This window comes from Promicromonospora sukumoe, assembly GCF_014137995.1.
GTDB lineage: Bacteria > Actinomycetota > Actinomycetes > Actinomycetales > Cellulomonadaceae > Promicromonospora > Promicromonospora sukumoe.
This window is the reverse complement of record NZ_JACGWV010000001.1, coordinates 3,600,500-3,715,842: the sequence shown is the minus strand read 5'-3', so window position 1 is coordinate 3,715,842 and position 115,343 is coordinate 3,600,500. Positions and strand designations below refer to the sequence as shown.

The 115,343-nt window shown below is 70.2% G+C and carries 100 protein-coding genes, 5 tRNA genes and 6 pseudogenes (2 of these 111 running past the window's edge); 68 read left to right on the top strand and 43 right to left on the bottom strand.

What is annotated here, in order from left to right; genetic code table 11:
• The 4 genes and pseudogenes from FHX71_RS16460 to FHX71_RS16440 form a co-directional block, all read left to right on the top strand.
• Window positions 1-346, top strand: a pseudogene (locus tag FHX71_RS16460) (FecCD family ABC transporter permease); it begins 676 nt to the left of the window's first position.
• Window positions 343-1,388: pseudogene (locus tag FHX71_RS16455) on the top strand (FecCD family ABC transporter permease). Before FHX71_RS16460 ends, FHX71_RS16455 begins: the two co-directional pseudogenes overlap by 4 nt.
• Window positions 1,385-2,205: pseudogene (locus tag FHX71_RS16450) on the top strand (ABC transporter ATP-binding protein). The pseudogenes FHX71_RS16455 and FHX71_RS16450 overlap by 4 nt, the downstream one beginning before the upstream one ends.
• A 500-nt stretch (window positions 2,206-2,705) precedes the next feature.
• On the top strand, window positions 2,706-3,416 hold the full coding sequence (locus FHX71_RS16440) for a M15 family metallopeptidase (RefSeq protein WP_182618138.1): 711 nt from the start codon (window positions 2,706-2,708) through the stop codon (window positions 3,414-3,416).
• Here the strand turns inward: FHX71_RS16440 and FHX71_RS30315 are convergent.
• From FHX71_RS30315 to FHX71_RS16415, 6 genes and pseudogenes are all read right to left on the bottom strand, one after another.
• Window positions 3,322-3,534 (bottom strand): M15 family metallopeptidase, encoded by a 213-nt coding sequence (locus FHX71_RS30315; RefSeq protein WP_182618764.1) that lies wholly within the window; start codon window positions 3,532-3,534, stop codon window positions 3,322-3,324. The genes FHX71_RS16440 and FHX71_RS30315 overlap by 95 nt on opposite strands.
• A 271-nt stretch (window positions 3,535-3,805) precedes the next feature.
• The gene (locus tag FHX71_RS16430; protein WP_182618136.1) at window positions 3,806-4,216 is read right to left on the bottom strand and encodes a hypothetical protein; all 411 of its coding nucleotides are present in this window, start codon (window positions 4,214-4,216) and stop codon (window positions 3,806-3,808) included.
• A gap of 321 nt (window positions 4,217-4,537) precedes the next feature.
• Window positions 4,538-5,333 (bottom strand): annotated as a pseudogene (locus FHX71_RS16425) (ABC transporter ATP-binding protein).
• Between the two features lie 23 nt (window positions 5,334-5,356).
• A complete protein-coding gene (locus FHX71_RS30100) occupies window positions 5,357-5,662 on the bottom strand; it encodes an iron chelate uptake ABC transporter family permease subunit (RefSeq protein ID WP_312877067.1) in 306 nt (101 codons plus the stop codon).
• A 65-nt stretch (window positions 5,663-5,727) separates the two neighbouring features.
• A pseudogene (locus FHX71_RS30095) lies at window positions 5,728-6,261 on the bottom strand (FecCD family ABC transporter permease); the annotation flags it as partial.
• A 134-nt stretch (window positions 6,262-6,395) separates the two neighbouring features.
• The gene (locus tag FHX71_RS16415) at window positions 6,396-7,418 is read right to left on the bottom strand and encodes a FecCD family ABC transporter permease (RefSeq protein ID WP_182618109.1); all 1,023 of its coding nucleotides are present in this window, start codon (window positions 7,416-7,418) and stop codon (window positions 6,396-6,398) included.
• Window positions 7,419-7,508: 90 nt separating this feature from the next.
• On the opposite strand from FHX71_RS16415, the gene FHX71_RS16410 reads away from it, so the two are divergent.
• From FHX71_RS16410 to FHX71_RS16400, 3 genes are all read left to right on the top strand, one after another.
• A complete protein-coding gene (locus FHX71_RS16410; RefSeq protein ID WP_182618111.1) occupies window positions 7,509-8,489 on the top strand; it encodes an iron-siderophore ABC transporter substrate-binding protein in 981 nt (326 codons plus the stop codon).
• Window positions 8,489-9,310, top strand: coding sequence for a siderophore-interacting protein (locus FHX71_RS16405; RefSeq protein WP_182618113.1), 822 nt, complete (start codon window positions 8,489-8,491; stop codon window positions 9,308-9,310). The genes FHX71_RS16410 and FHX71_RS16405 overlap by 1 nt, the downstream gene beginning before the upstream one ends.
• 504 nt (window positions 9,311-9,814) lie before the next feature.
• Window positions 9,815-10,015: a hypothetical protein gene (locus tag FHX71_RS16400; RefSeq protein ID WP_182618134.1), complete on the top strand. Its 201-nt coding sequence runs from the start codon at window positions 9,815-9,817 to the stop codon at window positions 10,013-10,015.
• 20 nt (window positions 10,016-10,035) lie between these two features.
• Here FHX71_RS16400 and FHX71_RS30310 read toward each other — a convergent pair whose 3' ends face one another.
• The gene (locus FHX71_RS30310; protein ID WP_376770139.1) at window positions 10,036-10,146 is read right to left on the bottom strand and encodes a hypothetical protein; all 111 of its coding nucleotides are present in this window, start codon (window positions 10,144-10,146) and stop codon (window positions 10,036-10,038) included.
• Between the two features lie 453 nt (window positions 10,147-10,599).
• On the opposite strand from FHX71_RS30310, the gene FHX71_RS16390 reads away from it, so the two are divergent.
• On the top strand, window positions 10,600-11,586 hold the full coding sequence (locus FHX71_RS16390) for an aldo/keto reductase (protein WP_182618119.1): 987 nt from the start codon (window positions 10,600-10,602) through the stop codon (window positions 11,584-11,586).
• A gap of 206 nt (window positions 11,587-11,792) precedes the next feature.
• Window positions 11,793-11,868 (top strand) — tRNA-Asn (locus FHX71_RS16385).
• 58 nt (window positions 11,869-11,926) lie between these two features.
• Here the strand turns inward: FHX71_RS16385 and FHX71_RS16380 are convergent.
• On the bottom strand, window positions 11,927-12,613 hold the full coding sequence (locus FHX71_RS16380; RefSeq protein ID WP_182618121.1) for a response regulator: 687 nt from the start codon (window positions 12,611-12,613) through the stop codon (window positions 11,927-11,929).
• Window positions 12,610-13,749 carry a sensor histidine kinase gene (locus FHX71_RS16375; protein WP_182618124.1) on the bottom strand — a complete coding sequence of 380 codons (1,140 nt, stop codon included), beginning with the start codon at window positions 13,747-13,749 and terminating at the stop codon, window positions 12,610-12,612. Before FHX71_RS16375 ends, FHX71_RS16380 begins: the two co-directional genes overlap by 4 nt.
• 162 nt (window positions 13,750-13,911) lie before the next feature.
• On the opposite strand from FHX71_RS16375, the gene FHX71_RS16370 reads away from it, so the two are divergent.
• Window positions 13,912-14,400 carry a DUF6326 family protein gene (locus tag FHX71_RS16370; protein ID WP_182618126.1) on the top strand — a complete coding sequence of 163 codons (489 nt, stop codon included), beginning with the start codon at window positions 13,912-13,914 and terminating at the stop codon, window positions 14,398-14,400.
• A gap of 626 nt (window positions 14,401-15,026) precedes the next feature.
• Window positions 15,027-15,638 (top strand): hypothetical protein, encoded by a 612-nt coding sequence (locus FHX71_RS16365; RefSeq protein WP_182618132.1) that lies wholly within the window; start codon window positions 15,027-15,029, stop codon window positions 15,636-15,638.
• Here the strand turns inward: FHX71_RS16365 and FHX71_RS16360 are convergent.
• On the bottom strand, window positions 15,628-16,050 hold the full coding sequence (locus FHX71_RS16360; protein WP_182618128.1) for a GNAT family N-acetyltransferase: 423 nt from the start codon (window positions 16,048-16,050) through the stop codon (window positions 15,628-15,630). The two genes, FHX71_RS16365 and FHX71_RS16360, sit on opposite strands and share 11 nt — an antisense overlap.
• Before the next feature lie 47 nt (window positions 16,051-16,097).
• Entirely contained in the window at window positions 16,098-17,168 is a 1,071-nt protein-coding gene (locus FHX71_RS16355) for a leucine-rich repeat domain-containing protein (protein ID WP_220489705.1), read from the bottom strand.
• Window positions 17,169-17,796: 628 nt separating this feature from the next.
• On the opposite strand from FHX71_RS16355, the gene FHX71_RS16350 reads away from it, so the two are divergent.
• Window positions 17,797-18,249 carry a leucine-rich repeat domain-containing protein gene (locus FHX71_RS16350; protein ID WP_182618130.1) on the top strand — a complete coding sequence of 151 codons (453 nt, stop codon included), beginning with the start codon at window positions 17,797-17,799 and terminating at the stop codon, window positions 18,247-18,249.
• Between the two features lie 47 nt (window positions 18,250-18,296).
• Window positions 18,297-18,719, top strand: coding sequence for a GNAT family N-acetyltransferase (locus tag FHX71_RS16345; RefSeq protein WP_182618128.1), 423 nt, complete (start codon window positions 18,297-18,299; stop codon window positions 18,717-18,719).
• Between the two features lie 1,226 nt (window positions 18,720-19,945).
• Here the strand turns inward: FHX71_RS16345 and FHX71_RS16340 are convergent.
• A complete protein-coding gene (locus FHX71_RS16340) occupies window positions 19,946-20,434 on the bottom strand; it encodes a DUF6326 family protein (RefSeq protein WP_182618126.1) in 489 nt (162 codons plus the stop codon).
• Between the two features lie 162 nt (window positions 20,435-20,596).
• Between FHX71_RS16340 and FHX71_RS16335 the strand changes: the two genes are divergently transcribed.
• Window positions 20,597-21,736, top strand: a complete 1,140-nt coding sequence (locus tag FHX71_RS16335; RefSeq protein WP_182618124.1) for a sensor histidine kinase — start codon at window positions 20,597-20,599, stop codon at window positions 21,734-21,736.
• Window positions 21,733-22,419 (top strand): response regulator, encoded by a 687-nt coding sequence (locus tag FHX71_RS16330; RefSeq protein WP_182618121.1) that lies wholly within the window; start codon window positions 21,733-21,735, stop codon window positions 22,417-22,419. The genes FHX71_RS16335 and FHX71_RS16330 overlap by 4 nt, the downstream gene beginning before the upstream one ends.
• Window positions 22,420-22,477: 58 nt before the next feature.
• Here FHX71_RS16330 and FHX71_RS16325 read toward each other — a convergent pair.
• Together FHX71_RS16325 and FHX71_RS16320 are read right to left on the bottom strand one after the other, a co-directional pair.
• Window positions 22,478-22,553, bottom strand: a tRNA-Asn gene (locus FHX71_RS16325).
• A gap of 206 nt (window positions 22,554-22,759) precedes the next feature.
• Window positions 22,760-23,746, bottom strand: coding sequence for an aldo/keto reductase (locus FHX71_RS16320; protein ID WP_182618119.1), 987 nt, complete (start codon window positions 23,744-23,746; stop codon window positions 22,760-22,762).
• A 187-nt stretch (window positions 23,747-23,933) separates the two neighbouring features.
• Between FHX71_RS16320 and FHX71_RS16315 the strand changes: the two genes are divergently transcribed.
• Window positions 23,934-24,308, top strand: a complete 375-nt coding sequence (locus FHX71_RS16315) for a DUF2255 family protein (RefSeq protein ID WP_182618118.1) — start codon at window positions 23,934-23,936, stop codon at window positions 24,306-24,308.
• A gap of 20 nt (window positions 24,309-24,328) precedes the next feature.
• Here the strand turns inward: FHX71_RS16315 and FHX71_RS16310 are convergent, their stop codons facing one another.
• The 3 genes from FHX71_RS16310 to FHX71_RS16300 form a co-directional block, all read right to left on the bottom strand.
• Entirely contained in the window at window positions 24,329-24,898 is a 570-nt protein-coding gene (locus tag FHX71_RS16310) for a hypothetical protein (RefSeq protein ID WP_182618115.1), read from the bottom strand.
• A 133-nt stretch (window positions 24,899-25,031) separates the two neighbouring features.
• A complete protein-coding gene (locus FHX71_RS16305) occupies window positions 25,032-25,853 on the bottom strand; it encodes a siderophore-interacting protein (RefSeq protein WP_182618113.1) in 822 nt (273 codons plus the stop codon).
• Window positions 25,853-26,833: an iron-siderophore ABC transporter substrate-binding protein gene (locus FHX71_RS16300; protein ID WP_182618111.1), complete on the bottom strand. Its 981-nt coding sequence runs from the start codon at window positions 26,831-26,833 to the stop codon at window positions 25,853-25,855. Before FHX71_RS16300 ends, FHX71_RS16305 begins: the two co-directional genes overlap by 1 nt.
• A gap of 90 nt (window positions 26,834-26,923) precedes the next feature.
• Between FHX71_RS16300 and FHX71_RS16295 the strand changes: the two genes are divergently transcribed.
• From FHX71_RS16295 to FHX71_RS16275, 5 genes are all read left to right on the top strand, one after another.
• Window positions 26,924-27,946, top strand: a complete 1,023-nt coding sequence (locus FHX71_RS16295; protein WP_182618109.1) for a FecCD family ABC transporter permease — start codon at window positions 26,924-26,926, stop codon at window positions 27,944-27,946.
• Entirely contained in the window at window positions 27,943-28,986 is a 1,044-nt protein-coding gene (locus tag FHX71_RS16290) for a FecCD family ABC transporter permease (RefSeq protein ID WP_312877066.1), read from the top strand. Before FHX71_RS16295 ends, FHX71_RS16290 begins: the two co-directional genes overlap by 4 nt.
• Window positions 28,987-29,009: 23 nt before the next feature.
• Entirely contained in the window at window positions 29,010-29,804 is a 795-nt protein-coding gene (locus FHX71_RS16285) for an ABC transporter ATP-binding protein (protein ID WP_182618107.1), read from the top strand.
• 103 nt (window positions 29,805-29,907) lie between these two features.
• Window positions 29,908-31,032, top strand: coding sequence for a M15 family metallopeptidase (locus tag FHX71_RS16280; RefSeq protein WP_182618105.1), 1,125 nt, complete (start codon window positions 29,908-29,910; stop codon window positions 31,030-31,032).
• A gap of 173 nt (window positions 31,033-31,205) precedes the next feature.
• Entirely contained in the window at window positions 31,206-31,355 is a 150-nt protein-coding gene (locus FHX71_RS16275; protein WP_020014105.1) for a hypothetical protein, read from the top strand.
• 88 nt (window positions 31,356-31,443) lie between these two features.
• Here the strand turns inward: FHX71_RS16275 and FHX71_RS16270 are convergent, their stop codons facing one another.
• The 3 genes from FHX71_RS16270 to FHX71_RS16260 are packed head-to-tail and all read right to left on the bottom strand — an operon-like array spanning window position 31,444 to window position 33,775.
• A complete protein-coding gene (locus tag FHX71_RS16270; protein ID WP_182618103.1) occupies window positions 31,444-32,148 on the bottom strand; it encodes a CE1759 family FMN reductase in 705 nt (234 codons plus the stop codon).
• Window positions 32,145-32,585, bottom strand: a complete 441-nt coding sequence (locus FHX71_RS16265; RefSeq protein WP_182618101.1) for a MarR family winged helix-turn-helix transcriptional regulator — start codon at window positions 32,583-32,585, stop codon at window positions 32,145-32,147. The genes FHX71_RS16270 and FHX71_RS16265 overlap by 4 nt, the downstream gene beginning before the upstream one ends.
• A 2-nt stretch (window positions 32,586-32,587) precedes the next feature.
• Complete coding sequence (locus FHX71_RS16260; protein WP_182618099.1) at window positions 32,588-33,775, bottom strand: CE1758 family FMN-dependent luciferase-like monooxygenase; 1,188 nt, start codon at window positions 33,773-33,775, stop codon at window positions 32,588-32,590.
• 216 nt (window positions 33,776-33,991) lie between these two features.
• Between FHX71_RS16260 and FHX71_RS16255 the strand changes: the two genes are divergently transcribed.
• Window positions 33,992-36,697 carry a pectate lyase family protein gene (locus FHX71_RS16255; RefSeq protein WP_182618096.1) on the top strand — a complete coding sequence of 902 codons (2,706 nt, stop codon included), beginning with the start codon at window positions 33,992-33,994 and terminating at the stop codon, window positions 36,695-36,697.
• 80 nt (window positions 36,698-36,777) lie between these two features.
• On the opposite strand, the gene FHX71_RS16250 is transcribed toward FHX71_RS16255, so the two are convergent.
• The 3 genes from FHX71_RS16250 to FHX71_RS16240 all read right to left on the bottom strand — a co-directional run bounded on the left by FHX71_RS16250 (window position 36,778) and on the right by FHX71_RS16240 (window position 40,297).
• Entirely contained in the window at window positions 36,778-37,569 is a 792-nt protein-coding gene (locus FHX71_RS16250; protein WP_246402601.1) for an HAD family hydrolase, read from the bottom strand.
• A 738-nt stretch (window positions 37,570-38,307) separates the two neighbouring features.
• Window positions 38,308-38,625 carry a hypothetical protein gene (locus FHX71_RS16245; protein ID WP_182618093.1) on the bottom strand — a complete coding sequence of 106 codons (318 nt, stop codon included), beginning with the start codon at window positions 38,623-38,625 and terminating at the stop codon, window positions 38,308-38,310.
• An 823-nt stretch (window positions 38,626-39,448) separates the two neighbouring features.
• Window positions 39,449-40,297 (bottom strand): GntR family transcriptional regulator, encoded by an 849-nt coding sequence (locus FHX71_RS16240; protein WP_220489704.1) that lies wholly within the window; start codon window positions 40,295-40,297, stop codon window positions 39,449-39,451.
• A 196-nt stretch (window positions 40,298-40,493) separates the two neighbouring features.
• Here FHX71_RS16240 and FHX71_RS16235 point away from each other — a divergent pair, with 196 nt between their 5' ends.
• The 15 genes from FHX71_RS16235 to FHX71_RS16165 all read left to right on the top strand — a co-directional run bounded on the left by FHX71_RS16235 (window position 40,494) and on the right by FHX71_RS16165 (window position 51,356).
• Window positions 40,494-40,751 (top strand): hypothetical protein, encoded by a 258-nt coding sequence (locus tag FHX71_RS16235; RefSeq protein ID WP_182618091.1) that lies wholly within the window; start codon window positions 40,494-40,496, stop codon window positions 40,749-40,751.
• Window positions 40,748-41,050: a DUF6284 family protein gene (locus FHX71_RS16230; RefSeq protein ID WP_182618089.1), complete on the top strand. Its 303-nt coding sequence runs from the start codon at window positions 40,748-40,750 to the stop codon at window positions 41,048-41,050. Before FHX71_RS16235 ends, FHX71_RS16230 begins: the two co-directional genes overlap by 4 nt.
• Before the next feature lie 12 nt (window positions 41,051-41,062).
• Window positions 41,063-41,257, top strand: coding sequence for a hypothetical protein (locus FHX71_RS16225; protein ID WP_182618087.1), 195 nt, complete (start codon window positions 41,063-41,065; stop codon window positions 41,255-41,257).
• Window positions 41,254-43,497, top strand: a complete 2,244-nt coding sequence (locus tag FHX71_RS16220) for a cell division protein FtsK (protein WP_182618085.1) — start codon at window positions 41,254-41,256, stop codon at window positions 43,495-43,497. The genes FHX71_RS16225 and FHX71_RS16220 overlap by 4 nt, the downstream gene beginning before the upstream one ends.
• A 3-nt stretch (window positions 43,498-43,500) precedes the next feature.
• Window positions 43,501-43,692, top strand: a complete 192-nt coding sequence (locus tag FHX71_RS16215; protein ID WP_182618083.1) for a hypothetical protein — start codon at window positions 43,501-43,503, stop codon at window positions 43,690-43,692.
• 35 nt (window positions 43,693-43,727) lie between these two features.
• A complete protein-coding gene (locus FHX71_RS16210; protein WP_182618080.1) occupies window positions 43,728-44,828 on the top strand; it encodes a hypothetical protein in 1,101 nt (366 codons plus the stop codon).
• Window position 44,829: 1 nt separating this feature from the next.
• Window positions 44,830-45,153, top strand: a complete 324-nt coding sequence (locus tag FHX71_RS16205; protein ID WP_182618078.1) for a hypothetical protein — start codon at window positions 44,830-44,832, stop codon at window positions 45,151-45,153.
• A gap of 179 nt (window positions 45,154-45,332) precedes the next feature.
• On the top strand, window positions 45,333-45,701 hold the full coding sequence (locus FHX71_RS16200; RefSeq protein WP_182618076.1) for a hypothetical protein: 369 nt from the start codon (window positions 45,333-45,335) through the stop codon (window positions 45,699-45,701).
• A gap of 143 nt (window positions 45,702-45,844) precedes the next feature.
• Window positions 45,845-46,465, top strand: a complete 621-nt coding sequence (locus FHX71_RS16195; RefSeq protein WP_182618075.1) for an NUDIX domain-containing protein — start codon at window positions 45,845-45,847, stop codon at window positions 46,463-46,465.
• A gap of 110 nt (window positions 46,466-46,575) precedes the next feature.
• Window positions 46,576-46,761, top strand: coding sequence for a hypothetical protein (locus FHX71_RS16190; protein ID WP_182618073.1), 186 nt, complete (start codon window positions 46,576-46,578; stop codon window positions 46,759-46,761).
• Window positions 46,762-46,841: 80 nt separating this feature from the next.
• Window positions 46,842-47,036: a hypothetical protein gene (locus tag FHX71_RS16185; protein WP_182618071.1), complete on the top strand. Its 195-nt coding sequence runs from the start codon at window positions 46,842-46,844 to the stop codon at window positions 47,034-47,036.
• A 77-nt stretch (window positions 47,037-47,113) separates the two neighbouring features.
• The gene (locus FHX71_RS16180) at window positions 47,114-48,100 is read left to right on the top strand and encodes a bifunctional DNA primase/polymerase (protein WP_182618069.1); all 987 of its coding nucleotides are present in this window, start codon (window positions 47,114-47,116) and stop codon (window positions 48,098-48,100) included.
• 34 nt (window positions 48,101-48,134) lie between these two features.
• On the top strand, window positions 48,135-48,356 hold the full coding sequence (locus FHX71_RS16175; protein ID WP_182618067.1) for a helix-turn-helix domain-containing protein: 222 nt from the start codon (window positions 48,135-48,137) through the stop codon (window positions 48,354-48,356).
• 110 nt (window positions 48,357-48,466) lie between these two features.
• Entirely contained in the window at window positions 48,467-50,158 is a 1,692-nt protein-coding gene (locus tag FHX71_RS16170; protein ID WP_182618065.1) for an AICE element replication initiation protein, read from the top strand.
• A gap of 4 nt (window positions 50,159-50,162) precedes the next feature.
• The gene (locus tag FHX71_RS16165) at window positions 50,163-51,356 is read left to right on the top strand and encodes a tyrosine-type recombinase/integrase (protein ID WP_182618063.1); all 1,194 of its coding nucleotides are present in this window, start codon (window positions 50,163-50,165) and stop codon (window positions 51,354-51,356) included.
• A gap of 79 nt (window positions 51,357-51,435) precedes the next feature.
• Here the strand turns inward: FHX71_RS16165 and FHX71_RS16160 are convergent.
• Window positions 51,436-51,509: transfer RNA gene (locus tag FHX71_RS16160), tRNA-Ile, on the bottom strand.
• A 158-nt stretch (window positions 51,510-51,667) separates the two neighbouring features.
• Here FHX71_RS16160 and FHX71_RS16155 point away from each other — a divergent pair.
• The 5 genes from FHX71_RS16155 to FHX71_RS16135 all read left to right on the top strand — a co-directional run bounded on the left by FHX71_RS16155 (window position 51,668) and on the right by FHX71_RS16135 (window position 57,222).
• Window positions 51,668-53,269, top strand: a complete 1,602-nt coding sequence (locus FHX71_RS16155; RefSeq protein ID WP_246402599.1) for an MFS transporter — start codon at window positions 51,668-51,670, stop codon at window positions 53,267-53,269.
• Window positions 53,270-53,353: 84 nt separating this feature from the next.
• Entirely contained in the window at window positions 53,354-54,592 is a 1,239-nt protein-coding gene (locus FHX71_RS16150; RefSeq protein WP_182618061.1) for an RtcB family protein, read from the top strand.
• A gap of 135 nt (window positions 54,593-54,727) precedes the next feature.
• Window positions 54,728-55,306, top strand: coding sequence for a potassium channel family protein (locus FHX71_RS16145; protein WP_312877065.1), 579 nt, complete (start codon window positions 54,728-54,730; stop codon window positions 55,304-55,306).
• A gap of 51 nt (window positions 55,307-55,357) precedes the next feature.
• Window positions 55,358-56,287 (top strand): DUF5819 family protein, encoded by a 930-nt coding sequence (locus FHX71_RS16140; protein WP_182618059.1) that lies wholly within the window; start codon window positions 55,358-55,360, stop codon window positions 56,285-56,287.
• A complete protein-coding gene (locus FHX71_RS16135) occupies window positions 56,284-57,222 on the top strand; it encodes an HTTM domain-containing protein (RefSeq protein WP_182618056.1) in 939 nt (312 codons plus the stop codon). Before FHX71_RS16140 ends, FHX71_RS16135 begins: the two co-directional genes overlap by 4 nt.
• Before the next feature lie 65 nt (window positions 57,223-57,287).
• Here FHX71_RS16135 and FHX71_RS16130 read toward each other — a convergent pair whose 3' ends face one another.
• From FHX71_RS16130 to FHX71_RS16100, 7 genes are all read right to left on the bottom strand, one after another.
• Window positions 57,288-57,785, bottom strand: coding sequence for a DUF3145 domain-containing protein (locus FHX71_RS16130; RefSeq protein ID WP_182618054.1), 498 nt, complete (start codon window positions 57,783-57,785; stop codon window positions 57,288-57,290).
• A gap of 276 nt (window positions 57,786-58,061) precedes the next feature.
• A complete protein-coding gene (gene def / locus FHX71_RS16125; RefSeq protein WP_182618052.1) occupies window positions 58,062-58,547 on the bottom strand; it encodes a peptide deformylase in 486 nt (161 codons plus the stop codon).
• 110 nt (window positions 58,548-58,657) lie between these two features.
• Window positions 58,658-59,902 (bottom strand): beta-ketoacyl-ACP synthase II, encoded by a 1,245-nt coding sequence (gene fabF, locus FHX71_RS16120; RefSeq protein WP_182618050.1) that lies wholly within the window; start codon window positions 59,900-59,902, stop codon window positions 58,658-58,660.
• Window positions 59,903-60,034: 132 nt separating this feature from the next.
• The gene (locus tag FHX71_RS16115) at window positions 60,035-60,283 is read right to left on the bottom strand and encodes an acyl carrier protein (protein ID WP_020014121.1); all 249 of its coding nucleotides are present in this window, start codon (window positions 60,281-60,283) and stop codon (window positions 60,035-60,037) included.
• 125 nt (window positions 60,284-60,408) lie between these two features.
• Window positions 60,409-61,410 (bottom strand): beta-ketoacyl-ACP synthase III, encoded by a 1,002-nt coding sequence (locus tag FHX71_RS16110; RefSeq protein WP_182618048.1) that lies wholly within the window; start codon window positions 61,408-61,410, stop codon window positions 60,409-60,411.
• Window positions 61,407-62,396: an ACP S-malonyltransferase gene (locus tag FHX71_RS16105; RefSeq protein ID WP_182618046.1), complete on the bottom strand. Its 990-nt coding sequence runs from the start codon at window positions 62,394-62,396 to the stop codon at window positions 61,407-61,409. Before FHX71_RS16105 ends, FHX71_RS16110 begins: the two co-directional genes overlap by 4 nt.
• 129 nt (window positions 62,397-62,525) lie before the next feature.
• Entirely contained in the window at window positions 62,526-63,794 is a 1,269-nt protein-coding gene (locus tag FHX71_RS16100) for a PucR family transcriptional regulator (RefSeq protein WP_376770134.1), read from the bottom strand.
• Between the two features lie 100 nt (window positions 63,795-63,894).
• Here FHX71_RS16100 and FHX71_RS16095 point away from each other — a divergent pair, with 100 nt between their 5' ends.
• Window positions 63,895-64,584, top strand: a complete 690-nt coding sequence (locus FHX71_RS16095) for a hypothetical protein (RefSeq protein ID WP_182618044.1) — start codon at window positions 63,895-63,897, stop codon at window positions 64,582-64,584.
• A gap of 74 nt (window positions 64,585-64,658) precedes the next feature.
• On the opposite strand, the gene aceE is transcribed toward FHX71_RS16095, so the two are convergent.
• Window positions 64,659-67,424 carry a pyruvate dehydrogenase (acetyl-transferring), homodimeric type gene (gene aceE / locus FHX71_RS16090; RefSeq protein WP_182618042.1) on the bottom strand — a complete coding sequence of 922 codons (2,766 nt, stop codon included), beginning with the start codon at window positions 67,422-67,424 and terminating at the stop codon, window positions 64,659-64,661.
• A 444-nt stretch (window positions 67,425-67,868) separates the two neighbouring features.
• Between aceE and FHX71_RS16085 the strand changes: the two genes are divergently transcribed.
• From FHX71_RS16085 to FHX71_RS16060, 6 genes are all read left to right on the top strand, one after another.
• Window positions 67,869-68,276, top strand: a complete 408-nt coding sequence (locus FHX71_RS16085) for a DUF3052 domain-containing protein (protein ID WP_182618040.1) — start codon at window positions 67,869-67,871, stop codon at window positions 68,274-68,276.
• 6 nt (window positions 68,277-68,282) lie between these two features.
• Complete coding sequence (locus FHX71_RS16080; RefSeq protein ID WP_182618038.1) at window positions 68,283-68,771, top strand: peroxiredoxin; 489 nt, start codon at window positions 68,283-68,285, stop codon at window positions 68,769-68,771.
• Window positions 68,772-68,874: 103 nt separating this feature from the next.
• A tRNA-Val gene (locus FHX71_RS16075) sits at window positions 68,875-68,948 on the top strand.
• A 157-nt stretch (window positions 68,949-69,105) separates the two neighbouring features.
• Window positions 69,106-70,389: a tyrosine-type recombinase/integrase gene (locus FHX71_RS16070; RefSeq protein WP_182618036.1), complete on the top strand. Its 1,284-nt coding sequence runs from the start codon at window positions 69,106-69,108 to the stop codon at window positions 70,387-70,389.
• A 33-nt stretch (window positions 70,390-70,422) separates the two neighbouring features.
• Window positions 70,423-70,665, top strand: coding sequence for an excisionase family DNA-binding protein (locus tag FHX71_RS16065; RefSeq protein ID WP_182618033.1), 243 nt, complete (start codon window positions 70,423-70,425; stop codon window positions 70,663-70,665).
• Window positions 70,666-70,714: 49 nt separating this feature from the next.
• Window positions 70,715-71,575, top strand: a complete 861-nt coding sequence (locus FHX71_RS16060; protein ID WP_182618031.1) for a hypothetical protein — start codon at window positions 70,715-70,717, stop codon at window positions 71,573-71,575.
• 287 nt (window positions 71,576-71,862) lie between these two features.
• On the opposite strand, the gene FHX71_RS16055 is transcribed toward FHX71_RS16060, so the two are convergent.
• Entirely contained in the window at window positions 71,863-72,912 is a 1,050-nt protein-coding gene (locus FHX71_RS16055; RefSeq protein WP_182618029.1) for a ParB N-terminal domain-containing protein, read from the bottom strand.
• Window positions 72,913-73,347: 435 nt separating this feature from the next.
• Between FHX71_RS16055 and FHX71_RS16050 the strand changes: the two genes are divergently transcribed.
• The 4 genes from FHX71_RS16050 (at window position 73,348) to FHX71_RS16035 (ending at window position 75,776) form a co-directional block, all read left to right on the top strand.
• Complete coding sequence (locus FHX71_RS16050) at window positions 73,348-73,593, top strand: hypothetical protein (protein ID WP_182618026.1); 246 nt, start codon at window positions 73,348-73,350, stop codon at window positions 73,591-73,593.
• Window positions 73,590-73,937: a hypothetical protein gene (locus FHX71_RS16045; protein ID WP_182618024.1), complete on the top strand. Its 348-nt coding sequence runs from the start codon at window positions 73,590-73,592 to the stop codon at window positions 73,935-73,937. Before FHX71_RS16050 ends, FHX71_RS16045 begins: the two co-directional genes overlap by 4 nt.
• Window positions 73,934-75,046, top strand: coding sequence for an HAD family hydrolase (locus tag FHX71_RS16040; protein WP_182618021.1), 1,113 nt, complete (start codon window positions 73,934-73,936; stop codon window positions 75,044-75,046). Before FHX71_RS16045 ends, FHX71_RS16040 begins: the two co-directional genes overlap by 4 nt.
• 292 nt (window positions 75,047-75,338) lie before the next feature.
• A complete protein-coding gene (locus FHX71_RS16035; protein WP_182618019.1) occupies window positions 75,339-75,776 on the top strand; it encodes a hypothetical protein in 438 nt (145 codons plus the stop codon).
• A 56-nt stretch (window positions 75,777-75,832) separates the two neighbouring features.
• Here the strand turns inward: FHX71_RS16035 and FHX71_RS16030 are convergent, their stop codons facing one another.
• Genes FHX71_RS16030 through FHX71_RS16020 form a run of 3 tightly spaced genes read right to left on the bottom strand, consistent with a single transcriptional unit; the run spans window position 75,833 to window position 78,154 of the window.
• Window positions 75,833-76,372 carry a GNAT family N-acetyltransferase gene (locus FHX71_RS16030; RefSeq protein WP_182618018.1) on the bottom strand — a complete coding sequence of 180 codons (540 nt, stop codon included), beginning with the start codon at window positions 76,370-76,372 and terminating at the stop codon, window positions 75,833-75,835.
• A 30-nt stretch (window positions 76,373-76,402) separates the two neighbouring features.
• Window positions 76,403-77,974, bottom strand: a complete 1,572-nt coding sequence (locus FHX71_RS16025; RefSeq protein WP_182618016.1) for an asparagine synthase-related protein — start codon at window positions 77,972-77,974, stop codon at window positions 76,403-76,405.
• Window positions 77,975-77,992: 18 nt separating this feature from the next.
• A complete protein-coding gene (locus FHX71_RS16020) occupies window positions 77,993-78,154 on the bottom strand; it encodes a hypothetical protein (RefSeq protein ID WP_182618014.1) in 162 nt (53 codons plus the stop codon).
• Between the two features lie 207 nt (window positions 78,155-78,361).
• Here FHX71_RS16020 and FHX71_RS16015 point away from each other — a divergent pair, with 207 nt between their 5' ends.
• The 7 genes from FHX71_RS16015 (at window position 78,362) to FHX71_RS15985 (ending at window position 90,412) form a co-directional block, all read left to right on the top strand.
• The gene (locus tag FHX71_RS16015; protein WP_220489701.1) at window positions 78,362-79,219 is read left to right on the top strand and encodes an alpha/beta hydrolase; all 858 of its coding nucleotides are present in this window, start codon (window positions 78,362-78,364) and stop codon (window positions 79,217-79,219) included.
• A 60-nt stretch (window positions 79,220-79,279) separates the two neighbouring features.
• Window positions 79,280-80,509, top strand: a complete 1,230-nt coding sequence (locus tag FHX71_RS16010) for a helix-turn-helix transcriptional regulator (protein WP_182618012.1) — start codon at window positions 79,280-79,282, stop codon at window positions 80,507-80,509.
• A 111-nt stretch (window positions 80,510-80,620) separates the two neighbouring features.
• Entirely contained in the window at window positions 80,621-81,121 is a 501-nt protein-coding gene (locus FHX71_RS16005) for a helix-turn-helix transcriptional regulator (RefSeq protein ID WP_182618010.1), read from the top strand.
• A gap of 504 nt (window positions 81,122-81,625) precedes the next feature.
• The gene (gene mobF / locus FHX71_RS16000; RefSeq protein ID WP_182618008.1) at window positions 81,626-86,974 is read left to right on the top strand and encodes a MobF family relaxase; all 5,349 of its coding nucleotides are present in this window, start codon (window positions 81,626-81,628) and stop codon (window positions 86,972-86,974) included.
• Between the two features lie 497 nt (window positions 86,975-87,471).
• Complete coding sequence (locus tag FHX71_RS15995; RefSeq protein WP_182618006.1) at window positions 87,472-88,332, top strand: hypothetical protein; 861 nt, start codon at window positions 87,472-87,474, stop codon at window positions 88,330-88,332.
• Window positions 88,333-88,373: 41 nt separating this feature from the next.
• On the top strand, window positions 88,374-89,147 hold the full coding sequence (locus FHX71_RS15990) for a hypothetical protein (protein WP_182618004.1): 774 nt from the start codon (window positions 88,374-88,376) through the stop codon (window positions 89,145-89,147).
• Between the two features lie 116 nt (window positions 89,148-89,263).
• Complete coding sequence (locus FHX71_RS15985; RefSeq protein WP_182618002.1) at window positions 89,264-90,412, top strand: DUF4062 domain-containing protein; 1,149 nt, start codon at window positions 89,264-89,266, stop codon at window positions 90,410-90,412.
• 244 nt (window positions 90,413-90,656) lie between these two features.
• Here the strand turns inward: FHX71_RS15985 and FHX71_RS15980 are convergent, their stop codons facing one another.
• Entirely contained in the window at window positions 90,657-94,568 is a 3,912-nt protein-coding gene (locus FHX71_RS15980) for a P-loop NTPase fold protein (RefSeq protein ID WP_182618000.1), read from the bottom strand.
• A 372-nt stretch (window positions 94,569-94,940) separates the two neighbouring features.
• A complete protein-coding gene (locus FHX71_RS29355) occupies window positions 94,941-95,273 on the bottom strand; it encodes a hypothetical protein (protein ID WP_246402595.1) in 333 nt (110 codons plus the stop codon).
• A 119-nt stretch (window positions 95,274-95,392) separates the two neighbouring features.
• Here FHX71_RS29355 and FHX71_RS29350 point away from each other — a divergent pair, with 119 nt between their 5' ends.
• Window positions 95,393-95,905, top strand: coding sequence for a hypothetical protein (locus FHX71_RS29350; RefSeq protein ID WP_246402594.1), 513 nt, complete (start codon window positions 95,393-95,395; stop codon window positions 95,903-95,905).
• 117 nt (window positions 95,906-96,022) lie between these two features.
• Here the strand turns inward: FHX71_RS29350 and FHX71_RS30355 are convergent.
• Window positions 96,023-96,763 (bottom strand): annotated as a pseudogene (locus tag FHX71_RS30355) (MucR family transcriptional regulator); the annotation flags it as partial.
• Window positions 96,764-97,082: 319 nt separating this feature from the next.
• On the opposite strand from FHX71_RS30355, the gene FHX71_RS30090 reads away from it, so the two are divergent.
• From FHX71_RS30090 to FHX71_RS15955, 4 genes are all read left to right on the top strand, one after another.
• Complete coding sequence (locus tag FHX71_RS30090; protein ID WP_182617996.1) at window positions 97,083-100,187, top strand: LamG-like jellyroll fold domain-containing protein; 3,105 nt, start codon at window positions 97,083-97,085, stop codon at window positions 100,185-100,187.
• Window positions 100,187-108,793: an RHS repeat-associated core domain-containing protein gene (locus FHX71_RS15965; RefSeq protein WP_182617994.1), complete on the top strand. Its 8,607-nt coding sequence runs from the start codon at window positions 100,187-100,189 to the stop codon at window positions 108,791-108,793. Before FHX71_RS30090 ends, FHX71_RS15965 begins: the two co-directional genes overlap by 1 nt.
• Before the next feature lie 257 nt (window positions 108,794-109,050).
• Window positions 109,051-109,347 carry a hypothetical protein gene (locus tag FHX71_RS15960; protein ID WP_182617992.1) on the top strand — a complete coding sequence of 99 codons (297 nt, stop codon included), beginning with the start codon at window positions 109,051-109,053 and terminating at the stop codon, window positions 109,345-109,347.
• A 1,410-nt stretch (window positions 109,348-110,757) separates the two neighbouring features.
• Window positions 110,758-110,831 (top strand) — tRNA-Met (locus FHX71_RS15955).
• Window positions 110,832-110,981: 150 nt separating this feature from the next.
• Here the strand turns inward: FHX71_RS15955 and FHX71_RS15950 are convergent.
• Window positions 110,982-111,344: a DUF4267 domain-containing protein gene (locus FHX71_RS15950; RefSeq protein ID WP_182617990.1), complete on the bottom strand. Its 363-nt coding sequence runs from the start codon at window positions 111,342-111,344 to the stop codon at window positions 110,982-110,984.
• 86 nt (window positions 111,345-111,430) lie between these two features.
• On the opposite strand from FHX71_RS15950, the gene FHX71_RS15945 reads away from it, so the two are divergent.
• Together FHX71_RS15945 and FHX71_RS15940 are read left to right on the top strand one after the other, a co-directional pair.
• Window positions 111,431-112,012, top strand: a complete 582-nt coding sequence (locus FHX71_RS15945) for a TetR/AcrR family transcriptional regulator (protein WP_182617988.1) — start codon at window positions 111,431-111,433, stop codon at window positions 112,010-112,012.
• Between the two features lie 48 nt (window positions 112,013-112,060).
• Window positions 112,061-112,840 (top strand): hypothetical protein, encoded by a 780-nt coding sequence (locus tag FHX71_RS15940; protein ID WP_182617986.1) that lies wholly within the window; start codon window positions 112,061-112,063, stop codon window positions 112,838-112,840.
• 33 nt (window positions 112,841-112,873) lie between these two features.
• On the opposite strand, the gene FHX71_RS15935 is transcribed toward FHX71_RS15940, so the two are convergent.
• Entirely contained in the window at window positions 112,874-113,023 is a 150-nt protein-coding gene (locus FHX71_RS15935; protein WP_182617984.1) for a hypothetical protein, read from the bottom strand.
• Window positions 113,024-113,234: 211 nt separating this feature from the next.
• Between FHX71_RS15935 and FHX71_RS15930 the strand changes: the two genes are divergently transcribed.
• Window positions 113,235-113,918: a potassium channel family protein gene (locus FHX71_RS15930; protein ID WP_220489700.1), complete on the top strand. Its 684-nt coding sequence runs from the start codon at window positions 113,235-113,237 to the stop codon at window positions 113,916-113,918.
• Here FHX71_RS15930 and FHX71_RS15925 read toward each other — a convergent pair.
• Both FHX71_RS15925 and FHX71_RS15920 read right to left on the bottom strand, forming a co-directional pair.
• On the bottom strand, window positions 113,891-114,253 hold the full coding sequence (locus tag FHX71_RS15925; RefSeq protein ID WP_182617981.1) for a DUF6234 family protein: 363 nt from the start codon (window positions 114,251-114,253) through the stop codon (window positions 113,891-113,893). The genes FHX71_RS15930 and FHX71_RS15925 overlap by 28 nt on opposite strands.
• 183 nt (window positions 114,254-114,436) lie before the next feature.
• Window positions 114,437-115,343 carry the 3' portion of a cation-transporting ATPase gene (locus FHX71_RS15920; RefSeq protein ID WP_182617979.1) on the bottom strand. Its footprint extends 92 nt past the window's final position, so 907 of the gene's 999 nt are visible here — the last part of the coding sequence; its start codon lies off the right edge, out of view — the gene reads right to left on this strand; it ends in the stop codon at window positions 114,437-114,439.

Sequence of the window (115,343 nt, the reverse complement as noted above, 5' to 3'; positions counted from 1 at the left end):
CCTGGGCGACGACGTCGCCACCGCGCTCGGCTCCACCGTCTGGGTCACGCGGGTCGCCGCCGTCCTCGCGGTGACGCTGCTGGCCGGGGGAGCGACGGCGATCGTCGGGCCCATCTCGTTCATCGGCCTGATGGTGCCGCACGTCGCCCGCTGGGTCGCCGGACCCGACCAGCGCTGGATCATCGCGCTGACCCTGCTCTTCGCCCCCGTGCTGCTGCTCACCGCCGACGTCCTCGCGCGCGTCGTGCTCTGGCCCGGCGAGATGCCGGTCGGCATCGTCACCGCGTTCGTCGGCGCCCCGGTGCTCATCGCGCTGGTCCGCCGACGGAAGGCGTTCGCGCTGTGAGCGCCGTCCGCCCCCGCCCGCGCGTGCCCGCTCCAGCCGGCGCCGCACGCCTCAGCCCCCGCGCCCCGTCCCGCCCGACGACGGTCGCGCTCCTGCTCGCGTCCGCGACCGCCGTCCTGGCCGTCGTCGCCCTCATGCTCGGTGACTACCCGCTGACCGTGCCCCAGGTGCTGACCGCCCTGACCGGCACCGGCGGCTTCGAGTCCACGATCGTGCTCGAGTGGCGCCTGCCCCGCGTCACCGCCGCCATCCTGTTCGGCGCCGCGCTCGCGATCTCCGGCGCCCTCTTCCAGACCCTGACCCGCAAACCCCGCTCGGCTCGCCCGACCTCATCGGCTTCGCCACCGGCTCCTACACCGGCGTCATCGTCGTCACCGTGCTCCTCGGCACCAGCGTCGTCACCACGACGGCGGGCGCGCTCCTCGGCGGCCTCGCCACCGCCGTCGTCGTCTACCTGCTCGCCTACCGGCGCGGCGTCCAGGGCTTCCGGCTCATCGTGGTCGGCATCGGCGTCACCGCCATGCTGCACGCCCTGAACACCTGGCTCCTCCTGCGCGCGCAGGAGGAGGTCGCCATGGGCGCGGCCATCTGGGGCACGGGGTCGCTCAGCCTCACCTCCTGGGCCGACGTCGTCCCCGCGGTCGCGGTCCTCCTCGTCACCGCACCGCTGGTGCTCTGGGCCAGCCGCCCGCTGCGCCAGCTCGAGCTCGGCGACGACGCCGCGGCCGCCCACGGCGTGCGCGTCGAGCCCACCCGGCTCGCGATCATCGGCCTCGGCATCCTGCTCACCGCCCTGGTCACCGCCGCCACCGGCCCCATCGCGTTCGTCGCCCTCGCCGCACCCCAGGTCGCCCGGCGCCTCGGGGCCGGCGCCGGCATCCCGCTCGTGCCCTCCGCGCTCACCGGCGCCTTCCTGCTGCTCGGCGCCGACCTGCTCGCGCAGTACGTCCCGGCCCAGCCCGTACCCGTCGGCGTCGTGACCGTCGTGCTCGGCGGCGTCTACCTGCTCGGCGTCCTGGTCCGCGAGGCCCGGCGCGCATGACCCCGAACCGCCCGGAGGAACCCATGGACACGACCGCCCGCCTGCGCGCCGATGGCGTGACCCTCGCCTACGACGGCCGCGTCGTCTCCCAGGGCCTCGACCTCGCCGTACCCGACGGGTCGTTCACCGTCATCGTCGGCCCCAACGCCTGCGGCAAGTCCACCCTGCTGCGCGGCCTCGCCCGCCTCCTGCGCCCCACCGCGGCCAGGTCGTCCTCGACGGACGCTCCGTCGCCACCCTGCGCACCAAGGAGGTCGCCCGCCAGGTCGGCCTGCTGCCCCAGACCGCCGTCGCACCCGACGGCATCACCGTCGCCGACCTCGTCGCCCGCGGCCGCTACCCCCACCAGGACCTCTTCCGCCGCGACACCGCCGCCGACCGCGCCGCCGTCACCGCGGCCCTCGCGGCCACCGGCACCGAGGAACTGGCCCTGCGGCCCGTCGACGAGCTCTCCGGCGGGCAGCGCCAGCGCGTCTGGGTGGCCATGGCGCTCGCCCAGCAGACGCCCCTGCTGCTGCTCGACGAGCCGACCACCTACCTCGACATCGCGCACCAGATCGAGCTGCTCGACCTGTTCGCGCGGCTCAACGCCGAGGGCGCCACGCTCGTCGCCGTGCTGCACGACCTCAACCACGCCGCGCGCTACGCGACCCACCTGGTGGTCATGAAGGACGGCGAGATCGTCGCCACGGGAGCCCCCGAGCGGATCGTCACGGCCGAGCTGATCGAGGAGGTGTTCGGCCTGCCCAGCGTCGTCATCGACGACCCCCTCACCGGGCGGCCGCTCGTGGTGCCGCACAGCGCGTCGACACGCTGACCGGGGCCCGGCACGCGGGCCGGCGCGCCGCCATCCGAAAGAGGCGTAGTTCACCCCCTGGCAGGTCGGCGGACACCTCCCGGGTGCCGTAGGTTCTGGGCTCGTGACCTTGACGAACGCCGCGCCGCCCGCCGAACCGACGGACGCCAAGGGCGACGGGTCAGCAAGAGAGCGCCGGGAGGCCAAGGCCCGACGGCGGCGCGCGCTCCGGATCACGATCGCCGCGGTGGTCGTCTTCTTCTCCCTGGTCATCCTGGGCGGGCTCGGCTGGTATCTCGTCTCCGACGTCCAGGACCTCGGCTCGGAGACCGTCGCGGCCCGTGACCTGCTGGCCTCGTCCGAGGCGCGGGTGGCCGACCCCGCGACCCGCGAGGCCCTCTCGGCGCAGATCGCGGAGACCGAGACCCTGCTCGCCGAGCCGTTCCTCACCCGGCTCACCCTCGGGGACCACGGACGCCGGGGAGGCACTCACCGCGGCGACGGACGCGGTACGGGCCTCGATGGTGGACCTGGCCCGCCACGAGGTCACCTCCGCGCGCAAGAGTCTCAAGGCCGCGACGAACCGCGGCGAGGAGATCTACGCCGCGACCAAGGGCAAGGGCGCCGACGAGTCCGTCCGGTCCAGCCTGCGCGCCGCCCTCGACGTCGGCGGCGCCGCCGACGCCTCCGCGAGCGTCACCTTCACCGGTACTGACCTCGCGAAGCTGGGCCAGGCCGAGTACGACCTGAGCACCAACCGCTCCGTCGTCACGGCGGCCACGGAGGCGATGGCCTCCGCGCAGGACGCCGTCACCTGCCCCGCCCCGGACCAGGTGTGGGACCCGGACAGCGGCATGCTCGAGGACTCCGAGCTGGCGAAGATCCCGTGGGCGCCCGACTTCGTCGTGCGGGCCGACGTGCTGGACGGGCTGATCGCGCTCGACGAGGCGTACATGGCGGAGTTCGGCCAGCACCTGACGATCAACTCGGCCTACCGGTCGTACGCGTCGCAGGAGGAGCTGTACGACCCGTCGTCGCCCATCGCGGCGCCGCCCGGCTGCTCCAACCACGGCCTGGGGCTCGCGGTCGACATCGGCGGCGGCGTCGAGACGTTCGACACCCCGCAGTACGACTGGCTCAAGGCCAACGCCGAGGCCCACGGCTGGCTCCACCCGGCGTTCGCGGAGCCGAACGCCGGTGGAGCCAGCCGTGGGCCTCGGCGTTGGCCTTGAGCCAGTCGTACTGCGGGGTGTCGAACGTCTCGACGCCGCCGCCGATGTCGACCGCGAGCCCCAGGCCGTGGTTGGAGCAGCCGGGCGGCGCCGCGATGGGCGACGACGGGTCGTACAGCTCCTCCTGCGACGCGTACGACCGGTAGGCCGAGTTGAATCGTCAGGTGCTGGCCGAACTCCGCCATGTACGCCTCGTCGAGCGCGATCAGCCCGTCCAGCACGTCGGCCCCGCACGACGAAGTCGGGCGCCCACGGGATCTTCGCCAGCTCGGAGTCCTCGAGCATGCCGCTGTCCGGGTCCCACACCTGGTCCGGGGCGGGGCAGGTGACGGCGTCCTGCGCGGAGGCCATCGCCTCCGTGGCCGCCGTGACGACGGAGCGGTTGGTGCTCAGGTCGTACTACGGCCCTGGCCCAGCTTCGCGAGGTCAGTACCGGTGAAGGTGACGCTCGCGGAGGCGTCGGCGGCGCCGCCGACGTCGAGGGCGGCGCGCAGGCTGGACCGGACGGACTCGTCGGCGCCCTTGCCCTTGGTCGCGGCGTAGATCTCCTCGCCGCGGTTCGTCGCGGCCTTGAGACTCTTGCGCGCGGAGGTGACCTCGTGGCGGGCCAGGTCCACCATCGAGGCCCGTACCGCGTCCGTCGCCGCGGTGAGTGCCTCCCCGGCGTCCGTGGTCCCGAGGGTGAGCCGGGTGAGGAACGGCTCGGCGAGCAGGGTCTCGGTCTCCGCGATCTGCGCCGAGAGGGCCTCGCGGGTCGCGGGGTCGGCCACCCGCGCCTCGGACGAGGGCCAGCAGGTCACGGGCCGCGACGGTCTCCGAGCCGAGGTCCTGGACGTCGGAGACGAGATACCAGCCGAGCCCGCCCAGGATGACCAGGGAGAAGAAGACGACCACCGCGGCGATCGTGATCCGGAGCGCGCGCCGCCGTCGGGCCTTGGCCTCCCGGCGCTCTCTTGCTGACCCGTCGCCCTTGGCGTCCGTCGGTTCGGCGGGCGGCGCGGCGTTCGTCAAGGTCACGAGCCCAGAACCTACGGCACCCGGGAGGTGTCCGCCGACCTGCCAGGGGGGTGAACTACGCCTCTTTCGGATGGCGGCGCGCCGGCCCGCGTGCCGGGCCCCGGTCAGCGTGTCGACGCGCTGTGCGGCACCACGAGCGGCCGCCCGGTGAGGGGGTCGTCGATGACGACGCTGGGCAGGCCGAACACCTCCTCGATCAGCTCGGCCGTGACGATCCGCTCGGGGGCTCCCGTGGCGACGATCTCGCCGTCCTTCATGACCACCAGGTGGGTCGCGTAGCGCGCGGCGTGGTTGAGGTCGTGCAGCACGGCGACGAGCGTGGCGCCCTCGGCGTTGAGCCGCGCGAACAGGTCGAGCAGCTCGATCTGGTGCGCGATGTCGAGGTAGGTGGTCGGCTCGTCGAGCAGCAGCAGGGGCGTCTGCTGGGCGAGCGCCATGGCCACCCAGACGCGCTGGCGCTGCCCGCCGGAGAGCTCGTCGACGGGCCGCAGGGCCAGTTCCTCGGTGCCGGTGGCCGCGAGGGCCGCGGTGACGGCGGCGCGGTCGGCGGCGGTGTCGCGGCGGAAGAGGTCCTGGTGGGGGTAGCGGCCGCGGGCGACGAGGGTCGGCGACGGTGATGCCGTCGGGTGCGACGGCGGTCTGGGGCAGCAGGCCGACCTGGCGGGCGACCTCCTTGGTGCGCAGGGTGGCGACGGAGCGTCCGTCGAGGACGACCTGGCCGGCGGTGGGGCGCAGGAGGCGGGCGAGGCCGCGCAGCAGGGTGGACTTGCCGCAGGCGTTGGGGCCGACGATGACGGTGAACGACCCGTCGGGTACGGCGAGGTCGAGGCCCTGGGAGACGACGCGGCCGTCGTAGGCGAGGGTCACGCCATCGGCGCGCAGGCGGGCGGTCGTGTCCATGGGTTCCTCCGGGCGGTTCGGGGTCATGCGCGCCGGGCCTCGCGGACCAGGACGCCGAGCAGGTAGACGCCGCCGAGCACGACGGTCACGACGCCGACGGGTACGGGCTGGGCCGGGACGTACTGCGCGAGCAGGTCGGCGCCGAGCAGCAGGAAGGCGCCGGTGAGCGCGGAGGGCACGAGCGGGATGCCGGCGCCGGCCCCGAGGCGCCGGGCGACCTGGGGTGCGGCGAGGGCGACGAACGCGATGGGGCCGGTGGCGGCGGTGACCAGGGCGGTGAGCAGGATGCCGAGGCCGATGATCGCGAGCCGGGTGGGCTCGACGCGCACGCCGTGGCGGCCGCGGCGTCGTCGCCGAGCTCGAGCTGGCGCAGCGGGCGGCTGGCCCAGAGCACCAGCGGTGCGGTGACGAGGAGGACCGCGACCGCGGGGACGACGTCGGCCCAGGAGGTGAGGCTGAGCGACCCCGTGCCCCAGATGGCCGCGCCCATGGCGACCTCCTCCTGCGCGCGCAGGAGGAGCCAGGTGTTCAGGGCGTGCAGCATGGCGGTGACGCCGATGCCGACCACGATGAGCCGGAAGCCCTGGACGCCGCGCCGGTAGGCGAGCAGGTAGACGACGACGGCGGTGGCGAGGCCGCCGAGGAGCGCGCCCGCCGTCGTGGTGACGACGCTGGTGCCGAGGAGCACGGTGACGACGATGACGCCGGTGTAGGAGCCGGTGGCGAAGCCGATGAGGTCGGGCGAGCCGAGCGGGTTGCGGGTCAGGGTCTGGAAGAGGGCGCCGGAGATCGCGAGCGCGGCGCCGAACAGGATGGCGGCGGTGACGCGGGGCAGGCGCCACTCGAGCACGATCGTGGACTCGAAGCCGCCGGTGCCGGTCAGGGCGGTCAGCACCTGGGGCACGGTCAGCGGGTAGTCACCGAGCATGAGGGCGACGACGGCCAGGACGGCGGTCGCGGACGCGAGCAGGAGCGCGACCGTCGTCGGGCGGGACGGGGCGCGGGGGCTGAGGCGTGCGGCGCCGGCTGGAGCGGGCACGCGCGGGCGGGGGCGGACGGCGCTCACAGCGCGAACGCCTTCCGTCGGCGGACCAGCGCGATGAGCACCGGGGCGCCGACGAACGCGGTGACGATGCCGACCGGCATCTCGCCGGGCCAGAGCACGACGCGCGCGAGGACGTCGGCGGTGAGCAGCAGCACGGGGGCGAAGAGCAGGGTCAGCGCGATGATCCAGCGCTGGTCGGGTCCGGCGACCCAGCGGGCGACGTGCGGCACCATCAGGCCGATGAACGAGATGGGCCCGACGATCGCCGTCGCTCCCCCGGCCAGCAGCGTCACCGCGAGGACGGCGGCGACCCGCGTGACCCAGACGGTGGAGCCGAGCGCGGTGGCGACGTCGTCGCCCAGGGCGAGGGCGTTCAGGGAGCCGCCGAGCAGCAGCGCCGTGACGAGCCCGATCGCGAGGAAGGGCAGCACCGGGGTGGCGACCTGCCAGCCGCGGTCCACGAGCGAGCCGGTCTCCCAGGTCAGCAGGGCGTTGAACGTGCGCGGCTCCGCGATGCGCAGGCCGGAGACGATGCCGGCGAGCACGGCGGTGAGCGCGACGCCGGCCAGGGTGAGCCGGACGGGGTCGACGCGCGCGGTGCCGGAGCCGCCGACCAGCGCGACCGCGACCGTCGCGACGAGCGCCCCGGCCAGGGCCAGCCACACGTACTGCTCGGGGCTGCTGAACCCGAGGAACACGATGCCGAGCGCGACGAAGAACGACGAGCCGGCCGTGACGCCGAGGATGCCGGGGTCGGCGAGCGGGTTGCGGGTGACGGCCTGGATGAGCGCGCCGGCGACGCCGAGGGCGATGCCGACCGCGCAGCCGATCACGGTGCGCGGGACGCGCAGCTCGACGACCGCGTGCCGGTCCCCGGCGGGGACGTCCTGGCCGAGCAGGGCCGCGACGACGACGTCGGGTGCGACGGGTCTGCTGCCGATCGCGAGGCTGGCGACGATCACGACGAGCAGCGCCACGGTGCCGGCACCGAGGGCGAGGTAGCGGGTCGCGACGGGGTGCTGGACCGATGAGTTGGGCATAACGGAGGTTAGGCTAACCTAATCGAGGCGCTGGTCAAGCACCGCGCCCATCCCTTACGCCTGCCTTCCCACGGAAGAGAGCTCCACCCGATGCGTCCCCCTCGCCTGCTCGCCGCCACCCTGGTGGTCCCCGTCCTCGCGCTCGCCGCGTGCTCCGCCGAGACGGCCCCGCCGTCCGCGGAGGGCTCCGCGGCCGCCGGCGGGGCCTTCCCCGTCACGGTGGAGACCAAGTTCGAGCCGGTGACGATCGACGAGCAGCCCGAGCGCGTGGTCGCGCTCGGCTGGGGCGACGCCGAGGTCGCGCTCGAGCTCGGCGTGCAGCCGGTCGGGGCGTCCGACTGGCTCGCCTTCGGCGGCGACGGCGTCGGCCCCTGGTCGGAGGGCTACGACGAGGCGCCCGAGATCCTCGGCACCCTGGAGCTGTCGTACGAGGCGGTCGCCGCGCTTGAGCCCGACCTCATCCTCGACACCCACTCCTCCGGCGACCAGGAGCGCTACGACCGGCTCTCGTCCATCGCCCCCACCGTCGGCGTCCCCGAGGGCGGCGACTCGTACCACACGGACTACGACGTGCAGGTGACGATGATCGCCCAGGCCCTGGGCGTGCCCGAGGAGGGCGACGCGCTGCTCGGCGGCGTCGACGAGGCGTTCGAGCAGGCCGCCGCCGACCACCCCGAGTGGGCCGGCACCACCTTCACCGCCGCCACCCGCACCAGCGAGGGCTGGGGCGCCTACGTCAACGACGGGCGCTCGCTTTTCATGGAGCGGCTCGGCTTCGAGGCCAGCCCCACCATCACCGACCTGCCCGTCGAGGAGAACGGCTGGAGCGTGCGCATCTCCGAGGAGCAGCTCGACCTGCTGGACTCCGACCTGATCGTCGCGTTCCCCATCTGGATCGACGCCAAGGAGATCACCGACGACGCCGGCTGGAAGCAGATCCCGGCGGTCGCCGACGGCCGCGCCGTCGTCATCGGCGACGACCTCTCCGCCGCGTACTCGCTCGGCACGCCCGCCGCGCAGCTCTACGCGCTGGACGAGCTCACGCCGCTGATCGAGGACGCGCTGAGCTGATGACGACGCTCACCTCGACCCGGCCGCTGAAGCCAGCCGCCGCGTCCGTGCGCACCTTCGAGGTCGTCGGCAGCCACGCCGTCTCGCCCGGGTTCCGGCGGGTCACGCTGCAGAGCACCGGGGACGGCTTCGAGGACGAGTTCGAGCCTTTCGGCCACGACCACTGGTTCCGGCTCTTCTTCGCCGACGTCGGACAGCCGCTGCACCTGCCGTTCGGCGCGGCCGACGGCTGGTACGCGCGCCTGCTCGCGATGCCGGACGCGATCCGCCCCGCCGTGCGCAACTACACGGTGCGCGAGGCGCGGCGGGCGGGCGACCGCTGGCAGCTCGACGTCGACTTCGTCGTACACCGGGACGCGGCCGGCCAGGTGGACGGCGCCGGGGCGAGGTGGGCGCAGCGGTGTCGCACCGGCGAGCTCGTCGGGCTGCTCGACCAGGGCCGCATCTTCAACGCCGACGAGCACGACGGGCCCGTCCTGGTGATCGCCGACGAGTCCGGCCTGCCCGGCGTCGAGGGCATCGCGCACGCGCTCGGCGACCGCGAGGTGACGTACCTGCTGGAGGTGCCGCACGCGGCGGACCGGCGCGCGCTGCCCGCCGCCGACGTCCGCTGGGTGGTGCGCGACGGCGGCCGGCCCGCCGGGGCGAGCGCCCTCGACGCGCTGCGGGCGACCCGGGTCGACCCTGGGGCCTACGTGTACGTGGTGGGCGAGGCGTCGTTCACGCTGGCGGCGCGGGCGCACTGCCTGGAGGCCGGGGTGCCGAAGTCGCGCGTCGACTTCTGCGCGTACTGGCGGACAGACCGGGTGCGGTCGGCCTGAGGTCGGCCCTTCGCTTCGAGATCGGCACCTGGCACCGAGATCGGTCCATCGATGGACCGATCTCGGTGCCGACTGCCGACTTCGCCCGGCACCCTGGCCGACCGGTGCGGCCGGGGCCACTAGCCTGGGCCTCATGGGGTTACGTTCCTGGTTCGGGCGCCGCCCGCAGAAGGCGGTCCGCCGCGCCGTCCGCTCGCACCGCACCGACGCCGTGCTGGCCAGGCCCCGCTGGTCACGTCCGCGGGCGAGGCGTGGGCGTTCGCGACGCGCGCCGAGCTGCTGCTGATCTCCGCGCCCGAGGCCGCCGGCGGCCAGGGGGACGCGGAGAGCAGGGGCGCGCCGTCCGTCGTCGTGCACCGGGAGTGGGCCGACGTGGACCGGGGCGACCTACGACACCGACTCCAACGTGATCCGGGTGCACTGGGTCGACGGCGAGGAGCCGACGCCGCTCACCCTCGACGGCCGGCGCAACGTGCTGCCGCAGGTGCTGCGCGAGCGGGTGCAGTGGTCGGTGGTGCCTCGCGGAGCCGGTCAAGCTGTCGGGCGGGCCGGTCCGCCCGCGTCGCCGTCCGCCGTCGGGCCGACGGCGAGCTGTTCTCCCAGGTGATCGGCGGGCGCGGCGTCGACCTGTCGGACCCGGAGGCCGCGCGGGCGCTCGACGCCGCCGAGGCACGGGTGCGGAGCGCGGCGGGGTTGCCGGCCTAGTTTTCTACCGGCCGCGCGCCTCAGTCCTGGGGGACGGCGCGCAGGGTGGCGCCCACGAGCGCCGGGCCCACGACGGTGGCGACGATCTGCTTGTCGTACCTGCCGTACTTGGCGCGATAGGCGTCGTCCAGGGGCGCGTGGACGACGTCGTCGGGGACCTCGAAGCGGACGTCGCCGCTCGACGCCGCCCACCCGGACCCGGCCCGTGCCCGACTCCTTGGCGCGACGGAACCAGCCGTTGTCGGGGGCCGTACGCCGAGCGGACGTAGACGTCGTCGCCCAGGCGGGCCGTCCAGATCGTCACGAACGGGCGCAGCGTGCCGTCCGGGCGTAGGACGAGACGTGCAGCTCGTCGGTGCCGTCGACCTGCTTCAGCTCCTGCTCGGTCCAGCTCATCGGTGCTCCTTCCGGGCGCCTACCGACGCCGCCTGTGCGACCGCCTGGCACGACCGGTCCCCCTCACGGTGCAACACGCGCGCCGCGCCCGGGAGTCCCCGCTGACACCGGTTAACGACAGACCCTCCTCGGCGCCGCGGGGCGGGGCTAGCGTGAGGCCGGAACCCACTGCGAAGGAGACTGTCACGATGCACACCCGAACGCTCGGCCAGGGTCTGGAAGTCTCGGCGGTCGGCCTCGGCGCCATGGGGATGTCCCAGGGCTACGGCCCCAACCCGGGCACGCGCGAGGAGATGATCGGCGTGCTGCGGGGCGCCGTGGACCGCGGCGTCACGCTGATCGACACGGCCGAGGTCTACGGGCCGTACGTCAACGAGGAGCTGGTCGGCGAGGCGCTGGAGCCGGTGCGCGACCAGGTGGTGATCGCCACCAAGTTCGGCTGGCGGCTGGAGGACGGCGTGAACGTGGGCCTGGACAGCCGGCCCGAGCACATCCGCGCCGTGGCCGACGCGTCGCTGCGGCGGCTGCGGACCGACGTGATCGACCTGTTCTACCAGCACCGTGTGGACCCCGACGTGCCGATCGAGGACGTGGCCGGCGCCGTCAAGGAGCTGGTGGACGCCGGGAAGGTGCGCCACTTCGGCCTGTCGGAGGCGAGCCCGGCCACGATCCGGCGGGCGCACGCGGTGCACCCGGTCACCGCGGTGCAGAGCGAGTACTCGCTGTGGACCCGCGACCCCGAGCCGGAGGTGCTGCCCACGCTCGCGGAGCTCGGCATCGGGTTCGTGCCGTTCAGCCCGCTCGGGCGCGGGTTCCTGACGGGGGCGGTCGACGCGTCGACGTCGTTCACCGCCGACGACATGCGGGCCTCGATCCCACGGTTCACTGCCGCCAACCGCGACGCGAATCAGGTGCTCGTGGACCAGGTGCGGGGTTTGGCCGGCGCGAAGGGCGCGACGCCGGGGCAGGTGGCGCTCGCGTGGCTGCTGGCGCAGCAGCCGTGGATCGTGCCGATCCCGGGCACGCGGCGCATCGAGCGGGTCGCGGAGAACATCGGAGCTGCTTCGGTGGCGCTGTCGGCTGATGAGGTTGCCGACCTGAACTCGCTCGCTGGCCGGGTCGGGGTGCAGGGGGACCGGTACAACGAGGCGGGGATGGGGATGGTGGGACGGTGAGGATGTCATGGTCTAGCCAGCGATTACGCCCGAAACTCCCCGTGTTTCCGGGCGCAATCGCTGGGTAGACCCTGACTTCCGTGCGGGGCCGATCGGGTGTGATCGACGACGCTGTGGCGGAGTCCGGATATGAGTCGGGACTACCCGCTGGAACCTGTTAGAGTTTTCACCGGTCGCCCACCCGGTCACGGGACGGGCGCTAGCGATCCCGCGTAGCTCAGCTGGCAGAGCATCCGACTGTTAATCGGACGGTCGTTGGTTCAAGTCCAACCGCGGGAGCCAGAACGAGGTCCTGAATCCCTTCTTGACGTGGGGATTCGGGGCCTCGCCGTTTTCCCGGTCAGCCTTGGTCAGAACGCCTGCGTGTCGGCTGATCCGCCCGCACACGTCTGGTGTCGTACGCCCACATCGCGACCTCGACGCGGTTGCGGGCGCCGAGCTTGGTCATCAACGACGCGACGTGGGTCTTGACCGTGCTCAGGCCGACGAAGAGCACGGCGCCGATCTCGGCGTTGGTTCGGCCCCGTGCCACGAGCGCGAGCACCTCCTCCTCACGCTCGGTGAGCGGGTCGATGGGCTGGACCGGTGCCGCCGGTGCCTGGTCGGCGAAGGACGCCAGCAGCCGGCGGGTCACGTTGGGGGCGATCAGCGCGTCCCCGTCGGCCGCCGCGTGGATGGCCTGGACGAGGAGCTCCGGCCCGGCGTCCTTGAGCAGGAAGCCGCGAGCGCCGGCGCGTAGGGCGCCGAGGACGTACTCGTCGAGGTCGAAGGTGGTGATCACGACGACCGCCATCGGGTCCGCCACGTCCTGCCCGGCCAGGCGCCGCGTCACCTCGACGCCGTCGATCCCGGGCATCCGGATGTCGACGAGGAGGACGTCGGGACGCAGCCGGGTCGCCAGGTCGAGCGCTGCGAGCCCGTCCGCTGCCTCCCCCACGACCTCGACGTCGGGTTGCGCGCCGAGGATCATCACCAGCCCGGTCCGGACGAGGTCCTGGTCGTCGGCCACGACGACACGGATGCTCATGCCGACACCTCCACTGGCAGCACGGCCTCGACCGTCCAGCCGCCCTCGGGCCTGGGCCCCGCGGAGAACGATCCGCCGAGGAGCTGGGCGCGTTCGGCCATGCCCAGCAGGCCGAACCCGGGCTCCGGGACCGGCCCGGGCTCGGCCTGCCCGTCGTCGCTGACCCGCAGCCTGACGATGTCGCCCTCCCGGCGGACGTCGATCCCGACGCGGGTCGCGCTCCGGGCGTGACGTACGGCGTTAGTCAGTGACTCCTGCGCGAGCCGGTAGAGCGCGGTGTCCACGGGTGGTGCCAGCCGGGTCAACGAGCCGTTCAGCGTGACCTCGACGGTGGGATTGGTGTCGGCGCGCGCCAGAGCAGGCAGGTCCGCGACACCGAGCTGCGGTGAGTAGGCGACGGCTTCCTCCTCACGCAGCACCCGCACCATGGATCTCATCTCCGCCAGGGTTCGCGAGGCCTCGGACTCGATCGCGGCCAGGACCTCGGCAGCCTTCTCGGGCTGGACACCGGCGACCACGCCACCGGCCTGCGCCTGCACCGCGATGGCCGAGACATGGTGGGCCACGGTGTCGTGCAGCTCGCGCGCCAGCGCCACCCGCTCCTGGTTACGGATCTCGCGCTGCTGACGATGCGAGAGGGCCGCGCGGTAGCGGAACACCACCGCGAGGGCGACGACCAGCAGCAGGAGGACGCTCCCGCCGAAGACGTCGGTCCAGCCCGCGGAGGTGGCGTACATCCCGAGCACGACGATGACCGCCACGAACGCCGTCCCCAGGACGATCTCCCGTCCCGAGCCCCACCGCACCAGGGCGTAGAGCAGGATCAGGACGGCGATCATGGAGTAGAGGCCGAGGTCCCCGGCGTGCGCCGTCAGCTGCAGGACCGAGAGCACCCCGGCGACGCCCCACCCGACCAGAACGGCCAGGAGGGGGCGACTCCGCCGCCAGAGCAGTGCGGGCACCAGCGCCAGGGCGAGCACCGTCACCACGGGCCGCCAGGCCAGCCCCGGCCGAACGATGCCCTCGACCAGGGCGGCGGCCGCGAACACGCCCGCCAGCAGCCAGTCGAGCCGACCGACGGGTCGGGCGTCAGCAGGCCGCGGCTCGTGCCAGACGGAGCGCCGGAAGGTGACCACGGCTCCAGCCTAGGGATCGGTGTGCCCCGGCGTACCGGCCGAAAGCATGAGATGGAGGCCCTTCCATCGGCCAGGTGAACTCCGGCCTCCGGGCCGGTGTGCGAGCCGTTGCACTCAGCGAGCGTGGACCTATCGATCCTCACCACGACAACGGAGCCCACCATGAGCACATCGCAGCCCACCACCACGCTGGAAGACCCGCGCATCCCGGTGCGAGCAAAGCTCGCCGCGGCGTGGACCAGCTTCATGTTCCTGTACGCCTACGTGGACATTCTTGGCTTCTTCACGCCTGGCATCGTCAAGGACATCCTCGCCGGCCGGGTCTACGAGTTCGACCTCTCCCAGACCTTCTCGACGACGGCGCTGACCCTCATGGCCGTCCCGATCTTCATGGTCGTGCTGTCGATGACGCTGCCCGCCCGCGCGAGCCGCATCGCTAACCTCGTTGTGGCCGCGCTCTACGTCCCCGTCACGGTCTTCAACGTGGCGGGCGGGTTCTGGCTGTACTTCTACGGCCTCGGCGTCGTACTGGAACTGATCGTTCTCGCCCTCATCCTGCGATACGCCTGGACCTGGCCCCGCACCGCACGGTCGGCGAGCCTGGCAACCGGCGCGGACCGTGAAGGCGTTCGCGCCCGGCAGCGAGCGTGAACCCAGGTGCGGTCCTTGTCGGTCGCTGGTTGAAGTCCGACTGCGGGAGCATCTCGGAGGCCCCGAACACCCGGATGACCTGGGTGTTCGGGGCCTCTCTCGCTTGGCTGCAGATGTGAGGGACGCCCGACGTGCCCTACACGGACTTGAAACCGCCTCGGTCCGTAGTCCAGCGATAGTCGTCTGCGGGTGCGCTGGGGCTCGGGGCGCAGCCTCGGTGCGGCGCCACGTATGACCGTCACGATCGACGCCCATGGCGAGGACCTTCGCGTCAGCAGACCCGATCTCCTCCCACAGGTGCTCGGAGACAAGCCGCAGCCCACCCTCGACCGGGTCGACATCGGGGAAGACGTCGCGCGCGCTGTCGCGAGCCGATGCGATGAAGCGCTCCAGCCCCTGGAGGTCGACGACGAACTCCACCGGCGTGGCGTCAGGCGACACCTGCACCAGCGCGCGAGCCTCGCGCGCGTCGACCGCGATCTGGCCCACGACGTCAACACCGCGAGAGATGAGATCACAGGCGAGGTTCGGGATCGAGTCGGGGTTCACGACAGAGTCCTCGGCTGGTCGACGGGAAGAGCCAGAAACCGCAGCTGCACAGCCACGCCGACGCTACAGTCTGCTGCGTGCTGCGACGATTTCGCGCCTACTGGGCCGACGAGGACGAGTGGCACTGGTTCGAGCTCGACGACGAGGGATACGCGTCCAGACACGTGGTCCTGCGTAGCGGCGAGCCGATCGTGGCAGCACGCCAGGACCGGTTACTCGACTCAAGAGACCGGGCAGGGCTCCTTGGCGTTCAGCTTTACGAGGCCGTCTACGGCGTACTCGCAGAAGGTGTAGTGGGTACCCCTCCATCCGCGATCCCGGTCGAGGTCGACGAGTTCGACCACGTGTTCCAGGCAGCCGAGAACCAGCGGCGCTTCGAACGCACGACGACAGGCCCGTTCCCCTACGGGTCGCTCGTTCAGGGAACGTTCGGAACCAACCCCTGGCCGCCTGGTGCCACAGGTACCTACGTCGACATCGGGCATTCCCCTGTCCACGGCTTCGTCGACGCTCTGTGGTTCCACCACAACAGGGCGTCATGGCCCGTTCCCGGGACCCAGGCCGAGTTCAGAGTCGTCGATCTGCGGTGGCACTCGCTCCAGCTACGCCTCGAGCCCTCGAAGGTTCCGCACCCCGACCTGCCTTGGCCTCAGCCCTACGACTGGGACAACCACGAGTTCACGCGCTGACCGCGGCGTCCGTCAGTCGCATCAGCCCGGCCGCCGTCGTCCGAAAGCCGCAGCACTCCAGGTAGAAGCCCGCCCGGTCGGCCTCGAAGTCGACGTGCAGCCACTCGCACCCCAGGTCACGCGCAGCCGCGGCAGCCTCCGCGACCAGCGCACGCCCGATCCCCTGCCCCTGGTGTCCGGGCTCGACGACCGTGTCCAGCAGCACCGCGTGTACCCCGCCGTCACCGATCACATTGACGAACCCCACCAGGTTCCCTGCGGGATCAGCGGCCGTGATCCAGGTCAGGCTGTGCCGCTCCAGCCGCGCGGACCACGGTGTCACTGCCCCCGGAGGACTCTCGAACGCACGAGCGTGCAGGGCCGAGAGCGCGGCGTCGTCGACCGGGCCTCGGCGCACCAGGGTCATGTCCATCGCGGCACCCTACGCCGGGCCCGGAACAGCGGTGCCCCGAGCAAGCGTCAGACCGCCCGGGTCCGGTAGACGCTCCGGATGGCGGCGACGTCGTCAGGCACCAGCGGCATCATCGGCAACGATCCTGCTAGCGCGTCGAGTCGACGGCGGACCGTCGTGGCGATGCCCTTGCCGAGCGAGAACCGAGTCGCGGTAACGGCCCGCTCCGCACCAGCGACCAGCCGGAGCGCCTCGCGACTGCGGATGCCGGTGTGCGAGAGCACCAGGTGCCCGAGCCGGTGCGGCCCGCCCGACAAGGCAGCGGCGATCACGTCCGCCGCCTCGCCGTCGACCCGGTTGTCGGATGCGCTTAGCACCCCGGCAGCGCGGACCCGGCCGAGGTCCAGCACCTCGACCCCGGCGTCCACCGCGGCGGCCGTGAGCACTGCTGCCCCGCCCGGTCCGATGCCGTTGCTGGCCACGGACAGCCGGGTGAGCGCGCCGTACGGTGCGGCGGTCAATGCCTCGGCGAGAGCCCGGGCGCCGTCGTCGCCCAGCCCGGCCGCCGAGACGTACAACTCGCCCAGCGCGCCCGCGGCCACCACGCGCGCGAACGAGGCCGCGCCGTCAGGACCGAGCTCGTTGCCGCCCACATAGGCACGGATCACCCCTCGCCCGCTCGCCGAGGCGGCGATCAGGGCGTCCGCCAGGACCGCCGTCCCCGGACCGTCGAGAGCGGTCTGGACCAGGTCAAGGGTGCGCAGGTCGCGCGCCGCCTCGACCAGGGCCGCTCCGGAGCGGCCGGCGTCCCTGCCGAGCGGGTTCCGCTTGAGCCAGACGCTGCGCACGGCGTGCGGGGAGCCCGCGAGCCGTTCCGCGATCGAGCACGCCCCGCCGGCGGTGATGCCGTTGCACCCCAGGTAGAGCGTCTCGACACCCGCGCGGCTCACGCCGTCGGCCACCGCGACCGCTCCCGAGTCACCGAGGCCGTCGGTCCCGAGCAGCGCGTGCCGTACGACCCCCGGACGCAGCTCCTGCGCCACGCGCGCGCCGCCGTCGGGCCCGAGCGACTGCCTGCACAGGTCCAGCCGGCCGTCCGGCAGGGCGGTCCCCGCCGGGAAGTCCGTTCGTTGCCGCACCGGCTCACCGGTGCGGCAACGAACGGACTTCCCGGCGGGGACCGCCCTGCCGGACGGCCGGCTGGACCTGTGCAGGCAGTCGCTCGGGCCCGACGGCGGCGCGCGCGTGGCGCAGGAGCTGCGTCCGGGGGTCGTACGGCACGCGCTGCTCGGGACCGACGGCCTCGGTGACTCGGGAGCGGTCGCGGTGGCCGACGGCGTGAGCCGCGCGGGTGTCGAGACGCTCTACCTGGGGTGCAACGGCATCACCGCCGGCGGGCGTGCTCGATCGCGGAACGGCTCGCGGGCTCCCCGCACGCCGTGCGCAGCGTCTGGCTCAAGCGGAACCCGCTCGGCAGGGACGCCGGCCGCTCCGGAGCGGCCCTGGTCGAGGCGGCGCGCGACCTGCGCACCCTTGACCTGGTCCAGACCGCTCTCGACGGTCCGGGGACGGCGGTCCTGGCGGACGCCCTGATCGCCGCCTCGGCGAGCGGGCGAGGGGTGATCCGTGCCTATGTGGGCGGCAACGAGCTCGGTCCTGACGGCGCGGCCTCGTTCGCGCGCGTGGTGGCCGCGGGCGCGCTGGGCGAGTTGTACGTCTCGGCGGCCGGGGCTGGGCGACGACGGCGCCCGGGCTCTCGCCGAGGCATTGACCGCCGCACCGTACGGCGCGCTCACCCGGCTGTCCGTGGCCAGCAACGGCATCGGACCGGGCGGGGCAGCAGTGCTCACGGCCGCCGCGGTGGACGCCGGGGTCGAGGTGCTGGACCTCGGCCGGGTCCGCGCTGCCGGGGTGCTAAGCGCATCCGACAACCGGGTCGACGGCGAGGCGGCGGACGTGATCGCCGCTGCCTTGTCGGGCGGGCCGCACCGGCTCGGGCACCTGGTGCTCTCGCACACCGGCATCCGCAGTCGCGAGGCGCTCCGGCTGGTCGCTGGTGCGGAGCGGGCCGTTACCGCGACTCGGTTCTCGCTCGGCAAGGGCATCGCCACGACGGTCCGCCGTCGACTCGACGCGCTAGCAGGATCGTTGCCGATGATGCCGCTGGTGCCTGACGACGTCGCCGCCATCCGGAGCGTCTACCGGACCCGGGCGGTCTGACGCTTGCTCGGGGCACCGCTGTTCCGGGCCCGGCGTAGGGTGCCGCGATGGACATGACCCTGGTGCGCCGAGGCCCGGTCGACGACGCCGCGCTCTCGGCCCTGCACGCTCGTGCGTTCGAGAGTCCTCCGGGGGCAGTGACACCGTGGTCCGCGCGGCTGGAGCGGCACAGCCTGACCTGGATCACGGCCGCTGATCCCGCAGGGAACCTGGTGGGGTTCGTCAATGTGATCGGTGACGGCGGGGTACACGCGGTGCTGCTGGACACGGTCGTCGAGCCCGGACACCAGGGGCAGGGGATCGGGCGTGCGCTGGTCGCGGAGGCTGCCGCGGCTGCGCGTGACCTGGGGTGCGAGTGGCTGCACGTCGACTTCGAGGCCGACCGGGCGGGCTTCTACCTGGAGTGCTGCGGCTTTCGGACGACGGCGGCCGGGCTGATGCGACTGACGGACGCCGCGGTCAGCGCGTGAACTCGTGGTTGTCCCAGTCGTAGGGCTGAGGCCAAGGCAGGTCGGGGTGCGGAACCTTCGAGGGCTCGAGGCGTAGCTGGAGCGAGTGCCACCGCAGATCGACGACTCTGAACTCGGCCTGGGTCCCGGGAACGGGCCATGACGCCCTGTTGTGGTGGAACCACAGAGCGTCGACGAAGCCGTGGACAGGGGAATGCCCGATGTCGACGTAGGTACCTGTGGCACCAGGCGGCCAGGGGTGGTTCCGAACGTTCCCTGAACGAGCGACCCGTAGGGGAACGGGCCTGTCGTCGTGCGTTCGAAGCGCCGCTGGTTCTCGGCTGCCTGGAACACGTGGTCGAACTCGTCGACCTCGACCGGGATCGCGGATGGAGGGGTACCCACTACACCTTCTGCGAGTACGCCGTAGACGGCCTCGTAAAGCTGAACGCCAAGGAGCCCTGCCCGGTCTCTTGAGTCGAGTAACCGGTCCTGGCGTGCTGCCACGATCGGCTCGCCGCTACGCAGGACCACGTGTCTGGACGCGTATCCCTCGTCGTCGAGCTCGAACCAGTGCCACTCGTCCTCGTCGGCCCAGTAGGCGCGAAATCGTCGCAGCACGCAGCAGACTGTAGCGTCGGCGTGGCTGTGCAGCTGCGGTTTCTGGCTCTTCCCGTCGACCAGCCGAGGACTCTGTCGTGAACCCCGACTCGATCCCGAACCTCGCCTGTGATCTCATCTCTCGCGGTGTTGACGTCGTGGGCCAGATCGCGGTCGACGCGCGCGAGGCTCGCGCGCTGGTGCAGGTGTCGCCTGACGCCACGCCGGTGGAGTTCGTCGTCGACCTCCAGGGGCTGGAGCGCTTCATCGCATCGGCTCGCGACAGCGCGCGCGACGTCTTCCCCGATGTCGACCCGGTCGAGGGTGGGCTGCGGCTTGTCTCCGAGCACCTGTGGGAGGAGATCGGGTCTGCTGACGCGAAGGTCCTCGCCATGGGCGTCGATCGTGACGGTCATACGTGGCGCCGCACCGAGGCTGCGCCCCGAGCCCCAGCGCACCCGCAGACGACTATCGCTGGACTACGGACCGAGGCGGTTTCAAGTCCGTGTAGGGCACGTCGGGCGTCCCTCACATCTGCAGCCAAGCGAGAGAGGCCCCGAACACCCAGGTCATCCGGGTGTTCGGGGCCTCCGAGATGCTCCCGCAGTCGGACTTCAACCAGCGACCGACAAGGACCGCACCTGGGTTCACGCTCGCTGCCGGGCGCGAACGCCTTCACGGTCCGCGCCGGTTGCCAGGCTCGCCGACCGTGCGGTGCGGGGCCAGGTCCAGGCGTATCGCAGGATGAGGGCGAGAACGATCAGTTCCAGTACGACGCCGAGGCCGTAGAAGTACAGCCAGAACCCGCCCGCCACGTTGAAGACCGTGACGGGGACGTAGAGCGCGGCCACAACGAGGTTAGCGATGCGGCTCGCGCGGGCGGGCAGCGTCATCGACAGCACGACCATGAAGATCGGGACGGCCATGAGGGTCAGCGCCGTCGTCGAGAAGGTCTGGGAGAGGTCGAACTCGTAGACCCGGCCGGCGAGGATGTCCTTGACGATGCCAGGCGTGAAGAAGCCAAGAATGTCCACGTAGGCGTACAGGAACATGAAGCTGGTCCACGCCGCGGCGAGCTTTGCTCGCACCGGGATGCGCGGGTCTTCCAGCGTGGTGGTGGGCTGCGATGTGCTCATGGTGGGCTCCGTTGTCGTGGTGAGGATCGATAGGTCCACGCTCGCTGAGTGCAACGGCTCGCACACCGGCCCGGAGGCCGGAGTTCACCTGGCCGATGGAAGGGCCTCCATCTCATGCTTTCGGCCGGTACGCCGGGGCACACCGATCCCTAGGCTGGAGCCGTGGTCACCTTCCGGCGCTCCGTCTGGCACGAGCCGCGGCCTGCTGACGCCCGACCCGTCGGTCGGCTCGACTGGCTGCTGGCGGGCGTGTTCGCGGCCGCCGCCCTGGTCGAGGGCATCGTTCGGCCGGGGCTGGCCTGGCGGCCCGTGGTGACGGTGCTCGCCCTGGCGCTGGTGCCCGCACTGCTCTGGCGGCGGAGTCGCCCCCTCCTGGCCGTTCTGGTCGGGTGGGGCGTCGCCGGGGTGCTCTCGGTCCTGCAGCTGACGGCGCACGCCGGGGACCTCGGCCTCTACTCCATGATCGCCGTCCTGATCCTGCTCTACGCCCTGGTGCGGTGGGGCTCGGGACGGGAGATCGTCCTGGGGACGGCGTTCGTGGCGGTCATCGTCGTGCTCGGGATGTACGCCACCTCCGCGGGCTGGACCGACGTCTTCGGCGGGAGCGTCCTCCTGCTGCTGGTCGTCGCCCTCGCGGTGGTGTTCCGCTACCGCGCGGCCCTCTCGCATCGTCAGCAGCGCGAGATCCGTAACCAGGAGCGGGTGGCGCTGGCGCGCGAGCTGCACGACACCGTGGCCCACCATGTCTCGGCCATCGCGGTGCAGGCGCAGGCCGGTGGCGTGGTCGCCGGTGTCCAGCCCGAGAAGGCTGCCGAGGTCCTGGCCGCGATCGAGTCCGAGGCCTCGCGAACCCTGGCGGAGATGAGATCCATGGTGCGGGTGCTGCGTGAGGAGGAAGCCGTCGCCTACTCACCGCAGCTCGGTGTCGCGGACCTGCCTGCTCTGGCGCGCGCCGACACCAATCCCACCGTCGAGGTCACGCTGAACGGCTCGTTGACCCGGCTGGCACCACCCGTGGACACCGCGCTCTACCGGCTCGCGCAGGAGTCACTGACTAACGCCGTACGTCACGCCCGGAGCGCGACCCGCGTCGGGATCGACGTCCGCCGGGAGGGCGACATCGTCAGGCTGCGGGTCAGCGACGACGGGCAGGCCGAGCCCGGGCCGGTCCCGGAGCCCGGGTTCGGCCTGCTGGGCATGGCCGAACGCGCCCAGCTCCTCGGCGGATCGTTCTCCGCGGGGCCCAGGCCCGAGGGCGGCTGGACGGTCGAGGCCGTGCTGCCAGTGGAGGTGTCGGCATGAGCATCCGTGTCGTCGTGGCCGACGACCAGGACCTCGTCCGGACCGGGCTGGTGATGATCCTCGGCGCGCAACCCGACGTCGAGGTCGTGGGGGAGGCAGCGGACGGGCTCGCAGCGCTCGACCTGGCGACCCGGCTGCGTCCCGACGTCCTCCTCGTCGACATCCGGATGCCCGGGATCGACGGCGTCGAGGTGACGCGGCGCCTGGCCGGGCAGGACGTGGCGGACCCGATGGCGGTCGTCGTGATCACCACCTTCGACCTCGACGAGTACGTCCTCGGCGCCCTACGCGCCGGCGCTCGCGGCTTCCTGCTCAAGGACGCCGGGCCGGAGCTCCTCGTCCAGGCCATCCACGCGGCGGCCGACGGGGACGCGCTGATCGCCCCCAACGTGACCCGCCGGCTGCTGGCGTCCTTCGCCGACCAGGCACCGGCGGCACCGGTCCAGCCCATCGACCCGCTCACCGAGCGTGAGGAGGAGGTGCTCGCGCTCGTGGCACGGGGCCGAACCAACGCCGAGATCGGCGCCGTGCTCTTCGTCGGCCTGAGCACGGTCAAGACCCACGTCGCGTCGTTGATGACCAAGCTCGGCGCCCGCAACCGCGTCGAGGTCGCGATGTGGGCGTACGACACCAGACGTGTGCGGGCGGATCAGCCGACACGCAGGCGTTCTGACCAAGGCTGACCGGGAAAACGGCGAGGCCCCGAATCCCCACGTCAAGAAGGGATTCAGGACCTCGTTCTGGCTCCCGCGGTTGGACTTGAACCAACGACCGTCCGATTAACAGTCGGATGCTCTGCCAGCTGAGCTACGCGGGATCGCTAGCGCCCGTCCCGTGACCGGGTGGGCGACCGGTGAAAACTCTAACAGGTTCCAGCGGGTAGTCCCGACTCATATCCGGACTCCGCCACAGCGTCGTCGATCACACCCGATCGGCCCCGCACGGAAGTCAGGGTCTACCCAGCGATTGCGCCCGGAAACACGGGGAGTTTCGGGCGTAATCGCTGGCTAGACCATGACATCCTCACCGTCCCACCATCCCCATCCCCGCCTCGTTGTACCGGTCCCCCTGCACCCCGACCCGGCCAGCGAGCGAGTTCAGGTCGGCAACCTCATCAGCCGACAGCGCCACCGAAGCAGCTCCGATGTTCTCCGCGACCCGCTCGATGCGCCGCGTGCCCGGGATCGGCACGATCCACGGCTGCTGCGCCAGCAGCCACGCGAGCGCCACCTGCCCCGGCGTCGCGCCCTTCGCGCCGGCCAAACCCCGCACCTGGTCCACGAGCACCTGATTCGCGTCGCGGTTGGCGGCAGTGAACCGTGGGATCGAGGCCCGCATGTCGTCGGCGGTGAACGACGTCGACGCGTCGACCGCCCCCGTCAGGAACCCGCGCCCGAGCGGGCTGAACGGCACGAACCCGATGCCGAGCTCCGCGAGCGTGGGCAGCACCTCCGGCTCGGGGTCGCGGGTCCACAGCGAGTACTCGCTCTGCACCGCGGTGACCGGGTGCACCGCGTGCGCCCGCCGGATCGTGGCCGGGCTCGCCTCCGACAGGCCGAAGTGGCGCACCTTCCCGGCGTCCACCAGCTCCTTGACGGCGCCGGCCACGTCCTCGATCGGCACGTCGGGGTCCACACGGTGCTGGTAGAACAGGTCGATCACGTCGGTCCGCAGCCGCCGCAGCGACGCGTCGGCCACGGCGCGGATGTGCTCGGGCCGGCTGTCCAGGCCCACGTTCACGCCGTCCTCCAGCCGCCAGCCGAACTTGGTGGCGATCACCACCTGGTCGCGCACCGGCTCCAGCGCCTCGCCGACCAGCTCCTCGTTGACGTACGGCCCGTAGACCTCGGCCGTGTCGATCAGCGTGACGCCGCGGTCCACGGCGCCCCGCAGCACGCCGATCATCTCCTCGCGCGTGCCCGGGTTGGGGCCGTAGCCCTGGGACATCCCCATGGCGCCGAGGCCGACCGCCGAGACTTCCAGACCCTGGCCGAGCGTTCGGGTGTGCATCGTGACAGTCTCCTTCGCAGTGGGTTCCGGCCTCACGCTAGCCCCGCCCCGCGGCGCCGAGGAGGGTCTGTCGTTACCGGTGTCAGCGGGGACTCCCGGGCGCGGCGCGCGTGTTGCACCGTGAGGGGACCGGTCGTGCCAGGCGGTCGGCACAGGCGGCGTCGGTAGGCGCCCGGAAGGAGCACCGATGAGCTGGACCGAGCAGGAGCTGAAGCAGGTCGACGGCACCGACGAGCTGCACGTCTCGTCCTACCGCCCGGACGGCACGCTGCGCCCGTTCGTGACGATCTGGACGGCCCGCCTGGGCGACGACGTCTACGTCCGCTCGGCGTACGGCCCCGACAACGGCTGGTTCCGTCGCGCCAAGGAGTCGGGCACGGGCCGGGTCCGGGTGGGCGGCGTCGAGCGCGACGTCCGCTTCGAGGTCCCCGACGACGTCGTCCACGCGCCCCTGGACGACGCCTATCGCGCCAAGTACGGCAGGTACGACAAGCAGATCGTCGCCACCGTCGTGGGCCCGGCGCTCGTGGGCGCCACCCTGCGCGCCGTCCCCCAGGACTGAGGCGCGCGGCCGGTAGAAAACTAGGCCGGCAACCCCGCCGCGCTCCGCACCCGTGCCTCGGCGGCGTCGAGCGCCCGCGCGGCCTCCGGGTCCGACAGGTCGACGCCGCGCCCGCCGATCACCTGGGAGAACAGCTCGCCGTCGGCCCGACGGCGGACGGCGACGCGGGCGGACCGCCCGCCCGACAGCTTGACCGGCTCCGCGAGCACCACCGACCACTGCACCCGCTCGCGCAGCACCTGCGGCAGCACGTTGCGCCGGCCGTCGAGGGTGAGCGGCGTCGGCTCCTCGCCGTCGACCCAGTGCACCCGGATCACGTTGGAGTCGGTGTCGTAGGTCGCCCGGTCCACGTCGGCCCACTCCCGGTGCACGACGACGGACGGCGCGCCCCTGCTCTCCGCGTCCCCCTGGCCGCCGGCGGCCTCGGGCGCGGAGATCAGCAGCAGCTCGGCGCGCGTCGCGAACGCCCACGCCTCGCCCGCGGACGTGACCAGCGGGGCCTGGGCCAGCACGGCGTCGGTGCGGTGCGAGCGGACGGCGCGGCGGACCGCCTTCTGCGGGCGGCGCCCGAACCAGGAACGTAACCCCATGAGGCCCAGGCTAGTGGCCCCGGCCGCACCGGTCGGCCAGGGTGCCGGGCGAAGTCGGCAGTCGGCACCGAGATCGGTCCATCGATGGACCGATCTCGGTGCCAGGTGCCGATCTCGAAGCGAAGGGCCGACCTCAGGCCGACCGCACCCGGTCTGTCCGCCAGTACGCGCAGAAGTCGACGCGCGACTTCGGCACCCCGGCCTCCAGGCAGTGCGCCCGCGCCGCCAGCGTGAACGACGCCTCGCCCACCACGTACACGTAGGCCCCAGGGTCGACCCGGGTCGCCCGCAGCGCGTCGAGGGCGCTCGCCCCGGCGGGCCGGCCGCCGTCGCGCACCACCCAGCGGACGTCGGCGGCGGGCAGCGCGCGCCGGTCCGCCGCGTGCGGCACCTCCAGCAGGTACGTCACCTCGCGGTCGCCGAGCGCGTGCGCGATGCCCTCGACGCCGGGCAGGCCGGACTCGTCGGCGATCACCAGGACGGGCCCGTCGTGCTCGTCGGCGTTGAAGATGCGGCCCTGGTCGAGCAGCCCGACGAGCTCGCCGGTGCGACACCGCTGCGCCCACCTCGCCCCGGCGCCGTCCACCTGGCCGGCCGCGTCCCGGTGTACGACGAAGTCGACGTCGAGCTGCCAGCGGTCGCCCGCCCGCCGCGCCTCGCGCACCGTGTAGTTGCGCACGGCGGGGCGGATCGCGTCCGGCATCGCGAGCAGGCGCGCGTACCAGCCGTCGGCCGCGCCGAACGGCAGGTGCAGCGGCTGTCCGACGTCGGCGAAGAAGAGCCGGAACCAGTGGTCGTGGCCGAAAGGCTCGAACTCGTCCTCGAAGCCGTCCCCGGTGCTCTGCAGCGTGACCCGCCGGAACCCGGGCGAGACGGCGTGGCTGCCGACGACCTCGAAGGTGCGCACGGACGCGGCGGCTGGCTTCAGCGGCCGGGTCGAGGTGAGCGTCGTCATCAGCTCAGCGCGTCCTCGATCAGCGGCGTGAGCTCGTCCAGCGCGTAGAGCTGCGCGGCGGGCGTGCCGAGCGAGTACGCGGCGGAGAGGTCGTCGCCGATGACGACGGCGCGGCCGTCGGCGACCGCCGGGATCTGCTTCCAGCCGGCGTCGTCGGTGATCTCCTTGGCGTCGATCCAGATGGGGAACGCGACGATCAGGTCGGAGTCCAGCAGGTCGAGCTGCTCCTCGGAGATGCGCACGCTCCAGCCGTTCTCCTCGACGGGCAGGTCGGTGATGGTGGGGCTGGCCTCGAAGCCGAGCCGCTCCATGAAAAGCGAGCGCCCGTCGTTGACGTAGGCGCCCCAGCCCTCGCTGGTGCGGGTGGCGGCGGTGAAGGTGGTGCCGGCCCACTCGGGGTGGTCGGCGGCGGCCTGCTCGAACGCCTCGTCGACGCCGCCGAGCAGCGCGTCGCCCTCCTCGGGCACGCCCAGGGCCTGGGCGATCATCGTCACCTGCACGTCGTAGTCCGTGTGGTACGAGTCGCCGCCCTCGGGGACGCCGACGGTGGGGGCGATGGACGAGAGCCGGTCGTAGCGCTCCTGGTCGCCGGAGGAGTGGGTGTCGAGGATGAGGTCGGGCTCAAGCGCGGCGACCGCCTCGTACGACAGCTCCAGGGTGCCGAGGATCTCGGGCGCCTCGTCGTAGCCCTCCGACCAGGGGCCGACGCCGTCGCCGCCGAAGGCGAGCCAGTCGGACGCCCCGACCGGCTGCACGCCGAGCTCGAGCGCGACCTCGGCGTCGCCCCAGCCGAGCGCGACCACGCGCTCGGGCTGCTCGTCGATCGTCACCGGCTCGAACTTGGTCTCCACCGTGACGGGGAAGGCCCCGCCGGCGGCCGCGGAGCCCTCCGCGGACGGCGGGGCCGTCTCGGCGGAGCACGCGGCGAGCGCGAGGACGGGGACCACCAGGGTGGCGGCGAGCAGGCGAGGGGGACGCATCGGGTGGAGCTCTCTTCCGTGGGAAGGCAGGCGTAAGGGATGGGCGCGGTGCTTGACCAGCGCCTCGATTAGGTTAGCCTAACCTCCGTTATGCCCAACTCATCGGTCCAGCACCCCGTCGCGACCCGCTACCTCGCCCTCGGTGCCGGCACCGTGGCGCTGCTCGTCGTGATCGTCGCCAGCCTCGCGATCGGCAGCAGACCCGTCGCACCCGACGTCGTCGTCGCGGCCCTGCTCGGCCAGGACGTCCCCGCCGGGGACCGGCACGCGGTCGTCGAGCTGCGCGTCCCGCGCACCGTGATCGGCTGCGCGGTCGGCATCGCCCTCGGCGTCGCCGGCGCGCTCATCCAGGCCGTCACCCGCAACCCGCTCGCCGACCCCGGCATCCTCGGCGTCACGGCCGGCTCGTCGTTCTTCGTCGCGCTCGGCATCGTGTTCCTCGGGTTCAGCAGCCCCGAGCAGTACGTGTGGCTGGCCCTGGCCGGGGCGCTCGTCGCGACGGTCGCGGTCGCGCTGGTCGGCGGCTCCGGCACCGCGCGCGTCGACCCCGTCCGGCTCACCCTGGCCGGCGTCGCGCTCACCGCCGTGCTCGCCGGCATCGTCTCCGGCCTGCGCATCGCGGAGCCGCGCACGTTCAACGCCCTGCTGACCTGGGAGACCGGCTCGCTCGTGGACCGCGGCTGGCAGGTCGCCACCCCGGTGCTGCCCTTCCTCGCGATCGGGCTCGTCACGGCGCTGCTGCTCGGCGGCTCCCTGAACGCCCTCGCCCTGGGCGACGACGTCGCCACCGCGCTCGGCTCCACCGTCTGGGTCACGCGGGTCGCCGCCGTCCTCGCGGTGACGCTGCTGGCCGGGGGAGCGACGGCGATCGTCGGGCCCATCTCGTTCATCGGCCTGATGGTGCCGCACGTCGCCCGCTGGGTCGCCGGACCCGACCAGCGCTGGATCATCGCGCTGACCCTGCTCTTCGCCCCCGTGCTGCTGCTCACCGCCGACGTCCTCGCGCGCGTCGTGCTCTGGCCCGGCGAGATGCCGGTCGGCATCGTCACCGCGTTCGTCGGCGCCCCGGTGCTCATCGCGCTGGTCCGCCGACGGAAGGCGTTCGCGCTGTGAGCGCCGTCCGCCCCCGCCCGCGCGTGCCCGCTCCAGCCGGCGCCGCACGCCTCAGCCCCCGCGCCCCGTCCCGCCCGACGACGGTCGCGCTCCTGCTCGCGTCCGCGACCGCCGTCCTGGCCGTCGTCGCCCTCATGCTCGGTGACTACCCGCTGACCGTGCCCCAGGTGCTGACCGCCCTGACCGGCACCGGCGGCTTCGAGTCCACGATCGTGCTCGAGTGGCGCCTGCCCCGCGTCACCGCCGCCATCCTGTTCGGCGCCGCGCTCGCGATCTCCGGCGCCCTCTTCCAGACCCTGACCCGCAACCCGCTCGGCTCGCCCGACCTCATCGGCTTCGCCACCGGCTCCTACACCGGCGTCATCGTCGTCACCGTGCTCCTCGGCACCAGCGTCGTCACCACGACGGCGGGCGCGCTCCTCGGCGGCCTCGCCACCGCCGTCGTCGTCTACCTGCTCGCCTACCGGCGCGGCGTCCAGGGCTTCCGGCTCATCGTGGTCGGCATCGGCGTCACCGCCATGCTGCACGCCCTGAACACCTGGCTCCTCCTGCGCGCGCAGGAGGAGGTCGCCATGGGCGCGGCCATCTGGGGCACGGGGTCGCTCAGCCTCACCTCCTGGGCCGACGTCGTCCCCGCGGTCGCGGTCCTCCTCGTCACCGCACCGCTGGTGCTCTGGGCCAGCCGCCCGCTGCGCCAGCTCGAGCTCGGCGACGACGCCGCGGCCGCCCACGGCGTGCGCGTCGAGCCCACCCGGCTCGCGATCATCGGCCTCGGCATCCTGCTCACCGCCCTGGTCACCGCCGCCACCGGCCCCATCGCGTTCGTCGCCCTCGCCGCACCCCAGGTCGCCCGGCGCCTCGGGGCCGGCGCCGGCATCCCGCTCGTGCCCTCCGCGCTCACCGGCGCCTTCCTGCTGCTCGGCGCCGACCTGCTCGCGCAGTACGTCCCGGCCCAGCCCGTACCCGTCGGCGTCGTGACCGTCGTGCTCGGCGGCGTCTACCTGCTCGGCGTCCTGGTCCGCGAGGCCCGGCGCGCATGACCCCGAACCGCCCGGAGGAACCCATGGACACGACCGCCCGCCTGCGCGCCGATGGCGTGACCCTCGCCTACGACGGCCGCGTCGTCTCCCAGGGCCTCGACCTCGCCGTACCCGACGGGTCGTTCACCGTCATCGTCGGCCCCAACGCCTGCGGCAAGTCCACCCTGCTGCGCGGCCTCGCCCGCCTCCTGCGCCCCACCGCCGGCCAGGTCGTCCTCGACGGACGCTCCGTCGCCACCCTGCGCACCAAGGAGGTCGCCCGCCAGGTCGGCCTGCTGCCCCAGACCGCCGTCGCACCCGACGGCATCACCGTCGCCGACCTCGTCGCCCGCGGCCGCTACCCCCACCAGGACCTCTTCCGCCGCGACACCGCCGCCGACCGCGCCGCCGTCACCGCGGCCCTCGCGGCCACCGGCACCGAGGAACTGGCCCTGCGGCCCGTCGACGAGCTCTCCGGCGGGCAGCGCCAGCGCGTCTGGGTGGCCATGGCGCTCGCCCAGCAGACGCCCCTGCTGCTGCTCGACGAGCCGACCACCTACCTCGACATCGCGCACCAGATCGAGCTGCTCGACCTGTTCGCGCGGCTCAACGCCGAGGGCGCCACGCTCGTCGCCGTGCTGCACGACCTCAACCACGCCGCGCGCTACGCGACCCACCTGGTGGTCATGAAGGACGGCGAGATCGTCGCCACGGGAGCCCCCGAGCGGATCGTCACGGCCGAGCTGATCGAGGAGGTGTTCGGCCTGCCCAGCGTCGTCATCGACGACCCCCTCACCGGGCGGCCGCTCGTGGTGCCGCACAGCGCGTCGACACGCTGACCGGGGCCCGGCACGCGGGCCGGCGCGCCGCCATCCGAAAGAGGCGTAGTTCACCCCCTGGCAGGTCGGCGGACACCTCCCGGGTGCCGTAGGTTCTGGGCTCGTGACCTTGACGAACGCCGCGCCGCCCGCCGAACCGACGGACGCCAAGGGCGACGGGTCAGCAAGAGAGCGCCGGGAGGCCAAGGCCCGACGGCGGCGCGCGCTCCGGATCACGATCGCCGCGGTGGTCGTCTTCTTCTCCCTGGTCATCCTGGGCGGGCTCGGCTGGTATCTCGTCTCCGACGTCCAGGACCTCGGCTCGGAGACCGTCGCGGCCCGTGACCTGCTGGCCTCGTCCGAGGCGCGGGTGGCCGACCCCGCGACCCGCGAGGCCCTCTCGGCGCAGATCGCGGAGACCGAGACCCTGCTCGCCGAGCCGTTCCTCACCCGGCTCACCCTCGGGACCACGGACGCCGGGGAGGCACTCACCGCGGCGACGGACGCGGTACGGGCCTCGATGGTGGACCTGGCCCGCCACGAGGTCACCTCCGCGCGCAAGAGTCTCAAGGCCGCGACGAACCGCGGCGAGGAGATCTACGCCGCGACCAAGGGCAAGGGCGCCGACGAGTCCGTCCGGTCCAGCCTGCGCGCCGCCCTCGACGTCGGCGGCGCCGCCGACGCCTCCGCGAGCGTCACCTTCACCGGTACTGACCTCGCGAAGCTGGGCCAGGCCGAGTACGACCTGAGCACCAACCGCTCCGTCGTCACGGCGGCCACGGAGGCGATGGCCTCCGCGCAGGACGCCGTCACCTGCCCCGCCCCGGACCAGGTGTGGGACCCGGACAGCGGCATGCTCGAGGACTCCGAGCTGGCGAAGATCCCGTGGGCGCCCGACTTCGTCGTGCGGGCCGACGTGCTGGACGGGCTGATCGCGCTCGACGAGGCGTACATGGCGGAGTTCGGCCAGCACCTGACGATCAACTCGGCCTACCGGTCGTACGCGTCGCAGGAGGAGCTGTACGACCCGTCGTCGCCCATCGCGGCGCCGCCCGGCTGCTCCAACCACGGCCTGGGGCTCGCGGTCGACATCGGCGGCGGCGTCGAGACGTTCGACACCCCGCAGTACGACTGGCTCAAGGCCAACGCCGAGGCCCACGGCTGGCTCCACCCGGCGTTCGCGGAGCCGAACGGCCGCGTGCCCGAGCCGTGGCACTGGCAGTCGGTGCTGGCGCGCGAGGGTTCCTGACCTGGAGCGCTGCGGCCCGGAGCGCTGCGATCCGGACGCTCCGACCAGGAGTTTTGCGCTGAATCGCGGGGTTTTGACCGCGTTGTCTTTTTCGCCGTGCGAGTGAACCCATCTCGGTACAGGGTGAAGACAGCGCGGTGCACCCCAGCGCCGCCAGAAGTTAGGAGTTCAACGTGCCCAGCTGGCTCATTCTCGTCCTGATCGGTGTCGTGCTCGTCGTCCTCGGCGTGGCCACGGAGATCGGGCAGTTCCTGATCTGGATCGGTGTCATCGTCCTGGTGGCCAGCCTCGTGATCAGCCTGGTCAACCGCCGGCGCACCTGACGCACGACGAACGTCTCTCTGTCTGCCGGCCCGGCGCGCCATCGCGCGCCGGGCCGGCTTCGTCGTGCCGGGGCAGTGAACGGGCAGGTCAGCGACCGCCCGCGGCGAGCCGCATCAGGTCCGTCGTGAAGTCGACGTCGGCGGCGGACCGCTCGGCCCGGGTCGCGTTGCCGGAGAACTGGTGCTGGTACCCGTCCCAGGCGGTGTCCGCGATCTCCTGCCCGACGCCGCTGCGCAGCAGCAGCGTCAGCTCGGTCGCCGCGCGCGCGACGCGCCGGCCGAGGTCGGGGGAGCCCCAGTCCTCCGGCGTCGCGTATACGGACGTCGGCACGGGCAGCGCGCGCAGGAACGCGAAGAGCGGGCGGAGCTGCTCGTCGGGCACCATGGCGTGCCGGGCGCTGCCGCCGGTGGCCGCGAGGACCACGGGCTTGGCCACGAGCAGGTCGTTGTCCAGCACGTCCGCGAACGACTTGAACAGGCCGCTGATCCCGGCCTTGTACACCGGGGCGGCGGCGATCACGGCGTCCGCCGCGGCGAGACGCGCGACGGCCTCCTTGAGCTCCGGGCCCGGGAAGCCCGAGACGATCGCGCGGGCGATGTCGACGGCGAGCGGCCCCAGGTCGACGACGCTCGCCGTCGCGGGCAGCCCGGCCTCGCGCAGCGTTTCCAAGGACTTCTGCGCGATCCGGTCGGCCAGCAGGCGGGTCGACGACGGGTCGCTGACGCCCGCGCTGACCACCACGAGGCTGAGCGGCGCGGTCGGCGCGGACGGTGTGTTCTGGTCGGTGCTCATGCGTGACTCCCGTCGAGCAGTGCGGTGGTGAGGGTGCGGAGCGTCTCGAGCTGTTCGCGGTCCAGGGCCCGGGTCATGGCCCGGGCAACATGGCGCGCGTGCTCGGCGCCGATCCGGCGCTGGAGGGCGGCGCCGTCAGCGGTCAGCCGCAGACGACAGGCGCGGCCGTCGTCGGGATCGTCCTCGCGGGCGATCAGCCCGCGCTGCTCCAGGCGGGCGACGAGGCGCGAGACGCCCGCCTGGGTGAGGAGCACGTCGTCGATCAGGTCCTTGATGCGCAGGCCGTCCGGGGCGGCGGACAGGGCGTAGAGCACCCCGTACTCGTTGGGCAGCACGTCCTCCCAGATGTCGGCCGCCTCGAACTCGCGCGCGATGGTGGCCTGGGCCCGGAAGAGCGCCTCCCAGGCCTCGTTCGCGAGCCGCGTGGTGCCGGCCATCGTCAGACCCCCGCCGGGAACCGGGCCTGCACCGAGGCGTCCGTGTCGTGGTACGGCGAGGGGCCCGACAGGTTGTCGCCGCGGTTCGGGTTCGGCCGGGGCTGGCGCGGCTCGGCGTCGCCGTACCTGGCCGTGACCAGGCTGGCGTGCGTCGGGGCGTCAGGGACGCCGGGCGCGCGGCGGGACTCCAGCTCCTTGCGCAGCACCGGGACCACCTCGGTGCCCAGCAGCTCCACCTGCTCCAGGACGGTCTCGACGGGCAGGCCCAGGCTGTCCACGTTGAAGAGCTGGCGCTGGTAGTCGCCGAAGCCCTCCTGGAAGGTCAGGACCTTGTCGATGATCTGCTGCGGGCTGCCGACGGTCAGCGGGGTGTCGCGCATGTAGTCCTCCAGCTTCATGCCGCGGAACACCGCGTAGTTCTCGAAGTAGGGGCGGAACGTGTCCACGGCGTCCTGCGACCGCTTCGCGATGAACGCCTGGCCGCCGAGGCCCACGATCGCCTGGTCGGCGCGGCCGTGGCCGTAGTGCTCGAAGCGCTGCCGGTAGAAGTCGACGAGCGGCTTGAAGTGGAAGTTGGGCGCCAGCACGTGGTTCGCGAAGTACCCGTTGCCGTAGTACGCGGCCTGCTCGGCGATCTCGGGGGTGCGGATCGAGCCGTGCCAGACGAACGGCGGCACGTCGTCCAGGGGGCGCGGGGTGGCGGTGAAGCCCTGCAGCGGCGTGCGGTACTGGCCCTCCCAGTCCACGACGTCCTCGCGCCAGAGCTGGTGCAGCAGGTTGTAGTTCTCCAGGGCGAGCCCGACGCCGTCGCGGATCTTCTTGCCGAACCACGGGTAGACGGGAACGGTGTTGCCGCGGCCGACCATGAGGTCGAGCCGGCCCTTGGCGAGGTGCTGGAGCGTCGCGTAGTCCTCGGCGATCTTCACCGGGTCGTTGGTGGTCATCAGGGTGACCGACGTGCTCAGCACGATGTTCTTCGTCAGCGCGGCGATGTGGCCCAGCAGCGTGGTGGGCGAGGAGGGGATGAACGGCGGGTTGTGGTGCTCCCCGATGGCGAAGACGTCCAGGCCCACCTCGTCGGCGCGCTGCGCGATGCGCACGATGTTGCTGATCCGCTCCGCCTCGCTCTGCGTGTATCCGGTGACCGGGTCGGGCGCGATGTCGCCGACGCCGAAGATTCCGAACTGCATGGGGTTCGCCTTTCCGAGCGATGGGTTGCATGACTGGTTATGCATCTCCAACAACATGACCGGTCATGTATTCCCCGCGCTCGTGGACCTGGGCGCGCGAGGGGGTTGCCATCCGAGAAACCGGTTACTAGGATCTGGGAAACCGGTTACCCGTATTCACCCGCTGCGCGCACCACAGCAATGTCCCGCATTCAACGACGAACGTGAGGCAATGAGATGAGACGACCAAGAGCTGTCCAGTTCCTCTCGGCGGTGGCCGCGACGGCCCTCGCCGTCGCGATCGGGGTGACCGCACAGTCCGTCCCCGACGCTGCGGCCGCCACCGGCTCGGCCACCGGGTACGCGACCCAGAACGGCGGCACCACCGGCGGCGCCGGCGGCCAGACGGTCCGGGCCACGACCGGCACCGCGATCCACACGGCGCTGTGCAGCCGGGCCAGCAGCAGCACCCCGATCATCATCGAGGTGTCGGGCACCATCAACCACGGCAACACCAGCAAGGTCTCGGGCGGGAGCTGCAGCACGGCCGACGACGTGATCGAGCTCAAGCAGATCAGCAACGTCACGATCGTCGGCGTCGGCAGCGGTGCCGTGTTCGACCAGATCGGCATCCACATCCGCGAGGCCAGCAACATCATCATCCAGAACGTCACCGTCCGGAACGTGAAGAAGTCGGGCTCGCCGACGTCGAACGGCGGCGACGCGATCGGCATGGAGAGCGGCGTCCGCAACGTCTGGGCCGACCACCTCACGCTGCTGGCCTCGGGCGGCGAGTCGGAGGGCTACGACGGCCTGTTCGACATGAAGAACGACACCAAGTACGTGACGCTCTCGTACAGCATCCTGCGCAACTCGGAGCGCGGCGGGCTGATCGGGTCCAGCGAGAGCGACGTCTCGAACGGGTTCGTCACGTTCCACCACAACCTGTACCAGAACCTCAACTCCCGCACGCCGCTGCTGCGCGGCGGCATCGCGCACATGTACAACAACCACTACGTGGGGCTGGTCGAGTCGGGCATCAACTCCCGGGCCGGCGCCAAGGCGAAGGTGGACAACAACTACTTCGAGGACTCCAAGGACGTGCTCGGCACGTTCTACACCGACCAGGCCGGGTTCTGGCAGGTCGCGGGCAACGTCTTCGACAACGTGACCTGGTCGAGCCCGGGGGAGGACAACAACCCCGCGGGGCCGAACCCGACGTCGAACACCTCCGTGAGCATCCCGTACTCCTACCCGCTGGACGCCGCGAGCTGCGTGCCCGCCGTCGTCGCCGAGACGGCGGGGGCGAACACGGGCCTGCAGGTCTCGGACGGGAGCTGCACGCCGACCGACCCGACGGACCCGACCGATCCCACGGACCCGACGGACCCCACCGACCCGACGGACCCGCCGACCGACCCGCCGGCCGGGAACAACCTGAGCCTCGGGGCCGGCGCCGACGGTTCCAGCAAGACGAGCGGCACCAGCTACGGCAACGTGCTCGACGGGAACGCCGGCACGTACTGGTCCCCGGCGGGTTCGACCGGGCGCGTCTCGGTCAAGTGGGGGTCAGCGACCACGGTGTCGTCGATCAACGTCCGTGAGGCGTCGGGCGCCGTCGGGAACATCGGGTCCTGGCGCGTCGTGAACAACGACAACGGCGCGGTGCTCAAGACGGGCAGCGGCGCGGGCGTGATCAGCTTCGCGGCCACCTCGCTGAAGAAGATCAACTTCGAGATCACCGGCTCCTCGGCGACGCCGCGGGTCGCGGAGCTCGAGACGTACGCGGGCACGCCGTCCGGCGGGGAGGACCCGGGCGGCGAGGACCCGGGCGAGGAGGAGCCCGGCGGCGAGCAGCCGAGCGCCGACGCGCTGTACGTGGCGCCGGGCGGCAGCGACAGCGCCGCGGGCACGGAGGCGAACCCGACGACGCTGGCCTCGGCGGTCGACCGGATCTCGGCCGGCGGCACCATCTACGCGCGCGGCGGCACCTACAACCTGTCGCAGACGCTCGACATCCCGCCGGGCAACAACGGCACGTCCGGCAACCGGACCGAGCTGTTCGCCTACCCGGGCGAGCGGCCGGTGCTGAACTTCTCGGCGCAGAGCGAGGACCCCGCCAACCGGGGCATCGCGCTCGGCGGCGACTGGTGGCACTTGCGCGGCCTCGTCGTCGAGCACGCCGGCGACAACGGCATCCTGCTGGGCGGGGACAACAACATCATCGAGCGGGTGGTGACCCGGTTCAACCACGACTCGGGCCTGCAGATCTCCCGGTACACCGCCGGGGCGCCGAGCAGCGAGTGGCCGTCCAACAACCTCGTCGTCTCCTCGGAGTCGCACGACAACGCCGACTCCGACGGCGAGGACGCCGACGGCTTCGCGCCCAAGCTCACCGTGGGCAGCGGCAACGTCTTCCGGTACACCGTGTCCCACAACAACATCGACGACGGCTGGGACCTCTACACCAAGGACGACACCGGCCCCATCGGCGCGGTGACCATCGAGGACTCCCTCTCCTACGAGAACGGCACCCTGTCGGACGGCTCCCAGGCCGGCAACGGCGACCGCAACGGCTACAAGCTCGGCGGCGAGGACATCTCGGTCAACCACGTCGTCCGGCGCAGCATCGCGTTCGACAACGGCAAGCACGGCTTCGGCTACAACCGGAACCTCGGCTCGCTGACGGTGTCGAACAACCTGAGCATCGGCAGCGAGGAGCGGAACTTCAACTTCGACGGCGGCTCGTCGACGTTCCGCGACAACACGTCGTGCAACAGCGGCTCGAACGACCGCATCATCGGCAACGACGCGGGCGGCAACCAGTGGTGGTCCGGCTCGAACGGGTCCCGGTGCGGGCAGTACTCGGGGGCGCTCAACTGGTCGTTCGCCTCGGACGGTCAGCTCGTGGTGACGATCGGGGGCACCGTCGTCGACCTGTAGGACTCGCTGGTTGAGGTACCGCTGAACTGGGCCGACGCTCCCCGGCGTCGGCCCAGTCCAGTCTGATCAGTTCAGTCGGCTCAGTTCAGCAGCGAGCGCAGGACGGTCGCCGCGCCGTCGTCGTCGATCGAACCCGTGCTGTAGGTCGCGGCCTCGACGACGAACGGCGCCGCGTGGCCCATGGCGAAGTCGTGCGAGGCCCAGCGGAACATCTCGAGGTCGTTCTCGCCGTCGCCGATCGCGACCGTCCGGCCGGGCTCGACGCCGAGCCCCTTGCGGACCTTCTCCAGCGCGGAGGCCTTGGAGATCCGGGGCGGGGTGACGTCGACCCAGTCGAGCCGGGTCGCGATCGCGGTCAGGTCCCGTGCGACCAACGCGGGGACCATCTGGTGGGCGCCCGGTCCGTGCAGGGCGATCCGGGGCGTCGGGTTCACCAGGAACTCGCCGATCGGGGCCTGCCGCTGGGCGCCGTTGAGCTCGTGGTCGGGGAACGGGGCACTGACCCGCCAGCCGGTGCCGACGATTTCGCCCGCGACCCGGACGGCGGCCGCCTCCTTCAGCGCCACGTCGACGACCGTCAGTGTGTCGACGGTGTGCTCCTCGACCACCTGGTAGTGCTCGCCGCGCAGGTGGACGGTCACCGCGCCGTTGCTCGCGACGATCCACGTGTCGTCGAGGCCGAGCTGGAGGGCGGCGGTGACCGCGCCCTTCACAGAGCGTCCGGTGGCCAGGACGACGTGGTGGCCGGCCCCCAGGACCGTGTAGATCGCGGCCTGCACCGCCGTCGTAGGCAGGTGCCCGGTACGCAGGAGCGTCCCGTCGATGTCGCACGCGATCATCAACGGGCTGGTCCGCGGCCCGGTCGTCGTCATGTCGTGCAGGTTAATTCGTTTCAGCACACTCCGACCAGGAACGCAGGAGGTGGTTCTTTTCGTGTTCCGGTCAGTAGTGCCCGGACCGTGTGCTGACGCGTCCTCGATGGTGCGCTTCTACCCAGTCATTACGCCCGGAAGCAGGCCAGTTCCGGGCCCAATGACTGGGTAGAAGCGCACTATGACATGTGCCCCGTCCCGGACTTGAACCGGGGACCGAGAGATTCTAAGCCGGTCGATCCTGGCGGATATCCGCTGGGTGCCAAACGATGCCAAGCGTTGCGCTCGCGCGGCTGTCGGTGCTGCTGTAGATGTGCATACGTGCTCAGCGTGTGCTGATCATTCTGTCGGGTATCCGCTGGGTTCAACCCGGCGAGGAGCGAGCCGCTCATCGTGCAAATTCGTACGCCTGTTTGAGGTGCGCGGGACTGGTGTGGTGCCTGACGACCTCGCCCCTGTGAGCCTTATGCAGGCTGCTCACCGGGGCGAGATGGCCACCCGCAACGTGGCGGGTGGCCACCTGACCGACACCAGGCGACGGGGCGGCAGTCGCGCCTGGAGCCGAGGTCGATCCCCGCTCGCTGCACCGCACTTGCCTATGACGGCACCACAGTGAGCGTGCTGGGCGAGGTCGTGGCCATCGGCGGCCCCTGGCGGAGGTTTGAGGCCGGGTGTCCGGGCTGGGGAACTTGGGTGGCGGTTGTACACGCCGATGCCTCTGAATACCTCGCGTGAGCGCTATGCCTGGGCTATCTCCGCCGCAAGACTCATGAGGTCCATTAGGTGGTCATTGTCGATCCCTCGGGCGACGATGCCGGTCTGAACGCTCTCATCCTTCGATGTCCAGGAAGCCTGGCCCCCGATTCCCTGGCCTGTCGCCCACATCGGGGAATCGGTCTCCCGACGCCATGCCGTTGGCTCGTCATAGGTGTCATCGAGCACTGCGACGAAATCGAGCGGCGCGGGTCCCGTAAGGGCTGCCACGTAACCGGTGTAATCGGTCTGCCACCAGCACGCTTCAATGCCGTCAGCGAGGGTGCGGTCGTCCCGCTTCACTACGCGCGATCCTAAGAGCTTCTCTGCTTTCTTCGTGAACCTGCTGCACCGATCCAACTCCGTTGGCGTGCTGCTCTCAGGGGCTGGTGATGGCGATGCGGAGGCGGAAGGGGTTGGTGCGGTTATGGCGGGTGGCTGAGCGCTGCATCCGGTCACGAGCGCGACGGTTGCGAGCGCTACCACCACGGTTGTTGCGTGGCGCATGGACACAGCATGCATTGCGTTCTGCCCTCGGCGCAGAAAGTGGCCCCACCCGCGTGGCGGGTGGGGCCATCTCACGGCCTATTCGGCTAGGCCCGGCGAACTGCCTCGTCGATGGCCTGTGCGGCCTGTGCTGGACCAATGAGGGCGGTGTCGATGGCGACATCGGGACTCGCCAGGCGTGGCGTCGAGTCCCACACGGCTAGCCGTTCGGCAGTGTTGGTGCTGCCTCTGCCGGCAAGGCGCTCGGCAGCCGTTTCCCGGGGGCACCACAGGTCAACCACCACCCATGTGGCACGAGGGGTTGCTCGGGCCACTGCTTCTACGGCGGCAGGCTGTCCGACGTGGACCACTGGCGTTCCTGCTGCCAGAGCGCTTGTGATTGACGGCGCATCGATAGCGTAAACAGCGCCGTATGCCTGGTTCTCCCAGATGATTTCCCCATCGGCGCGCATCTGGTCCAGCGCTTGTGTGTCGGTGAAGCGATACCCCTCACGCCTCCCCGATCCCACCTTTAGGCGCTGGTAGTGCCGGTAAGTCGAAGAGAGGCCGGAAAGGGCGCGCGTGACTGTGTCCTTACCGGCTGCTGGTGGGCCGTACATCACGACGCCTACGCCCGCATTCACGAGCGCGCCGCCACGTCCGCAAGCATTCTCGTTACCTGACTCTGTAGGGGCTCACTGTCGGCGGAGTTGTGAATGACCACGTGGTCATCGACGGGGCGGAAATCAACGTTAATCCGCTCATTCAGGTAGTCGGACCAGTTGGCGAGTTTCACCGTGTCTCGCGCTGCGCCCCGTCGCCGAAGATAGGTGTGCATCGTCTCTACGTCGGTCGATACCCACACGAGTGTCAGGCCGATGCCGTAGACGCTGAGTTGGTCTCTACTGCGATCGATCCAAGCCCGGTCACCGAATTCCGCGACGTACGGCGCGGTACCGACAACGCCGATTCCGAGCGCTGCATTTTCGAGCACCGTCGCGTTCAGGCACTCGTATTCGCGAGGGCGGACGTGCTCAAGGTAGGTCTCGGATTCCCGGTCGTGCGGTGGCCGCCCCATGGCTTCAAGCGCACCTTCTACGACGGCCCTCGTGATCGTGTCCTTGTCGACGACCGGCGCGCCTGTCAGGCGCGAGATGACTCGGGCGGTTTCGCTCTTGCCGCTCCCTGCGTAGCCACCAACGAAGTAGGCGTGAGGCGCGCGTGCAGCTCTCTCCGGTGCGGGCCGAAGGTGGCCGCTCCGGACGACTCGGCCTGAGCCCGGGCGGTTCTCGATTAGGCCCTCACCGGCTAGCACCTTCATGGCCTCGTTGATCGTGAAAACGCTCGCGTCCATCTGCGCCGCGAGCGTCCGTGTCGCCGGGAGGGATTCCCCATCGCGGAGGCGTCCCGACTCGATGTCGTTGCGGATGGCGCGGACTATGCGAGCCCGTACGGGGGCGGCCCCGGCGTCCATGTCCTGGCTGGGCATTCGTCTCCTCACACTGCATCTCGGTTGGACTGCTGCGGCATAACAGTCACCTAGCAACCGATCATCCACGCCCCGCGCGGTTCTGCCAAGTTTCGCGAGTTTTGGCCTAACGGTTGACACGGCGACCAGAACGGTTGTTATGTTGTGTCCAGTCGCCCTGTGACGGGGCGCACACCGAGGAACCGGAGGGGAAGAGATGTCTCAGCACCGCATCAGTGGTCTAGACGTAGCAAGGCGCTACCTGTTCGAAGCCCAGGACGGCCTGAACAAGGCCGCCCGAGTGCTGTCCCAGCACGGCACCGCCGCCGATGGCCTCAAGGCCGTTGGCAGCACGGCTTCGTCTCTGGCTCGCCAGGTCGAGGCGATGAAGAACCAGGTTCGCAAGGTCCACGAGGCCGCTCTTGCCGCTGAGCGCGGCAACGGTGGCAACGGTCGTCGGGGGTGGGGCTGGTGACCTACACCGACTACGACGGGTTCGAGGTCGAGCCCACGTTCACCGACCTGGCGGCCATCGCCGCCGAGGAGCCCGTCATCTCGGCCGAGGTCGCCGTCGTCGACGCCGAGTGCCAGATGGCGATCACGCCCGGCCCTGTCGCGACCGAGGCTCACCGCCGCGCGGTGACCGCCCTGAACACGGTCATCCGCACCCGCGCCACCCGCGCCACGTCTACGGCCCCGGTCTTCGGACTGGTCCAGCCGCTTTCCACGGCCCGCCGGGTCGTCATCCGCTCCGCCAACCGCACTGCCGCCTGAGAGGACATCACCATGGCTGTCTCCGTTATCGCGTTCATCTTCGCCGTCGTCGCGTTCTGCCTGTGCAAGTGGGGCCCGGAGCGCTGGGGACCGTCGCTGTTCATGGTCGCCACCGGCCTCATGCTCGCCGCTACGCCGGTCGGTCAGGACGCCTCGGTCTGGATTCAGGACATGTTCAACAGCCTGTTCGCCGGGATGCTCGGATGAGCACCCCCGACGAGAACCAGCCGGGCGGGTACACGCCCGACGACGCACCGGACGTCGCGCAGCTTGAAGCGATGTTCGCTGTTCCCAGCAGGCCGGAGGACGTGGGCGAGGCCCTGGCCGCCCTGGACGACGCAAACACGCTGGACCAGGGTGTTGCCGAGGCGGCCGACGACGACGCCCTCACGGGTGAGGTCATCGACGCCCCGGCCTCCCCCGAGCCCGAGGCCCCGGCCCCCACGCGGGGCCGGGTCATCGAGCACCGCGACGCCGAGCGGCGCGCGGTGCTGCCGGACTGGCTCACCTCGCGTGACGCGTTCCTCGCCTCGGCCCGCTGGGCTGCTGGGTACGCCGGGCATGTGTGCGCCTATCACGGCGTGCGCCTGCCCCTGTACGCGCTGCGGCTGGCCGGGCGTGCCCCCATCGGGGCCGCCCGGATCAGCCGCAGCGTGTACCGGTGGGCCGCCGACACCAGCAATACCGAGGTTCGGCGGGAACTGCTGGCCAGCACGGCAGGTGACCCGCACACCTACCTCCGGGTCAAGAGGGAGATGCGCGGCACCGCGTTCCGGCGCGGCGGCGTGGCCGTTCTCGGCCTCGGCGGAGCCTCTGCCGGCACGGCTGCCGTGGCCGCCAACGCCGACCCGATCTGGCAGGCCGCCACGGTCGCCGTGGCCCTCGGCGTGCTGGGCATCGTGGGCCGTAACCGTGAAGCCAAGATCGCCGAGACCGCAACGGCCACGGCCAAGGTCCCGCCCCTGACGGGTGACCTGATCCGTGACGCGCTGCTGGCGCTTCGCCTCGGGTCGGTGAACCAGGGCGTGAAGCAGGACGCCGCATCCATCCGGTTCCTGTCCATCGTTCGCGACGGCGCCGGGTTCCGAGCGGACATCGACCTGCCCCCGGGGGCCACGGCCGCCGAGGTCGTGGAGAAGCGTTCGCAACTCGCCTCGGGCCTGCGCCGCCCCAAGGGCTGCGTGTGGCCCGAGGGCGACCCGGACGTGCATGAGGGCCGCCTGGTCCTGTACGTGGCGGACCGGTCGCTGAGCGAGACCAAGCCCGCCGCGTGGCCGCTGGCAGTCAAGGGCACGGCGAACGTGTTCGACCCGATCCCGCTGGGCGTGGACCCGCGCGGGCGGAAGGTGGAGACCACGCTCATGTACGTGGCCGGGATCATCGGCTCTATCCCGCGCATGGGCAAGACGTTCAGCCTGCGTCTGCTGCTGCTCACCGCTGCCCTGGACCCGCGTGTGGAGATCCACGCGCACGACCTGCGCGGCGGCGCCGACCTGGCGCCGCTCGCCAAGGTCGCGCACTACTACCGCTCCGGCGATGACCCCGAGGACATGGCCGCGCTGCTGGCCGACGTGCGGGCGATGCAGAAGGAGATGATGCGCCGCTACAAGGTCATTCGGACCACTCTCAAGGGTGACCCCCGGTGCCCTGAGGGCAAGGTCACTGACGCGCTGGCCTCGGACAAGTCCCTGGGCCTGCACCCGATCCTGGCCGCGTACGACGAGACCCAGGTCATGTACGAGCACCCGCAGTACGGCAAAGAGCTGCGGACCCTCATTGAGGACCTGGTGCGCCGTGGCCCGGCCGCCGGAATCATGGTCTGGCACGCCACCCAGCGGCCCGACGACAAGTCGATCCCCAAGTCGGTGTCGTCCAACGCGGGCCTGCGCCTGGCGTTCAAGGTCGTGGACGCCACGGTGAACAACATGATCCTGGGGCCGGGCATGTACGGCGCCGGGTACTCGTCAACCACGTTCTCCCGCAAGGACCTGGGCGTGGCCTACCTGGTCGGTGAGAGCGACGACCCGGTCATCGTCCGCACGTACTACGTGGACGGCCCCGGCGCGGAGACCATCGCGGACCGCGCCCGGGCGATCCGCGAGGCCCAGGGACGTCTCACCGGCATGGCGGCAGGCGACGCACCCGCCGACACCGACGACTCCACGATCCTGGACCACCTCATGGACGTGTGGCCCGCCGAGGACGCCGAGTGGCCCAACGGCAAGGTCTGGTCCGAGGTGCTGGCCGAGCGCCTGGCGACGTCCAAGCCCGCCCTGTACGAGGGCTGGACCGGCGCCCAGGTCAACGCCGCCGTCAAGGCCCACGGCATCGACACCGCCCAGGTCAAGCACCGGGGCAAGAACCGCGCGGGCCTGGTCCGTGACGCCCTGGTCCAGGAACTGGGCGCACTAGCCGACCTGCCCGCCGACGAGAGCGGGGAGGGCTGACCCGTGAGCACCTTCCGCCTCCGGGCCAAGGTCCGCGTCAAGTCCGGCCCCGCTCAGGGGCAGACCGGCCGCGTGATCGACGTAGAGGACACCCGCGTAGACGACGGGAGCGACCCGCACGTCTACCTGGTCCAACTCGCCAGGCCTACGCGCCTGGTCACCCTGACCGCCGCCCAGATGGAACGCGCCCGATGACCGGGCACCACCTCACACACGAAGGGAGCACCACCATGAGCACCACCACCGATGCACCGCGGAGCAGTTCGCGCCGCCTGGTCCTGGGCGGAGCCGTCTCCGTCGCCGTGATCTCCACCGTGTCCGCCTACCTCGCCATGGTCGGGTTCGGCCGGGACGTGCTGGGCATGGACGCCGCCACCGCCTACACCACGGCGGGCGTGTTCGAGCTGTCCCTCGTCACGGTCGCCCTGCTGGCCCGCGAAGCGGCCCGGGACAACCGGCCCGGCGGCACGCTGCTCACCCTGACGTGGGCGCTGTCGTCCGCCTCGGGCGTGTTCGCCGCCGTGCACGAGGTCTACCTCGGGCACCCGGCCGGAGCGGTCCTGTTCCGGTTCGTCGTGCCGCTGCTGGCCGCCCTGATGTGGCACCTCGCCCTGATCGGTGACCGGCACCTCGCGTCCGGCGCCTCGTGGTCCAGCATGCGTCAGACCGCCCGCATGCACCGCCTGTTCCTGACCGTCGAGGACGCCGCCCGCGTCCACGAGGCCGGGACCCGCACCCCGGGTGGTCGCCGCGCCATCGAGCGCGCCGAGGCCAAGCGACGCAAGGCCCGTGCGGTCGCTCTGCGGACCGTGCCGCCGGAGCAGATGCGCGCTCACGTGGCCGCCTGGCTGGAGTCGCTGTCTGCCGTCGCGGACGGCACGGCCGACGTGGCCCGAATGCACATCGAGACGAACCAGCGCGTGGCCGGTCTCGCCGTCGCCGCGCCGGTCCAGACCGCACCGGACTACGAGGCCCGGGCCGCTGAGTCGGTCCGGTCCGAACTGGAGTCGATGACCGGTCCGGACCGGTCCACCCCGCGCCGGTCGGTCCGGTCCGGCAACCGGCCCAAGCCGCGCCGGTCCGCTGTCCGGTCCGGTGCCGTCCGGGCGGACCGGTCCGCTCACCTGGCCGTCGTGTCCGGACTGCTGGACCAGACGCCGGACGCCACGGGTCCGGCCGCACAGGCCGCCCTGGCCGACGCCGGGCACACCGTGAGCGACGGCCACGCCCGGCGCCTGCTGCGCGAGGCTCGCGCCGCCGCACAGGAGCCCACGGCCGATGCGACGGCGGCCGCCGTGGTCGAGGCCGCGCCGGTCCTGGTGGAGGCGTGACATGTCCCCGATCTTCCAGCGCGCCGCCGCCGAGTGGGCCGCCATGCGGTCCGAATACGGGGACTACCTGGAAGCCCACATCGCCGCCGCGTACCGGGCCACGAACGGTGTCCTGCTGAACGTGCGTGGCCGGGCGGCCGGGGTGAGCGAGTCCCGGCTGTTCGCCGGGGGAGCGGTCGCCACCGCGTACGCCTCACGAGAGCTGCGGGAGTTCTGGGCGACCACGCCCCGGATGACCGTGACCGAGTTTGAACGGGCCTGGGCCGAACGCCTGGATACCGATCCGCACGAGGAACTTCCCGCCCACTGGCGCACCGCCGCCTGACCGAGAGGAACCACCATGTCGCCCCGCCTGTCCACCTCGCCCGATGACAAGTGCCCCGTGCGCTGGGACAACCACCGCGAGCACCCCGCCGCACACTTCGGTGACCACAACTGCCGCTACGTGGCCGGTCACAACGGCCCCCACAAGTGCAAGACGTTCGGCTGCGAAATCAGGCCAGCATGAACCACGCCGACACGAACGCCGAGGCCATGACCCCGGCCGAGCACGCCGCCCTGGTCCGTGACGCCATCACCCTGGTCAACGCCATAGAGACGGGCATCACCCGCACGGGAGCCGTGTTCGCCTCGGCCTCGGCCCTCACCGTCGCCAACCTGGCGCTGGGCCTGGCCCCGGTGGCCGAGGTGCTGGCTGCCGTCGCCGTCCTCGCGTTCCTCGCCGCTGTCGTCCTGGTCGTCACCAGGATCAGCCTCGGCCCCGCTCCGGAGCCCCTGCCCGAGGCCGCTGCCGGGGTAGCGCAGGTAGCGGAACGACCCGCTACCGGTAGCGCGCCCGCTACCCCCGAAAACGGCGGAATTTCAACGAAGTAGCGCGGTAGCGCACCCCGCGCTACACCCCCGAAACACCCCTCACCCCGCACTTCCAGGGCTCGCCGGTCCCGCTACCGCTACCGACGTGCCCCTACCTCACTCATGCCAAAAACAGGCCGCTCAGCGGCCCGGGAGGACCCCTGATGGACACCGCACGCGAGTACAACACCACCACCCAGCACGGCCCCGACACCACCGACCCGGCCACCATCGACTGGGCCGAGCGCCAGGCCCGCGCCTTGGTCCCGTTCGAGGTCATCGACGGACGGCCCTCGCACCCCACCATCGTCCCGGCCGACCTGCCCGAGGGGCGCGGCGACCTGTGGCACTGGGGCGAGGCCGTGGCTGCCGATGCGATCGTGCTCGCCACGCCCACGGACGGCACTCGGCGTGTGTTGCTGGTTGAGCGGGGCGACGGCCACGGGTGGGCGTTCCCCGGCGGGATGCTCGACCCGGGCGAGAGCCCGAGCGCGGCCGCATCGCGCGAACTGGCCGAGGAAACCGGCCTCATGCTCCCGCCCAGCCGGTTCAAGGACCTGGGAGACCGGGTTGTGCCGGACCCCCGCGCCGGGCGCAATGCCTGGGTCGTGTCCGTCGCCCACTTCGCCGCCCTGCGCCCGGCCACCCTGCCGACCGTCGAGGGCCTGGACGACGCCCGCGCGGCCGTGTGGTTCCCGGCCTCCTACAGCGCCATTCGCGCTACGACCGGCGGTCACGTGTTCGCCGCTCACGACGAGCTGCTGTTCGCCGTCACGGACCGCTGACGCGGCCTCTCGCCGCCCGGCCCCGAGGTCGGGCGGCGGGAGAGCGCGGCAGACGCCACGCCACCCGGTGCAGCACCGGCTGCACCACGACTCCACGGGAGGAACCCGCCATGGGTAGCCAGATCGTCGCGAACAACACGTGGCTGGACGACAACGGAACGGTCTACACCGCCAACGGAACGATCCTCGGTCGCGTCCGGCGCAGCGGCCCCCACTGGGAAGCGGTCAACGCCAAGGGCAAGACCTTGGACACGTACATCCGCAAGACCGACGCCGCCGCCAGCCTGGCCCGCTGACAGGGCCCATCGCCGCCCCAGGTCGGGCGGAGAGAGGGCAAGGCAACCCCCACACCAACCCACCACGGAAGGAACCGCTCATGTCCAAGACCGCTCATCCCGACGGCTGGCGACTGCTGACCGTGACCAGCACCAAGACCAGTTGGGACTACCGCTATCTGGCCCTAGCCCCGGGCTGCAACAACGACCGGCCGCACGACGGCACCAAGTGCGGGTGCCGCGTGTTCGACCGCCAGGCCGACGCCAACCGCTACCTCCGCAACATTCCCCGCTGAACAACCCGGGGTCCGGCGGTCGCCCGCCCGCGACCGCCGGACCCGGCCCCACCACTTCACCAGGAAGGAACCTCGCCATGAACGCCAAGCGCTGGAGCAGCACGCACGCGGGAAGCACCCCGGCCGAGAACCGTCACGGTGCCCTGCTGGCAACCGCCCTGGAGTACGCCGCCCGAGGCTGGGCCGTGTTCCCCCTGACCCCCGGGAGCAAGCGCCCGGCCACCCCACGCCACCCCGCCGCCGAGTGCGACCACACCGACCCCTGGTGCCGTCGCGAGCACACCGGGTGGGAGCAGCGCGCCACCACCGACCCCGACCGAATCACTCGCGCCTGGACCGCCCGCCCCTACGGCATCGGCATCGCCTGCGGGCCCTCGGGCCTGCTGGTCATCGACACCGACACCCCCAAGCCTGGCGCGGCCACCGCGCCCGGTGAGGACACTCTGGCGGCCCTCACAGCGGCTCACGGCCGCACGGAGGGGCTTCCGGCCACCTGGACCACCCGCACCCCCTCCGGAGGCGTCCACCGCTACTACACCACGGCCCACCTGCCCACACCGCTCGGCAACACCGCCGGTCGCCTCGGCGCACTGATCGACACCCGAGGGCAGGGCGGCTACGTCGTCGCCCCGCCCACGACCACCGACGCCGGACGCTACGAGGTGACGGCCCAGATCGAGGCGACGCCCTTGCCGGCCTGGCTGGTCCAGCGCCTCACGCCCCGCCCGGTGGAGCCGTCCGGCGTGCGAGAGCTGCGCCCCGTCACGGACCGTTCCGCGTACCTGCGGGCAGTGCTGGCGAAGGAAGCCGAGCACGTCCGTGAGGCCCCCGAGGGGGGTCGCAATCACGCGCTGTTTCTCGCCGCGCGCTGCCTCGGGGAGTTCGTCGCGGGTGGCTCGCTCAGCGAGGGCGAGGCCGCCGGGGTGCTGCTGGACGCCTGCACCGCTCACTACGGCAAGCCAGCCAACGACCCCAAGCGCCCGCCGTTCACCGAGGCCGAGGCGTACAAGACCATCCGCTCCGGCATCCGGCGCGGTGCCACCAAGCCCCGCACTGCCGCCTGACCACCACGCCGCATCACGAGTCCCGGAGGACCCCATGACCGTACAGAGCATCGGTGCCCAGCCCGGCCGGACCGTCCCGGTACTACTCACCCCTGAGGAGGTCGCAGACATGCTCCGCATCCCCGTCCGCTCGCTGTACGTGCAGCGCTCCGCCGGTCGCCCGACGCCGCCCGGTGTCAAGATCGGCCGTCACCTGCGCTACCGCCTGACCGATGTTGAGGCGTGGCTGGATGAGCAGTTCGGGAGCGCAGCATGACCGCCCCCGAGCAGCCCACTGCCGAGCCCACGGCCGAGGTGATGCCCTCGGCCGCCACGCCCGAGAACAGCGGCACCGAGAGCGGGCAGAAAACAGCCGCGGCTGTTCTCGTGGACCTGGCCCTGAAGCGGTACGACCTCGGGTGCACCCCCGATGGCGACGCCTACGCGGTGCCGCGCACGGGTGGCAACGTCGTGCGGATGCTGCGCGGCGGCCGGTCCTCGCTGCGCGCGGAACTGGCGAAGGCGTACCGGCAGCAGACCGGCGCCATCGCAGGGCAGCAGGCCCTTGCAGATGCCCTCTTGGTGCTCCAGGGCACGGCGGGCGAGGCCGAGCCCGAGGAAGTCCACATCCGGGTTGCCGAGCAGGACGGGGCTACCTGGATCGACCTGGGCGACGCCGCCGAACACGTCGTGCGGGTCGGCAGCGACGGATGGTCAGTCGTCACCGAGTCCCCGGTGCTGTTCCGCCGCACCGCCCTGACCGGCGCTCTGCCGATGCCCGAGGAAGGCGGGAGCCTGGACGACCTGTGGGCGCTGCTGAACGTCACCGAGGCTGACCGGCCGCTCGTGCTGGCGTGGCTCGTGGCCGCCCTCGGATGGGAGCGCATCCCGCACCCGATGCTGGCGCTGCTGGGTGAGCAGGGCACCGGCAAGTCATCCGCGACAAAGAATCTGGTGCAACTCGTGGACCCGTCCCCGGTGCCGCTGCGCAAGCCACCCCGCGACGCGGACGGGTGGGTCACTGCCGCCCAGGGTTCCTGGGTGGTGGGGCTGGACAACCTGAGCGCCATTCAGCCGTGGCTGTCCGACTCCCTGTGCCGCGCGGTGACCGGCGACGGCGACGTGCGCCGCGAGTTGTTCTCGGATGACGGGCTGGCGGTGTTCTCGTTCCGGCGGGTGCTGGTCATGAACGGGATCGACGTCGGGGCCATGGCCCCGGACCTCGCTGACCGGTCCATCGTCGTGAACCTGGACCGCATCACCGAGGACCGACGCCGCCCGGAGTCGCAGCTACTCACGGCCTGGGAGTCGGCCTGGCCCCGAGTGTTCGGGGCCCTGCTGTCCCAGGTCCGGGCGGCCAAGGTGCGGGTTGCCTCGGTGCGGCTGGAGTCGATGCCCCGTATGGCGGACTTCGCCATGGTGCTTGCAGCGCTGGACCAGATCCACGGCACCGATTCCCTGACGGCGTACGCCGATCAAGCCAACAGTGCCGCCCTGGATGCGGTCACGTCTGACCCGTTCCTCGCGGCCCTGGCCGAGGCCGTCACCGAGCCGTGGCAGGGCAGCGCCGCCGACCTCCACGCCCTGGTCCAGCCCGATGGGCTTCCGCCCCGGTCGTGGCCTCGGAGCGTGCGGGCCGTGGCCGGGGTGCTGAAGCGGAACGCCCCGGCGCTGCGGTCGGCCGGGTGGACCGTGGACGACCTCGGAGCCCGCAACCGGCAGAAGGTCACCGTGTGGGCGCTCACGCCACCTGAGGTGTCCCGTATCCAACCCCCGCAACACCCGCAACACCCGTCGTCGCAGGTCACAGCGATTTCCGATGCGGGGGTAGGCGGGGGTACGCGGGGGAAGCGCGGGGGTTCAACACCCGCATACACCCGCCAACCCCCGCGTACCCCCGCAGGCTCCGACGCTCTGACCAGCACGAACGGGGGTGCGGGTGTCGCGGGGGACGAATACGGGCCATCTCAGGTCGCCGCCTGCGACGACTGCGGCGAACCCCTCAACGGCCCCGGCTACACCACCCGATGCCGCCCTAACCACAACGTCACCACCCTGGAGGTCAACCATGTCGCGTAACCCCATGCCCGTAGGCACGCACGGCAAGATCACCGTGACGCCCTACGCCGATGGCGGCAAGACCCGGCTGTTCGGTGAGGGCAAGACCTGGCGCACGCCCGACGGTGAACAGGTCCCCATGAAGCGCATCACCTGGATAGCCCGGTGCCGGTTCCGCGACAACGACGGACGCACCCGCCCCGTCGAGGCATGGGGCACCACGAGCACCGGAGCGGATCAGAGCCTCCAGACCGCTCTTGCCGCCCGTAAGCGCGCATCGTCAGAGACCATCACGGCAGAAACGCGACTTGAGGTGCTGGCTGACTACTGGCTCCGGACGAAGATCGACCCGAGCGAGCGTTCCGTGAACACTAAGCAGCGATACCGCGACGTCACCGAGCACGACGTCATCCCAGGCCTCGGTGGCCTGCGTCTCCGTGAGTGCACGGTCTCCCGCTTGGAGTCTTGGGTGGCTGAGCAGGCGACACAACGTGCCGCTACCGCACGGCTCTGCCTGACGTGCCTCAAGGGCATGTTCGATGTCGCGGTGAGGGAGGACGCGCTCAGCGTGAATCCCGCGCGGTCGGTGTCCGCGATCCCGGTAGAGGAGACGGAAGTGCGAGCGCTGGGGCTGCCGGACGTGATCAAGCTGCGCGCTGCGCTTGCTGCCGACGAGAGGGCAAGGGCGCAGGAACTTGCTGACCTCGTAGACGTCATGCTTGCGACAGGGTGCCGCGTTGGCGAGGCGCTGGCGCTGCGCTGGGAGGACATCGATCTTGACCAGCACGTCGTGTACATCACCGGCACTGTGGTTCGCGAGCAAGGTGTCCGGCTGTTCCGGCAGGACACGACGAAGGGCAAGAAGCCTCGTGGCCACCTGGTGCCAGCGTTCGCCATGACGATGCTCAAGCGCCGAGCCGAACAGGTGCCCGGGGGAGACCTCGGCCTGGTGTTCCCATCGGTGCGCGGTGGGCTGCGCGAGGTCACGACTATCGACAAGCAGTGGCGCAAGTTCCGCGAGAGGCATGCCGAGTGGGCATGGATCACGCCGAGGACGTTCCGCAAGAGCGTAGCGACCGCCGTCGATCGTGGAGCGGACATCGAGGCGGCGGCTGCGCAACTGGGGCACTCCAGTTCAGCGATCACTGCCAGGCACTACGTGGAGCGCGTGGCTGTAGGCCCTGACCACCGGGAGATCCTGGAGCAGTTCGGCGCCTGATAGTGCTGGGTTTCCGCTGGGTTCGAACCTGACAACGAAATCACGGAGGCCCGGAATCCCCGAGATTCCGGGCCTCCGGTGCCCCGTCTCGGACTTGAACCGAGGACCGAGAGATTATGAGTCTCCTGCTCTGACCAGCTGAGCTAACGGGGCGTGCGGCACCAAGCCGCGCAAGGATCTTACTGCCTCGGACGGTCCGTGCAGGTGAGGGCCGCGCGGCACGACGGCGTCGGCGTCGGTACGCTCGAAAGTGAGCGACGGGGGGCACCGCCGGGGGCTGCCGACCCGCCCCGTGAGCCAAGGACGGCGACATGGGACCCGAACCGGTCGAGGGCACCACAGCCCCCAAGGATGCGCACAGCCGGCGGCTGATGCTCCTGCTGGCCGCGGCGATGTTCGTGCTCGTGGTCGACACCTCGCTGATGAACGTGTCGATCTCCGCCGTCGTCCGGGACCTGGACACGACGGCCGGGGGAGTGCAGTCCGCCATCGCGCTGGAGGCCCTGGTCTCGGCGGCGTTCATCCTGATCAACAGCAAGGTCGGCGACCTCATCGGACGCAAGCGCGCCTACGTGCTGGGGCTGCTCGCGTACGCGACCGGGGCCCTCGCGATGACGCTCGCGCAGAGCCTGACGGCGATCGTCGTGTTCTGGGCGATCGTCGGCGGCCTCGGGGCCTCCCTGCTGCTGCCCGCGATGCAGTCGCTGATCCACGGCAACTTCGAGGGCCCGGCCCAGAAGCAGGCGTACGCGATGGTCGGCGCCGCTGCCGCCATCGCGGCCGCCGTCGGCCCGCTGCTGGGCGGGTTCGTCACCACCTACCTGTCGTGGAGGGTCGGGTTCGGGCTGGAGGCGGTCATCATCGTGGTCGTCCTGGCCCAGATCCGGCTGGTGCGCGACGTCCCGTACACCGGCTCCCGCCAGGTCGACGTCGTCGGCGCCGTCCTGTCGGTGATCGGCATGGGCGGCGTCGTGCTCGGCATCCTGGTGTGGCAGGAGGGCGGCGAGCTCGTCGGCCTGCTCATCGCGATCGGCGTCGTCGCGCTGGCGCTGCTCGCCCGCTGGCTCGTGCGCCGCGAGCGCCGGCACAAGGTTCCCCTGCTCGACCCCGGCCTGTTCCGGCACCCCACCTTCACCACCGGGGTCACCGGCCAGATGCTCCAGCAGATCACGCTCGGCGGGGCCATGATCGCCCTGCCGCTGTTCCTGCAGATGACGCTGGAGTACGACGCCCTGGAGGCCGGCCTCGCCCTGAGCCCGCTCTCGTTGACCATGTTCGCCGCGGCCCTGGTGGCCGGACGGCGGAGCGGTAAGCGGCGCCCGGCGTCGGTCATCCGCACCGGGTTCCTGCTCTCCGCGGTCGGGATCGCCGTCATCATCCCGTTCGTCTGGCGGGTCGACAGCGGCTGGTACCTCGCGCTGCCGCTTGCCGTGACGGGCTGCGGGCTGGGCCTGCTCGTCTCCCAGCTCAACAACTACACGCTCGCCCCGATCGAGGAGGAACGGGTCAGCGAGGCCGCCGGCGTCAACTCCGCTGCCGGGTCGTTCGGCCTCTCCTTCGGGCTCGCCATGGCGGGCGGCATCCTGCTGGCCACCCTCGCGCTGGGCTTCAACCAGCTCACCCGGGACAACCCCGTCATCCCCGCGGCCGAGCAGCAGCAGATCGCCACCGCGCTGGAGACCGACGCCGAGGTGATGAGCACCACCCAGCTCGCCGAGCAGATCACCGGTCAGCCCCCGGCGGTCGAGGCCGAGGTGCTCGCCATCAACGAGCAGGCCCGCAACCGCTCCCTGCAGGTCGCCCTGCTGGTCCCGCTGCTCGCGAGCCTCGCCGGCTTCGGCACCTCGTTCCGCATGCTGCGGCTGCCCGACCAACGGCCGTCGTCGACCCGTCCGGAGCTGCCCGGCGCCTGACGTACCGCGAAATGTCCTGGCGCCCGTCCGACGTCGCCCCGTAGGTTCTGCGAGCCAATCAAGCAACTGAACTGGAGCACTCCCATGTCCTCGACCTTCCCGGTCGCCCTTTCCGGCGCCCGGGCCCAGACCCTCATGTGGGCGCACGAGCACGACGTCGACCACGCGGCGCTGAACCAGCTCCGCAACATCTCCGCCCTGCCGTGGGTCGAAGGCGTCCGCGTGATGCCCGACGTCCACCTCGGCAAGGGCGCGACCGTCGGCTCCGTCATCGCCATGCGCGACGCCGTGTCGCCCAACGCCGTCGGCGTCGACATCGGCTGCGGCATGATCGGCGTCCGCACCTCGCTCACCGCGAGCGACCTGCCCGACGACCTCTCCCGCCTGCGCAAGCGGATCGAGGCCGCCATCCCGGTCGGGTTCCACTCGCACGACGAGCAGGTCGACCTGCGCAAGCTGCGGCCCGTCAAGGGGTCCGGCGGCCAGGAGCGGCTGCGCGGCGAGCAGATGTTCTGGGACAGGTTCGAGACGCTGAACCCCAAGGTGCGGCAGCTCGAGACCCGGGCGCGCAAGCAGCTCGGCTCGCTCGGCGGCGGCAACCACTTCGTCGAGGTCTGCCTGGACCAGGACGACCAGGTCTGGCTCCAGCTCCACTCCGGCTCCCGGAACATCGGCAAGGAACTCGCCGAGCACCACGTCCGCATCGCCAAGGACCTGGAGCACAACAAGGGCCTCGTGGACCGCGAGCTCGCCGTGTTCCTCGCCGGCACGCCCCAGATGGACGCATACCTCAACGACCTCTGGTGGGCCCAGGAGTACGCGGCCCGCTCGCGGGCCGTCATGATGGCGCTCGCCGTCCAGGCGGTCCGGGAGGAGTTCGCGGAGCTGCCCGACGGCGGCCGCGAGCTCACCTTCGACGAGGGCGTGAACGTGCACCACAACTACGTGGCGCGCGAGCAGGTCGACGGCGCGGAGCTGATCGTCACCCGCAAGGGCGCGATCCGGGCGGGCCAGGGCGACCTGGGCCTCATCCCCGGGTCGATGGGCACGGGCTCCTACGTGGTGCGCGGCCTGGGCAACCCGCAGTCGTACTGGTCGGCGTCGCACGGCGCGGGCCGACGGATGTCGCGGACCAAGGCCAAGAAGGAGTTCACGCTCGAGGACCTCGCGGCCCAGACCGCGGGCGTCGAGTGCCGCAAGGACCAGGGGGTGCTCGACGAGATCCCCGGCGCCTACAAGGACCTCGACGCCGTGATCGCCGCGCAGTCCGACCTCGTCGAGGTCGTGGCGCGGCTGCGGACGGTGCTCTGCGTGAAGGGCTGAGGCCCTTCTGGCCGGGTGCCTCCGGCTGGACGACGGCGGCCGCCGTGATCCCGGAAGGGGTCGCGGTGGCCGCCGCGTGCGTCCGGGGTCACTCTGGATGCTCAGGGTGGATGCCCGGTGCAGGAGGTGGCCCACGTGGACGAACGCGAACCCCAGCCGGGCGACGTCGCCGCGAACCACGACGTGCGGTCCCTGCCCAAGCGGCGCCGCCGGACCCTGATCACCCTCGGCCTGCTGCGGGCGTTCGCGACGTCGGGCCTGCTGGTGGCGCTGTACTACGTGCTGCCGCTCGACCGGTTCTCGGTGCCGTCGCTCGCGCTGGCCCTGGCGGTCGGGCTCGTGGCGCTCGGCCTGACGTCGTACTGGGAGGTCCGGTCCATCGTCCGGTCCCGCTTCCCGGGCATGCGGGCGGTCCAGGCACTCGCGACGCTCGTCCCGTTCTTCCTGCTCCTGTTCGCGTCGACCTACTTCACGCTCGGCACCCGCGATCCGGCGGTGTTCAGCGAGACCCTCAGCCGGAGCGACGCGCTCTACTTCACGGTCTCGACGTTCGCGACCGTCGGCTTCGGGGACATCGTGGCGCAGACCGACGCCGTGCGGCTGCTCGTCTCCGGCCAGATCCTGCTGGACCTGGTGATCCTCGGCCTGGGCATCCGGGTGCTGCTCGGCGCGGTGCAGCGGGGGCGGTCGGGCGGGACCGAGCGGGCGGAGTGAGCGGGCGGACGGACTGGAAGCGGGCGTGGTGCCTCTGGCACGCTGTGCGCGGTGACCAGCACTCCGGGTGAAACGCGGGCTCCGGCCGTCTCGGGGCGGGTCCGGGCGCTCGTCGTCGTGGTCTGGGTGCTGCTGCTCGCGCACCTCGCGGTCACGTTCCTCTGGGCGGCGCCGGGCTACCTCACCGGGCGGCCCGACGGCGAGTCTGCCGGCGACCCGCCGGCGACCCCCGTGCACCAGGCGCTGGAGCCGTACATGACCCCGGTCTTCGCGCAGAACTGGTCGGTCTTCGCGCCCGAGCCGCTGCACGTCGAGTACACCCTGCGGGTGCGCGGCGTGTACGACGCCGGGCCCGACCGCGCCCTGGTGCCCGGGCCCTGGATCGACACCACGGCGGTCGAGGTCCGCGCGCTGACCGGGCACCTGCTCCCGGCCGCGACCGACCGCCCGTCCCGCCGGCTGGCCGCCGACCTCCGCACCGCCTTCCTGGCGCTGCCCGACGACGAACGAGCGACCGTGCTGGTCTCGCCCGTCCAGGGGCCCGCGGGGCCGGGCGGTGCAGGCACCGGCACTGCCGAGCCGGGCGACGCTGGTTCCGGTGACGCCGGCTCGGGCGACGCCGCACCCTGGCCGGGCCTCCGCGACACGCTGCTCGACGCCGGGGGACCACCCGACGTCGTCGACGACTACCTCGGCCTGGACCGCGCCGCCGCCGCGTACGCGACGCAGGTGCTGCGGGCTTCCGGCGACCTGGCGGAGCCCGAGCCGGAGTCAGGAGCACCGGAAAGGGGCAGCGCCGACCCCGTGTACGTCCAGGTGAGCGTCGTGCGCCAGGCCCTGGCGCCGCAGGGGACGAGCGAGCGCCCCGCGCCGACCGAGCTCCTGCTCGGCGCCCGCCCGCCCGTCGTCGTCCCCGGGCAGGACGACGGCGCGTTCCGCGGCACCTGGGACACGCTGACGGGATCGGGGCGCACCCCGTGACCCGCCTGTTCGACGCCGGCGTCCGCTGGATGACCGACCGCGCCCACGCGACCTACGGCGTCGCGCTGATGCGCATCGTGTTCGGCGTGGGCGTCGCCGGGTATGTCGCCGTGAACTTCCCCGCGCACCAGGCCCTGTGGGGCACGGGCGCCCGCTGGACGACGCCGCTCGGCGGGCACGTCCTGACCGCCGCCCCGCTGCTCACGGCGGGCCTCGTCGCGCTGTTCCTGGTCGCGGTGCTCGTGGCGGCCGGCTGGCGCGCGCGGTGGACGGTGCCGCTGCTCCTGCTCGGCTGGTGGGGCCTGACGTCGGTCAACCCGCTGCTCGCCGACCAGGGCGACAACATCTCCCGCATCCTGCTGGTGTACCTGTGCTTCGCGGACACGTCGGCCCGCTGGTCCCTGGACGCCCGACGGCGGGGGAGCGGCGCGGGCCTCGCGAGATCGCGCCCGGCGGCGTCGCCGTCGTCGGCCCCGGGACCCGGCCGGGCGCAGGTACGCAACCTGCTGCACAACGCCGCCGTGCTCGCGGTGGGCGCGCAGATCTGCCTGGTGTACGTGCTGTCGGGGCTGTTCAAGCTCCAGGGGGAGGCGTGGCGCGACGGCTCGGCGGTGTACTACCCGCTCTCGCTGCCTCAGTTCCGGCCGTGGCCGCCCCTGGCCGACCTCATCGCGAGCAACGGCTGGCTCGTGGCCGCCGTGACGTGGGGGACGCTCGCGCTGCAGCTCATGTTCCCGCTCCTGCTCTTGCAGCGACACCTGCGCGTGGGCGCCGTGGCCGGGGCGCTCGCCATGCACGCGGGCATTGCGCTGCTCATGGGCCTGCCGTTCTTCTCGCTCTTCATGATGGCGGGCGACTGCCTCTTCCTGGGCCCTCGCGCCACGCCACGGCCCCCGAGACGACGTCGACCACAGCAGTTGCTGCCAGGCCGGTGAGCCTTCTGGCAGCAACTGCTGTGGTCAACACCTGCGCGGAGCGCGGCCGAGCGGGACCAGCCCGGTCAGCCGACCTGGTGGAGCCAGCGGACCGGGGCGCCCAGGCCGGCGTAGCGGAACGGCTCGAGCTCGTCGTCCCAGGCCGCGCCGAGGGCGAGGTCGAGGGCGTCCCGCATGGCGCGCGGGTCGGCGAGCTCCAGGGCGGCGCGGACCCGGTCCTCCTGCACCACGACGTTGCCGTGCACGTCGGTCATGGCGTGGAAGATGCCGAGGTCCGGCGTGTGGGACCAACGGGCGCCGTCGGCGCCGTTGCTCGCGTCCTCCGTGACCTCGTACCGCAGGTGGGACCACCCGCGCAGGGCGGACGCCAGCTTGGCGCCCGTGCCCTGCGGACCCTGCCACGAGTACTCGGCGCGGTACAGACCACGCCCAGCTGGCTGCGCGGTCCAGTCCATGGAAACGCGCACGCCGAGGACGTTCCCCGCCGCCCACTCGATGTGGGGGCTCAGGGCACGAGGCGCGGAATGCACAAAAAGCACACCCCGCGTGATGACACCGGCCATGTCTTCCTCCTGGGTCGAGGTACGTCTTCCCCTACGTCCTCACCCGGGCGGTGACGCTGTGGTCGGCTGCACAGCGGTGCTTCGGACCACATCCTGCCCGATCCCTCGGTGACATGCGAGGCGAAACGACACGCATGTCACCGAAAGAATCACTTCGTACGACGAGTTCGTGCGGCACATTCTTGCCTAAAAGGACGTACCGCCACTAGTACCCGGACGAATCTCCCGATGATTCATCCCACATGAACGATATGTACGAAATCCGGCCCAAGTCCCTCACAGGCGCGCGCGAAGCTCCCGCATCGCGGCCCGCCGCGTCTCCTTCTGGAGCCGGTCGAGGTAGACCATGCCGTCGAGGTGGTCGGTCTCGTGCTGGAGGCAGCGGGCCATGAGCCCGGTGCCCTCGACGGTGACCGGCTGGCCGTCCAGGTCGATGCCCTCGACCCGCGCGTAGTCGGCGCGCACGGTCGGGTACCAGAGCCCGGGCACGGACAGGCAGCCCTCGCTGCCGTCCTGCTGCTCCTCGCCCAGCTCGACGATGCGCGGGTTGATCACGTAGCCGATCTCGCCCTCGATGTTCCACGAGAAGGCCCGCAGCGAGACGCCGATCTGGTTGGCGGCCAGCCCGGCGCGCCCCTCGTCGTCGACCGTCTCGACCAGGTCGGCGATCAGCCCGCGTACGCGGTCGTCGATCGTTGTCACGGTGTCGCACGGGGTGCGCAGCACGGGGTCGGGAACCAGACGGATCTCACGCATTGCCATGCGCACATTCTCCCATGTCAGAACCGGGGGACGCCGTCGCCTCCCCGCACATGTCAGACGCTCAGGTCACCCGGGTGACCTGAGCGTCTGACACGTGCGGACGGGGAGCCTCAGGCGTTCTGGATCACCAGGGCGACGTTGTGCCCGCCGAACCCGAACGAGTTGTTGATCGCGGCGATGTCGCCGCCCGGCAGCTTGGCCGGCTCGTTGCGCACGAGCGGCACCTGCAGCTCGGGGTCGGGGTTGTCCACGTTGATCGTGGGCGGGGCGAGCCGCTCGGCGATCGCCTTGACCGCGAACACCGACTCGATGGCGCCGGCGCCGCCCAGCAGGTGGCCCGTCATCGACTTGGTCGCCGAGAGCTGCACGTGGTCGGCGTCGGACCCGAAGAGCTTGCGGATCGACGCGGTCTCCGTGAGGTCGCCCACCTTGGTGGAGGTGGCGTGCGCGTTGACGTGCACGATGTCGGACGCGGTGACCCCGGCGTCCTCCATCGCGAAGCGCATCGCGGTCACCTGGCCGGTGCCCTCGGGGTCCGGGGAGGTGATGTGGTACGCGTCGGACGACAGGCCCACGCCGCTGACCTTGGCGTACACGCGGGCGCCGCGGGCGGCGGCGTGCTCCGCGCTCTCCAGCACCAGCACGGCCGCGCCCTCGCCGAGCACGAACCCGTCGCGGTCGACGTCGTACGGGCGGGAGGCGTGCTGCGGGTCGTCGTTGCGCAGCGAGAGCGTGCGCGACGCCGCGAACGCCGCGAGCGGCATCGGGTGGATCGAGGCCTCGGTCCCACCGGCGACGACGACGTCGGCCCGGCCGGAGCGGATCATCTCGACGGCGTAGCCGACCGCCTCGGCGCCGGAGGCACAGGCCGAGACCAGCGCGTGCGTGCCGGCACGGGCGCCGAGCTCCAGCGACACGTAGGCCGTCGGCGAGTTCGGCATGAGCATGGGGACGGTCATGGGCAGCATGCGCCGGGCGCCGCGCTCACGCAGCGTGTCCCAGCCGTCCAGGATGGTCTGGATGCCGCCGATGCCCGAGGAGACCACGGCGCCGATCCGCTCGCCCGGGACCTCGGGGCTGCCCGCGTCGGCCCAGGCCTCGCGGGTCGCGACGATCGCGTACTGCGCGGACGGGTCCATGCGCTTGGTCTCGGGGCGGGACAGCACCTCGGCCGGGTCCACCTTGATAGTGGCGGCGAAGTTCACGGGGATCCCGTACTTCTCGGCCCAGTCGTTCTCGAGGGTGCGCGCACCGGACACGCCGGCGAGCGCGGCCTCCCACGTGGATGCCACGTCCCCGCCGATCGGGGTGGTGGCGCCGAGGCCAGTGACGACGACTTCGCGTGCGGAGGTCATGATGATGCTCCCGAGGGTGGTGGGACGAGGGGGCAGGTGCTTGGGGGTGCTGCCTGTGGGCAGCAGGTGCCCGACGGCGGCGCGCGGACCGGTGCGGCTCAGGTGGCCGCGCGGCCGCCGTCGGGGGGCGGCTCAGTCCTGGGCGCCCTTGATGAAGCTCACGGCGTCGCCGACGGTCGCGAGGTTCTTGACCTCCTCGTCCGGGATGCGAACCCCGAACTTGTCCTCGGCGTGCGTGACGATGGTCATCATCGACAGGGAGTCGATGTCGAGGTCGTCCGTGAAGGACTTCTCGAGCAGGACGTCGGCCGTGTCGAGGCCCGTCTCCTCGGCGACGATCTCGGCGAGGCCCTCGAGGATCTCCTGGTCCGTGTTGGCCATGGGACTTCCTTATCTTTCGGTAACGGTCACCGGCGCCGTCGGGCACCGGAGTCTTGCTGGTCAGATCTTGGCGCATCCGGCGACCGGATTGCACACGGGCCGCTGTGCGACCCGCCACGCCCTGGCTACGGCAGCACCACGACCTGTGCCGCGTAGACCAGACCCGCGCCGAACCCGATCTGCAGTGCCAGGTCGCCGGACTGCGCCTGTCCCTCGGACAGGAGCCGGTCGGCGGCCAGCGGGATCGACGCGGCGGACGTGTTGCCGGTCTCGGCGATGTCCCGCGCGATCACCACGGTATCCGGCAGACCGAGCTGCTTCTTCATCTGGTCGATGATCCGCATGTTCGCCTGGTGCGGGATGAACACCTTGATGTCCTGGGCGGTCACGCCGGCCTCGGCCATGGCCTTCTCGGCGATGGGCGCCATCTGGAAGCTCGCCCACTTGAACACGGTCTGCCCGTCCTGGCGCAGCGTGGGCCAGCCCAGCTCCGGGTCCTCGCGGAGCTCGGTCCAGGAGTGCGTCTGCCGGATCGCGGTGGCCTTGGAGCCGTCCGAGCCCCAGACCGTCGGGCCGATGCCCGGCGTGTCCGAGGGGCCGACGATCGCGGCGCCCGCGCCGTCGCCCAGCAGGAAGGAGATGGAGCGGTCGGTCGGGTCGATGATCTCGCTGAGCTTCTCGGCGCCGATCACGAGCACGTGCCGGGCCAGGCCCGAGCGCACCAGGGCGTCCGCCTGGCCGATGCCGTACGCGTAGCCGGCGCAGGCCGCCGACACGTCGTAGGCGGCCGCGGGCGTGGCGCCGAGGCGGTCGGCCAGGATCGCGGCGGCCGACGGCGTCATGTGCATGTGCGTGATCGTCGACAGGATGATCGCGTCGATGTCGGCGCCGGTCAGACCCGCGGCCTCCAGCGCCTTCTTCGAGGCGGCCTCGGCGAGGTCGAGCATGTCCGTGCCCTCGGCGGCCCGACGGCGCGTCACGATGCCGGTGCGCTGGCGGATCCACTCGTCCGAGGAGTCGATGGGGCCCGCGATGTCGTCGTTCGTCACGACGAGCTCGCCGCGCTCCGCGCCGATCGCGAGGATGCGCGAGAACTGCGTGGTCTGGGCCTGCTGCAGCTCGGTCACTGGTCGTCGTCTCCGGTTGCGCTCGTGCCGCCGGACAGGGCGGTGCTGTGGGCCGCGATGAGCTCGCGGGCCGCGTCGAGGTCGGTCGGCGTCTTCACCGCCACCGTCTCGACCCCCTTGAGGCCGCGCTTGGCCAGACCCGTGAGCACGCCGCCGGGGGCGAGCTCCAGCAGGCCCGTGACGCCGCGCTCGGCGAGGTTGGTCATGATGAGGTCCCAGCGCACCGGCGCCGTGACCTGGCCCGCGATGTTGCGCAGCACGTCGGCGCCGGACCCGTGACCGTGGGCGCCGCCCGTGTAGGCGGTCCCGTCCAGGTCGGCGAGGAAGGGCAGCGTCGGGTCGGCGGCGTCCCAGCCGAGGGCCACCGGCTCGAACTCGGCGCGCGCCGCGTCCATGAACGGGGTGTGGAAGGCGCCCGCGACCTGCAGCGGGATCACGCGGGCCCGGGTGGGCGGGTTCTCGGCCAGCTTGGCGAGATCCTCCAGCGCACCGGCCGCGACCGTCTGGCCGGCGCCGTTCACGTTGGCGGGCCACAGACCGGCGGCCTCGATCGCGGCGAGCACCTCGTCCGGGTCGCCGCCCACGACGGCGCTCATGCCCGACGGCGCCGCGGCTGCCGCCGTGGCCATCGCCCGGGCGCGGCGTGCGACCAGGCCGGCCGCGCCGTCGTCCGTCAGGGCGCCCGCGACCGCAGCGGCCGACAGCTCGCCGACCGAGTGGCCCGCGGTGATGTCGACGACGTCAGCGGCGGCGCGGCCGTCCAGCAGGGCGCGCAGCGCGAGCAGGGAGGTGGTGACGATCAGCGGCTGGGCCACGGCGGTGTCGCGGATCGTGTCCGCGTCCGACGTCGTACCGTGCGCGACGAGGTCCAGTCCTGCGGCCTCGGAGGCTGCCGCGAGGCGTTGTTCGGTTCCGGGCAGCTCCAGCCAGTCGCTGAGCATCCCGGGGGTCTGAGAGCCCTGTCCAGGGCAGACGACGGCGAGCACGCGTCCACTCTGCCAACCCGAGTCGCTCCCGGGACGTCGCGACCTGTACCAACCTGGTCGGGGGCCCTTGTCGAGAACCTACAAGGCGCCCGTATCGGGCGCAGGTTAGTGACGTACGTCTCGGCGGGGTCAGCCCCGGCCGAGCTGTCCCAGCGCCAGCGCCACCTGCAGCACGAACGACTCCCGGGCGTCGAGCGGGTCCCACCCCGTGATCTCCGAGACCTTGCGCAGGCGGTAGCGCACCGTGTTGGGGTGAACGTACAGATGACGCGCCGCGGCCTCCAGCGAGCGGCCGGTGCCGAGGTAGGCCGAGAGGGTCTCCAGCACGGCGCCGCCGGCGTCCTGCAGCGGGGTGAAGGCCTGCGCGATCAGCGTGGCGCGGGCCGTGTAGTCGCCCGTCAGGACGCGCTCGGGCAGCAGGTCGTCCGCCATCACCGGACGGGGCGCCTGGGGCCAGGCCGGGGCGGCCGTGAGGCCGGCGAGCGCGGAACGGGCGGACCGCGGGGCCTCGGTCAGGCTGGGCACCTGGGTGCCGATCACCACCGGGCCGCTGCCGAAGCGGGACATCAGGGCTGTCGCGGCGGCGACGAGGTCGCCCTCGCCGCCGAGCACGAGCACGAGCCGGTCGCCGTGGATGCCGACGAGGGCGTCGCCCGCGGCGCGGCGGGCCACGCGGCGGATCTCGGCGGTGCGGATCTCGTCGAGCTCCTCGGTCGCGAGCCCCACGACCACGAGCGCGTTGCCCCGACCGCTCCAGCCGAGAGCCGAGATGCGGGAGCGCAGGGAGTCGTCGCCGTCGCCGCGGACCAGGGCGTCGACCACGAGGGCCTCCAGCCGGGCGTCCCAGGCGCCGCGCCACTCGGCGGCGCGGGCGTAGACCTCGGCCGCGGAGAACGCGACCTCGCGGGAGTAGCGCAGCACGGCCTCGCGCAGGTCGCGCTCGCCGCCGGGGGCGGCGATCCGGTCGGAGTGCGTCTCGACGACGTCGACCACGACGCGCACGAGCTGCAGGGTGTGCTGCAGGGAGATGGAGCGGGTCAGCTCCGTGGGCGCCGCGGCGAAGATCTCGCTGACGCCGTGCGGCGGCCGGTCCGGGTCGGTGAACCAGGAGGTGAACGCGTTGATGCCGGCCTGGGCGACCAGTCCGACGTAGGAGCGGTCCTCCGCGGGGAGGTCGCGGTACCAGTTGAGGTCCTCGTCGAGGCGGCGCATCGCCGCGGCCGTGAGCACGCCGCTGGCCTCGCGGACCCGCTGGAGGTTCATCGGGAAGCCGGCGGGGTCGAGGCCGGCGTCGGGTGCCGGACCGTCGTTCTGGTCCGTGCTGCGGTCGGTCGCCTGCCCGGCCTCCTGGTCGGTCTCCTGGGCGGTGGCTCGAGCGGCCCGTCGCGTTGCTGGCACCCCGGCAGCATACGAGCCCGAGTTGTGGGGAGTCCACAAACGGACTTTCGCGACACTGCTATTCCAGTGAGTGCGGGTGAGAAACTGTAGGGTCGAGTGCATGGCCCTGATGCACCGGCTCCGTCGTCTCATCCGTCGGCCCTTGTCCGCGTCCACGGTCGGTGCACGTCGGCCGTCGCCGTCGGCGCCCCGACGCGGGGACGTCGGGCACGAGGACGCGCTGCGCGCGCAGCTGACCGACGATCCCAACAACGAGGAGGCGTTCGGCGCGCTGGCGGAGATCGTCCGCCGTCGGGCCGCCGAGGACCCCACGCTGGACGACCCGCTGCGCGACTCCGACGAGATCCCCGAGTCCAAGCAGCAGGCAGCCGACCTGGCCGTCTGGTCGCTGGCCGAGGAGCTGGCCGGGCACCCGCGCGGCTGGTACCCGCTGATCGAGCTGGGCCGGCTGTCGCTGGCCGACGACCCGGAGGGCGCCGTCCGCCGCTTCATCACGGCCGCCGAGCGCGACCCGGACGGCAACGCCCTGGCCGAGGGTCTCGCCATCCTGCGTGGCGCGGGGATGCCCGTGGAGGCCCTGGGCCTCGGCGTCGGGCACTGGCGCGTGCGGGAGCACTCGCCCGTCGTCGGCAAGCACCTCGTGCTGGCCGCGCTGGAGGCCGGGCGGGTGTTCGAGGCGAAGCAGCACCTGCGGGCCCTGGACCTGCACCCGGACGGCAAGGCCGTGAAGCCGCTCCAGGCGGAGCTGGCGCAGGCGATCGCGGCTGCGGAGCAGACGACCCCGAAGTAGCCGGTCCCCACGACGAAGAGCTGCGGCGCACCGGTCAACCGGTGCGCCGCAGCTCTTCGTCGTCTACCGCTGGGTCAGCTGTCGCCGCCCGCGTTGCCGGACGTGCCGGCGGTGACGTCCAGCAGGCTGTACTTCTCGACGGCCTTGCTGACGACGTCGGCCGGGACCTCGCCGCGGCGGGCGAGGACCTGCAGCGTCTTGACCACCATCGACGGGCCGTCGATGAGGAAGTAGCGCCGTGCGGCGGCCCGGGTGTCGGAGAAGCCGAAGCCGTCCGCACCGAGCACCGCGTAGTCGCCGGGGACCCACGCGCGGATCTGGTCCGGCACCAGGTGGTCGTAGTCGCTGGTGGCGACGAACGGGCCCTGGGCGCCGGACAGCTTCTCCGTCACGTACGGGGTGCGCAGCGGGGCCGACGGGTCGATCAGAGCGTCGTGCTCGGACGCCAGGGCGTCCCGACGCAGCTCGTTCCAGCTCGTCACCGACCACACGTCGGCCGAGACGCCCCAGTCCTCCTTGAGGAGCTGCTGGGCCTCCAGGGCCCACGGCACGCCCACGCCGGAGGCGAGGAGCTGGGCCTTGGGACCTTCGGCGTCCGAGACCGCGATGCGGTGGATGCCGCGCTTGATGCCCTCGACGTCGACGTCCTCCGGCTCGGCCGGCTGGATCATCGGCTCGTTGTACACCGTGAGGTAGTACATGACGTCCTGCGCGCGACCGTCGGCCGTGTGGCCGTTCTCGCCCGGGCCGTACATGCGCTCGATGCCGTCGCGCACGATGTGCCGGATCTCGTACCCGTAGGCCGGGTCGTACTGCACGATCGCGGTGTTGGTGCCGGCGATGAGCGGGCTGTGGCCGTCGGCGTGCTGCAGGCCCTCACCCGTCAGGGTGGTGCGGCCCGCGGTGGCGCCGATGATGAAGCCACGCGTGAGCTGGTCGCCGGCCGCCCAGAACTGGTCGCCCGTGCGCTGGAAGCCGAACATCGAGTAGAAGATGTAGACCGGGATCATCGGCTCGCCGTGCGTCGCGTACGACGTGCCGACCGACTGGAACGCGGCCGCGGAACCGGCCTCGTTGATGCCGGTGTGCATGATCTTGCCGGACTCGGACTCCTTGTAGCTCAGCATGAGCTCGCGGTCCACGGCGAGGTAGTTCTGGCCGAGCGTGTTGAAGATCTTGGCGCTCGGGAAGATCGAGTCGAGGCCGAAGGTGCGGGCCTCGTCCGGGATGATCGGCACGATGCGGTCGCCGAAGTCCTTGGCCTTGAAGAGGTCCTTGAGCAGCCGCACGAACGACATGGTCGTGGCGACCTGCTGCGTGCCGGAGCCCTTCTTCAGCAGCTCGTAGGTCTTGTCCTCGGGCAGCGTCAGGGTGGTCTTCGCCGTCGTCCGGCGCTCCGGGACGAAACCACCGAGCTGACGGCGGCGCTCCAGCATGTACTGGATCTCCGGCGCGTCGGGGCCCGGGTGGTAGTACGGCGGCAGGTACGGGTCGGCCTCGAGCTCGGCGTCCGAGATCGGGATGCGCAGGGAGTCGCGCAGCGTCTTGAGGTCGTCGCCCTTGAGCTTCTTCATCTGGTGCGTCGCGTTGCGGCCGGCGAAGCCGGCGCCCAGGCCGTAGCCCTTGACGGTGTGCGCCAGGATGATGGTCGGCTGGCCCGTGTGCGCGCGCGCCGCGGCGTAGGCCGCGTAGAGCTTGCGGTAGTCGTGACCGCCGCGCTTCATGTTCCAGATGTCCTCGTCGGTCATGTTCTCCACGAGGGCCTTGGTGCGCGGGTCGCGCCCGAAGAAGTGCTCGCGGATGAACGCGCCCGACTCGGCGCGGTAGGTCTGGTAGTCACCGTCGGGGGTGACATTCATCAGGTTGACCAGCGCGCGGTCCTTGTCGGCGTTGAGCAGGGCGTCCCACTCGCGGCCCCAGACGACCTTGATGACGTTCCAGCCGGCGCCCTTGAACTGGGCCTCCAGCTCCTGGACGATCTTGCCGTTGCCGCGCACCGGGCCGTCGAGGCGCTGCAGGTTGCAGTTCACGACGAAGGTCAGGTTGTCGAGCTGCTGCTGTGCGGCGTGCTGGATCATGCCGCGGCTCTCCGGCTCGTCCATCTCGCCGTCGCCGAGGAACGCCCAGACGTCCTGCTGGCTGGTGTCCTTGATCCCGCGGTTGTGCAGGTACTTGTTGGTCCAGGCCTGGTACACGGCCGACGCCGGGCCGAGGCCCATGCTGACGGTCGGGAACTCCCAGAAGTCCTGCATGAGGCGCGGGTGCGGGTACGACGGCAGACCGCCGCCCGCGTGCGACTTCTCCTGGCGGAAGCCGTCGAGCTGCTCCGCCGACAGGCGGCCCTCGAGGTACCCGCGGGCGTAGACGCCGGGGGAGGCGTGGCCCTGGAAGTAGATCTGGTCGCCGCCGCCCGGGTGGTCCTTGCCGCGGAAGAAGTGGTTCAGGCCCACCTCGTACAGCGTCGCGACGGACGCGTACGAGGAGATGTGCCCGCCGACGCCGAGGCCCTCGCGCTGGGCACGCGTGACCATGACGGCCGCGTTCCAGCGGATCCACGAGCGGTACCGGCGCTCCATCGCCTCATCACCCGGGAAGTACGGCTCCTCGTGCACACCGATGGTGTTCACGTAGGGCGTCGCCATCGACGCGGGGATGCTCACATTCCGTTCCCGGGCCCGCCGCAGCAGGTTGAGCATGACGTACCGGGCGCGGGGTCCGCCCTTGTCGTCGATCAGCCCGTCGAAGGACTCGACCCATTCCTCGGTCTCGGCCGGGTCGATGTCAGGTACGGCGCTGAGCAGACCGTTGATCAGCGGTCCGGTCTCGTCAAACGAAGCCACCAGCAACCTCTCTCGGTGTCGCGCGGCGCGGTCGCGGTTCGCGCTCCTCGCCGCCTCGTCAGAACCCGTCGCGTCGGCAGCAGCGTCACCACAGCTGGGGTTGCGGCTGTGCACGCCCACGCACAGGTGGTCAGAGCCATTCTGTCCCCTCACAGCGTGCGCTCACACCATAGGGCGGTCAAGAGTGCGTGATCTGCGTTACGTCTGTGTCGGTTCGCACCAGTATTGATACGCAGTATCGCAATGTTGAGACTGAGTGCGTGACCCGGTCGTTGCCCAGGACTCATCAATTCATCAAATAGGCACCACACGTGCTGGCTACGAGGCATGGCGGGGGTGCGTGCACTACCTTTGGCGACGGAGGGCCCGACGACGGGCCGACAGACAAGACGGACACACGACCCGGCAGCAAGCAGCCGGACAGAGAGAGGAACGATCAACCAAGTGAGCACGGACACCCAGGGCGCGGGGCGCCTCGGCTTCGAGGCCGGCCAGGTCGTGCAGGAGTTCGGCTGGGGAGACGACGTCGACGAAGCACTCCGCGCCGAGATCGAGGAGATCATCGGCAGCGAGCTGGAGGACGAGGACTTCGGTGATGTCACCGACGGCGTCATCCTCTGGTGGCGCGACGACGACGGCGACCTCACCGATGCACTGGTCGACGTGCAGACCGTCCTCGACGACGGCGGCCTGATCTGGATCTTCACGCCCAAGCCCGGGCGCGACGGCGAGGTGGGCCACGGCGACATCCAGGAGGCGGCCACCACCGCCGGCCTGCAGACCACCAGCACGTTCGCCATCGCAGAGGACTGGTCGGCCACGAAGCTCGGCTATCGGGGCCGGGGCAAGTAGCGAGTCATGACAGAGTCTTCCGGCGCGCGCGCCGACGTGGTGGCGCTGAAGCCGGGTGACCCCGCACCCGACTTCACGCTCCCCGACACGCACGGCACCCCGACCACGCTGTCCGACCTGCGTGGCACCCCGGTGCTGGTCGTCTTCGTGCCGTTCGCCTTCTCGGGCACGTGCACGGGCGAGCTGTGCGCGCTGCGCGACAACATCGAGGACTTCGAGACCGCCGGAGTGCGGCTCCTCGTGATCTCGACGGACGCCGTGTTCACGCTCAAGGCGTGGCAGGCGGCCGAGGGCTACCAGTTCGACCTCCTGTCGGACTTCTGGCCGCACGGTGAGGTCGCGCAGGCCTACGGGGTGTTCGACGAGGGCTCCGGCATCGCGCTGCGCGGCTCGTTCCTGATCGACGCCGACGGGATCGTCCGCTGGAGCGTGGTCAACCCGCGCGGGCAGGCGCGTGACCTGGAGGACTACCGGCGGGCGGTCGAGGAGATCTGACCTGGTCCTGGTCCTCACCGGGTCGAAAATCTGGCCGGGTTTCGGATGCCGGGAAGGTATTGTTGTCCGCTGCTGGCGTTGTGCTGCTGAGGCAGTGCTGCCGGGGCTCGTAGCTCAGTTGGTTAGAGCGCCACGTTTACACCGTGGATGTCGGGGGTTCGAATCCCTCCGGGCCCACTCGCTGCAGAAATGCGGCCTGACCTGCGTCGACGCTTCCTCCTCATCTGGACAGCAGTAGACACTTCTGGACTCCTGTGGGCATTCGAATGCCCACCTCATGCCCACGGCTGCTGGCGCCCGTCGCCCACCTCACTCTGTGAGGGGGTCGGTCTCCATGGCAGGTAAGTCAGGTCACCGGGCGTTCGGCAACATCGAGACGCGCCGCAACACACGGACCAAGAAGGTCTCGGGCTATCGCGCGCGGTACCTCGGACCAGATGGTCAGACGCACCCGCGTTCCTTCGGGGACAAGCTCGCCGCAGAAGCCTGGCTCGTCGAAGAGAAGCGACTTATCGATCGGGACGAGTGGAGTCCACCAAAGTCGCGCGGTTCCGCGGTGGGGCGCTTGACGCTGAGCGAGTGGGCGCGGGAGTACATCGAGTCGCGGACGCTCGCGCCGTCGACCTACCGCAACTACACCCGCAACCTCCGCGTCTACATCGAGCCCGCGATCGGCAAGAAGTACGTCGACGAGATCACGGTCACGGACGTCACGGTGTGGCACACCAAGCTGAAGGCCGAGGCGCGAGCGCGAGCGAAGAAGGCCAATCGCGCGGACCGCACCGGAGCCGGTGAAGCCGCTCAGGTCTACAAGTTCCTCTCCGGTGTCTTCAAGGGAGCAGTCGAGGGCGGCCTCATCGGGATCTCGCCGGCGCGGGTCGTCGGAGCCGGGCGCTACAAGCGGCGCCGACGACCGGTCATCCTGACCCCCGTAGAAGTGCGGACACTGGCTGACGCGCTCCCCGAGAACCTGCGTGCACTGGCAGATCTGCTCAACTGGACGGGCATGCGCATCGGCGAGGCCCGAGCGCTCCGCCGGTGCGACGTCGACCTGCGAGACCCGCAGAACGCTTCGGTCAGTGTGGAGCAGAACGTCTCGCAGGGCGGCAAGGGCATCAATGCAGTGGTCGGCCCGGTGAAGACGGACGCGGGATATCGGACCATCGCGATCGCGGAAGACCTGGTGCCGATACTCGCCGCGCACATCGATCGCTTCGCTCAGTCTGGACGGGACGGTCTGGTCTTCCCTGGCCAGAAGGGCGGTGTTCTCCCGGAGGGGACGTGGCGCGACAACTGGATCAGAGCACGCAACAAGGCGGGCTTGCCGGGCGTGAAGACCCACGACCTTCGGCACACGAGCCTCACCCTTGCTGCACGAGCGGGAGCGACGACTGCCGAGCTGATGTACCGCGCCGGCCACTCCGAACCGCGCGTAGCCATGGACTATCAGCATGCTGCCGCCGAACGCGACCGGATGATTGCCGAACGCATGTCTGCAGCGGCACGTAAGGACGAGCTGGCCGAACGGCGGCTGCGACGGAACCCGGCCGTGCTGGAACCTGACGAGCGCCGCACCGATCGTTCGGAGCCGCCTGCGGACAGCATCGGACACCTGTGATCTGACAGGTCCGTCTGATGATGAAGGAGCAACATGAAACCTCGTGCCGGAACGAACAGCCCACGTCCCTCGCCATCGACGGTGGCCGGGCGGGGACCGAAGGAAAACCTGGTCAGCCTGACAGTGGCCGCAGAGACGCTTGGCATCTCTACCAAGACCGTGCGGCGTCGTATCGCCGATGGCACCGTGCGTGGCTACCGAGTTGGTCGACTGATACGGCTTGACCTCGACGAGGTCCGTGAAGCACTGGCGGTGGTGATCCCGTCAGCACGGTAGTTGTGCTCAAGTTCCCCAGGGGCGTCCCGCCTCTGCCAGGCTGGGGCCCGTGAACGACGATGTGACGCCATCGGCCACCCCGGCCCCGTCCGAACACGCCGCACGCGCCCACGTAGAGACGACGCCCCTCGTGCCTGCGCTGGCGACCGACGGGGGACTAGGTTCGGCGCTCGTCGCGGGGCTGCTGGTGACGTTCGCGATGGCCCTGCTCATACCCCTGGGCCTCGTGGCTGCTCACGGCGATGGCGTTGACCCGTCGGTCCTCACCAGAGTGGTCACGCTCGATGTCCTGCTAACGATCGCCACGCTCACTGCGGCGGCGGTGGCGCTCGGGTCGCTGCGGCTCCTCACGGCGGCGTCTCTCGTTACCGCGGTGGGCATCGTGATGGAGGCCGGCCTGTTGGGCGTCCGTCTGGCGTCGGACAGCGAGGTCCCGAGGATCGGTCACATCGCGCTGCTCATGCTGATCGTCTGCCCGCTCGCCCTCTGGTGGATTGCGATCCGGCGAGGCATCATCGCGCGCCGGTGGTTGCTGCTCGGTTTCGTCCTCGCGGTGCCTGCGGTGACTTACCTGCCGGCGATCGTGATGGCGGTGGTGTACGTCAGGCTGGACCTGCTTGCGGCCTATCTCGGGATGGTGCTGGGCATCGTCGCTGCGGGCCTTGTCGGCTTGCCGCACCGCGGCACCCGGTGGGCGGCGGCCGGGACGTTCGCCGTGCTCGCCCTGATACTCGCCCTGCACGTGCCCCCAAGCCTGGACGGCGGCGCGACGGAGAGCGTGCAGGTCGGCATCACAGTGACCCGTGTTCTCGTCGTCTCGGGCGCCGCGGTCTTCGCCGTCATGGCGGCGCGTAGGACGTCGGAACGATGGCTCGTCCGGTCCGAGGCCCCGCGCGTCGTCCAGCGTTGACGCTGCGCGTCGTCGGCGAGCGCTCTACCAAGTTCAGTGACTTGGCGCTGGGTCTGCCCTACCTGGCATCCGGTGCTAACCCCCAGCCGATCAGCAATGCATAAGGCCCAGGTCAGAAAGTGCATCTGACCTGGGCCTTCGGAGCCGTCTGTGGGAATCGAACCCACGATCCTCATTAGAAGCTTGCACAACCGGGCTCGCGCCCGATGCTGAACTGGGGAACGAGCAGGGCGGAGGCCGTCGGTGCACAATGACTCAGGTCCTTAGGCCTTGCAGGTTGCGGATGGTCATGCCTCCGTCTGGTCGCGCCAGGCCGCCGGGTCGCGTACGCCGCGCGCTGCGGCTGCGAACCGGTTGGTCTGCTCCAGGACGTTCTCGAACATGGCCCAGTCCTTCTCGTGGGTGCCGGCGCCGACGTCAGCGGGGTCGTAGTGCTCCCACCACCTGTCTAAGCCCTGCCAGAGCAGTGCGAACGCGCGCAGTGAGTGCCGCGTCTTGCCGCGCGTATCCCGGGTCGACTTGGGCTGGTTCAACCGCTGGATGGCAGCGGCGACGACCTCGTCGACGTCGTCCTGGCTGACCGATTCCACGGCCTGGGCGGTCGGGTCGGTCGCAGCGAGCTCGACCTTGACCCGGTCGTACAGCGGGAACACGGATGCTCCCTCGCGAATTTGTTCGAGGGCCTCGGCGGCCAGGGCCCGGACCCGCTCGGGACGATCGGGGTCCTGCGCGATGTCGGACAGCGTCGCGATGCGGTCCAGGCGGGAGTACGACGCTTTCCCGGTGACGATCCGAGCTGCCTGCGCCCGAGTCCGTCCGCGCAGGTCACGCGGTGGTGCCGATTTGGCACCACCGTCGATGTCCGAATTAGCCCCCGCTTCGGATGCAGGCTCTGCGGTGGTGTCTTGGGCGGCGTTGGCGGCGCCGAAGCGGGTGCTTGACTGGCGGCGTGCGGCGTCCTCGGCGAGGAGCTGCTTGATCTCCCGGTACAGCTGAGCCGCCTCGACGTCGTTGAGGGGCTTGCGCAGTTGTACCTCGTCGCGTTCGGCCAGCACTGCTTGCAGCCGGTCGGAGATCCCACTCCGTACCCACGGGCGCGTCGTGGCCCACCCGAGGCGTTGGATCGCCATCAGGCGCCGGAACCCGCACACCAGCACCAGGTCCGGGGTCACCGTGATCGGCTGCAACAAACCGAACTGTTGGATCGACGCGGCCAGGGCGTCGATGTCGCCCAGGTCGTGCCGGTGACGCTCGCCGACGGTGATCGCGTCGACGGCTACGTCCAAGCGCAGCAGACCTTCCGCGGTGTCCCGCTTCTGTCGCCGGGTCTCAGGCATCGCACATCACCTGCAAGACAGGCCGCGACGGCCAGCAATGGCCTACCGCCAGCGGCGCCAGGTCGAGCTCGTGCGTGGTAGCCATGACTCCACCGTGACGATCCAGCGCGCGCTTTCCGCACACCTAACCTGCGCACACCACGGGTGTGCGGGACGTTCTTACTGGTCAGAAGCGCGCACCACCTCGTCTCGTAAGCCGTGGTCTCTGAGCGCTCCAGTTCGTCGCCAGGGGCCGAGTTCTCCTGTCCATTTGTGCGATGTCCGTCCATGCGGCGAGGGTGCGTCGTGACCGCATCCCTTGTGCGCTACTGACGGGATGGTGCCTTGGGTTCGATGGGAAAGGTACGAGAGTCCGTGTTCCAGCGGGCTCGGACCAGACCCGGAGCGTGAGCCATGCAGGCCCAAAGCAAACCCCCAGCAGGCGAGTTGCACGGCATGTTCGTTGCCCTCATCGAGATCCTGGACGTGCTCGGTGAAGAGCGTGTCGCGGGCCTGACGATCCTGCGTGGGTCGGTGCGGATCGAGCCGTCCCGGTTGTCCGACGGCGTGGTGATGGCACGTGAGCTGGGCTTGACCGAAGGCGTCGTGCACCGGTTGGCGACGCCCGCCGTGGCGGACTGGTCCGGGACGGTTGCCGGGCTGGAGTGCCACGTCCGCTCGCTGGCGGGAGCCGTGCGATGACCGGGCCGCGTCCGGTAGCGCTGGGCTACGTCGCCGCCCGGGACACAGCGGAAGTCGAACGCCAGAGCCGCGAGGTCACCGCCTACGTGTCAGCCGAAGGGCTGGCCTTGGTGGAGATCCTCGACGACACGCGTGACGGTCTCACGATCAGCCAGGTCGCCGACGCCGCCCGCACCCACGGCGTGGACGTCGTAGTGGTCCCGGCTGAGGCGCGGCTGGCGGAGGCGTACACCCGGTTGGCGTACGAGCTGGAACGGGACGGGATGCGGTGCGTCCTGCTGGGCGACCCGCACCCGACCACCCGGCACGGCCATGTCCTGTCGGGTCTCGGGAGCCGTTCATGAGCGGCGTCGTGCGCGGAAAACTCATTGCGCTCGATGTCGACGGGACGATCATGTCGGCTGACGGCACCATCGCACCCGCGGTCCACCGCTCGATCGGGTTGTCACGTGCGGCGGGGCACCACCAGATCGTGCTCGCGACCGGAAGATCCCTTGCGGGCGTGCTGCCTGTCGCGGAGCGTATCGGCCTGACTGATGGGTATGTCGTGTGCTCGAACGGTGCCATGACGGTCCGTCTCGACCCGCTGGCTCCGGGTGGGTACCGGTTCGTGCGCACCGACCTGTTCGACGCGACGGCCGTGATCCGTCGTGCCCTGGAATTGGAACCCCCTGCACGGGTCGCGGTCGAGGAGCCGGGTTGGGGCTGGCGCGTGAACGAGCCGTTCGCGCCGGGCCAGGTCAATGGCGAGCAGAAGGTCGCCTCCGTCGCCGACCTGTGCTCCAGCCCTGCTACCCGTGTTGCGGTGGCCGCACCCGGCGTCGCGAGGCACCTCGACCTGCTGCGGGCGACCGGTGCCACCGTCACCCGGGCTGGTGAGTCGTGGCTGGACGTGACCGGCCCGGGTGTCACGAAGGCGAGTGCACTCGAAGTCCTGCGCGAGAAGCTCGATATCTCGCCCGGGTCGACGGTGGCCGTTGGGGATTCCGAGAACGACCTCGAAGCGCTGGCCTGGGCCGGGCGTGGGATCAGCATGGGCCATGCGCCGGCCGTTGTGCAGGGTGTGGCTGACGAGGTCACCGGCACGATCGATGAGCACGGCGTCGCGACGGCACTGGACTCACTTCTGCCGCCCATCGACACGACAGGGCTATCCGACCTTGCGGCGCAACTCGCCGTCGCAGTGGAGTCGGCGCCGGGCGTGACCAAGCTGCGGGTCTGGCACGGAGCGGGCGCGGAGCTGGCCGGGGCAGAGATCCACGCAGCGGTCGCCCGCGCCTGGCGACGTCACGCCCCGATCCCCGAAGCCGTCGGGTCCACCATGCTGGCCCTCACGGACGCGGCGGATCAGGCGAGCCTTGGCTATCCGACGACCGATTTGGGACTACGAGCCCGCTGGACCCGCGGAGAGGCCAGGCCAGCCCTGTTCGAGCTGCCGATCTGGCAGCGATGAACTCAACTCCGGCCCGATCCGAACGTGAGTCTGCCCACCGCCGGGCGAACCATTGGTCGGGACCGCGACCCGAGGGTCCTGAACAGCACCACGTTCCCCGCATTTCCACAGTTCCTGCGTGCAGGGCCCGGTAGTATTCCGGGCCAGGCCACGGCCGGACGCTTCTTCGAGCTCATGCGTGACTGGGACGTGCGCAGACGTACAAGTGGGAGACCACAGCCGACGTCGGCTTGCTGCCGCTGACGGTCGGCCTCACGGCAGGCGAATGGCCCGGGAGTTGAGGAGGAATGTCGTGAGCACACCGTGGCATCCCGACCTCAAGGTCGACCTCGTGCCCGGGCAACCTGCAAGCAAGCCCATGCACGTTGTGTCGGTCTGCTGGTGGATCGGCTGCGTCACCTTCGTTCCGGTCTGTATTGGCTTCTTCGCCGGGTACGGCAAACCTGCGCCGGACTGGTGGCTGCTGACGTTCCTGGTGTTCGGGGGTTCACTGGTTGCAGGGCGGATCGCGCTGGGGGTCGCGCAGCGCCCTGTTTCCCGTGAGAGAGCAGCCGGATACACCACGATCGCCCCGAACATCGACGACGCTGACTATGTCGATGCTGTCTCGCGACGGATCGTTCGCCAGAGGACGGAACCGCATATCGACAGGCGCGAGATCCGGCGGCGCCTAGCTCTGGTCCGTGAGTCAGCCCGTCGAGACCGCCGCGTCGCGCCTGACTACTGGTAGCGAGAGAGCCGCTAGATCAGATGCGCGGACGGATGGCGGGCTGGTCCCACCGTCGGTCAGCGGGCCGGTAAATCCGGCGCCTCCGTTGCTGCCGTAAGGACGACGTCGCTGCGCAACTGTGCCGGGTGCTGGAACATGTGCAGCGTGCGGGTGTTGCGTTGGGTCGTGCGAACGAGCGTGTAGCCCTGCTGTCGGTAGAGGGCCGCAAGTCCGTCGAAGTAGCAGCCGCGGCGTACCCAGTCGAGATCGCGTTGTGCGGCGTGGTCGAGCGCCCACCAGGCGATCTGGGTGCCGATCCGGTGCTCTCGCCAGTCCGGGTGAGTTGCCGTGGTGAACAGGTACAGGGCCGGTTGTGCGGCCTCATCGGCGGTCCACTCCGGTGGAGCCTGGTCCTGCAAGGTGGTGGTGCCGATGATCTGCTGACCGGCCTGCACCACCCACATGCCTCCGCCGTCCTCGCCGGCCAGGTCGGCGACCGACTCCGCGGCGTCGCGCCACGTCTCCATTCCTCGCTGTTCGAGCCAGTCCGAACGGGCCAGGATCAGGTCCCGCACTCCTGGACGGTCGGCTGTGGTGCTGGGTCGGATCGTGAACACGGTCGGGACTCCTTGCAGGGCCAGGGGCGGTCAGCAGTAGGCGGTGGTCGCGTGGTGCAGGGTCAGGACTTCTAGGAGCTTGGCGTCGTGGTCCTCACCGTAGGTGCCGGACTGGAGGCGGTCCACGGCGGAGGTGATGCCGTCGGGGTCGACGAGCTTCTCGTCGAACAGCAGTGATCCCTCGTCGAGCATCTCCTTGAGCAAGGTGACTCCTTGGGTGGTCAGGGCGTGCTGGACGAGTTCGGCGAACGATTCGCGCGCGGTGGGGTGGGTGACGTCGTCGGACATGCCGTGCGAGGCCAGGTGCTCGCGCTGGAGCTGCTTGAGCATTCGCCAGTCGTAGGGGAGCTGTTCGCCGAGCGCGACCATGTCCGGGTCGGCGAACGGGTGGACCGGCCAGAGTCCTTCGCGCAGCAGGACGGGTGCGGTGGTCTCCAGCGACAGGAGCGTCATGGAGTTGATCTGCGCAGGTGGGGCGATGCCGTCGTCCGCGAACTCCAGCGCGGCCCGGGTTCGCGCTCCGATCCAGGGCAGGTCCGCCGCGGTGGACAGGGGCGGCAGCTTCTTGTCGGGGTACTCCTCGACGGACAGGGCGACCATCTCGTCCCCGCCGAGGCCGGTGACGACGCTGGTCGCCCCGGTCCGAGCGGTGGCACGGGCCATGAGCGTGAACGGGTGGTGCAGGGGTTCTTCGGCCGGGCTGATGGGGGCGCCCTGGGTGCGTAGGCAGGCGGCGGCCAGGGGCTGGTGTGCCATGGCGTCGATCAGGATGTCGGTCTCGGCGTAGGACATGACGGTGCGCATCTCGGTCCGTCGTCGGATCTGCGAGTCGCGGCCGGGTCCGCCGATGAGAAGTGCTGCGGTCTTCAGGCGTCCGGGCCAGCGTGCTGCGGCGCGGGCCGCGATGGTGCCGGAGTCGAAGCCTCCGGTGAGGTGGAACAGCGTCCGGTCGGGATCCAGGGGCCGCTTGTCCAGGACGACGTCGATGGTGCTGGTGAAGGCGTCGATCACCTCGGCGTCCTGGGCCAGCTCACGGGGGCGGAGGTGGAGCGCGGGTTCCGGGTAACGGATCACGAGGTGGCCGGCGAAGTGTGCGGTGGCACGTTCGGTCAGGTGCCAGATGCCGGTGAAGAACGTGTCGGTGCTGTAGCGGGGCCGGTACACGAGCAGCCGTGCGGCCTCGCGCACGTTGATCCCGCGCACGTAGTCGGTCAGGTCGGCCATGTCCCATGACCCGGCGAGGACGTGTGCGTCATGGGCCAGGTACAGCGGCGTGACCCGAGCAGCCCCGGCGGTCACCCGCACCGGTTCGCCGTCGGCCAGCTCGATCGCGACGAAGTCCAGCGGCCACTGCACGGCCAGGCTGCGGATGCGCTCGAAGACCTCCGGCGTCACCGTCTCGACGGCCGCCGACGTCGGGCTGGTTCCGGAGGCTCTCTCGCGGACCACGACCAGGGTCCGGGTCTGGTCGGTCACGGCCACCTGCTCGACGGCGGGATTGTCGACCGGAGTGATCCGGGTCGCCCCGTCCTGGCTCTGGTAGCTCGTGCCGGTCCACGTCAGGGGACCGGCCGCACGGGTATCGATACGCATCCGCAGCATGAGGTTTTGCTCCTTTCGTCAGACGGCCGTGGTGTCGTAGGTCTTCGCGCCGTCGGACGACCCGGAGACCTTCTTGTAGTCGTGCGCCTCTTCGGGGGACTGCACGAAGCGAACGGACCGAGAGCAGAACAGGGTCTCGAAGCCCAGGTCAGGCTTTCGAGGAAGCTCGAACATCTCCATCAGGCACCTCCCATATCGGTAACCGGGCAGACGCCATGCCTGCCCGCTACCGATCCAAACGCCCAGCACAGCGGCATCCCAGAGCATCGGTGCGGCATCCCTGCGGCGTTCGTGCGGCGCGACCCGACACCACCCCAGATCACTGCTGTCGCCTCGGCGCCGGTTAGCCGGACAAACGGGCCCGGCTGGGTGAGCGTGGGGCACACTGTGGACGTCAGTACCCCGTCCGACCTGGAGAACGTGATGCCCACGGAGTCTCGTGTGGAGTTCCGCTCGCTCGACGGCCTGCGCCTGGTCGGCGACGTCGTCATGCCCGACACCACACCCGAGATCGGTGTTCTTCTGGTGCACGGCCGTGGCGTGACCCGGCACGAGTCAGGGTTCTTCGACCGGATCGCCGAAGGCCTCGCGGCGGCGGGGATCGCCTCGCTGCGGTTCGACCTGCGTGGGCACGGCGAGTCCGAGGGAACCCAGGAGGACGTGACGCTCGCCGGCCTGCTCAACGACGTGAGGGCCGGGTTCGAGGTGCTGCGCGCCGAGACGGGCGTTGCGACGACGTCGCTGGTGGGTCAGTCGTTCGCCGGAGGGGTGTGTGCGTACTACGCCGCGAGGCGTCCGGCGGAGGTGCAGCATCTGGTGATGCTGTGCCCGCGGATCGACTACAAGGCACGCACGATCGACGGCCGGCCGTACTGGGTGGACGACCACCTGGACGACGAGCACGCCGACCTCCTGACCCGGGACGGGTTCCTGCAGTACTCGACCTCGTTCCGGCACGGGCGCGCGTTCCTCAACGAGGTCTTCTGGCTCCAGCCCCACACGGCTCTCGGCGATGTCGCCGCCCCGACCTTGCTGGTCCACGGGGACGCGGACACCCAGGTCCCGATCGGCCCGTCCTACGACGCGATCAAGGAACTCAACGAGCAGTCACGACTTATGGTCGTCGAGGGAGCCGGCCACGGCTTCGCCGTCGCCGGCGACAAGGCCTACCAGCAGCCGCAGACCCTGGCCTGGCAGACCGAGGTCATCGAGGCGATCACCAACTGGGTCACCCCGGGGCACTGACCGGAGCGAGGGGCCGCCGGTACCCTGGCGCGAGACACCAGACCGCGAGGGGAGGCCAGGATGACCGGCAACGCGGACGAGACCGTCGGATCGCGCATCGCGACCTACCGCAAGCTCGCGGGCTACACCCAGCGCGAGTTCGCCGACCACGCCCACCTCTCCCTGGGAGCGGTCCGCAAGGTCGAACAGGGCGAGCGCCTGCCCACCTACGGCTTCCTCAACACCGCAGCGCGCACGCTCGCCGTCAGCGTCGAGGAACTCACCGGCCAGCCCTACCGCGGACGCAAACGGTCCGACGCTCGTGTCCACGCCCCGATCGCAGCCATCCGCGCCGTCGCGCGTTCCTACGACCTCCCGCCCGCATGGCGCCCCGAACCACGGTCACTGGACGCCATTGCCCGCGACGTCGACCTGGCCACCAGCTACCGCGCCGCAGCCCGCTACACCGCACTGGGCGAGATGCTCCCCGCACTCCTGGAAGAGCTCACCGCGTGCGTGCACCACCTGGACGGCAAGGCCCGCCGCCGAGCAGCTCGCCTTCTGGCCTCTTGCTACTACATGGCCTACTGCCTGGCCTCACGCCTCGGCTACGTCGACCTGGCCTCGATCCTCGAAGAGCGGCTTCAGTGGGCGTCATCACTGGCCGACGACCCGCTCTCGATCGGCCTGTCGCAGTGGACCCGCGCCAACGGGTTCCAGGTCGCCAAGGACTACGACACCGGGCTCCGGCTCCTGGAATCGTCCTACGACCAGCTTCAAGAGGCGGTCGGTGCCGATCCGTCCGGGGCAGCAGTCACGCTGCTGGGAAGCATCCGGCTCCGGCAGGTCACGCAGGCTTCCCGTGCTCGCGACGACGATGCCACAGTCCATTACCTGGAGGAGGCACGTCGGCTGGCCGAGCGGGTTCCTGACGGCGTCGACCGCATCCACTACCACCTGACCTTCGGGCCGGTGAACACCGCCGTCCACGACATCGCCGCGCAGATCGAGCTCAAGCACCCCGATATCGCCGCCGAACGAGCCCGCGAGCTGCACCTGCCCGCCTCGATGCCGCGAACCCGTCGAGGGCACCATCTGATCGATGCCGCGCGTGCCTTCATCGCCGTTGAGGACCGCGACGCGGCTCTGGGTGCGTTGCAGCAGGCCCGCGCGGTTGCACCGCAGCAGACGCGGTACCACCCGATGGCGCGCGAAGCCGTCCGCGTCCTGGCCGGCCAGCACCGCAAGGCCGGCGAAGAGGTCCGCGCGTTGGCGGCCTGGATCGGGTCGGCCAACCCCGAGACGGCCTGACACCTGGCGTCAAGTGCTGGCGGCTATGGGTGGTACCCCGCCGTGGGGTACTTAGGGTCTTGCTTCTCCCGGATTCTGGTTCAGTCGGGAACCATCCATCGAGGGGGACGCATGGCAACCCAGGCAGTGACACTCCACAGGCGCGACATCAAGCGCTTGCTCCAGGCTGCCGGTGATACGCGAGCGATCGAGCAGCTCGCCGAATCTGACGACACTGCGGCCGTCATCGTGGTCGTGCTCGCGCACAGTCAACCGGAGAAGAACCCGACCGAGCGGGAAGCAGCTCGCCTCGCAACCCTCCGCGACGGGGTGAGCCGCGCGCCGCAGTCGCGCCGGGATGCGCTGGCCCGCCGCAGACGTGAAGTCTGCAAGACACAGGAGGGCCTGGCGATGGAGGTCGGGGTCCAACGGTCGACCGTGACCCGCTGGGAGGCCGGCGACACGACGCCGTCTCTCTGGGCTCGGCCTCGGATCGCTAACGCGCTCGGGGTGACGCTCGATCAGCTCGACGAACTTTTGGGAACCGAACCACAGGGCCAGCACCCAGCGGAGGCCGCAGCTGCCGACGACGCCCAGTTGGTGGGCGTTCTGGAACCACCCGCCGTCGCGTAGCTCCAGCACGATGGCCTCCTTCGTGACGCCACGACACAAGGGTGGCGTGGCACACAGGCATCCCGTATGCCCGGGGGACGCGCAACTCGGCGGGTGACTTCGCAACTTCTGTTTGTTTCAGGGCCCGTCGCCCCGGGTTACTCCCTGTCGGCCCGAAGACCGCCATCCCGAATGGGAGGCGGTCTTTTCGCATGCCCGGGGGAGTCTGGCCGCCCTTGGTGCGTGGGGTCTCGACGCGGGGACCCACCGCCACGTTTCCAGCAGCGGCGACAGCGGCGACGAACAGCGACAGCGACGCGCAGGCATGCGACGACGTACGCGCGACCGATGCACCGACGCGATGCACGCGGCTGCGCGACGAGGGCAGGCGCGCACCGGGACAGCGGGTCCCGCGGACCGCCACGACGAAGGCCACACACCTAATGCACAAGCCGTGAGCGGAGGCCGCCGAAGGCGACCTGGAACAGCCTGACAAGCGCCTGCGGAAGGGGGTGGGGGCCCGTGATGACGGTCCACGTGCTCAGCGCCGGCAGCGGCTACACCTACCTCACCCAGCAGGTCGCCTCAGGCGATGTGCCGCGGGGCCGCGGGATGTCGTTGACGGACTACTACATGCAGCACGGCAACCCGCCCGGCCACTGGGTCGGCACGGGGCTCGACCAGCTCGGGGTCTCGGGCCAGGTGCTGGAGAAGCAGATGAAGTCCCTGTTCGGCCAGGGCCGACACCCCGACGCCGACCGCTTGGAGGTCGAAGCCCTCGCCCGCGGCGTGTCGAAGCAAGACGCGGCTCGCGTCGGTGCGCTAGGTCGCGCGTTCCCCGAGTTCAAAGCCAAGGCCGACGACGGCTATACCGCCGCGCTGGAAGCCGCATTCGCACGGTTCGCCCGCGAGAACGACCGGCCACCGGAGGCAGGCGTCGAGCGGGACCTGATCCGCTGGAACGTCGCGCGCACGCTGGCGCAGCAGGAGCACACCGAGAAGGGCGGCTCGGGCGGCGTCTCTGAGAAGGACGTAGCGACCTGGCTGGCGAAGCGGGGTCAGCAGCCCCGCAAAGCCGTGGCCGGGTACGACCTGGTGTTCACGCCGTCCAAGAGCATCTCGGTCCTGTGGGGTCTGGGCAATGCGGCCACGCGGGAGGCGATCACGAAGGCGCACACCCAGGCCTGGCAAGACACCCTGGCATGGATCGAGTCCGAGGCCGCGCTGACCCGCGGCGGGGCGGGTGGTGTGCGGCAGATCGACACTCACGGGCTGACCGCCGTCGCGTTCGACCACCTCGACTCCCGGGCTGGCGACCCCAACCTGCACACGCACGTCGCGGTCTCCACCAAGGTGCTAGGTGTCGACGGGACCTGGCGCGCGCTGGACGGCCGGGTGCTATTGGGACTGAAGGTTGCGGCGTCCGAGCGGTACAACACCCGCATCGAGCAGCTCCTCGTCGAGGTGCTCGGGGTCGCGTTCCACACCGAGACCCGGGGGCGCGGCAAGCAAGGTGTGCGCGAGATCGTCGGTATCCCCAAGCCACTCCGGGATGCGTTCTCGAGGCGGCGTGCGGTGATCCAGGAGTCCTACGAGTCCCTGCGGGCCGAATACCGGGCGAAGTACGGGCACGAGCCGGACACGAAGACCGCCTACCGGCTGACGCAACAAGCCAATCTAGATACTCGCCAAGGCAAGGGCACCCCGGTCGGGCTGCGTCACCGGCTACCCCAGTGGGCGCAGACGGCAGCCACGGTCATGGGCGGACCAGACGCGGTAGAGCGCATGCTCGCCCGCGCGCTCCACCCTCGCCCGGACACCGGACGGGTCGTGGTCGACGAGCTGAAGGACCTCTGGCCTGCCGTCGCCCAGGACCTGGCCGGTCGGGGGATTGCCCGGTGGGCGGCCCAGGACGTTACCGGGGCGGTTGAGCGCCTCGCTGTGGCGTGGCCGCGCGCCCAGGTCTTCCGGCAACTGCGGTGGCGCACACCGGCCGGCCGGCAAGCCGTGCTGACCGACTGGGCCGCACAGGTGCGCGCTCAGGGCGACCTTGTCGACGCGTGCCTGACGAACGTGGCGGGCAAACGGGCGACCTGGACGACCTACCACCTGCAGGCAGAAGCCACCCGGCTGGCCCGCGAGCACTCTCCCCGAGGGACCGACCTGCTGGTCCTGGCAGCGAGGATCGCCGGGTATGCGGAAGCGGGCAGCCTCGTGATCACGCCCCCAGACCTGAACGAGCCACCGGACGTCATGCGCCGCAAGGACGGCGAGAGCGTCTACTTCGTGCACGGCTCCACGAAGTACACCTCCCTCGCGGTCCTGGAGGCCGAAGACCAGCTCCTGGCCGCCGCCCGCACTCCCGGTGGCCTGGTCATCGACCCGGACGCGGTGGAGGGCGCGATCGATCAGGTCCGGGTCGACCGGGGGCGGGTCCTGAACCGGGGGCAGCGGGACCTGGTGGCCCACTTCGGGGCCAGCACGGTGCTGGCGGCGGGGATCGGGCCGGCCGGGACCGGGAAGACCACCGCGATGCGCGCCTTCGCGACAGCGGTCCAGGAATCGGGCGGCAAGCTCATCGCTCTCGCGCCATCGGCGGCCGCCGCGGAAGTCCTCGGCGCGGACCTCGGTGACGGGATCACGGCGGAGACCCTGGACATGTTCCTCCTGGCTAACCGCGGCGCGGGAAGTGAACGTCTGCGCGAACGCCTCACGGTGGAGCCTGGGACGGTGGTCCTGGTCGACGAGGCCAGCCTCGCGGGCACGCTCGCTCTCGCCGACGTCCTGGCCATCACCCAGCGGGCGGGTGGGAGTGTCCGGTTGCTGGGGGACCCGGCCCAGCTCGGTGCCGTCGCGGCCGGGGGCGCGTTGCGGCTGATCGCGCAGCAGGTCGGTGCGGTCGAGCTGACGCAAATCCACCGGTTCCACACCGGAGGCGAAGCAGAAGCCTCCCTCCAGCTCCGCGACGGCGACCACCGTGGCCTGGACTTCTACATCACCAGCCGTCGCACCCAGGGTGGGTCGGCAGCGGCGATGGCGGAGGAGATGTTCGCCAACTGGCAGACCGACTCCGACCACGGTCGCAAGACCATCATGATCGCCGCGACCAACACCCTCGTCACCGAGCTGTCCGCCCGCGCCCGCCTGCACCGCGTGACCCGCGGCGAGGTCGAGGACGACGGCGTGGCCCTGCACGACGAGAACCGGGCCGGGATCGGGGACGTCATCGTGACCCGGCTGAACAACCGCCACCTGCGCGCCCAGCACGACGACGGGCACATCGACTGGGCTCGCGACTGGGTCCGCAACGGCGACCTCTGGCGCGTGACCGCCCGCGACGAGAACGGTGCGCTGCAGGCCACCCACCTGGAGACTGGGGCGACCGTGGTGCTCCCGGCCGACTACGTCGCGGCGCATGTCGAGCTCGGATACGCGGCCACGATCCACCGGGTGCAGGGCATGACCGTCGACACCTCCCACGCGATGGTCGGCGTTGGGATGACCCGCAACGAGCTCTACACCGCCATCACCCGCGGCGCGGACTCCAACCGGGTCTACGTGGAGACGGACGACGTCCTGGAATTGGACCCGCACCGTCAGCCGGACCTGGAGCGGGCGGTGCTGAACGCGCTCAAGGGTGTCCTGGACCGTGACGGCGAGGAACAGTCCGCCTCCCGGGTCATCGAGGACGAGTGGGATTACGCGCACTCCCTGGCCCGCCTCGTCCCGGAGTACGAGGACGCCTACCTCGCCTTCCTCGAACCAGACCGCACCGGTCGCCTCGCAGAGGCTATGCGGTCGGTGCTGCCCGGCCGGGTGGCGGACCGGGTCCTGGGCGATGAGGTGTGGCCGGTGCTGGCCAAGCGGCTGTCCATGCATGAGGCCGCCGGTACCGACCCCGCCACCGTGGTCCGCCGCGCGGCCAGCACGGGGTTCGGCAACGCCCGGTCGATCGCGAAGGTCCTGCACCACCGCATCGGCCTACCCCGCCCCCACGACCACGACGAGCGCGGACTTCCGGCCTGGATCACGACAGCACCCGACACCACCGACGAAATGGTCTGGGCCGCTGGCGCCCCGACGATCGGCGCGGACGAGCTTGGTGACCCGCTCGGGACGACGCCGTCGCACGGCTCAGCGCCGCAGGAAGCCGGAACCAAAAGCAGTGCGACGGGCGGTTTGTGCGTCCCGGCGGGCACGGATCGGGAGCCGGCCAGGACCGGTGCCAAGGAGCCTGTGGTCGACGCGGGGGAGCGGGACCTGGTCGTCGAGATCACCAGCCGGGCCTGGGCATGGTGGACCGGGCAGAAGTCCACCCAGTCCTGGGCGACCCGGTACATGACCAGCCGCGGCCTGATTGACGCGGAATGGGGTGCCGCTCCCGCGTTGTGGACCGGCCTGACCGACCACCTGGAGTCCCTCGGGTACACGCCCGACCAGCTCGTCACCGCAGGGGTCGCCACCCGTACCAAGAACGGGCGGGTCATCGACAAGTTCCGCAACCGGATCGTGTTCCCCTACCGCGACCAGACCGGGCAGGTCGTCGGCGTCACCGCACGCATTAACCCCGCCGAGGCAGACACCGGTGACGGGCGGGCACCGAAGTACCTGAACACTCCCGAGACCGCCGCGTACCGCAAGGGCGAGCTCGTCTACGGTCTGGACCCCGACGCGATCAGTCGCCTGGCGGCCGGTGCCCGGCCGGTGTTGGTCGAGGGCCCGACCGACCACGCCGCCCTGCATCTGGCCGCCGTCCGCCTGGCGGAGCAGACTGGGGTCGAGATCGTGCCGGTCGCGGCCGGCGGTACCGGCATCACCGAGCAGCACCTGCAAGCCCTGCGTGACGCGACCGGTAGGGACCTGTCCGACCTGATCGTCGCCCTGGACCCCGACGCCGCGGGCCGCACCGCGGCGGCCCGGGTCTGGGCCATGCTGACCCTCGAAGAAGCCACCCGCGCCCAAGCGCTTGATCTGCCGACCGACCCCGCGCAGACCGCGACCGACAATCCCGGGGCTCTCGCCGGTGCTCTGGCCGAGACGATGCCGCTGAGCTGGTTCGCGATGGAGCCCAACTTGCAGACCATCCGAGAGCTGGACCATTTCGAACGACAGATCCCGGCGCTGCGGGCCCTCGTCGACCACCTCTACGACCGGGTCGGGCTGGACCAGTGGTGGCCCCTGGTCGAACACGTCGCACGCGCCATCGGCGACACCCCCGGCTCGGCGACCCACGCCCAGCTCGACGTCCCCTCCGTACGGCGAGTCGTGACCGACCACCTCGCCAGCCGGATCCTGCCCGACGCGCACACCGGCCCGGACCACGACGGCGCCCTCTACACCGACCCCGCCGACCCGGGACACCGGGAGACCGACGCCGCGCGTGCGTGGGAGACGGACCCGCTTGTGGCCGCGTGGCTGGCCCGTCACGCCGACCTCATCGCTGCCCGCCTGAACACCCTGGTCCAGGACGCCCTCACCGACCCGCAGCTGTGGATGGAGGCCATCATCCCGCCGCCCCTGCCCGGTCCCGCACGCGAGGCCTGGATGGTGGCGATGGAGCAGGTACTGGCATACCGCGACAGGTACCAGATCACCGACCCCGTCCACCCACTCGGACCCCAGATCGGGCAGGGCGAGCGCGCCGACGCCCGCGGTATCGCCGACCGGGCTCTGGACACCATCACCGCCCGCGGCACCGGAACTCGACCCGTGGCCCGGCCGGTCCGGCCCCGCCCCAAGCCGCTGGGACGGGCGCCAGCCGTGCTGGCTGACGCGCGGGTCAGCGCCGAATGGATGCGCCGAGAGGCCGACGAACGCGCTCGCCGCGGCCGCGCCGAGCAGGAACGCGACCGGGCGACCGCCGGGAGCTGGTAAACGAGGCTCACTTTTGCGACCGAGCACCGCCGGTGGGTGGCCAGACAGCCAGTCGTCAGGAGGTACGTGGCTCTTTGTTGATGTCAGTGGGCCTTGCGGGTAGATGGCAGCCTGGTCGGGACACCGATGTGGATCATGCGTACGAGACTGGCGCGGCCCTCCGCGAAGGCTGAACAAGGACGTCTCGCCATTGCCATCCGATGGTGCCAGGCTAGGATGGAGCCCCTTCCGATCCCGAGTGCATCCGATGTGGACAGCGGTGCCCTGCGGCGCAGGCACAACGCAGCGCCGTGTCGTACTTGACTTCGGGGCAGCGGTGGACGGGTCGTGCCTTCGGTGGGGGCAGCCTCCTCACCAGCGACGCGGCGGCGATGCGCAGACGGATCCTTGGCGGCGTTGCCCCGGACTCGGTTGGGCCGGGGCCCGTGCTGGTCTCCATGGTGCGGTGGGCTGGTGGTGGTCTGGTCGTGCCGGGGTGTGGATGCGATCCTCTACCGGTGGAGGCCGCCCGAGACGAGCGCACCGGCGCGATCGTGTCTGTGGACGTCTACGGCCGCCTCGGCCCCGACGAGCGTTCGCGGCTGCAGCTGGTCTGCGATGGCAGCGTGCCCTCGGGTGCAGCGTGCGCCGGCGCGGCGCACTATCGACGTCGGTCGGTCGACGGCCGCCGCCCGTGCTTCTACAACACCGCGCACAGCGACGGCTGTTCCTCGGCGTCGATCGCGTCCGACGACGCCGAGGGCGACGAGGGACGTGACGCCCAGGTGCTGACAGCGTCCGCCGGGCTGATCACGCTCCGTGTTGACCCGCCCCGGCCATCGACAGGTCCAGATCAGCGCCGGAGGCCGGATGACGATGTGCCGGGGGCCACGTCGGTCAGGCACGTTCTGCGCCCCGCGTGGGCGGTTGTGGGTGAGGGAGCGACCACACGTCGCCTGCGCACTGTGCTGTCCGCGTTGCTCGCGGGCAAGCTCGACCCTGAGGTGATGGTCGCCGTGGAGGAAACGGCTCCGATGCTGGCCGCGGTCTTCTTCGTACACATGACCAGTACCGACCCCGCAAGGTCCGCTGGGCAGACCCGTGGCTACTGGGGTCGCGTCCGCCGCGTGGAGAGCAACGTAAGTACAGGATCGTTCATGCTCTATGCCGACGGCGTGCGGGACCCGTCGCTGAAGGTGGTGGTCACGAAGCAGCAGGCGGCCGCGCTGGGGTTGGACGAGGATCAGCGGGCCACGCTGATCGGCGCGTACATGCTCGCGGTGGGCAGGTATCAGGTCTCACGCGCCAACAACCCCTACATCATGTTGCCCTCGCCATGGCACCTGGGGATGGTTAAGCCGTCCAAGGGTTCCGCCTGACACGTCGTGGCCATCACGACCACAAAGAAGGGTCTCGAATCATGGCGTTCTACGAGTCCAACCGCGCGCTGCGGGAGATAGAGGACAGCCGCGTGATTCAGTCCGTGGAGAAGTTCGGGCTGGAGCGGGTCTTGATGAGCGCGGTGGAGACGACAATCGAAAGCGGGTTCACACGGAACGTCGATCGTGCGCTGCGACTGCGTCGAATCGACCATCGTCGCCGAGTCACCCGGAATCCTCGTCGCGCTGTCCGAAAAGGGCAGCTCGTCGACATGAAGGTCACAAATCTAGCTGTTGGCGTCATGCCGTTTCTCTACTTCGCTGATCTGGACGGACTGGAGGTGCCCGGTGCCGCCGTGGCGTTCTGGGCGCACGCCACCGTCGAATCGCGACGTGGGAATCGTGGTCGGCCGCTTCAGGTCGTGATGCTGGGCTCACTGGACAATCTCCCGACACGGCGTTGGAGCCCGTGGAAGCCCGGCGAACTGGCTCATGACTACCCGTCAGAGCCAGGATTCCTGTCCCGGATCGTGGCCGCCGAACTCCGGCTCACCGGTGCCGCGGTCGCCCAGCATGTCCACGACTACGAAGATGCGTACGAGCCCGGGCCGGGGGAGCGGGCAGAGTTCGCGTGGGGACAGACGACGCGCGCGACCTACCCCAGTGCGGTCCCAGGCACACCGGAAACGTGGATTCGGGAGCGCATCCACTCGGCACGCGTAGTTGCAGAGGTCTGTGATGTTCAATCCGAGACGTACGACGGCGCCACGTCCGTTCTGCTTGCCCGACCGGTCCTCATACAGAACATCAGCTGACGGTCTGGCGCGCCCAGCCCATGGGTGAACATTCGAGACGGGACTGCTGCACCGTTGGCGTGTAAGGCTCGCGTGTGCGCTCAAATCTCCTGGCCTGTCCGTGATGGACTGGAGGTATGGATGATGCGTCGTTGCTGATTGACCAGCGCTCGGCCTCTTTGGCGGCTGCCGGGGAGGATGTGCGGGCGTGGGCGAGCGGGCGGCGGGTGTTCGTATCCAGCCTGATCACCGACATGCCCGACGAGCGGGCCGCGGTGCGGGCAGCGATCGAGTCGGTCGGGGCGACGGCGGTGATGTTCGAGGATCTCGGCGCGCAGGACATCTCGGCCGAGCAGGCCTACCTCTCGGGAGTTCGCAGCTCCGAGGTCTACGTCGGCATGTGGGGCTCGCGCTACGGCGTGCGGATGCCCGACGGGTACTCAGCCACGCATGCGGAGTTCTTGGAAGCCGAACGCAACGGGCTGCGGTTGTGCCTGTTTGTCAACGGCGAGACCGGCGGAGAGATGGATGGTGCGCAGCGCGATCTGATCCAGGGTGCCCGCAATCTGTACACGACGAGCCCGTGGACCGACCCGGAAGACCTCGGCAGGCGGGTGCGGCGCCGCCTGGAGGAATTGGCGGCGGAGGAACTGGCACCTTGGGTGCGGGTGGGCCGGACACTGTTTCGTGCGCGCGAGATCACCAACGACGGGAGGACGATCTCGCTCACCGCGGCGGTGCGCAGCGACGCGGTCCATGCCGAGCTGGTGCGGTTGCGGGACAGCCGAGCTGGAGGTGTCCCGTTCGCCTCCCCTCATACCGCGCTGCCGGTCCAGATCTCGGGGCTGTCCACGACGACTGTCTCGACGATCGGTCATGAGGAGCGGTTGACGTTGGTCGCCCAGGATCAGCGGAGCTCGAACCTGCGCGCGTCCACGATCAATGGGATATCGGCTGACGAGGTGGGCCGGCGGGCGTTGTCCGATGGGCTGTTCGGCACCTCGCTGCTCGGCCAGCAGATGGGGTGGATGACGCGGCCGATCGATCCGCTGGCACCGCTGCGGGGACTGGGCCTGGACGACAGCGTCCTGCGTCCGGTGGCGCGACTGTTGTTCGCTGAGCGGCTGATCACAGACCAGGCCGCGACCAGAGTTGATTCATTTGCGCTCGGCCCCTCCCACCAGGGCGCGCGGCGTCTACGGGCCACCTGGACCCCGCCGCAGGTCTATGCGAACGAACCCGACCCAGCACCCGTCTCGATCGACGGCACCGTGACGGGCCTGTGATCGAGACAGGTCCCTTTCGCCAACCGGCGTCGATAGCTTCGACGAGACGAAGATTGGCGGCTGGTCGAACTAGCGCAGCGAGTCGTCAGCGTCAACGCGGTGACACGACGTAGCCGAAGGCATGCTGCCCGTCGCGTAGGCGGGAACCACAATGATCGCTGACAACGATCTGGAGTTGCCTGACGGGTTCGATGTTTGACGCGCTTGAGCGGCGAGGCGGTGATGGCTGAATGGGTTTCGGTTCCTATCGGACGGCGGCGTCGTCGTCGTTCCAGAGGTACTCCGTGTGGAAGCTCAGCCGGGCGACTTCTTTCAGCCAGTCCTGGTAGCCGTCGGATGCCGCGGGCGCCCCGGCCTGCAACGCGTTATCTGTCATCATCGTGAGCCTGTCCCAGATACTGCACTCCGGGCAGTGCTCATGACGCACGAGCGCGTGTTCGGCGCGAACGTTCGTGAGCAACGCGGGCAGCGGCATCCCGGCTTGCGAATCGTCGAGTGCGCGAAAGATCCGCGCTGCTTGCGCGGGCGCGGCCACCAGGAGGCCTAGCAACAACCCTGCCGACAGATAGCCGCCGGTGCGCTCCCGGTCGAACGTCTCATGTCCCGCGACGTGCCGCCCGAGGCGTAACAGCTGGTAGAGGTTCAGGATCTTCTTCACGGCCCGCGGGGTTGTTGCTGCCTGCGCGACCACGGCGAGGTAACGGGCCTCGTGGTTTGTCAGGCGCAGCGTGTTCGCGCGACGTTCACGGGTGACGGCCTCCAACGTGCCCGGATCGATCAGATGAGGCTCGCTGAGGCGAACGTCGTCGAACTCGTTGCCCGACGTACCGGGCGTGTCGGTCGGCGCAGGCACAGCTTGCAGCGTCGCGCGGTCCGTTGGGTCTTCGTTCGACGCCGTCTTGCCCTCCTTCGGAGGCAACGGTGTCTCGGTGACGGTCTGGAGATCGAGCAATGCACGATCGACCAGGTTGCCGTCGGCGGCAGTGCGTAGGAGGTAGTCGCCGGCGATCTCGGGCGTCAATTTGGGCAGTGCGTAGGGGATTTGGAAGATCTTGTCGAGGAAGCTGAGTGGGTCGCCAACAACTGAGCCCAGCTGTTCGTGGACTTCGGCCAACCGGAAGATCTCGTTGTTATGTTGCTCGACCGATCGTCGCAACCAGCGTGGGTCGACCGACACGATCACGATGAACAACGGGATCGACTGCAAGAGCGCGACAGCGTGGAGAACCTCGACGACCCTGTCAGGTTTGCACCTGTCCAAGTCGTCGAGGTGCAGGATGATCCGGTCGGTGTAGACAGCGTCCAGGTCCTTGCGCTGCTCTTCGGGCAGTGCGTCGCGTTGTTCGTGTGCTCGTTCTAGGAGCCGGGCGAGTTCGGTGAGCTCGTCCTGGACCGCGCCCGCGGCGCCGCGGTGCTTGTCCAATTTCTCTAGGCGTTGGGGGTCGTGGAGGTGGTCGGCGAGGCGGGCGACGAAGTCTGCAGCCCTCGCCGTCGAAACGACGGCGACAAGTTCCTGCTCACGTTCGGCTAGGGAGTCCAGCACGAGCCGCCGAAGGCGTGACCACGACGCGGCTACTCGAGGCCAGGTCCGGACCAGCTTCGACAAGGCCCTCGCGGCAGAAACTACGAGCGCGGAGACGACGGTGACCCAGCCAAGGGACGTCCAGATGGTGGCAACCCCGGAAACGCGATCCTGTGCCCAGGCAATAAAGCCGGGAGCGTTGAGTGTCAGAACAGTCGCGACACCGATTGCAAGAGCGGCAATGCCGAGACTGGCGACGACCAACAGGACCGGGACAGGTCCGCCCTGCCGGAGAACCCCAGGCAGGAGTCGGAGGATCCGGGCCTGGGCATGCGCCCATGCGATCGCCTCCTTAACAGTCCTCGGGCGCTCGGTGTTCAACCCAGCCCTGAGCCGAGAGAGTCGAGCTGCTTCCAACGTCGCATCACGGACGCGACGGCCGAGGATGTCACTGTCGGTCGTACCACTGGTCTCGGTGGGGCCATCGGGTGGCACTTTGTCGTCTCCGCGCAGGGTTCGCACGACCTGGGTGGCGAGGCCGACCAGCACCGACGTGTCTGAGTAGTGCCAGACGTTAAACGTCACCACGCGGGGATGCTGGACAAACGCGGCATCACCCTGGTGAGCCTGGGTGACGTGGCGGTCCAGAAGACGTAAGAACGTCGACTTCCCACCACCCCACGGAGCCAGGAGTGCGATCGCGAGAGGTGGTTGAGTCGAACGAGCGGCAATCAGCCGCCCAATAGCGTCCACGTGAGAATCGAGGCCAAGCGCATCACGTGACGACGCATCGTCCGACAGAACTGCTGCATGTAGGACGTTGATGATGCCAGGGTCAAACGTGCCACGGACTTGAACGCCTTGGTTCACGTCCCACACGCGGATCGTTCCATCGACCCCGACGCTGATGGCCTCCTGACCGGCCTGGTCAGATGTTGGAATGATAGCGACATCCAGCACCGCGCCCCAGTGGCCGCGTAGGACGTGGAGCAGGCGCCCCGACGCGAGATCCCAGACTCGTACGGTCGCGTCATCGGCGACCGTGATGGCGCGACGACCATCCGGCGTCACAGCCACCGCGTTCACCCAGCCGGTGTGCCCGGTGAGCTGGGCGGTCTGGGTAGCGGTGGTCAGATCCCAGATCCGGACTATCGCGTCGCTCCCGGCGATGACGACGTGGCGCCCGTCGGGTGTAACGGTCACCGCGTTCACTGGACCAGTGTGTCCGGTGATACGGGCAGTCTGGGTGCCGGTGGTCAGGTCCCAAACCCACACCCCGTGGCCGATTCCTGCGGAGATGGCGTGGCGACCGTCGGGCGTAACAGCTATCGCGTTCACGTCGTGAGCGTGTCCGATGAGCTGGGTGGTCTGCGTGCCGGTGGTCAGATCCCAGACCCGCACCGCGCCATCGCGCTCTCCCGTGATGGCGAGCCGGCCGTCGGGTGTGAGAGCTACCGCGTTCACCCATCGAAAAAGTCCGGTGAGCTGGGTGGTCTGAGTCCCGGTGGCCAGATCCCAGATCCGGACCGCATCGTTGTTTCCTGCGGTGATGGCGTGGCGGCCGTCGGGTGTCACTGCTACCGCGTTCACCCAGCCGGTGTGTCCGGTGAGCTCGGTGGATTGGGTGCCGGTGACCAGATCCCAAACTCGCACCGCGCGGTCGTTCCCACCCGTAATGGCGTGGCGGCCGTCGGGTGTCACTGTCACGGCGTTCACCCGGCTGGTGTGTCCGGTGAGCTCGGCGGTTTGGGTGGCGGTGTCCAGGTCCCACATCCGCACCGCGTCGTTGTCTCCGGCGGTGATGGCGTGGCGGCCGTCGGGTGTCACTGTCACGGCGTTCACCCGGCTGGTGTGTCCGGTGAGCTCGGCGGTTTGGGTGGCGGTGTCCAGGTCCCAGACCCGCACCGCGCGGTCGTCCCCGGCGGTGATGGCGAAGCGGCCGTCGGGTGTCACCGCCACGGCGTTCACCGAGCCGGTGTGTCCGGTGAGCTCGGCGGTTTGGGTGGCGGTGTCCAGGTCCCAGACCCGCACGCTGCCGTCCATTCCCGCGGTGATGGCCTCGCGGCCGTCGGGTGTCACTACTACCGCGTTCACCCGGCTGGTGTGTCCGGTGAGCTTGGCGGCTTGAGTGCCGAAGGTCGGGTCCCAGACCCGCACCGCGTCGTCGTCACTGGCGGTGATGACGTGGCGACCATCGGGTGTCACGGCCACCGCACGCACGGAGAAGTCCCCGATGATTTCGGTGGTTTGGGTGCCGGTGGTCAGGTCCCAAAACCGCACACTGCCGTCAAGTCCCGCGGTGATGGCTTGGCGGCCGTCGGGTGTCGTAATCACGGCGTTCACCCAGCCAGTGTGTCCGGTGAGCTCGTTCGTCTGGGTACCCGTGGTCAGGTCCCAGACCCGCACCATGTGTTCGCCTCCTACGGTCACAGCCCGGCGACCGTCTGGCGTCACGGCCACTGCACGCACAGAGCGACGGTGACCGAGGAATAAGCCGAGGGGCTCGCCCGATATCGCGTCCCACGCCCGCACGGTCGCATCTTCGCCACCAGTGAGGATGCGGTGGCCGTCTGGCGTCACGGCCACCGAATTGACTTGCCCTGGATGCCCACCGAACGCGTCTTGCTCGGTCACGACAACTCCCATAAACGACGAATCTGGTGAGCGAGGGTAGCGTGACCTCGTGCCACCCACACGGTTATGACGTGGTGGGTGTTGCACGGACACGTGACTGATTTGAGAGTCGGCCTCACGTTGGGGTGGACGATGCACGGCTCGTAGATACTTGACCTCGCTTTGCAGCGCGTGTGGCACTCGCTGTGGCCGCGTCGATGCGGCCGCGCGTGATGTCGAAACCGCTCCCCAGGCCCTCCCCGCCCCACCAGCGCAACTACTGCTGTCCCTTCTGACATGTTGTAAGCCGTGCAACTCCGGCACGTTCACGTGTCCATGCGTGAAGGGGGTCCGGCGTCGACCGTGCGTGCAGCAGTTCCTTCTAGAGTCGAGCTACCAGGTGGGGTCGATCCTCGATAGTTCGATCATCGCGCGGGTAGTGGTGCCGTTGTCGCGGCGACGGCGTTGTCGGGTGAGCCAGGATTCGAGCCGTTCGGGGTGGGCCGGCCGTAACGTGCCAGCTGCGGCGTGATGCCTGCGGGCGAGATCTAGTAGTTCGATCTCGTCTGCGGTGAGCTTGCGCGGCATTGTCGGGATGTCGTTGTGCTTGGCGATCCACTTGCGCAGCAGCGCGGGCGAGACGCCCAGGTGGGTTGCGACGTCGTCCCAGGTGCTTTCGTGTTCGATCGCCCAGTCGATCGCGTCGTCCCACGTTGTCCAGCCCATCGCCTGGAGTTGGGTTGCCAACGGGCGGCCGCGGCGGTCTCAACCCGTTGCGTGCGGTGGGGTGTGTACCGTCCGGGTGTGGGAATGCCGTGGCGCCGACGGAACGTGGCCGCTGGTCCTTGACCGAGGCCGACGAGCTTGCCGAACTCGACGTCGTTCAGATGGCGTGCCTGCTCGAGCAGGTTGGCCAGGTCGTCGTAGCCCAGCGTGACAGCGGTGGCCTGCATGGCTGTGTCCGCTTGGCGGTGTCGCGCGTCGTGCTTGCGTCGCGGGATGGTGATTCCGTCGGAGCGTACCTGGGCTTGGGCCATCCGCCAGGACGCTCCCATCCGTGCACCGGCCTCGGGCCATCCGACATCGTTCGTGACCGCCCAGTGCGCTGCCTGTCGCCAACTGGTCCAGCCGGCACGCCCGAGTCGTTCCGCCCAGATCTGGGCGGTTCTGGCAGTCCGGTCGTCGTTTACCGCGGGGGACTCCAAGGCGCTCGGGCCGACCTGGTGTTTGGTCTGGTATTCGTCGCCGCTCATGTGGTGCACCTGGCGCAGGTGCGCTTTGAGGGTGCGGAACACCGCCCGGCACTCTCGGCAGGTCACCAGATCGACATCCGCGTTCTGCGTGGCGCGGCGTTGTGAACGGAAGAGCTGCTCGGAGTGCCGGTGGCACAAGCCCCGAGTGACGGCGACGGACTCGCATTCCTCGTGGGCGCAGACCGGTTCGCGTTCATCGTGGCGCAGGTGCCAGTGGGGGTCGATCTCGTCTAGCCGGTCGTGCACCGCCGAGCGTGGTCGGCCGTCGGCCAGCGTCTGACGCTGGGCCGATATCCATTGTCCGAGGTCGCGCTGGTCAGGGATCCACCGCAGCGGCCCGTGCTCCGCAACGTACTGCCTTGCCAGGTCCAGCATTCGCTCCTGATGGGGCGTGACGCGGCGGCGGGCACGCACGCCCTGCTTCTTGGCGGTCGCCCGCAGATGTGCTGGGCTGACACCGATCGCTTGGGCGACCTCGATCCAACCGACGTTGCGCTGGGCAGCCCAGGCGACAGCCTCTTCCAGCGACTCGCACCCGATGATGGCAAGCCGGTCACACCACCACTGGGCTGAGCGTTCCCGGTGCGAGCGGCCGACCCTCCGTGTCGTGCGCGGGTCCCGCTGCCCTGTGATGTTCTCCGGGCGGGCGCGGAACCCTACCGACAGCAGCTTGTCGCGCTGCTCAGGCTCACGCATGCGCCGCGCGCCGAGCTCCCTTCGCCACTCCAGGAGGTCCTGACCGATCAGAGGGTCCGACTTCAACAGGTCATGTGCTGCCCGGTACTCGTCGGCCGTCATGCCATGCGCCCTGAGGACATGGTTCGCCACCGAGACGAACCACCTGCCGCACTCCGCGCACTGCACCCTGTCCTGCGCCCGAGGCACCACCACTTTGCCCCGCCCTTCGGCTCTTTGTCGTGGGTCCGCAGCGTAACCATTGCCCGTGCAGCTCAGCACTGACATGCGTCCACGCGAGCGTTCGGGACGATGACAGCCCGCTGGACTCGACCGGCACGGGTTTGGCCGGCTCGGACCGTGCCGTAGGAGGCTGATAGCGAGGCCATGGTGAAAAGATCACCCGGCGTTGTGGACATTTTCGTCGTACCGGACCCAGGTGAGGCAGTAGATTTCGGGCGTTCAGGTGCCGTCCAGGCGCCGTCATGATCTGTGGGGGAGCTTGCCGGTGCTGGATCTGGTGGGTGGCCTGACGGCCAGACTTCGTACATCTGTAGGGCGATTTCGGCGGTCTTTCGCCAGTTTGACGGCTGCTGGACGGACGCAAGTGTCTGCGATCGTCGCGGGTGCGGTCGCGCTGGTGATGGTTGCCAGCGGTGCGACGGCGGCGATGACGGATCTCGACGACATGGCGTTCTCCGCCCTGGGAGTGGGCTTGGCGGCTGAGGACTGCGACAGCGTGGCGCCGACGATGGATGCCGCGTTCGAGATGGCGGTCCGGTGCGGGCACGAGGTCGCAGCGCAGGACTCCTACAGCCCGTGGGAGACGTCCTACGCCCAGCCGAACGGCCTCGACGTCCGCTGGTCGTCCTCGGCATCCGCCGTGCGCGCGGGGCAGGACGACGGCTCTTGGGCGAGCGTTGATCGCACGGTTGAGCCCAGCGACGTGGACGGTGACGGGCGCCTTGACGTTGCGGCGCCGGTGTTCGATGTCAGCTTCGCTTCGGGTGTGGACGACGCTGAGCCGTTGGCGAAGGTGGAGCGTGAGGGGCACTGGATCGAGTACGACGTGCCGTTCGATCTGCCCGAGCCGGTGGTCGAGGGCGATGTCGTGACGTATCCGGCGGTCATGGGGGAGGGGATCGACCTGATCGTTCAGGCCGACCCGGAGGCCACAGGGTTTCGTGAGTTGATCCGGGTTGCGGACGAGGAAGCAGCGTCGAACCCGGAGCTGGAAGAGCTCGCGTTCGATGTGCGGGTCTCGCCGGGACTGACCCTGGTGGACGAAGGGGACGGGTTCGCCGCGATCGATGCAGAGGGCGAGCAGGTCTTCCTGGCACCGGTGCCGCTGATGTGGAGCGAGCCGGAGCAGCCGTCGGCGGAACCCGTTCCGTCGGCAGCCAGGGTTGGTGCGGCCGGAGCCTCGGATGCGGAATCCGCTGCGGGGGATGAGCCGGCCGCGCCTGGGATGGCACATCGCGAGGATCTTGCCGAGCTTCCGGTCGACGTCGAGCCGACCACCGAGTCCGGGCGCTCTGCAACGGTGTCGATCGTCCCGGACCAGGAGATGCTGGTCGGGGAGGGCGCGGTCTTCCCTGTCGTGATCGACCCGTCGGTGACGGGCGTGACACTGAACGAGTGGGCGGGTGTGAAGTCGGCGTGGCCCACTTCGTCGTCCGGGTACAAGTTCCAGGACCGGCCGCTGGGTGACCACGGTGTCGGCCTGTGCGATGCGGCCAGCTCGTACGGGGCCGAGTGCGCGGGGGTGACGTCCAAGCAGCGGGTGCTGTACGAGTTCCGGGCGACGAAGGTCGGCGAGCTGCGGTCGATGGATGTGACCGGTGCCGAGTTCTCGGTCAGTGGCGTCTTCGGTGCGACCTGCCAGGCCGCCGGGACGATGCTCTACCAGCTCGGCAACGCGCAGGTCTCCACCTCGACGTCGTGGAACTCGATGGCGTCCTGGTCCACCCAGGTCGGCTCGAAGTCGGTGATCCACCGGTCGGGGTGCGACGGGCGCCAGGTGCGTATCGGGTTCGACGTGACGGAGTCGGCGAAGAAGGTTGCGTCGTCGAACTGGTCGTACCTGACCCTGGGGCTCAAGGTTGACGAGTCCACGATGTCGAAGTGGAAGCGCTACGCGGGCTCGCAGTACAACGGCGACGCGGACCACGGTGCGACGCTGTCGGTGACCTATAACCGGCCGCCGGGTGACCCCAAGTACCTGAAGACGTGGGTCGACGGCATCGACAAGGGTTGCCGGCCGGCGACTTCGAGGGCGTATTTGAGAACTACTCGGCCGACCGTCGGGGCGACGATTACGGATCCTGACGGAACGCAGTCCAAGGGGCAGTTCGAGGTCTGGAACACCGCGACCGAGAACAAGGTGTGGGGCGCGTACTCCGGGTTGAAGGCTGGCGGCCAACACAAGTTGATGGTGTCGAGCGGCAAGCTCTTCAACGGGAACATCTATCGGTGGCGGGTGCGTGCGGTGGACCCGGCTGGGGCCACGGGCGCCTGGTCGGCGTGGTGCTACTTCGAGGTGGATACCGCTCCGCCGCACACTCCGACGGTTGACCCGGTGACCGTCGGGGTGGAAGCGGTGTACCCCAATGTGGAAAAGGGCGGCCTGGAGTCCGGCGGGGCCGGTCAGGAAGGCAAGTTCCTCCTCGGCGCGCAGGGCTCGACTGACACGGTCCGGTACGAGTGGTCGTTCGGCACCGACACGTTCTCAGAGGGCGAGAGTGTGGCCCCTGGCGCGAACCATACGATCTCCTATACCCCGAAAAGACCGGGAGCGATCACCTTGAGCGTCAAGGCGTTCGACCGCGCTGGCAATGCGTCGTTGTCGGTGCGTGAGTACAAGTTCGATGTGGCGCCCGCGATCGCGACGGCGGTGTGGCCGCTGGACGACGGAACCGGCACTGTCGCCTCCGAGCGAGTGCAGGGCAAGGGCACTCAGCCTCTGCAGTTCCGTGGCACGGAGACCAATTCGACGTTGCCGCAGTGGACCACGGGCCCGCACGAGGAGTTCGAGTCCCGGGCCGGCGACAAGGCTGTGTCGTTCGACGGCGTGGACGACAGGTTGGTCACTGACGGCCCCGTGGTGGACACGTCCAAGAGCTTCGTGGTCTCCGCCCACGTCTGGTTGGACCCGAACACCAGCTTGACCGGTCAGCATGTCGCTCTGTCGCAGAACGGGACACGCACCAGTCCGTTCACGTTGGGCTACCGGGCCTCGTGCGCGGCGATGAACAGCAAGCCGTGCTGGTCGTTCATCATGTACGGCTCGGACACGGACGGTGCCTCGGCAGTGTCGGCGCAGGCGCCGTTCGAGGCCAAGCCCGGCGAGTGGGTGCACCTGACCGGCGCGTACGACGACAAGACCGACGAGGTGAAGGTCTGGGCATGCCAGATTGGAACCCGGCAGACCCCGCTACCCGGCGACCCCGTCGTAGGAGTCGCCGCCACGAAGCTCACCACCTCGTGGACCACGAACGCGCCCTTCTCCGTCGGACGCCGGCTCATGTCCGGGGTCCAGGACAACTTCTGGCAGGGCCGGGTCGACAACGTCCGGGTGTTCGACGGGCAGGTCGTGGCCGAGTCGAAGATCCGTCGCCTGTGCCAGGGGTCGGACTTCGAGACCTTCACCGGCACCGGCGACGCCGACGAAGCAATGGCACTGCTGGACCCGACCGAGAAAGAGGACATGTGATGGGGCGGGCTCGGATCCAGCAGACGCTGGTCGCAGGTGTGGCGGGGCTGGTCGTGGTGGTGCTAGGCGCCCAGCCCGCATTGGCCGTCCCCGCGGCGATGAATGTGGACTGCCAGGTGGCCGTCGCTACGCAGGCGGAGGCTCTGGAGCTGGCGCACCAGTGTGGGCTGGACGTCGAGATCACGGATGACCGCACCCCGTGGCAGACCACGCACGCGACCGAGGACGGCCGGCTGCGTCTGACGACCACAGCGGGCGCAGCCCGGGTCCTGGTCGACGGCAGGTGGCTGCCCACGGACAATCGGTTCGTCGACCGCATGCCCGGCGACGGGCGGCTGGACGTGGCGGTGTCCGTCAACGAGATCTCGGTCTCGGACGGCTCCGAGGGGCAGCCACTGGCGCGCCTGGTGCGCGACGGGCAGGAACTGGTCGTGGACGCGCCGGTCGACCTGACCGAACCGGTCCTTGATGCGAACCGGGTGACCTACCCGGGCGTGGCGGGCAAGGGCGTCGACCTGATCGTGACGGTCAACGCTGACGCCACCGGTATCGCCTATGCGCTGCGGTTCGCCGACCAGGCCGCCTGGGCGCGGGCCGGCAAGAAGCTGAACCTGAAGGGACTCACGTTTCCCGTCACGACCGGGCCCGGGCTGCAGCTCTCAGCGGCCGGTACACAGGACGAAGCCGGGTCCGGGGTCGGCAACGCCGCTCGCGTGGCCGACGGGTTCGGTCAGCAAGTATTTACCTTCCCCGCGCCGAGCCTGTCTGTCTCCGGTCGTCCAGCAAGCCCCGTCGGTGTGCAGATCGTTCCCGCAGCACCTCGCCACACGCCCGACAAGGGCTCGAGCACTGAAAACGGTGCCGCTTCGGGTGCGGCCGGTACGTCGACGCCGACGTCCGGTGGTCTGGGCGCCACCGCGGGCGGCGCGACCGTGGGCGGGCAGGCACTCGACACCGCAGACGTCGCGCAGTCTGCTGGGACGGAGCAGGCCGCGACCGTGGGCCTGCGTCTGAAGGTGGACACGAAGCAGAAGGACGCGGCTGCCGGCCGTGAGAGCGCTGGTATGGCCTTCCCGTTGTCCGTCACGGCACAGGTCTCAGGTTCGCCGAACGTGCGGACGGGGAACTCTCAGCCGGCGGCTTCCGGCGAGGGCATGCTTGCCCGGTCCGGGTGGGCGATGGCGGGCCTGGACGAGGTCGGGTTCGTCGACCCGGACCAGGTCACGAAGGCGTCCTTGACCCTGAACCCGCTCGACGATTCCCTGTGCTCGGACGAGCTGGACGTGCAGGTCTGGCGTACGACGGCGCTCGACTCGCTGATGGACGCCACCGCCCGGCGTACCTGGGCCAAGACCGGGTTCCTGGCACCCCTGGACGCACAGACCCTTGACGAGGACTGCTCCCAGGTGACCTGGGACGTCACCGATGCGGCGCGCGAGCTCGCGTCGTCCGACGCCGGCACCGCGGTCTTCGGTACCCGTGTTGTCGCCGACGGCGGCGACGAGGACGCAGCCGAGGTGCCATCGGACCTGACCTGGAGCTCGACGGCCACGCTGGTGGTGGAGTACGAGCCGATGGAGGTCGCGGCCGCAGACGATCTGGGTCAGGACCTGGGTGCCCGCGACGCGAACCTGGACCCGGTCGAGGCCGCTGCCGACACCCCGGAGGCGGTGACGCCGTCCCCCGTCCCGACCAGAGCCGCCCCGGAGGCGGTACCGGCGACACCGCCGGCCGCGGTCGAAGACCTGCCCGACGCAGACACCGTCACCGTGCCGCTCGCCGCCGAGCCGGCACAGGTCGACCTGGGCGGTATGGATGTGACACTTGCGCCGACCAGTGGGCAGGCGGCACCTGACGAGGTGCAGGTAACGGTCTCGGACCAGCCATCAACGGAGGCCGACGGGATCACCGGCGTGCTCCTCGAGGTCACCGACACCTCGGCGGCCGGCGCTTCGGCGTCGTCCGCGGGCAATGACGATGGCGCCTCCATGGAGGCGGAAGCAGAAGCCGCAGCGATTGCTGCCTCCGAGTCGCGTCACGTGACCGCGACCGTTTCTTACGACGAGTTCACCGACGCGGCCGGTGCGGACTGGGGCTCCCGCCTGCAGGTGATCCGGATCCCCGCGTGCGCGGAGGTCACTCCGGACGCACCGGAGTGCCAACCCGAACCAGTGCAGACCACGAACAACGCCGAGGCACGCACGCTGACGGCGGACCTCGAGATCCCCGCCGCGGGCACGGCCGCCGCCGCCACGCCCAATGCCCTGACCAAGGACAGCGCAGCCACGTCAGAGTCGAAGGACTCCGACAACGCCCGGACCGCAACAACCGCCAGCGCCCAGGTGGCGAGCGTGCAGGCGGGTGACAAGTTCGCCGTGTCCTCCGGTGTCGCATCCAGCACGGGGGACTGGTCGGCGACGCCGATGTCGATGACCGGCTCGTGGTCGGTGTCTGGTGCGACCGGCAGCATGGGGTGGTCCTACCCGATGGCCGTTCCGGCCCCGGCCGCTGGGCCGTCGCCGGAGCTGTCGATCGGGTACTCGTCGTCGGCGCTGACCGGACGTGTGTCCGGGTCGAACAACCAGTCCTCGTGGATCGCGGACGGCTGGGACCTGACCACCGGGTACGTGGAGCGCCGCTATACCTCCTGCGCCCAGGACCAGGACCCCGTCGGGGGAGATGCGAACAACGCCGACCGGGACACCGGCGACCTGTGCTGGGACAAGGACAACGCCACCCTCGTGCTGGGCGGCCGTAACACCGACCTGGTCAAGAACACCTCGCAGTCCACCGCCGAGCGCGTGATCTGGACGCCGAAGGACGACGACGGCACCCTCGTCGAGCAGCGCCTGCCGGGTGGTGCGAACGCGTCCGATCGGGCGAGCAAGGAGTACTGGCGGGTCACCACGCCGAACGGGACCGTGCACATGTTCGGCAAGGACGAGCGGTACTCGGGCGACACCCTGAACCAGGGCTCGCGCTGGACGGTCCCGGTCTACGGCAACCACTCCGGGGAGCCGGGCTACCAGACGGCAGCGAACGGTGGCTTCGCCGCGTCGGACCGGGACCAGGTGTGGCGGTTCATGCTCGACCACGTCACCGACACGGTCGGCAACACGATGACGTACTCGTACAAGCAGGAAACCAACCAGTACGGGTCGGACCGCAACCGTGACGGCTCCAAGAAGTACGTCCGCGGCGGGTGGCTCGACTTCATCGAGTACGGCACCCGCACAGGCTCGGCCGGGCACGCGAACGCGCCCTACCGCGTAAACTTCAGCGTCACCGAGCGGTGCTTCTCCAGTGCCGGTTGCCCGACGACCGCGAAGCCGACCCGGAGCGAGTCGGCCCGGTGGCGGGACACACCGCTGGACCTGGTCTGCACCTCGACCACGTCCTGCAAGACGGTCATGTCCCCGGCGTTCTTCTCCCGCAAGCGGCTGACCCAGGTGACCACGAACGTCCGGATCTCCGGCGCCTACGTGGGCGTGGATCAGTACAAGCTCGAGCAGAAGTTCCGTGACCCGGGCGACGGGACGGGCAACCTCCTGTGGCTGCAGTCGATCCAGCGCACCGCCCTCGGTGACACCACCGACTCGTCCACCCTTGACGACTCGAACCTGTCCCTGGGCAAGGTGCACTTCGCCGGAGAGACCAAGCCTGGCCGCGCGGACTACGACAACCTGACCGACGGCCTGCCGGCGATGAACCGGTTCTACCTGACCGACATCACCACCGAGACCGGCGGCAAGACCTCGGTCACGTACTCCACCCCGCAGTGCGCCACGACTCAGCCGGGCAAGTCGTTGACCGCGCAGGAGGCCAACACGAAGTTGTGCTTCCCGGTACGGTGGCAGTTCCCGGGCGAGGACGACCCGAAGACGGAGTACTTCAACACCTACGTCGTCAAATCCGTCACCCAGACCCCCGACGGCGCCTCCCGCTCCGGCGGCAAGCGCTCCGACGGCCACGGTGATCCTGACTTCACCACCCACTACACCTATCTGGACGAGCCTCGGTGGGCGCGTCTCAAGGACCGCTTCCGGGACGAGTCCGACGATGACGACGCCGAGTTCCTGACCTGGTCCGACTTCCGTGGGTACGAGAAAGTCGAGACCACGACAGGCCCAGCGACCAACCCGGGCCCTGCTCAGTCACGCACCCGTTACCTACGGGGCCTGGGCGGGAATGTGACGACCGAGGCCGGCGACCAGTCGATGACCGTGGCGGACGACGACCGTCTCGCAGGCACGGTTTTGGAGACGCTGGCGCTCAATGGAGGGGCGACACTGACCAAGTCGGTGAGCTACCCCACGATCACGAACACCACGTCGAACGACGGCGTCACCGCTGGGTACGTGAACCGGGTCGTAGCCCTGGCCGCGACCAATGACTCCGAGGGAAACCTGGACTTCGTCCGCAAGACGGTCAACTGGCGTGACAAGTACGGCAACACGATCCAAGCCGAGGACCAGGGCGACATGGCCGTGGCCGACGACCAGCTGTGCACCCGTGGCACGTTCTACGCCCCGGAAACGGGAACAGACGCGACGTTCATCGCGACGGCCGTCAAGGAGACCATCACCCGCACCGGTACCTGCGGCACTCAGGACGACGGCACCCCGGGCAAGATTGTCTCGGCGACGCGCACGTCCTACGACGATGCCTCCTACGGGACGGCGCCGACCCGGGGACTGCCGACGTCCACCCGTCAGATCGACCCTGATGCCGACGTGGACTACGGCACCGCTTTTACGTCCGTGCCGTGGTCGGGCACCGAGGACCTGATCAGCACCACGACTTACGACATCAGCGAGGATGCCTACACGTCCAAGATCGGTCGTCCGGTGGCGACCACGAACGCTGCCGGCCGCACCGCGCGTTCCGACTACACCCTCACGGGCGGCGTGCTGTCCAAGACGACCGCGACGTCGCCCGATCCGGATGGAAGCGGGACGACGCTGACCGCGCACGTCACGACCACGGACCTGGACCTGCTCCGTGGTGTGCCGATGTCCGTGAAGGACGCGAACAACCGCGCTACCACTGCGTCCTACGATGCGATGGGTCGGCTCCGGTTGGTGCGCTACCCGCAGCATGCCAGCACCGAGGCGTCGGTCAAGTACGCCTACACCGTCTCGGCCACGGGCGTGAATGCCGTGACCACCGAGACGCTGCGCGGCGACGGCAGCACCTATCACAAGAGCGTGCAGCTGTACGACGGTCTGCTGCGCCCGGTCCAGACCCAGACCGCGTCAGTGGACGCCGCCGACGAGGGCCGGGTCGTGACAGACACTCGGTACGACGACGCCGGACGCGTCTACCAGACCCAGGGCCCCTGGTTCGCGGACGGCGGTTCGCCCAGCGCAACCCTGTTCTCCACCACCAAGGCTCCGCCGAGCACCACCCGGTTCCTCTACGACAAGGCCGGGCGCACCACCGCAGAGATCTTCATGGTGGGCACCCCGGACAACCCGAGCTCCGAACGCTGGCGCACAACCACCGTCCACGACGGCGCCACCACCATGACGATCCCGCCCGCCGGCGCGACCCCGTCGGCCACGACCGTCGACGCTCAGGGACGCACCGCGGCGCTCACCGAGTACGAACGGGAAGGAAACGACCCGGCCGCTGCCGGGTTCGCGGATACACGTTCTGAGATCGAGGAGCTGGACTCCCAGACCACGACTTACGGATACACCGCCGCGGGGCTGCTGGGGAAGGTCACTGACGGCGACACCAACGTCTGGTCCTACTCCTACGACCTCGCTGGCCAGCAGACGAAGGCTGTCGATCCGGACAACGGCACCACCGAGACGACCTATGACAAGGCCGGCCAGGTAGTCACGACCAAGGACGCCAACGGCGCCACTCTGGCGTACACCTACGACAACCTCGCCCGCCGCACCACCATGCGCACGGGATCGGTCAGCGGCGCGATCCGGGCCGAGTGGCGGTACGACAAGTACGCCTACGGGCCCAACGCCACTGGCTCTAACTCGATCGTCAAGGGTTTGACGACGGCCACGATCCGGCATACTCCGGACGGTGCCGGCGACACCGACACCAACGACGACCTGTACATCACCGCGGTCACCAACGTCGACGCCGCCTACCGGCCCCTGACGCAGCAGGTCATCCTGCCGCTGGGCAACACCGACCTGGCCGGCCTGGGCACGACGGCCGCGCAGCGCACGTTCGAAACCGCGTACACCTATACCCACGACGGGCAGGTCGCCACGACGACCCTGCCCGCGGCCGGGAACCTGCGTCGCGAGACCGTAACCACGAAGTTCACGGATACGAGCATGCCCGAGTGGACCTCGTCCGGATTCGGGTGGGGCGTCTACGTCGCCGACTCGCGCTTCAACGCCTACGGCGACCTGCTCTACACCGACCTCGGCAACACCTACGGCACTGCGGTCTCCTACCGGTACGAGCACGGCACCCGCCGCCTGGCAAACGTCTCCCTGGACCGGGAACGTGTCTCGGGGACCGAGCTCGACGTCACCTACAGCTACGACCCCGCCGGCAACATCACCAAGGCGGCCGACCAGCCCACACGCGCCGGGTCTGCGGCAGACGTGCAGTGCTACACCTATGACGGACTCCGGCGTCTGAACAACGCCTGGACCCCGTCTGCTGGCACCTGCGCCGCAGTACCCGACCAGCAGACGGCCGAGAGCGTGGTCGCAGGGGCCGGTCCGGCACCGTACTGGCAGTCGTTCACGCACGACCAGCTCGGCAACCGCACCGACGCCACCACCTACGACCCGGCAACCAGCCCCGACCCCACCGAGGTCGGATACGGGATCGGTGGCGTCACCGAGGGCGCCCTTGCCGCAGGGGACTGCGCGGCCCCAGCGACGGTCACCGGGCCGCACCAGGTCGCGGCGATCAGCACCGAGTCGGCCGCTGGAACCACCTGCCAGGAGTACACCTACGACGCCGCCGGCAACACGACCAAGCGGGACAGCACCGCCGACTACGTGGACACGACCCAGGACCTGACCTGGGACCCCGAGGGCGAGCTCACCAAGGTCAACACCCAGACCACCGTCTACGCCGAACCCGAACCAGGTGCGGGCGACGACGACTCCGACGGCGACCAGAGCGGCACCACACCCAGCGGACCCGCCCGCGGCGAGGCCACGACCACGACCAGCGTCCAGTCGATGATCTACACCGCAGACGGCGACCGGATCCTGCGCAAGCACGGCACCACAGTCACCGCCTACATCGGCGCCGGGCAAGAGATCGCCCTGACCGCTGGAAACAGCAACCTGTCATCGGTCACCGCTACCCGCTACTACTCCTTCGCGGGCAAGACCGTCGCGGTTCGCACAGGCATGGGGCTGGGCGGCGTCACCTCCCTGATCAGTGACACGCACGGCACACCGCTGGCGTCGGTGCACAACACCCAGTGGACGACGACCAGTGTCAACAAGCACCACACCCTGCCCTACGGCCAGGCCCGCGGCGGTACGCCACCACCCGGAGACCACAGGTTCCTCGGAGCGCCCGAAGACGCTACTGGGCTGACCATGCTCGGAGCCAGGTACTACGACCCGGCCATCGGACGGTTCCTATCTGTCGACCCGATCATGGACATGGTCGATCCGCAGCAGTGGAACGGCTACGCCTACGCGGGCAGCAACCCGATCACCAGATCGGACCCGACCGGTCTCAAGCCAGACGGGTGCGGCAATACCTGCATCAACTACGGCGGCAAGTGGGGTGTCGAGGGCGGCAAGAGCGACCCACGACCAGGTGGCGGAGGCGGCAGCCCCGACCCCGACCCGGGCAACGAGCCGACCGGTGGCGGCAGCGCCCCGACCGGAACTGCTCACGCAGACCAGTCGAACTTGTCCGCGTACGACGCTTCTGTCGCCCAGGGAGGCACGCCGGCCATCGTCCCGTGGTGGCTGACCGAAGAGGGATGGTTCGACCGTGCCGTCACGGATACCGTCAATTTCGCGATTGACACTTATCACGCGTTCCAGGACCCCCAGCTTTTCTATGACTTCTGGGGCGGGCCGATGGGCTGGAAGAACGAGCTCGACTTCGAATTGAAGAGCGCCGCCGCTGGTGCCATGACGGGCGGTGTTGCTGGCGTCGGGACCAAGGGCGTGCTGCGAGGAGTGAAGGGCACAGCTCGTGCTGTAAGTGGAGCCGTACGCGTAGAGCGCGCCGTCTCTCGCCCCGTGAGCTCGGGTGCTACCGCAGGAGCTACTGGTACATCCGCGTCGATGGGCAACGGATTGGGGCGGCTGGCTGGAAAAGAGATTAGAGTTTCGAGCAAGGGCCTGGAGCGAGTGCAAGTCCACCTTGCCCAGTTTGGGCAGCATGATATTAATGATGCAATGCTCGCTCGATTGAGCGCGGCGCACGCGAGCGGTACCCGCATTTCGGGAGGCGATGCAAGTTTCTACATGCATGAGCTGGCCGAATCTCAGTTCATGCGGAATGGCATGGGATATGAGGATGCGCACAACGCTGCTTTCGCAAAGTACGATGTGTCGCCGTTCAGTGTATATCCGCCTGAGGTCGTGTCGAAATTCTCGAGTCAGTTGTCCTTGGGTTATCGACGATTCTGGGAGCAATAATGTTCGAGATTGGTCTTGATTATCATCGCCGTGCTCGGGTATGGCTCGAGGGGTTGAAGGCTAATCTGCACGAGTCTGATCGCCAGATTGAGAGGTTCACTTCTGGCGGGTCTGCCGAGATTTCCCACGGTACAGTGGCAGTCGAACTTCTGGTGCCAAGAGGTGCCAGTCTGCAGTGGGGATTGCTAGGTGTCAGTTACTCGCAACATGTAGTTAGTTCAGCGCTTCGCGTAATGGCGTTAGGGCCGAGTGGGAGAGTGGATCAGCCTGTGGGCCATTCCGGTTATCTCGTTGCCTCGTTAGATGAGCCGCGCTTCGGGCTGCCGGAGGAGTACGCCCGCGCGGCCGCCGGAGGGCTGATTGCTGGTCTACTGGACTCAGAGCAGCTTCCGGCCGGCGATCTGCTGATCACGAGTGCGGCGTACGGAGACGCATCCTCAAGTGAAGCCCACTTTGAGTTGCTTGGCAGAATAATCATGAAACTTATGCTCCTGCGTGGAGAATCGGAGCGAGATGTACGCGAAGTCGTTCTTCAGGAACTGGATCGCGGCTGATTTTGGCTAACTGACAGCGTCCCTGTGATCGTCCCCTGGTGATTAACCGAGGTGGGATGGTTTGATCGCGCCTTGCCTTCCTTGACTCCGTCAATTTTGCGATTGACGCGTATCACGCGTTCTGGGCCCCCGAGCTCTTCTGGAACTTCTGGGGTAGCCTGATGGCCTGGAAGAGTGAATTCGATTCCGAATTGCAGAGCGGCTGCAGCAGGCGCTGCGACCGGTGGGGTTGTTGGACTCGGGATGAAAGGCGTGCTGCGAGGAGTGAAGAGCACGGCTCGGGCGGCAAACGGAGTTGTACCTGCAGAACGTGCTGTTAGCCTCGATCATTTACTTGGCGGGTAGCCCGGCCTGACGGTTTCGTCCCATGTGTGGCTTGACGGTGTTTGGCATCGTTTCGCTATCGCGTGTCGCTGCGTGCGCCGGTTCCGGCCGGGGTCGTGCGGCCGCTCCGTTCCGGCTGGTGGGATTAGTCGCCGGGTTGGTCAGGTCAGGGATCGTGCGCGCGCTGGAGGTGGCGCCCGGTCAGTACCTGAGTGCCGTTCGCGTCGAGGGTGACCTCGCGCGGCAGCCGGATGCCGTTGACGGACGCGATCCTTCCCGGAGGCGCCGGCGGGTGGAGTTTAGGGTCGACCATGTGTTCGCGTAGGGCTGCGCCCGCCGTCATCGCGGCTGAAGCCATCGTGCAACGCGGCGCGGCTTACCCAGGTGGCGAACGCTTTGTTGGTTTCGCAGCGCTGCCTGGACCCATGCGAGCGGGCTGCCGCTATGGGCGCGATGTGCCAGGTGTGCTTGATGTAGCCCGCCCCCACCGCGTGCCGGTGTCGGCGCGAGCAGTGCTGTCAGATCCGACAGGTGGTAGAGACCACCTGTCGTCCCTGAGGCGAACCTTGCCTCAGATTCGGACCTGCGAGGAGGAAGACCTGGGCCAGCTCAGGGGGATGGGTGTCGAGCGGTCGCGCCCGACGCCAGGGACTGGCGCGCGGACAGGCTGTGTTGTGGTGCCGACTGGTGTAGCGGCTATCCATGCAACAGTCCTGGACGTGCGTGTGCGCCTGCCTGGACAACTGTGACGCGTCAGATGACGGGCGGGGCGCGATTTCGGACTGTCGCATCGCTAGCAGGTGCTGCACCGGCGTGCGACTCTGTCGCGATGATTCCGCACACGAACCTCGAATGCCCGTGGGATGCCCACGAGCGTGCTCTCCGAGGGCGTCCGTGCAGGTCAGGGCAACTTCCACGGTTTACACCGTGGATGTCGGGGGTTCGAATCCCTCCGGGCCCACCCTCGCCCCCGGGCTCGCCCCGCTCACCCGGAACCTTGTCGGCCTCGGCGGATGATGCGGCGGGTGGGTTGGCAGGTCCGAGGCGTCCTGCGTGGTAACTTTGCTTCGCACCTGAGGGTGTCATCGCGGGGTGGAGCAGTTCGGTAGCTCGCTGGGCTCATAACCCAGAGGTCGCAGGTTCAAATCCTGTCCCCGCTACGTGTGTGATGTCGCAGCACATCACGATGGCCCGGACCCGCTGGACGTGGGTTCGGGCCATTGTCATGTGCGGACCCTGGCGGGCGGTCGGCTCAGGGCTGTTGACCGCGACGCCCTCGTGCTCGATGTGCGCCCGGACCGGCGACTGGTTCAGACGGCGAACAGCAGCCCGGCGCTGAAGAGGACGACGACGGCCGTCGCGAAGTGGATCCCGAACGCGACGGACCGGCGCCCGCCGTGCCGCAGGACGATCACGGTGTCGCCGAGCGGGGCCAGCGCGACGGCGAGCATGAACCAGGCCGCGGCGTGGGCTCCGGCGAACGCGAGCAGCACCAGTCCCACGATCCCGAACGTGGCGTCCCGCAGGCCCTTGATCTCGAGGTAGGCCCGGTCCTGCGTGGCCGGGATGCCGTAGCCGGCCGCCGCGACGAAGGGGTGGAGCAGGAACCGCGTCCCGATGTAGAGGATGAACACGTTGAGGGCCACGGCCAGGGCGTAGGCGACGACAGTCACGGCGGGTCTCCTTGCTAGCGTTGATAGCGGATATAGCGACGCTAGCAGAGCGGAGGCAGAATTCCTAGCAGTGCTAGGATCTGGGCATGGCAACGGGAACGCGCCGTGAGCGCGAGCGGGCGCAGCGGGAGGAACTGATCGTCCGGGCCGCCCGCGAGCTGGCCGAGGCGGAGGGCTGGGACGCGGTCACGACCCGCCGGCTCGCCGCCGAGATCGAGTACAGCCAGCCGGTCTTGTACAGCCACTTCAAGGGCAAGAACGCCATCATGACGGCGGTCGCGGCCCAGGGGTTCGAGGAGCTGGCGCGTGAGATGCGCGCCGCGCGCAGCGCCGCCGTCGGCCCGGGCGGGGCGCTGGCCGCGGTGGCGGCGTCCTACACGGACTTCGCGCGGAAGCGTCCCGCGATCTACGACGCCATGTTCACGCATGCCGTCGAGGTGCGGTTCGCCGACGCGGACGGCCCTGCCTACCTGCGTGAGGGGTTCGGCGAGCTGCTCCAGGCGGTCGAGCCGCTGGCCGGGGACGACGACCCCGGCATCGTCACCGAGACCTTCTGGGCGAGCCTGCACGGCCTGGCCATGCTGGAGCGCAGCGGCCGTCTCCCGGCGGCCGGCCACGACCAGCGGCTGGGGCTGCTCATCGAGCGCTTTTCCGCGCCTAAGGACTGACCGCGAGAGCCGTTACCCGGCGGGCTGGAAGTGCCCTATCTTTCTCCCGTGACGACGCCTTCGACCCTGCACGAGTCGCTGCACGAGCCCGGGTTCTGGGCGCAGTACACCTACGCCTACGCGGACGGGCCCGGTGCGGACCGGCTCGGTGAGCTCGAGGACTGGCTGGACGACGACGAGGACGAGGAGGACGACGACGATGACTCGTCGTTCGACGTGGCCTTTGAGGTCGGTGCCGGCCATCACGTCGTGCTGAGCATCGACGTCTGGGCCGACTCCTACAGCCTGGGCGTGACCGTCCCGGGCGCGGGCGCGGACTCGGACGCCGACCCTGACTCGGACGAGCCGGCCGAGCTCGGCTGGGACGACCTGGCGCACTGGCACCCGCACGCGCTGCGCTGGTCGGAGCTCGACCTGATCACCCGGGCCATCGCGGCGAAGAACCCGGGGCAGTGGCCCCCGGGCGCGGCACTGGCCCTGCTGTGCCGGTTCGCGGCCGTCTTCGACGACGACGACGTGGACGGTGCCGTCGCCGCCGTCGAGGAGGCGTACGCCGGACTGCGCCCCGAGAGCTGGGAAGGCTACTGGCCGCGCGGCACCGACTGGCTCGAACGTGCCGACTTCCGCGGCAAGGGCGTCACGTGGCAGAGCGACGAGGCCGGGAACCGGTGGGTCGCCGAGCGTGATGCCGACGCCGAGCCGTTCTACAGCACGCGGCTCGCGCCGGACCCGGAGGCCGACGACGGATTTCCGCACGATCAGCTCCGGGCCGTGCTGGACGCCGCCGCGGTGACTGTCGGCGAGCAGGCGGAGCCCGGCTCGAACTGAGCTAACGCCTGAGCTAGCGCGAGCGGCGTGCGCTCACCACAGGCCGCCCTTGGAGCGCTTGGTGTTCTTGCTGCTGCCCCACGTCCGCTTGAACAGGTTCTTGCTGCGGCCCTTCGTCGTGCTTCCCCACAGGCCGCGCTTCCAGCTCTTCGCGCGAGACTTCCTACCCCACAGACCAGCCATCAGCCAGACCCCCTCGTGTGCGGACAGGGCTTCAGGCTACGCAGGGGGCGCGGGCGGGTGAATCACGTGGCCTGGTTGACATCTCAGGTCGACCCGCGCGGGATCGCTTGATAGCGCTCGTCAGACCGGGGCCCTTGGCCGAACGGAATTCATCCGGTCGTTCCGGACGGGTGCCGAGAAGCGCAGTGTTCGTCTGCGTAACGTGAAATGCATGACGAGACTCGAAAGGTGGGAGGACCGCGCGGAGATCCCGTTGCTCCTGCTGGCGGTCGCGTTTCTCATCGCCTACGCATGGCCCGTGATCGATCCGCGGCTCGACCCCGACCTGGAGACGGTGCTGCGGGTCGGCAGCTGGACGGTGTGGGGAGCGTTCGCGGTCGACTTCGCGGTGCGCATCTGGCTAGCCGAACAGCGCCGGACCTACGTCATTCGCCATTGGTACGACGTCGCGCTGATCGTGCTGCCGATGTTCAGATCGCTCAGGTTGTTGCGGGTGCTTGCGCTGGCACGCATCTTGAACCGGTCCGCGAAGAACTCCCTCGTCGGACGCGTCGGTATCTATGTGATCGGCACGGCCGTCGTCGTCTCCGGGCTCGCGGCGATCGCGATGCTCGACGCCGAACAGGATGCGGCTGACGCCAACATCACGTCGATCGGCGATGCGCTCTGGTGGTCGGCCGCCACCGTCACGACCGTGAGTTACGGGGACCGGTACCCGGTGACGACCGAGGGCAGATTCATCGCGGTGGGGCTGATGATCGTTGGGATCGCGACGGTCGGGGCGGTGATCGCCGGCGCCACGGCGTGGATCATCTCCCAGGTCCAGGGCGACAGGGTCACTGGTGGAGAGCCGCGAACACAGCTGACTCAGCCGCAGGGGGCTCCGCCCGAGTAGCACGGGTCGTAGTCGATGTTCTGCTCTACTGGCGGCGGATCGTTGAGTGAACGCCAGTCCACCTGTGGAACGATGAACAGCGCGATTGCTGCGATCGCCACGGCCCCCACCAGCACGTGCCAGACGAATGCGATGACGCGAGCCTGTCGACGCCAGGCCGACACGAAGGTCCACGCCACCGAGGCCAGCATGAGCAGGGCAACCGCCGCGTACACGATCGTGTGCCGAGCTTGCGGTGTGGACGACGTCAGGAATCCGTAGGCGTCCCACAGGTTGACGAGCAGGACAAAGGGGCCCGCGAGAGCGATCAGGGATCCGACTGCCTCGCCGACCACGCTGGGACCGGCGTCGGCGAACGTCTAGTCGTGATGGCTCACCGTGGCTGCTCCCGGTCGCAGCACCCCGTGGATCTCTGTCCGCCCGTCATGTCTGGATAGTACGACCTGGCCGAAAAGCGCTACGCACCCTGCCGGTGAGGAAGGGTGCGTAGCGCGTCAGGCCCGGTCGGACGGTGCCGCTCAGAAGAAGTTGCGCGGGTCGAACTTCTCCGCGATGTCCGAGAGACCCTGGCCGGCCTCCGAGACCTGGTCGCCGACCCCGGAGACCTGGTCCCCGACGCCGGACACCGCGCCCTCGGCGCTGCCGGCGAAGTCCTCGACGCCCGTGGTCGCCTGGCCCAGGGCGTCAGCCCCGTAGCCCTCGATGCCCGCCGTGGCCTGGTCGATCGCGCCCGTCCCGTACTCCTCGAAGCCGGCCGCGGCCTCGCCCAGGGCACCGGTCCCGAACTCGCCGGCAGCCGCCGTCAGGCCCTCGATGTCGACGCCCGAGGCAAGAGACTCGAAGTCGACGCCGAGGTTCGCGGCGTCAGCCAGGAGGGGCCCGGCGACGCTGCTGACGACCGCACCGGCCGCGACGGCGCCCAGGATACCGACCGCGCCCACGGCGACTCCGGCGACGGCGCCGCCCTTGCCGACCTTGGCGAGCACGGACCGCATGGAGCCCGGCCGGCGGGCCTCGCTGCGGCCCGCTGCGCGGGACAGCTCGACCGGGTCGGCGGAGCGGGGCTGCTCGTGCTGCGGGAGCTCGGTCTGCATACGCTGCATCACGGCGTGGCGCTGCGCCGGCGTCAGGCGCGCGAAGGCCTCGGCGTGGATCCGCTCGACCTGGTGCGGGTCGGCGGTCTGCATGAGGTAGTCGTAGCGGGCGATCGCCTGACGGTCGGCGTCGGCGGGGCCGTGCCCGCCCGGGTAACCCTGCTGGGCGGGGTAGCCCTGCTGCTGGCCCGGGTAACCCTGCGGAGCGGGCGGGTAGCCCTGCTGCTGACCCGGGTAGCCCTGACCCTGTCCCTGCTGCTGGTTCTGCCCGCTCACCGCGTTGGCGACGTCCCGAAGGGTGGACTGCCACGATCTCTGGCCCGTCGAGCCA

Bases quoted from the DNA above. Each gene is read 5' to 3' on its own strand.
- FHX71_RS16440 (WP_182618138.1), top strand. From the start codon at position 2,706: ATGGTGGACCTGGCCCGCCACGAGGTCACCTCCGCGCGCAAGAGTCTC.
- FHX71_RS16415 (WP_182618109.1), bottom strand. From the start codon at position 7,418: ATGCCCAACTCATCGGTCCAGCACCCCGTCGCGACCCGCTACCTCGCC.
- FHX71_RS16410 (WP_182618111.1), top strand. From the start codon at position 7,509: ATGCGTCCCCCTCGCCTGCTCGCCGCCACCCTGGTGGTCCCCGTCCTC.
- FHX71_RS16405 (WP_182618113.1), top strand. From the start codon at position 8,489: ATGACGACGCTCACCTCGACCCGGCCGCTGAAGCCAGCCGCCGCGTCC.
- FHX71_RS16390 (WP_182618119.1), top strand. From the start codon at position 10,600: ATGCACACCCGAACGCTCGGCCAGGGTCTGGAAGTCTCGGCGGTCGGC.
- FHX71_RS16380 (WP_182618121.1), bottom strand. From the start codon at position 12,613: ATGAGCATCCGTGTCGTCGTGGCCGACGACCAGGACCTCGTCCGGACC.
- FHX71_RS16370 (WP_182618126.1), top strand. From the start codon at position 13,912: ATGAGCACATCGCAGCCCACCACCACGCTGGAAGACCCGCGCATCCCG.
- FHX71_RS16360 (WP_182618128.1), bottom strand. From the start codon at position 16,050: ATGGACATGACCCTGGTGCGCCGAGGCCCGGTCGACGACGCCGCGCTC.
- FHX71_RS16345 (WP_182618128.1), top strand. From the start codon at position 18,297: ATGGACATGACCCTGGTGCGCCGAGGCCCGGTCGACGACGCCGCGCTC.
- FHX71_RS16340 (WP_182618126.1), bottom strand. From the start codon at position 20,434: ATGAGCACATCGCAGCCCACCACCACGCTGGAAGACCCGCGCATCCCG.
- FHX71_RS16330 (WP_182618121.1), top strand. From the start codon at position 21,733: ATGAGCATCCGTGTCGTCGTGGCCGACGACCAGGACCTCGTCCGGACC.
- FHX71_RS16320 (WP_182618119.1), bottom strand. From the start codon at position 23,746: ATGCACACCCGAACGCTCGGCCAGGGTCTGGAAGTCTCGGCGGTCGGC.
- FHX71_RS16315 (WP_182618118.1), top strand. From the start codon at position 23,934: ATGAGCTGGACCGAGCAGGAGCTGAAGCAGGTCGACGGCACCGACGAG.
- FHX71_RS16310 (WP_182618115.1), bottom strand. From the start codon at position 24,898: ATGGGGTTACGTTCCTGGTTCGGGCGCCGCCCGCAGAAGGCGGTCCGC.
- FHX71_RS16305 (WP_182618113.1), bottom strand. From the start codon at position 25,853: ATGACGACGCTCACCTCGACCCGGCCGCTGAAGCCAGCCGCCGCGTCC.
- FHX71_RS16300 (WP_182618111.1), bottom strand. From the start codon at position 26,833: ATGCGTCCCCCTCGCCTGCTCGCCGCCACCCTGGTGGTCCCCGTCCTC.
- FHX71_RS16295 (WP_182618109.1), top strand. From the start codon at position 26,924: ATGCCCAACTCATCGGTCCAGCACCCCGTCGCGACCCGCTACCTCGCC.
- FHX71_RS16285 (WP_182618107.1), top strand. From the start codon at position 29,010: ATGGACACGACCGCCCGCCTGCGCGCCGATGGCGTGACCCTCGCCTAC.
- FHX71_RS16270 (WP_182618103.1), bottom strand. From the start codon at position 32,148: ATGAGCACCGACCAGAACACACCGTCCGCGCCGACCGCGCCGCTCAGC.
- FHX71_RS16265 (WP_182618101.1), bottom strand. From the start codon at position 32,585: ATGGCCGGCACCACGCGGCTCGCGAACGAGGCCTGGGAGGCGCTCTTC.
- FHX71_RS16260 (WP_182618099.1), bottom strand. From the start codon at position 33,775: ATGCAGTTCGGAATCTTCGGCGTCGGCGACATCGCGCCCGACCCGGTC.
- FHX71_RS16255 (WP_182618096.1), top strand. From the start codon at position 33,992: ATGAGACGACCAAGAGCTGTCCAGTTCCTCTCGGCGGTGGCCGCGACG.
- FHX71_RS16250 (WP_246402601.1), bottom strand. From the start codon at position 37,569: ATGACGACGACCGGGCCGCGGACCAGCCCGTTGATGATCGCGTGCGAC.
- FHX71_RS16240 (WP_220489704.1), bottom strand. From the start codon at position 40,297: ATGCCCAGCCAGGACATGGACGCCGGGGCCGCCCCCGTACGGGCTCGC.
- FHX71_RS16235 (WP_182618091.1), top strand. From the start codon at position 40,494: ATGTCTCAGCACCGCATCAGTGGTCTAGACGTAGCAAGGCGCTACCTG.
- FHX71_RS16225 (WP_182618087.1), top strand. From the start codon at position 41,063: ATGGCTGTCTCCGTTATCGCGTTCATCTTCGCCGTCGTCGCGTTCTGC.
- FHX71_RS16220 (WP_182618085.1), top strand. From the start codon at position 41,254: ATGAGCACCCCCGACGAGAACCAGCCGGGCGGGTACACGCCCGACGAC.
- FHX71_RS16210 (WP_182618080.1), top strand. From the start codon at position 43,728: ATGAGCACCACCACCGATGCACCGCGGAGCAGTTCGCGCCGCCTGGTC.
- FHX71_RS16205 (WP_182618078.1), top strand. From the start codon at position 44,830: ATGTCCCCGATCTTCCAGCGCGCCGCCGCCGAGTGGGCCGCCATGCGG.
- FHX71_RS16200 (WP_182618076.1), top strand. From the start codon at position 45,333: ATGAACCACGCCGACACGAACGCCGAGGCCATGACCCCGGCCGAGCAC.
- FHX71_RS16195 (WP_182618075.1), top strand. From the start codon at position 45,845: ATGGACACCGCACGCGAGTACAACACCACCACCCAGCACGGCCCCGAC.
- FHX71_RS16190 (WP_182618073.1), top strand. From the start codon at position 46,576: ATGGGTAGCCAGATCGTCGCGAACAACACGTGGCTGGACGACAACGGA.
- FHX71_RS16185 (WP_182618071.1), top strand. From the start codon at position 46,842: ATGTCCAAGACCGCTCATCCCGACGGCTGGCGACTGCTGACCGTGACC.
- FHX71_RS16180 (WP_182618069.1), top strand. From the start codon at position 47,114: ATGAACGCCAAGCGCTGGAGCAGCACGCACGCGGGAAGCACCCCGGCC.
- FHX71_RS16175 (WP_182618067.1), top strand. From the start codon at position 48,135: ATGACCGTACAGAGCATCGGTGCCCAGCCCGGCCGGACCGTCCCGGTA.
- FHX71_RS16165 (WP_182618063.1), top strand. From the start codon at position 50,163: ATGCCCGTAGGCACGCACGGCAAGATCACCGTGACGCCCTACGCCGAT.
- FHX71_RS16155 (WP_246402599.1), top strand. From the start codon at position 51,668: ATGGGACCCGAACCGGTCGAGGGCACCACAGCCCCCAAGGATGCGCAC.
- FHX71_RS16150 (WP_182618061.1), top strand. From the start codon at position 53,354: ATGTCCTCGACCTTCCCGGTCGCCCTTTCCGGCGCCCGGGCCCAGACC.
- FHX71_RS16130 (WP_182618054.1), bottom strand. From the start codon at position 57,785: ATGGCCGGTGTCATCACGCGGGGTGTGCTTTTTGTGCATTCCGCGCCT.
- def (WP_182618052.1), bottom strand. From the start codon at position 58,547: ATGGCAATGCGTGAGATCCGTCTGGTTCCCGACCCCGTGCTGCGCACC.
- fabF (WP_182618050.1), bottom strand. From the start codon at position 59,902: ATGACCTCCGCACGCGAAGTCGTCGTCACTGGCCTCGGCGCCACCACC.
- FHX71_RS16115 (WP_020014121.1), bottom strand. From the start codon at position 60,283: ATGGCCAACACGGACCAGGAGATCCTCGAGGGCCTCGCCGAGATCGTC.
- FHX71_RS16095 (WP_182618044.1), top strand. From the start codon at position 63,895: ATGGCCCTGATGCACCGGCTCCGTCGTCTCATCCGTCGGCCCTTGTCC.
- FHX71_RS16080 (WP_182618038.1), top strand. From the start codon at position 68,283: ATGACAGAGTCTTCCGGCGCGCGCGCCGACGTGGTGGCGCTGAAGCCG.
- FHX71_RS16070 (WP_182618036.1), top strand. From the start codon at position 69,106: ATGGCAGGTAAGTCAGGTCACCGGGCGTTCGGCAACATCGAGACGCGC.
- FHX71_RS16065 (WP_182618033.1), top strand. From the start codon at position 70,423: ATGAAACCTCGTGCCGGAACGAACAGCCCACGTCCCTCGCCATCGACG.
- FHX71_RS16055 (WP_182618029.1), bottom strand. From the start codon at position 72,912: ATGCCTGAGACCCGGCGACAGAAGCGGGACACCGCGGAAGGTCTGCTG.
- FHX71_RS16050 (WP_182618026.1), top strand. From the start codon at position 73,348: ATGTTCGTTGCCCTCATCGAGATCCTGGACGTGCTCGGTGAAGAGCGT.
- FHX71_RS16045 (WP_182618024.1), top strand. From the start codon at position 73,590: ATGACCGGGCCGCGTCCGGTAGCGCTGGGCTACGTCGCCGCCCGGGAC.
- FHX71_RS16040 (WP_182618021.1), top strand. From the start codon at position 73,934: ATGAGCGGCGTCGTGCGCGGAAAACTCATTGCGCTCGATGTCGACGGG.
- FHX71_RS16025 (WP_182618016.1), bottom strand. From the start codon at position 77,974: ATGCTGCGGATGCGTATCGATACCCGTGCGGCCGGTCCCCTGACGTGG.
- FHX71_RS16020 (WP_182618014.1), bottom strand. From the start codon at position 78,154: ATGGAGATGTTCGAGCTTCCTCGAAAGCCTGACCTGGGCTTCGAGACC.
- FHX71_RS16010 (WP_182618012.1), top strand. From the start codon at position 79,280: ATGACCGGCAACGCGGACGAGACCGTCGGATCGCGCATCGCGACCTAC.
- FHX71_RS16005 (WP_182618010.1), top strand. From the start codon at position 80,621: ATGGCAACCCAGGCAGTGACACTCCACAGGCGCGACATCAAGCGCTTG.
- mobF (WP_182618008.1), top strand. From the start codon at position 81,626: ATGACGGTCCACGTGCTCAGCGCCGGCAGCGGCTACACCTACCTCACC.
- FHX71_RS15990 (WP_182618004.1), top strand. From the start codon at position 88,374: ATGGCGTTCTACGAGTCCAACCGCGCGCTGCGGGAGATAGAGGACAGC.
- FHX71_RS15985 (WP_182618002.1), top strand. From the start codon at position 89,264: ATGGATGATGCGTCGTTGCTGATTGACCAGCGCTCGGCCTCTTTGGCG.
- FHX71_RS29355 (WP_246402595.1), bottom strand. From the start codon at position 95,273: ATGGGCTGGACAACGTGGGACGACGCGATCGACTGGGCGATCGAACAC.
- FHX71_RS15965 (WP_182617994.1), top strand. From the start codon at position 100,187: ATGGGGCGGGCTCGGATCCAGCAGACGCTGGTCGCAGGTGTGGCGGGG.
- FHX71_RS15945 (WP_182617988.1), top strand. From the start codon at position 111,431: ATGGCAACGGGAACGCGCCGTGAGCGCGAGCGGGCGCAGCGGGAGGAA.
- FHX71_RS15935 (WP_182617984.1), bottom strand. From the start codon at position 113,023: ATGGCTGGTCTGTGGGGTAGGAAGTCTCGCGCGAAGAGCTGGAAGCGC.
- FHX71_RS15930 (WP_220489700.1), top strand. From the start codon at position 113,235: ATGACGAGACTCGAAAGGTGGGAGGACCGCGCGGAGATCCCGTTGCTC.